This window comes from Paenibacillus sp. A3M_27_13 (assembly GCF_024213315.1).
Classification (GTDB): Bacteria; Bacillota; Bacilli; order Paenibacillales; family Paenibacillaceae; genus Paenibacillus; species Paenibacillus polymyxa_B.
In genome coordinates, this window is sequence record NZ_JANAVE010000008.1 from 115,344 (window position 1) to 230,686 (window position 115,343).

Here is a 115,343-nt window from a genome sequence, read left to right on the forward strand (position 1 = left end):
AAAATCCAGCGTTCTGCAACTCATCAATACCTTGGGTCCACTGATCCTATTGTGGTATGCTGCTTATCTTAGTCTGTCGGTTTCGTACTGGCTGACACTTCCAATTGCCATTGTTGCATCGGGGTTTGTGGTACGGACGTTTATTATTTTTCATGATTGTGGTCATCAATCCTTCTTCAAAAGCCGCAAGCTGAACGACATTGTGGGAACGATTACAGGTGTTATTACGCTCTGTCCTTATCACCAATGGAAAAATAGTCACGCAATCCACCATGCAACCAGCAGTAATCTGGATAAAAGAGGCACAGGTGACATGTGGGTGCTTACGGTAGAAGAGTACACAGAGGCTTCCACATGGACACGGCTGGCCTATCGCATATATCGAAATCCTTGGGTTATGTTTGGACTAGGTCCGATCTATACTTTTTTGATTTCCTATCGGTTTAATATCAAGACAGCCAAACGCAAGGAAAAAATGAACACCTATGTGACGAATATATCCATCGTTGCCTTGTACGCACTGTTGTCATGGGCTATTGGATGGCATGCCTTCCTTCTGGTACAGGCACCTATCTTTTTTGTATCTGGTATGTTGGGAATCTGGCTGTTCTATGTACAACATCAATTTGAGGATTCGTATTTTGAGCACGATGAAGAGTGGAGCTATATTAATGCGGCCGTAGAAGGCAGTTCTTATTACAAGCTTCCTAAAGTATTGCAATGGATTACGGGCAATATCGGATTTCATCACGTTCATCACTTGAGCCCAAAAGTGCCAAATTATAATTTGGAAAAAGCACATGAAGCGACACCGTTACTTCAAAAGGCGACCACAATCACAGTAAGTAGCAGTCTGCAATCTTTGAAGTTCCGACTTTGGGATGAAAATACGAAAACCTTTTTGACCTTTAAACAAGTGAGGCCGCTCCTCAGCAAACGTGTTGCAGTTACGAAACCCATCCCTACACCTGTTGTAAGCACAGAAAGAAAATAACTTTGTACAAAACTCTTCTGAAGAGATGTTGAAAAATTGCAGTTTACTTTGAGAAATCTAAAGGGATAACATCCTTTTAGATTTTTTTGTTTATATTGAAAATGCAGTACTTTCATTCTTTGTTTTAGCAATCGCTATTGACAAATCGATTTTCAACCTTTACATTCTATATATCGAAACGATATATCTCGATTATATATATATAAATTAGCTACATGTAAACAGAGATAAGTTCCCTTTGATTTCAGAAGGATAATTCACTATGCCAGGAAAGAAGGAATAGATTTTATGTTGATTTATGTAATACTTGGGTTCCTCTGCGAAAAGGATATGACAGGATATGAAATCAAGCAGAAGATGACGATAAGCACTTCCAACTTTATTGATGCCAGCTTCGGAAGCATATATCCTATGCTGAAAAAAATGGAAAAGGGGGAGCTTATCAAGTATGAAGAAGTGGTAGAGGAAGGCAGATTCAAAAAATCATATGGTATTACGGAAAAAGGGAAGAGTGAATTTATAGAATGGTTAAAAACACCATGTACTTTTTCCCCTTTTAATTATGAGTATTTGAGTAAGCTTTTCTTCTATAAATATCTTGACGACATTGAGGTTGTTCGTTTGATTGCCAGCTTTCAAACTACTGTCGCCTGTGAATATAACAAGCTTGCCTTAATAGAAGAGAAGCACGTTCATGAGATGGGTGTATATGAGCACGCGACGTTGATGTTTGGCAAAGAATATTTTCAAATGATTATGAATTGGCACGATGAACTCACAAGAAAAATTACAGGAAAGAAGGATAATGAAGATGAGAATGACAAAGAAATTTAAATTGCAGATTGCAGCTAAAAATGTGGATTTGTACAAATGGGTAACTGAGATGACTCCAGCTGAATATGAATCATTTTCAAAAGCTCACAAGGCAATGGGCAGTTATTTTGAAGATGGTGAATTCTATATGGTTAATGTGGAAAATATGGGGAATGAGATGATTGTTCAGCACTATCAATTAAAAGAGCACACAAAGGATCATTTGCGTTTCTACTCTGACAAGACAGAAGCATATATATGGCGATGGATACCCGCCATCGTTGGAGTTCCATGGGAAATGAAGGTCACGCCTGTTGATAACAACTCTTGCGAATTTAGTTGTACGATTGGAGCGGACTTTCCATCTCGGCTACTGGCTTTTGCAGCATGGATAAATGGTTTTGGTGGATTCTTTATGAGAAAACATTTAGCCGATGAGGGCGGAAAATTTGCTAAAGATATAGAAAAGAAATTTAATAACGTTAGGTATGTATAATTCATGAACGAGCTGATCAGAAATATAGACCAGTCCCATTTCAAAGCACGATCTGGTGCAGTGGGTGGAGTGTACAGCGAATGGCTTAAGTTTGAGATCAGTTCCCGCAAAATGGACGGCTTCTAATCAAAGTGTTCATTTGCGGTTCACAGGAAAGGCTTTACCTTTGGTGCTTTCGAGCAGACGAAACAGTGGTATGATAAGATAAGGGATATAAGTCATGTGAAGTAGAAGAGGGTGGCAGAATGCAAAAGTGGTATCAGATTTTCCAAAGAAATACAGGGCTTAGTCCTTATGTGTGGGTCGTCTTTTATATCCTGCCCTTTTACTACTTTAGCTCTTCATCTACAAGTCATATTATTCTGGGTACTGCTATTATTTTGGTATTCTTTGCATGTTATGTACTGGCTTTTGTCTCAAAAGGCTGGCTCATATACTTTTGGACCAGTGTACAGATTGCCATATCGATTACCATGACACTGCTGTTTAGCTATATGTATTTTTCCATATTTATCGCCTATCTGATCGGTAATATTAAAAGTAAGGCTGCATTTACGACGCTGTATATCATTTTAATGGTTATTACGATTGGATTGATCAATTACGGTTTTGTATCTCAGAATCCCGTTTTTATTAAACAGATTCCTTTTATCCTGCTCAATCTGATCGGTGTGATTCTCCTTCCGATTACGAATTTTAATCGCAACAAAAGCGATCGGCTCCAAGTCCAATTAGAGGATGCCAATAAGAAAATATCGGAATTGATTAAGCTGGAGGAACGGCAAAGAATTGCGCGTGACCTGCACGATACCTTAGGTCAGAAGCTGTCACTCATCGGGCTGAAGAGCGATTTGGCGGGCAAACTGATGGATCAGTACCCGGAGCGTGCTCATGCTGAAATTAACGATGTTCGTCTCACGGCGAGAAGCGCGTTAAAAGAGGTGCGGGAAATGGTTACTCAAATGCGAGGTATGCGACTAGAGGATGAGCTGTTACGTATTCGGCAGATCTTAAAGGCTGCTCACATTGAATTGACCTTGGAGGGCGACCCGAAGCTGGAGCATACATCATTAATGAATGAAAATGTACTTAGTATGTGTATGAAGGAAGCAGTGACAAATGTGGTTAAGCACAGTGGAGCCACCGCTTGCTCCATCACTATTGAGCCGTCTCGTAAGGAACTAACTCTTCGGATTCAGGATAATGGAGTCGGTGCTACGAGAGAAAATGGAACCCTTCGTGGAAATGGCCTGCAAGGAATGAAGGAAAGGCTCGAATTCGTGAACGGATGTATGGAGCTGCGCTCAGATCAGGGAACGACCTTGGTCATTAAAGTGCCCAATATCCCTGAAAAGCCGAATGAGGAGGTGGGGCCATGATTCGAATTGTTATTGCAGAAGACCAGCGTATGCTGCTGGGTGCTCTAGCCTCCCTGCTAGACTTGGAAGAGGACATGAAAGTAGTCGGAAAAGCAAGCAACGGGGAAGAAGCTATAGAACTGGTGAAGCTGCACCAGCCGGATATATGCATTATGGACATCGAAATGCCGATTAAGAGCGGATTGGATGCGGCTGAGGAACTCAAAGCCTTGAACTGCAAGGTACTGATTTTAACTACGTTTGCTCGCCCCGGGTATTTTGAACGAGCGATCAAGGCGGGGACACACGGTTATCTGCTCAAGGACAGTCCCAGTGAAGAGCTGGCTTCCTCCATTCGAAGTATTATGGCAGGTCGACGTATTTACGCTCCAGAACTGGTCGATGATGCTTATGCCGAAGTCAACCCGCTAACAGAGCGTGAAAAGACCGTTTTGGCGCTTATTGCTGACGGAAAGAATACAAAAGAGATTGCTGGTGAACTGTATTTAACGACAGGGACGGTGCGCAATTATATTTCAGTCATTCTCGATAAGCTGGGTGTCAGTAACCGGATCGAGGCGATTACACGTTTTAATGAAAAAGGTTGGTTTAAGTGAGAAACAGGGACGCTATGAAGCAAAATGTAGCGCTCTGTTTTTTTTTGTTTTATCCATAGATTTGGTATGCCTTTAGCGTACTACCTTGTGATACAATAGGATAGTTGTCCACAGGATGGACTGGAGTACAAGGAGGAGCAGAACTGCATGAAACAAGCCCCATTTATAGCCGTTGAAGGGCCAATCGGAGCAGGTAAAACGACGTTGGCTTCGATGCTTTCAACCGAGCTACATTTGCCGATAATCAAAGAGATTGTCGAGGAGAACCCATTTCTCGATAAATTTTATCAAAATATAGATGAGTGGAGTTTTCAGCTGGAAATGTTCTTTCTCTGCAATCGGTATAAGCAGCTGGAGGATACTGGTCTGCAATATATCGAGAAAGCTCAGCCCGTTATTTCTGATTATCATATCTACAAGAATTTGATTTTTGCTGAACGTACGCTTAAGGGTGTGAAGCTCGAAAAATATCGTCAAATCTATCATCTGCTCACGGATGATATGCCTAAGCCAGACATTATCATTTATATTAAAGCAGATTTGGATACCTTGCTGGGGAGAATTCGCAAGCGTGCACGCTCTTTTGAACAGGAGATGGACCCCGCCTATCTGGAGCAATTAATAATAGATTATGATAAAGGCATTCAGTTTCTCGCTGAACAGTCCCCTTCCCCTCGTATATTGACCGTGAACGGGAATGAAATTGATTTTGTAGAAAACCAGGCACAATTTAAACAAATTGTTTCCGATGTAAAGGAGCTTATATAGTGAATAATTACAACATTCCTGCGAATGCCCTGATTACGGTAGCGGGTACAGTGGGTGTAGGTAAATCCACGCTGACTGGTGCTTTGGCCGGACGCCTTGGTTTTAAAACCTCTTTGGAGCAGGTCGATCATAATCCCTATCTGGAGAAATTTTATCACGATTTCGAAAGATGGAGCTTTCATTTGCAAATTTATTTTCTCGCGGAACGCTTCAAGGAACAAAAGAATATTTTCTTGTCTGGTGGAGGTTTTGTGCAGGATCGTTCTATTTATGAGGACACAGGCATTTTTGCGAAAATGCATGCCGATCAGGGAACGATGAACCCTACCGATTATGAAACGTATACTAGCCTGTTTGAGGCGATGGTGATGACACCGTTTTTCCCGCACCCTGATGTGTTGATCTATTTGGAAGGCAGCTTGCCCTCCATACTGAGTCGGATTGAGGAGCGCGGTCGCGAGATGGAGATCCAGACCGAGCGTTCTTATTGGGAGCAAATGCATCGCAGATATTCCAATTGGATCAACGAATTTGATGCCTGTCCTGTACTGCGTCTGAACATTGATGAATATGATGTACACGACCCAGCTTCCATGGATGCCATTTTGGAAGAAGTAGGAAAAGTAATATCAAAAAAATAGAGATATAACCCCAAATAAATAACAGGGACTGTGGTACAATCAGTATAAATTATGCTGATAGACTACAGTCTTTTTTTGTCGAATGAACATGTTAAAGCATGAGATATGACTAACGGTATAGTGGACAAGTTTAGGCTGGAATGCGAGAATAGGTACATATGAATTGTAATGACTCACGGGAAGGATGGGATACTGTGATGCGTTTTGGTATTGTTGGAACCAACTGGATAACAGAGAGGTTTATTCAAGCTGCGATGGAGACGGACGAATTTTCCCTGACGGCGGTGTACTCACGCACAGAGGATAAGGGCAAAGCTTTTGCTGACAAATATAACAGCCAGCCGGAGGTTTTTACAGACCTGGCGCAAATGGCCGCAAGTGATCAGGTCGATGCCGTATATATTGCCAGCCCCAATTCCTTACATGCGGAGCAGGCGATCTTATGTATGAATCACGGAAAGCACGTGTTGTGTGAGAAACCTTTTGCGTCTAATACAGCAGAGGTGAAGAGCATGATCGAAGCCGCGCGCAACAACGATGTTCTGCTGATGGAGGCCGTTAAATCCACACTTATGCCTAACTTTAAAATAATAAAGGATCATATGTATAAAATAGGCCGGGTTCGGCGTTATTTTGCAAGCTACTGTCAATACTCCTCACGCTTTGATGCTTTTAAGCAAGGTAAGGTATTGAATGCGTTTAATCCGGCCTTTTCCAATGGTTCCTTGATGGACCTTGGAGTGTATTGTTTGTATCCTATGGTGACTTTGTTCGGCAAACCTGAGGAGGTTCGGGCGGTGGGTGTACTTTTATCCTCTGGTGTCGATGGCGAGGGCAGTATCGTGATGAAGTATCCTGATATGGATGCTACGGTCATGTATTCCAAAATTACAGATTCCTATCTGCCTGCTGAAATTCAGGGTGAGAATGGAACGATGGTGATCGACAAAATCAGTCAGCCCTATGAGGTGAAAATTCATTATCGGGACGGCACGATTGAAGATCTGACCAAAGCTCAGACGCGTGAGCCAATGTATTATGAAATTCAGGAATTTATTGATTTGATCAAGAGTGGTGAACGCAACAGTTCCATTAACTCCTTGGAGTGTTCACTTACAGTCGCTGAAGTGATGGAGGAGGCAAGACAACAATTCGGCCTTCGTTATGAAGCAGATTTGAAAAATACTTCTGCACATTAGTCAGTGGAATGATCAAGATTGCAATTCACAAAGGGCTGCCGGTTTTGCAAACTTTGCAAATATACGGTTAGCCTTATTTGGCTTTGTAGCCCTAAAAGTGTAAGCAATTGTGATGACAGGAGTCAGAAGGCTATATTCATTTTTTATTGACAGATTCTCCTTCTTGTCTTAAGGTGTTAACAATGCAATATACAGTTAAATAATCCCACCTTCGTTCAAACGAAGATTAGGGAATTTTTTTTAGGGTATAAATCCGATTAAATCCACCGGATTACTAAAATTGGATGGAGGAATACATACATTGTAGACGTAAGGAGGAAGCAGTTTGATAAAGTTTGAACAAGTTAGCAAAATATTTACCTTACCCAATCGTAAGGTAAATGCACTCGAAGAGGTTTCGTTATCGGTTGAAAAAGGAGAAATTTTCGGCGTGATTGGCTTTAGCGGTGCAGGTAAAAGTACGCTGCTGCGGCTTGTCAATCTACTGGAACGCCCCTCAGAGGGACGAATTGTCGTTAATGATCAGGATGTTACTCAGATACGTCCTAAGGAACTAAGAAATTTAAGAAGACGGATCGGGATGGTATTCCAAACCTTTAATTTGTTTAACTCTCGTACTGTATATGGGAATCTGGCTTATCCTCTAAAACTGGCTAAACTGCCCAAGGCACAGATAGATGCTCGTGTTAAGGAGCTGCTGCAATTTGTTGGATTGGAGGATAAAGCGGATTCCTATCCGGAGCAGTTATCTGGCGGGCAAAAGCAACGGGTCGGCATTGCCAGAGCACTTGCGAATTCGCCCGATATTCTCATCTGTGATGAAGCGACCTCGGCCCTCGACCCGGAAACGACAGAAGATATATTGAGGCTGCTGAAAAAAGTAAATGAAGAGTACCAGATTACGATCTTGCTCATTACCCATGAAATGAATGTGATTCGCAGTATTTGTGATCGTGTGGCGGTGATGGAGAATGGTAGGGTGATTGAGCAGGGCAGTGTGTTCGATGTATTTGCCAATCCACAGACGAAGACGACGAAAAATTTTATTCGCTCTGTACTGAATGATCAGCTTTCACCCAAACTGCTGAGCAAGATTCGGGAGCATCACGCTGGCCGATTGTACAGACTTGTTTTTCGGGGTGGGGCGACCAGTGAACCAGTGCTTTCTAGAGCGACACGGAAGCATAATCTGGATTACAACATTGTATATGGAAGTATTAATGAGCTACAGGGAGCGCTGTTCGGAAGCTTAATTGTCGAGTTAATCGGTGCAGACGATGAAGTTAACAAGGTCGTGGAGGAACTACGAACGACGGTGGAAGTCAGGGAGGTCGTCGATCATGAGAGTTAATTGGGATACATTTTGGCTCAAGGTAGTGGAGGCTACAGGGGAAACGCTTTTGATGGTTGTTGTCACGCTGATTTTTGCCAGTATTCTGGGGCTTATGATTGGTTTAGTACTGTATGTGACACGTAAAGGGAGCTTGTTTGAAAACAAATTTGTGTTTATGTTTCTGAATTTGCTGATTAATATCATTCGCCCGATTCCGTTTATCATTTTTTTAGTGGCGATTAGCCCGTTTACGCGTTTAATCATGGGAACCACGATTGGAACCTCGGCGGCTATTTTCCCAATGACTATTGTAGCGGCCTTTGCTGTAGCGAGAATTGTGGAAAATAATCTGGTCTCCATAGATCCGGGCATGATAGAAGCTGCCAAGGCACTGGGAGCGACTCCATTTCAGATCATCACGGGTGTGTTGATTCGGGAAGCGCTGGGACCTTTGATTCTAGGGTTGACGTTTATTACCGTGGCCTTGATTGATTTCTCTGCCATGGCTGGTACGGTGGGCGGAGGAGGCCTTGGGAACCTGGCAATGACCTATGGTTATCAACGATTCGATACTTCGGTCATGATTGTCACGATTGTTTTGCTGATCCTTTTTGTACAGGTCGCCCAATATGCGGGGAATTACTTGTCTCGTAAATTTCTACGGCGCTAATGGGAACAGAGTATTATACATAACGATTAAAGGGGAAATGAAAATGAAAAAAATATTTCGCTTGGGTTTATTGGCTATTCTTAGTGTAGCGGTTCTATCTGCTTGCTCAGCTAACGGTTCGGGCTCAAATGCAAATGAAAAAGTACATGTTAAAATCGGGGTTTCAGGATCTGAGGACACGTATTGGGATGTGCTCAAGAAGAAAGCAGAGGCCAAAAATATTGAAATTGAGCTGATCAGTTTCTCGGATTATACATTACCCAATAAGGCGCTCGCCAATAAAGAGGTAGATTTGAATTCCTTTCAACATTTGGCCTTTCTCAGTCAGTTTAATGTAGAAAATGATGTGAATATCGTCCCTATTGGTGCAACGATTATCGCTCCAATGGCACTGTACTCTGAAAAATTCAAAAACGTATCGGATATTCCTGACGGCTCCAAAATTGCTATACCGGATGATCCCTCCAATCAGGGACGGGCTTTAAAACTTCTCCAGTCTGCAGGGCTGATTAAGTTGAAGCAGGATGCGGGCCTGTATCCGACCACGGATGAAATCGAAGGGAATCCTAAAAAGCTGGAGATTGTCCCAGTTGTCGCCCAGCAGACGCCGCGTGTCTTGTCTGATGTAGCCGCCTCAGCTGTGAACAGCGGTGTTGCTACAGATGCCGGGCTCAAGCTGGATGGAGCCATCTACAAGGATGATGCAAGCAGCGAAGAAGCGAAGCCATATGTGAACGTGTTTGCTGCCCGTGCGGAGGATAAGGATAATGCGACTTACAAAACGATCGTGGATTTGTACCATGATGCTGATGTAGCCGAGGCGGTAAAACAGGATTCCAAAGGAGCTAACGTCGTGGTAGACCAGTCTGCCGAAGAGCTACAGGCCACATTGGATAAGCTGGTAGCAGATGTTAAAGCGCAAAAGAAATAAGAATGTTGAACAGAAGTAGGGTTGGAAGCATACTAATCTATTTTCGAAACGAGGAGAGATTGCGATGAGTACAACGAACACGGTCGATACACATAGACAGCGGATTATTGAGGAAATTGAGGATTCTCGTCAGCTTTACACGGAAACGAGCCGGTTTGTTCATGCTAATCCCGAAATCGGCAATCAAGAATTTCAGGCTTCCCAGGCACTGACGGGCATTTTGGAGCAAGCGGGGTTTGAGGTAACTCGGAATGTAGCGGGACACGAAACCGGATTTGTTGCCCGTAAGGCTTCTGCTAGACCAGGTCCGAAAATCGGATACTTGGCTGAATATGATGCATTGCCCGGTCTGGGCCATGCTTGTGGCCACAATATTATCGGAACCGCAAGCACGGCAGCAGCCATCGCCTTGGCGCAGGTGATCGACGAAACGGGAGGTGAGGTGTATGTGTTCGGTACACCAGCGGAAGAAGGCGGTCCTAATGGCAGTGCAAAAGGCAGCTTCGTGAAGCACGGGCTGTTCGAAGGGATTGATGCTGCACTGATGGTTCATCCATCTGGTGTGACCCGGCTGACCTCACCAAGTCTGGCAGTTGATCCGCTAGATTTTCATTTTTACGGCAAAGCGGCTCACGCCGCAGGATCACCAGAGCAGGGAATCAATGCGCTCGATGCGGTGCTGCAGTTGTTCAGCGGTATCAATGCTTTGCGTCAGCAACTGCCGACCGATGTGCGTATTCATGGCATCATTACGCATGGAGGAGACGCGCCCAATATCATTCCGGACTATGCGTCGGCACGCTTTTTCATTCGGGCAAGTACTTGGCAGCGCACAGAGGAGGTTTCCACGAAAGTTCGCCATATCGCAGATGCTGCTGCTTTGGCAACAGGAGCCACTGTGAAAATCGAACGTTTTCAAAATGAAGTGCGTGATTTCATTCTGAACGATACCCTGGATGAGGTAGTAGGTCGTGAACTGGAAGCGCTGGGAGAACAGCTGGATCGTGGCCCTCGTGCCGGACTGGGTTCGACGGATGCGGGAAATGTGAGTCATGTTATCCCGACTGCACATGCTTACATTAAGATCGGTCCGGATGATCTCATCGCTCATACGGTGGAATTCAGGGAAGCGGCTGGCTCTGAGAAGGGTGAGGAAGCCTTAGTGACTGGGGCCAAGGCGTTAGCCTTGTCAGGCTTGGAGCTACTGGTGAATGAAACACTGCTGGTTGCGGTGAAGGAAGATTTTAAGCGTACGCATTCAGCGGCACAGTAAGCCAAATCCACACAGGGCATAGCAGAGCCGTCTAATATGAGTGTTATAGTTGAAGAGGATATCCTACAGTCTGTTTGGCTGCATGGATATCCTTTTTCATTTTCTTATAAGCTGCTATCATTGCTCCTCAATCGCTAGGTCACTCATAACCTCATTTTTACAAAGTACTATATTTCCAAAAACAACGTATTAACATTTGATTGTTATGATTATAGTTATAACTTTTACATATTAACTGCAAAGAGGAGTGTACACATGTTTAAGAAGTTTCAAAAGTGGTCAGCAACATCTATGTCTGTTGCTCTTGCACTAGGTTTGATTACTGGCATGTCAGCCTTACCTGTCCATGCTGAGTCACCAGGGAACACAGATCAAGGGATTAGTAAAGTTACAGCTACATTTTATGGAGACACAAAAGTCTCCAAAGGATTTACTTGGTATACTTCAAAACTTTTCACGAAGAGCACTGTTCAAGTAATCAAGAAAACGGCTTCTGAAGCTGATTTTACGAGTGCTCTTACATTTGAAGGCACTTCCTCTCCATCGACCAATTCTGCAGAAGAGCTTGTCCATAAAGCTGTAGCTACAGGTCTTCAAGCGGACACAGCTTATTATTATCGTGTGGGTGATGCAGCGCGCGGGATATGGAGCGAAACAGGTACGTTTCAAACGGCTCCTAAGAGCGGTGAATTTACCTTCATTGATCTAGCTGATACACAAGCAAAAAGCGAAGATGAAGCCATATTGTCTTCACAGACGCTCGAAAAAGCACTTCAAACTGTAGGTAATGCTCAGTTTGTAGTCCACAACGGAGATATCGTAGATACGGGTACCAAAGAAGAGCAGTGGAACTGGCTGCTGGGGCATTCACAAAAAAGCCTTTTGAATACAACCATTGTTCCTTCAGCAGGTAATCACGAGGATGAGAACTACGCTTTTTATGATCACTTTAATATTAACGAACCTTCTGGTTCCGCTACTAAAACAGGAGCGTACTACTCTTATGATTACAGCAATGCTCACTTTATCGTACTGAACTCCAATGAGGACTCAGAGAAATATGCCAATTTTTCTGAAGCTCAAGTCGAATGGTTAAAGAAAGATGCTGCGGTAGCCAAAAGGGCAGGTGCAAAGTGGATCATTGTTAACATTCATAAAGGTCCTTACACTACCTCTAATCATGCAACAGATTCTGACATCATGGATAAGAATGGAGTTCGTAACCAAATCGCTCCACTAATGGCCGAACTTGATATCGACTTTGTCGTGCAAGGGCACGATCATATTTACGCTCGTACGAAACCAATCAACCAAGAGGGTAAAGCAACAACGCCAACAAAATTAAAAGATACATTAAATGATAAGACGATTGAATATAGTGTGAATCCAGATGGAAGTATCTATGTCATCCCAGCAACCGCTGGCCCCAAAGTCTACTACAAAAACCCAAGTGAAAAACTTGGAGATAAGTACTATAATCTCTTTGAACTAGCTGAAGAGAATCATGCGGCAGTATATGGCCCAGATCCGAGTGACAATCGTAGACCTACACGAGGACAGGTACAGAATTTTGTTGGCATCACCATAGACGGAAATAAACTTACAGCCGTAACGTATGAAATTGATCAAAACAAAAATGATGCCAAACCTTTTATTGTGGATCAATTCGGAATCATCAAAAAAGATTAGTATAATTGATTTAATAGTTTCTAAATGATCATAAAAGGATATCCTACAGTCTGGTTGGCTGCATGGGGATCCTTTTTTATTTTCTTAGGGGATATCTACTATTGTACTTGTAATACTTACGCCCTGTTCGGAAGCTGGTAAAACGTACATAATGCAATTAACGACTTTACAAGTTTAAACATGGAGTGACTTACAGGAGGATGAAACGACGATGGCTTATCAAGAAATCAATGGAGTACGAGTATGGGGATCACCTGATCCAGGGGCATTATCTCAAGCTCGTACATGTGCCGAAAACGGTAATGTAATTCAAGCGCTGCTGATGGCAGATCATCATAAAGGCTACAGTCAGCCGATTGGCGGTGTGATGGTGTATGACGGACAAATTTCGCCTTCAGGTGTCGGGTATGATATCGGTTGCGGAAATAAGGCGGTAAGAACCAAGCTGTTTGCAGCAGATATTATGCCGCGTATTTCAGCCGTGATGGATGAGGTTGCACGTCATATTTCGTTTGGCGTAGGTCGTGTGAATGCAATTCAGATAGACCATGAGCTGTTCGATGACCCGGATTGGGCAGTATATGCGGCGATTGGGAAACAAGAACATGACAAACTGAAGTCCTTGGCGAGAAAACAGCTGGGTACAGTAGGGAGTGGTAATCATTTTGTTGATGTATTCGTCGAGGAAGCGACAGAACAGGTCTGGATTGCCAATCATTTCGGCAGTCGGGGCTTTGGACACAAAACAGCAAGTGGGTTTCTAAACTTGGCCGCTGGGCGAGAGTTTCTCGGAAAGGCGCCGGGAGAACATATGGATCAGCCGCCTGTGCTGCTGGATATGAACAGTGAGTTGGGGGATATGTACTACCGTGCGATGCGCCTTGCCGGACGCTATGCGTATGCGGGACGTGACTATGTGATAGAACAAGTGCTTGGTATTATGGGGACCGAAGCGGACTTTACTGTGCATAACCACCATAATTACGCATGGAAAGAACAGCATGATGGGCGTGACACCATTGTGGTCCGTAAAGGCGCTACTCCCTCGGCACCTGGCCAGATGGGCTTTATTGGAGGAAGCATGGGCGATATTTCGGTGATTGTACGCGGAAAAGATTCGGTAGAAAATCGGGATTCCTACTATAGTACAGTTCATGGGGCAGGTCGTATTATGAGTCGTACCCAGGCAGCTGGTAAAATGAATTGGAAAACCCGCACACGGAGTGGTGGGCAAATCACGGACGTACAGATGAAGGAGGCCGTTCGGAACTATAGTGTCGAGCTGCGCGGAGCCGGTACAGATGAAAGCCCGTTCGTCTACCGTAAACTGCGCGAGGTACTGGATGCTCATTCCGAGACCGTGGAAGTTATGCATGAACTGAAGCCTATTGGGGTATGCATGGCTGGGGCTAATGAATTTGACCCTTATAAGGATTAATAAAAAGACTATGCATGGCAGAAGTGTTCATTTGCCAAGCATAGTCTTTTGAGTACATAAATGAGTATATAATAGAAGGAATTCATTGCTTGATGCGTTTGTTAGTAGCTTTATGTTTACAGCTTGTCAGCAAAAAGCTGTTCTTTAATATAAGCGACTGGCATTTCTTGGCCTGTCCACAGTTCGAAGGCCAATGCACCCTGCCACAGCATCATGCCCAGACCGTTAATGGCAGTTGCACCTACGGATTCGGCTTGTTCCATCAGCTTGGATTTAGCTGGGCTGTACACTACATCGGTTACGATCAGATCGGAACGAAGCATGGACACATCTTCAATCACACTTTTGCCTTCTAACGGTTTCATACCAACCCCTGTACCGTTAGCGAGAATATGACTTGTGCGGATCTCTTCACGTAGCTGTTCTTGATTTTCCAATGGATAGATATTCGTCTTAACTTGGGTGTGTTTCATATCTTCATTAATAATACGGACATTCTCTTCTGCACGAGCAAAGAACTGATCGTTACGGGCAAAGATTGAAATTTCAGCCAGACCTGCTTGAGCCGCTTCAATAGCAATCGGTGTAGCTGCGCCGCCAGAGCCGACAAGTGTCATTTTCTTACCTTTCAGGTCAATGCCGTGTTCACGCAAGTTACGAACATAACCAGATCCATCTGTACTGTAGCCTTTCAGTTTACCATCTGTGTTCACGACGGTGTTGACGGCACCTGTAAATTTAGCGCTGTCGTCCAGCTCGTCAAGATACTGTAGAATAGCTGTTTTATTAGGCATAGACACGTTATAACCGCGTATGTTCAGAGCGCGCATCCCCCGTACCACTTCTTCAAGTTGTTCATTTCCTACTTCAAAGGCCATATACACGTTATTTAGACCCAGCTTTTCAAACGCAAGATTATGCATAGCCGGGGACAAAGAGTGTCCGATTGGTGTAGCAAGCAGTCCGATTAGTTGTGTTCTTCCGTCAATACGTCCAGCATTTTTCATGATATAAGCCTCCAAGTAATCTGTGTAGTTTAATGAAATACTTTTTTATATCGATAAGCAACAAACACGGCCAGCAAAATACTGACTACAGCAATCGCAATATCCAGAATGAATACTGAGGTAATTCCCAAACTTTTGGACATGCCCCCGGTAGCCAAAGGCATCAGAATGAACGAAAGACTGGCTGCTATGTTCACGAGAGAAGTCGTAGTGCCTTTGTTCTTGCGGAAAAATTCCGTCATAACCGTGAGGGCAATTTGGAATATGCCTGCGGTAGACAAGCCGATCAGGAATGAACTGATCAAAGTAGCGACAGGATTGTGCCATGTAATTAAAGCTAGCAAAGAAAGTAGGGCAATAAGCGGATATACAATCATGACAGTAATCGGTTTAATGAATTTACCAAGTACCACTGCTAACAAAATAACGGAAACCAATGAACCTATACTATAGTAGCTCAGCAGTTTAATGGCACTGGCTTTGTCCATGCCCAGGGCCTCTTGTCCAAAGGTAGGAAGCCATAGCTGCACGATCATGAACAATACAGTAGAAGTAAAACCGATAATAATCAGAGATAAACCTTCTTGCCAAAACTTAGGCTCGCTGCGGAAAGTATCAGCGGATTGGGCAGCCTCAGTTGGAGCCTTTTGTTCCTCTGCTTTGTGGTTGGGGAAAGCAGTCATCGACAAGAAGATACCGTTCAGCAGATAAATCCCTGCTGGAATAAAGAAGGAATATCCATAGAACATATCGTGATTAATAAAGAATGCAATCATGAACGGAATCACAATAGCACCGATAGAGATGGATGCTTTGACCAGTACAGTTGCAGATCCTGCTTTTTTTCCAAAGCCTTCAATTAATGCAGGATACGTTCCTGAATCCATCATAGAGTTGCAAAGCCCTGCGATAATGGCAAACACGAATGCCAGCGAATAGTTAGGTGCAAGCGGAATGCCAATCAGAAAGATTAAATAAGCAAATGATGCAATAACAATGAGTGGTTTTCTTCCGTATTTGTCTGACATTTTTCCGGCTACCCCGAGAGCGAGCAGCTTACCGATCCCAATCGCGGACACCAGATAGCCGATGGCTGCTTTATCCGTGTTCAATTGGACGGTCAGGAAGCTCATATTCGACGAGAGAATAACATTGATCATACCCAAAAGAAAATAGTTGATGTAAAGCCCTGCTGCCATTCTGATATAAGGATTTTTCATAAGTGTAACTCCCAACTTAAATTTTAGATCAATGGCCTAGGTAGGCATCGTCCAGCGGTATTGCATTACGCCTACAGATAAGTGAAATTATTCACATTCTTTCTATGTCATTATTATATAAGGAGTGTTATTATAAATCCAATGCATATTTCTATCGTTTTTCATAGTTTGGGTCTATAATTTAAAATATGAATTAAAGAAGGAGATTACATAATTATGAACCTGAAGCACTTACAATATTTTCGTGTACTTGCAGAGATGGAGCATTTTACCCAGGCAGCTATGCGACTATGTATTACTCAGCCCAGTTTAAGTCATGCGATTTCAGAATTAGAAAAAGATTTGGGAGTTCATCTGTTTGAGAAGCAGGGGAGAAATATTCGGTTAAACAAATACGGACGATTTTTCCTGAAGTATGTGGAGCACGCGATGGATGAATTAGAAAAGGGAGAACACAATTTACGGGAGCTAGTGAGTCCAAGCCATGGAAATATAGATTTGGCTTTCATTTACACGTTAGGCTCACACTTCATTCCAGCGATCATTCAGGCCTTTTCAGCTCTAGATGCCCGTAAAGATATCTCCTTTTCGTTTCACCAAGGGAATACGAACGATATTATCAAGGGGCTGAAGCAGGAACATTATGATGTGGCGTTCTGCTCTCACATGGAAAATGAACCGGATGTGGAGTTTATTCCGTTGGCTCAGCAGGAACTGGTTGTCATTGTTTCGCCTGATCATCCACTGGCGACTCTAGACCAAATTGATCTCAAGGATACAGCGGATTATCCGGTGATCCTCTTCAACAAAAAGAGTGGGGTTCGGCCCATTATTGAGAATTTGTTTGTCAAAGCGGGCGTCACGCCACAGATTATTTGCGAGATTGAAGAGGATACAGCAATGGCAGGGCTGGTGTCTGTCAATTACGGAATTGGGGTTATGCCTCGAATTTCATCGTTAGATTATTTTAACGTCAAAACATTGCCTATTGTAAATCCAGAATACGAGCGTTTTATCTACCTGGCCAGCATCAAAAATAGATATTTATCCCCGGCAGTAGTGGACTTTCGGAACTTTGCACTAAGCTACGGCAAGGAGTTTTATCTGAAAACGCATCAGCGCGTCTAGGTTGGGGTCCCGCAATATTTAAACTTGATAAATCTTAAAATGTGTTCTATACTTCATCATCGACACAGGTAATGTGAAATGATTCACATTTTTAATACTACAAGACTTACTTACAAAAGCAGGTGAATTCATGATGAAACGTTCTTCTTTTCCAGTGGCGACAGGCCTTTATGTAAACTATCTTTTGTTCGGCATGTTTAATATTATGCTGGCGTCCCACATGTCCTTTTTAACAGAGCATTTGCATACAGATCAGGCGGGCATCAGTCTCTTGGTTTCTGCGATGGGATTTGGCAGGCTGTTTACCCTGTACATATCCGGGGTGCTCTCCGACCGTTATGGTCGTAAGCCGTTTATTGTGGTAGCAGGGCTACTAATGGCTGTATTCTTGGTCGGTATACCGCTGAGTCCCAGCTTTGAGATGGCGATCGTACTGGCAGTGCTGGCAGGTGTAGCGAATTCTTTTCTTGATTCAGGTACTTATCCAGCGCTGATCGAAGCTTTCCCCCAATCCTCTGGTTCGGCTACAGTGTTGGTGAGAGGCTTTATATCCATCGGGGCGGCATTTTTACCGTTAATGATTATCTTTTTTATGAATCACGACATTTTCTACGGGTTCTCTTTCTTTTTACCAGCCCTCATATTTACTTTGAATGCAATCTACTTGTTCAAAATGAAGTTTCCAGACATGCGGGTTCAGTCACCCAAGGAGCCAGTTGGTGATACTTCTGTATCAAGCGTTGAGCAAACGGGAAAATTGGAGGCAAATGATCGGAGTAAGCCGCGGTTTTGGCAGGAAGGGGTATGCCTTATCTTGCTCGGATTTACCGGACCGACTTTGCTTTATATTGTGCAGTTATGGCTGCCTACTTTTGGACAACAGTTTATCGGTATGACCCAATCAGAGTCTCTCAGATTATTAGTTTATTACAATGTCGGTTCACTGATTTCCGTGTTTGTATTGGTAATTGTGTTAAGAAAATGGGTTAAACCTGTTCACATTATTCTTATTTATCCATGTATTTCCCTGTTGGCTTTTGGAGCGCTTCTCCTATTCAAGTCAGGGGCTGCGGCCATTATTTGTGCGAGTGTCATTGGGTTTTCAATATCAGGTGTACTTCAGCTGACATTAACCGTAATGAGTGAATTTTTTAGTCAACGAAAAGGACAGATTACCGGGTTTGTGTATACAGCAACCTCGCTGTCATACACGGTCATTCCTGTGTTTACAGGCTTTCTTTTGAAACATTCTCAGATATCGAGTGTTTTTATGCTAGCTATTATTGTGAATGTGCTAGGGATCGTACTGGCGGTGTTTGTTAATTTTCGGTACAGTTTAGTTTTTCCAGCAAGTCGCAAATTGTCCCCTAAAATCGTACTTGATACCAAATAAATGACGACTGGACCTAATCATCTGCATGCTTATTCAGAATGCGTTATACTATGAATTATTGTACATGTTCGACTTGAAACTGTAATTTGGGAGTGAGATAGAGATGGCTAAAATCGTAAAGGTGAAAGATGTTCTGATCGGTGAAGGAGCGCCAAAAATTTGTGTGCCCATGGTGGGAGAAACGTTGGAGCAGTTGAAGGAAGAGGCCACTTATTTACGTACGCTCGACCTGGATATCGTGGAGTGGAGAGTCGATTTTTTCGAGCATGTGGAGGATCTGGAAAAGGTTAAAGCTGCCTTACATGAAATTCGGTCTATTTTAGCAAATGTTCCGCTCGTATTTACGTTCCGTAGCGCTCGGGAAGGCGGAGAAAAGGAAATCAGTGCAGCGAGTTATGTGGAATTGAACCGTACAGTAGCCGAAACGGGGCAAGTCGAACTTATTGATGTAGAGCTTTTTAATGAGGAAGCTGATGTGAAGACGCTGGTAGAAGCAGCACATAAGCATAACGTATATGTGATTATATCTAATCATGATTTTCATAAGACGCCGTCGAAGGAGGAGATTGTGTCCCGGTTACGTAAGGCGCAGGAATTGGGAGGCGATCTGCCTAAGATAGCAGTGATGCCAACCAATACAGCCGATGTGCTCACTTTGCTGGATGCCACGCGTACCATGGCAGAAGAGCATGCAGATCGGCCGATTATTACGATGTCGATGGCAGGGAAAGGTGTCGTGAGCCGCCTGACCGGAGAACTGTTTGGTTCGGCTCTGACCTTTGGTGCTGCTAAGAAAGCTTCCGCACCGGGGCAGATTCCTGTCACTGAACTGAGAGAGATATTGACGGTGCTGCATAACCATTCTTAAAAGATGGATAGGCATTACTCGCTAGTCAGTAATATATCCGCAGTGAACCAAAAAGGAAGGCCCCCATGCGGTAAGCATGCGAGCCCTCCTTTTTGTGTAACTCTTAATTCAATCCCCGAGTAGGTTCATACAACTCCCAACCTAGATTCAGCGTTTGAATAATATAGTCTGCGACTTCTTCCGCATCCAACTGATCCGTATCGATCTTGGAGTGATTCACCGCGTAAATGTCCTGTCTGGAACGGAAGAGATCCTCAATTTCCCCTAAAGTCTTGTTTTGTAGATTGGGACGGGTGTCAATCAGCATCTTGAGCCGATCTTTCCAGGAATCCCAATTTAAATCCAAGAAGAAAACAATCGATGAAGCCAAACAAGCTTGCTTCACCTCTTCCTGTAAAAATGCACCACCGCCAACGGAAATGATTTTGAGGCGTGTGTTGCTGCATAGCTTCAAAATATGCTCTTTTTCAATCTCACGGAAACGCTTCTCTCCATAAGTTTTGAAAATCTCTGTTGTTGGCATGTTGTATTCTCGTTCAATCTCCTGGTCAATATCCACGAAATCGCGATACAGCTTGCGCGCTAGATGGGAACCGATCGTTGTTTTGCCTACACCCATAAAGCCGATGAGCACAATATTTTGTTCTTTTAATGGAATCTCACTATTGTTTTGCACGATAACCACTCTTTTCTCACCAGTAATGTTGAGATGTGACGCTTCAAAGCACTAAATACATTATACGTTCATCAAACGTGTCATTCAATAGTATAGACTACATCAAAAATGAGGTATAGAACGAAATAAGGTTCTGATTACCATTGTAGTGACATAGAGCACGCATTAGAGACTAGATACTCAGTAATTTGATGCGTAAATTGTCAAAAAATAAACTTGTACAAGTATAAAAGAGGCAATATTGTGTACTTAATTGAAAAAAAGGACATATTTTGGCGGAAAATATATTGAAATTACTGGAAGTATGATTATAATAGAGTTATGCAAATTGTAAATGTAATCGCTCTATTTACAATTTGTGCTTTATATTAATTGGGAGACAAAATTGCTTTGAACCAAAAACCAAGTATACATATGCAAATAGTTAAATAACGCCTTTTAGACGTGTATCGGTCAATGGGTTCATTGTACGAAGGTGGTGATACGGTCTACGCGCTCTAGTCAACGAAGAATTGACAAGAATAAAAAAAATATCTACGAGAGGGATGAATTGAAATGAAAACAAACACAGCTAAAGTATTGAAAAAGGGAATCAGTATCGCTTTATCAGGAATGTTGGTCGCTTTATTTGTCGGCAATTATTCTGCACATGCAGCTCCAGAAGTCGTTCATAAGACCATACTTGTTAAAGCTGGAGAAGTATACGATGGTAAAGGCAAGACTGTAGTGGCTGATCCCGATACCTTGGGAGACGGAAGCCAGAAAGAGGCTCAAAAGCCTATTTTCAAGCTTGAAAATAATGCAACTTTGAAAAATGTGATCATCGCTGCCCCTGCTGCGGATGGTGTACATGTGTATGGCAACGGAACTATTTCCAACGTAACGTGGGAGGATGTAGGTGAAGATGCCTTGACGCTTAAAGAGCCAGGCACGGTAAACATTACGGGCGGTGGAGCGTTCCATGCGTACGATAAAGTATTCCAAATTAATGCCGAAGGCACGATTAACATAAAAAACTTTAGAGCCGATGATATCGGAAAGTTGGTTCGCCAACTTGGGGGCTCTACATTCAGAGTGAATATGACTTTGGATAACTCGGATATTTCCAACGTTAAGGATTCAATTCTGAGATCGGACGGTCCTAACAGCAAAGCTAAAATTACGAACACTCGTTATCACAATGTGAAACAATTGTTCAAAGGCTTTAAATCCAGTAATACGAGCGAGTCCGGCAATACTCAATATTAATCGGAGTAAGATAGGAGTAGAGATATGATAAGGGGCTGTCCAACAGGTCTTGTGATCTGATTGGACAAGCCCCTTTTTTGGTACGGCGAGTTTCCCCAAGATGATCTGGACTTCGTTCGGAACGAGGACTGTGATATGATCGTGCTATTACATTTTATACAAAAAAGTTGGGTAGCTATGAATCCTTTTCATCAATATGTGAATGTTGACGGCACTTTGAATGATACGCTGGCGCGGAATCGTGAAATTTTATATACAGGTACGAATGGTCGGCATGTGGAACGTTTTTACGTGTCTTCCTCTGAAAGTTATATATTCAAACCTCTAACCAACGATGATCAGGAGGGGCGGGAGAGATGGGTGTACGAGCATGTACTTCCTGCGTTATCACCAATCTATCCCCGATTGCTAGCCTGGTCTGACGCAGACGCGGATGGCGGAGGAGAATGGATGGTTTTTGAGGACCTTGGTCCGTTACATCATCTACACGCAGACGAAACCCTGTTACGGGCTATTGGACTTGTTGCATGGTGGCATGCTTTGCCGACGGATCGTTTTGCTGGAATGCCGCTGCGGGGACCGAAGCCACTCATTCAGGAGATGGTTTCCGAGCTATACACGCGCAAGCCGGATGTGTTAAAGCTTTGCAGCTCACTGGGATTATCTAAGCAACAGATGCAGCGTATGTATGTACAGCTGGAGCATTTATCTTTTTCACAGCAGCTAGTACTGTCTCATGGTGATCTTCATCCGGGGAACTATGCGCTGAGCGGGGAACGGCTTATGGTACTGGATTGGGAGCATGCTCATCTGAACACACCGCTGTGGGATGTATATCACCTGATCGACATGTCCCATCCGTTGTTTCCCCGACGGATGACGTCCGAATTGCGTATTCGTATACTGGACACATACGTGGAGCAGCTGGAGCTGTTGGGGATAAGAGTGGATCGAACGGCATTTATGCTGGAATATGGCATGTTTGCGGTGGTATTTTCGCTCTGGATGCTGTTGTTAATCACAAGTGATTTGCAAAGGATTGGAACGAACCTGCATAGAAACGGCGATAAATGGTCAAAAGAGCAATTAGAGTCCCAGTTGGATGAAACGTTAGCCTGTTTGAACCAATGTGCAGCGATGATGGATTGGGGACAAGCCCAACAATGTAGATAGTAGCTTAAGACATAGACTGTATTTAGTTAGTAAAAGAAGGTGGGAAATAAATCCATGAAAAAAGTCGGTTTGGTCATGAGAAAAATACAATTTGCAGAAGCACAGGGTCCTCGTATTTTTGCAGAACGTCTGAAGCAGATCGGGTTGGAATTGGGGGTGGACATCGTATTTGTATCACCAGAGCGCCATGTGAGCAGCCATGACTGGCTTCCTGGTTATGAGCACGAAAAGGGCGACTTGGTCAACTATGACGTCGTTCTGGACCAACTCCATGAGCAGCAGATTGAGCACGTTATTTATACGGTATCTGGCTTTACCTATTTGAACATGTTTTTTAAAAACAGCGTGCTTTTTCCGCATAGTTTTCCTGATCCGGCACTTACAGGCTACGAGATGATGAAGCCTTTTTATCAGATCGTGGACAAGGCTATCGTACAGACTGCCTTTCTCAAGCAGGAGATGGCTTCGAAGTTTGGCGTAACCGACGTGACAGTCATCCCGATCGGATTTAATGAGCGGCTGGTGGAAAAGCATTTTGATCCCTCGCAAGTGGTAGAGAACCGGGTGATGTGGATTGGTAGAGATGAGGAGAACCGACGTCCGGATTTGGTGCTGGAGTATGCGAGGCATAATCCTGACAAGGATGTCTATATGGTATTTGGCGGTGAACGCTACAAGGAAAGTATGAAGAAGTACGATATCCCGGACAATGTTAAACTTCAATTTGCGTTGACGCAAGATGAGGTGTTTGCACTGATGAACACGGCAAAGGTGTATTGGAGCTGCTCCAAATTCGATACGTTCGCGATGCCACTGACCGAAGCGCTGGCTATGGGTAAAATCGTCGTGAAGCCAGAGCATCCTTGCTATGGACATATCAGCTCTACGCATTCTTTTTCAGGGAATGAGAAAAACTGGTTCGAGCTGGTCAATATGGCTGCCGCCTCACCGCGTCGGGTTTCTACAGAAAATCAGGCATACGCTATGGAACAGTTTTCAAGTGAGGTGATGAAGCAGGGATATCGGGACTTTTTTGATCATTGGTTAAGCTGAACGGCGAGGCAAAATACTGTGGCTGCAACAAGCGTCTGAATGTCCAGAGTGAAATAAAAATAACCCGCAAGGTGGTCACTTATTTTCAAAATATCCATCATGCGGGTTACGGTTCTTTGACTTATCGTTTGGACTTTACTGGAACCGGGGTTCCTTTTTTAAAGCGAGCCGGTCTTCTCGGAATTCTGCGAATGCCGGAGTCCTCCGATTTAGAAGGTAATGCTTTATGAGTTGTCTTTGTTGACAGTTGGCTGGTTCTGCCGAACTCGACAGTGTAACTGTCTACAGATGAGTCAATGGAAAGTCTACGCATCCCCACTCGTCTGGATGATCCGCTGCTATAGTTCCAACACCAATGAAAATCACTGCTAGTGCTTCTCGGAAGCCGTGTGCGGTACGTACCACGCCACGAATTGGAGTGATCTTCAGCATAATAATAGAATGTGGTTCCCCCGACAGAACCGCTCCATACTTCTCTCGTATCACCAGGTTCTATCCGATACCAGCCCATTTTAGAATAATTGGTGGGATGACAGTCGGAACTAGGATAAGCATAGGCGGCATAGATGGTATTACTCGTGTTGTTTGTAAAAAAAAGGCTCATCATACACACTTCTTTCCTCATAAATTTGTATTACAATGTCATACTATGAGGAATTTAGAAGAAGAGAGTGGACAATATCTCTCAATCTATGAAAAATGAACCATTCGTTTACTTCCAACCTGCTGTTTTTAGAGATTTGCCGCCATTCATTGCTCTCCGGTTAATAGCTGACACTGTCCAACAAACTGAACGATTCTATGACTGTATCTCAGCTATCGCTTCAGTATGAGCCGTCTTGCGATCCTCAATGTAGCTAACTATCATGAGTAGCAGACCGCCGACAGTGATTAGCGATGCAACCCATGGAATAGCGGCTAGCCCCATTTGATTAATAACAACTCCCCCGATAAAAGCACCGCCTGCGTTGCCCAGATTTAATGCGGAATGGCTGGAGGTAGAGGCAAGTAAAGGAGCCTCATAGGCCAGATTCATGATGCGAACCTGAATACCCGGCATGATGCCGAACGCAGCAATGCCCCAGATAAAGACCGTGATGACGGCCAATACCTTGCTTTGAAGCGTAAATGTCAGAATGGCCAAAATAATAGCCAGCACAGCATAGTTTGCGATCAGGGATGGAAGTAGTTTCCAATCTGCGAGCTTGCCGCCAACGATGTTGCCGATCGTTACCCCTAGGCCAAACAGGACGAGAATCCAGGTAATGCTATGCTCGGCAAAGCCACTAATATCCGTAAGCAAAGGCGTAATGTACGTAAAGACAGTGAACAGGCTACCACAACCGACTGCACCTGTGAGCAGCATCAGTAGCACTTTTGGATTAAACAGGCTTTTGACTTCTTGTTTGAGACTGGAAGGCTTGTCCTGATGAATCACCGGAATGTAGCGAATGATACCAAAGAGAGAAATCAAGCCGATGACCACAATGGCTCCAAAGGAAGCACGCCAGCCGAGCTGTTGTCCGATAAAGGTACCAAAGGGCACGCCAATAATGTTCGCCACGGTCAAACCGGTCAGCACCATAGAAATGGCACCCGCGCGCTTGTCAGGACGAACCAGTCTGGCAGCGATCAGGGAACCGGCTCCCAAAAAGGTTCCGTGCGATAATGCAGTAGCCATACGAGCGGCAATCAGAAGTTCGTAATTGGGAGCAATGACGGAAAAAAGATTGCCTAAAATGAATATAGTCATTAGTAGGCATAGCAGCTTTTTCTGCGGAACCTTATGGGTTAATACAGTAAGTACAGGTGCGCCAATGGCCACACCAAGCGCGTAACTGGTGATTAACTGCCCGGCTTGCGGAATCGTAACATGAAGATCATGGGCTACATTGGGCAGAAGTCCCATAATGACGAATTCGGTCATGCCGATGGCGAAGGCACCAAGGGTTAACCATAGCAAGGAGGGGGGGAAGCGATTTGCTGTCATATTTTCTTGATTACTCATAAGTGTCTTGTATCCTCCTGAAAAAATAGTAATGCGAGTATATCATTACAGGCGATATCTGGCGACCCATTTTGCAAGAATTTTACATACTAAGTTGATAAGTTTTATGTAATTTACAAAAGCGACAGGTAGGAAGGAGGCAAGTATGTTATTTTGGTAGTATGATATTAAGATCGTAAAATGACGCTGTAAGGAACGATCCAAGGAGGATATAACGATGGCACCTAAAGTGGTACATAGTATTACAGATTTAATAGGAGATACACCTTGTGTAAGACTCCAACGGCTCACACGGCCGCAGGATGCGGAAGTGTATGTGAAGCTGGAGTATTTTAATCCAAGCGGCAGTGTTAAAGATCGGGCGGCGGGCAATCTGATTGCCGAGGCGGAAAAGGCAGGACATCTAAAGCCGGGAGGCACCATTATTGAGCCGACGAGTGGCAACACGGGAATTGGTCTTGCGATGAATGCGGCAGCCCGAGGTTACCGTGCAATTTTGGTGATGCCTTCGAATATGACGAAGGAACGGATCAATATTTTGAAAGCCTACGGGGCTGAGGTCGTACTGACACCAGCGGAAGAACGGATGCCAGGAGCGATTCGCAAGGCACTCGAACTGGGGGCTGAAATTGAAGGGAGTTTTATCCCGCATCAATTTGAAAATGAGGCAAATCCGGATATCCACCGTACGACGACGGCACTTGAGATTTTGGAACAGACAGAAGGGAAGCTGGATGTGTTCGTCGCTTCTTCGGGAACGGGCGGTACCATTACGGGAACAGGTGAAGTGCTGCGTCAGCATTTGCCGGATCTGCGGATTGTTGTAGTTGAGCCTAAGGGCTCGCCAGTGCTATCTGGAGGAAAACCCGGTCCACATAAGCTGGTTGGCACCAGTCCAGGCTTTGTTCCCACCGTGCTGAATACGGAAGTGTATGACGAAATCGTGCAGGTTTCCGATGAGGATGCGATTGCAATGACACGGGCGATTGCTGCCCAGGAAGGGATTCTGGTTGGCCCCTCTAGCGGAGCTACGATATGGACGGCGATTCAGGAAGCTCGGCGTTTGGGAGCAGGCAAACGGGTACTTTGCATTGCCCCGGATACCGGAGAGCGTTATCTGAGCATGGGGATATTCGGATAAAAAGATGTGGATTGGGACCAAAGTGATACACGACCGTAAGTAAGTGGTAAAATAGGTGTGTGATAGCGGTTTCACGAACTATTCATATGTGGATAAAGCAGGGAATATTTTGAGGGTTGAAGGAGGAGCAGCATGAAGATTATGCCTTTACAGAAACGTGGAATCTCCGATAGTCGGCTGGCGCTCGGTTGTATGCCTTTTGGTGGAGAATGGAGCCATGCACCGTTTACGCAGGAGCATGTCGTTGAAGCGGAAAGAGCTGTAGAAGCTGCACAATCCATTGGGATTACGATGTTCGATCATGCGGATATCTATCGTATGGGGAAAGCGGAAGAAATTTTCGGTCGGGTTTTAAAGGGACAGCCGGGCTTGCGTGAACAAATCGTAATTCAGTCCAAATGCGGCATTTTTCTGCCGGATGGTACGCTCCCGGGCCGTTTTGATTTCTCATATGCACATATTATGGAGTCCGTGGATGGTATTCTGAAGCGTCTGGGTACGGAATATTTGGACATCCTGCTGCTGCATCGCCCCGATCCGCTGGTAGAGCCGGAAGAAGTAGAGAAGGCGTTCAGCGAGCTTAAGACGTCTGGCAAAGTACGGCATTTTGGCGTTTCCAATATGAATGTAAGCCAAATTCGTTTTCTGGAGCGGAGCCTAACGGAGCCGCTGATCGCTAATCAGCTGGAAATGAGCCTGGCGCATCTGCATTTTGTAGATCAGACAGTACATGTGAACCAGCAGGCGGGGACGAATGTACATTTTGGCGAAGGTTTGCTGGAATATTGCCAAACCGAGGATATTCAGCTCCAAGCCTGGGGCCCGCTGGCGCAGGGACGTTTTAGCGGAGGTTCTTTGAAAGGGGAGCCTGAGCATGTCGTTAAGACGGCAGAGCTGGTGCAGAAGCTGGCTTCTGAAAAGGAAACGACACGTGAAGCGATCGTCCTTGGCTGGCTTATGAAACATCCGGCACGGATTCAGCCTGTCATTGGCAGCACCAATCCTGAACGAATCAAGGCATGTCAGGATGCGGAACGCCAGAGCGAGCTGATGACCCGTGAGGAATGGTACGAATTGTACGTCAGTGCGCGCGGACAAGCCTTGCCATAAACTCGTACTGCGGACCCGTTTGTTACAGCAGGCGTATGTGGATGTAAGTGTATGACTTCGTTTATACGAACCGTAGTTTAATAGGCCCTCCCTTCGTCTCATTAACAGACGGAGGGAGGGCCTATTTACATGGATGCATCTCATATTGCCTGAGTAGCTATTCCTCTTCGTAGCGTGCAAGGGCCTTGGCCGTTGTTTCCTTCATTCGTGAGATCAGCCGGGAGCCTTGGACGACCTTGACACGTTTGCCAAGGAAACGGATTTTGGATAAAACATATTCACATTCGTCTGCCTGGAAAGTGAGCGTAATACGATAGGTATCTGCTTCCTGAACATATTCGACCTCTTTTTCAAAGCAGGAAAAAGCATATAAAATACGAGACATTTCACCGTTGTATATAGGAATAATTTCGATGATGCCCTGCTCTTTGCGCGACTCCAGTATACCGAGAATACGTTGGGTGAATTTTTCGGCCTCTTCGGGTAGAAGCTCATCTTCCGTGATGTTCACGATATTAGACAGCTTGGTAGACATGAGCGCGCGGTGTCTGCGGTTATACCACAGCAGGCTCCATTCTTTTTTGACCATGGAGAACTCCAGCTTATATGGAAAACCGGACATTCGCTCATGCATGTGTCCGTTGCGCAGTTTGTAGGTCATACAGATGCCAGAACGGGATCGCAGAATGGGACGCAATTCGCGCAGGAGTGGATGATAGACCGAGGCAGCAGGAATACCTGCTTTTTCCCGCAAACTGCCATCGGCCTCCAGAGGCTCGTCGTCTGCGAGCATCTGCCGAAGCTTATCAAGCGTAGACGGGGTGAAAGCCTCTATTGCTGCCGAGTCTGTCAGCATAGATTGGAGCCAGACTCTTTCCTGCGATGTGGTAGCAAAAGCGCCCGATTCATCCAGCCGAGAGACGATCTGGTAGTTAAATATTTTCTCGAACAGGCTCATAATAGGCTTGCAGCTCCTTCCATTCCTGTCTGAATTCCTTGCGCAGCCGCTGAGGCTCCAATACCTCACAGCTTGATCCGAAGCTGCGAATCCACGGTTTAATCTCGGTGATCCCATTCACTGTGATTTCATAGATAAAGGATTCACTTTCTTCCTCCGCGATCGTACCCCATTGTCCCTGTGACAGTACACGTTCCCGAATAAAGTTGCGCTTCGCGCCCTCAGGATTAAAAAAACGTACCCGTACCTTCACAGGACGACCGGTATCAACAAGCCAGCTGTACCGCATTTTTTCTTCCAACACCGCTAGCAGGTCGGCATGAAACTGCTCTGGTACAGGCTTGCCCTCCACCAATTGAGTCATGCCTTCCATACGAAACTTCATGATTCCTTTACCGCCTACATGACCAAGAACATACCAACGTCCATATTGATGATCATAGATGACTTGCAGGGGCAGAATGGTATGTTCACGGCCCTCCGTCTCTTTTTCAAACAGCGGGTTTGTGTTCTGTGACCCGTACATGCTTCGTTTGGACGTCGAAAAATATAAAAAAGTTACACAGCGACGTTGCCGAATGGCGTGTAGAAGCGGATGAATATGGGCTTCGTCCAGAATGCGTGAATAATAGTGGTATTTATATAAAAAAGGTTCAGCCAAATCCCGATCTCCGGCTTGACGGCGCATGGCTTTTTTTAGATGATCTCGCAACAGATATCCCTGAACAGAGGGAAGCTGGGTGTTGGCCATAATGTCTACAAAATCATATAAGTCCAGTAATTCCTCGTCCGTCAGTCCTGTCACCAGATCGTTGCGGACAGCATAGCGATAAGGTCTGCCGCCGGGTTCCTTGCGAACCACGCCGACTTCGACCAGATATTTCAGATCGGAACGAATCGTTTTCTCATCCGGCAGCGAACTGTCGGAAGGTAGCCCGTTGCAGCAAGCATCCAGCAATTCCATAGTGGTCAGAGGCTGTGACTGTAGCGCTGTCAGCAGAAGAGATAAGCGGACGCTTTCTGATTCCTTGAGCGATTTGGCCCGAAACAAGAATAGTAGTAATGGATCAGCGGATTCATAATAATTAAAGCGCAGCATTTCATTAAAATCATGTCCCTGGTCCTCAGGCAACTGCTGTTGTACGGATTGGACGATTTCCTTGAGACGCCGGATTGTTTTATCAAAGGTATGCACTGAAATGCCCAGTCTGTCTGCAAATTGCTGCCGATTATAAGCGCCGCTGGTCAGTGTGAGCATGCGCAGGAATTGAATTTCTTTATCAAAACTCTCTCTCGCCATGATGCATTCCCCGTTTCTGTTGCCGTTCTCCGAAAGCAATTATCCCTTTATTCTAACAGGGAAGGGATGCTGGAAAAAGGGAAATTATTCTTCTTTGTAATACTTTCACCATGTTCACGACTTCCAAAATAAAGCATCATAGAAATATAAGATAGCACGATGAAATAAGAAGCAATACATAACAGAAGGGTGATGCAACATGTTTGGACGACGCAAAAATGAAGTGTTATATCCATGGGTAGGCAAGCTTTCGATTTATGAAACGATTATGCAGGGAATGGATACTCAGGGCAGGCTTACTGATGATCAATTACCGGACGATGAAGAATATTGGGCAGGTCACACGATGCGTTGGGTGGCAGGAGGATTAGATGGAGCATTTGGGCATCATGGTGCTGGCGAGCATGTAGCCGATAAAATCAAGGATCTGGTGCAGCTGTTGTCCAGACAATGTCGTAAGCCAGGAATGAAGACGAGACGTGAGACGTATGTACGCTTGATGGAGGAAAATGCGCTCAGTCTGATTGATCCGTTGCTGGATGCGGTGCGCCAGCATCCAGCAATTCAGCCGGATCGTTTGTATGAGGAAGCGCGTTGGCTGGCTGAACACGGAGCACACCGCAATGTGGTGAAGATTGGTATTGCGTTGCTTGGATTGCTGGAGACAGAGCAGCATCACGAGCTTATTTTAACGCTGGCAAAGCATGATGAATTCACGCTATATGCGGCTGTAGCTATCTGTAATATTTCGGAGCAAGCCAACGAACAGTTGTATACGTTAGCCCGCCAGGTACATGGCTGGGGACGTATTCACGTAGTGGAACGGCTGGAACCTACGCGTCAGGAAATACGTGATTGGCTACTGCGGGAAGGATTCCGCAATAATGTCATGTATGAATATCTTGCTTATGAGTGCGCTCATAAAGGCGAGCTGCATACAGCCATCGCCGTTCCGCAGATTGATCAGGAGTTGTTTGACGGAGCAGGCGAAATTCTGTCGGCTTTGCTGGCAGCAGGCGGACCTGCGGAAAGTATAGACGATTATGAGCATGCTGCTATGGTTATAGGTAACTACCTTCGTCATGCCAAGGCCATGTGCACGACGGTGCAACATTTTACGATCATCATGGATATTGCAGACTTTCTGGATGAAGAGGACGATTCATGGGAGACTCGTTATGAGCATGAATGGACACCGGAATTGCGTAGACGTTACGCGTCGCTGTGCCAGCAGATGATGGACGATCCGCAGTGGGTGAAGCTGGTAGAGCAGGAGCTGCAGCATGCAGATTCACCGCATCTCCACTGTGCCATTCGCGCAGCTCAAATGCTAACACTAGATGTATGGCCCGTGCTATTTGATCAATTAAGCAGATACCCAGTCAAGCCTAATCTGTACTTTGAACTCATCAAGACAGAGGATGAACAGCGGGTGCGCAAGTTGGTGGCTTTTGCAGAACAGCACTTGCCCTTGGGAGAGATTGCTTCCGGCCCTGCTAATCTACCTGGGTATGGACTGGAGTATGAAGCGCATCAATGTCTGGGTATGCTGTTGCAACTATTGTCTTCTCACGAAGGAATGGGACAAGAGCTAGTTGCTGCTGGGCTTTGGAGTCCGGTGACCTCCAATCGCCGTGCAGCGCTTCATGTACTCAAGGTATGGTCTTCTGAGATGTGGGGAGAGAAAACGACAGAGCGCCTTCGCCGCTTATCGGTAGCTGAAACGGAGGAGTCGATTAGAGAACAGATTCGGGAAATACTTTAATGATAAGGGAGGGAACAACATGACAGATGTGAAGCATGGGCAGGGTTTCATTCAACCGGAAATGTGCGAGACGATTTTGCGTGAGCTGCGCGCATTGGAGCAGGCGGAGCAGGTGCGCATTGTGTACGCCTGTGAATCAGGCAGTCGGGCATGGGGGTTTCCTTCACAGGACAGTGACTATGATGTACGATTTATCTATGTAAGACCCGTAGAATGGTATTTATCTATCTTTGATAAGCGGGATGTGATTGAGCGACCCATCAGCAATTTGCTGGATATGAACGGCTGGGATTTGAAAAAGGCACTCCATTTGTTTCGCAAGTCCAATCCGCCTTTGCTGGAATGGCTGCAATCTCCGATTCCCTATCTGGAGCAGTATTCAGTGGCTGACCAGATTCGTGCGATATCGCCGTTAACCTTCTCTCCGAAGTCCTGTGTGTACCATTACCTGAATATGGCGCGGGGGAACTATCGGGATTATTTGCAAGGAGAACAGGTGAAGATTAAAAAGTATTTTTATGTACTGCGCCCACTGCTGGCCTGTGGCTGGATTGAACGTTACAACAGCATGCCTCCGATGAAATTCGTAGACTTGCTAGAGGAATTAATTCCGGCCGATACAGAACTTTATCAGGTGATCGGGCATTTGCTACAACGTAAAAAAGCGGGCGAGGAACTGGATATGGAGCCAGGGCTTTCGGTGGTGAATGATTTTATCCAGCAGCAAATTGCTTATTTTGAACAAAAGGCGCCCTTGCTTCAGCATATGGAGAGTGGACGTGATCAGCAGTTGGATGATTTGTTCCGCGCTGCGGTGAATGAAGTATGGAATGCATAAGCTGGGAAGGAGAAGTGGAGTATGCACATTACGCTAAAAGCAACCGGAACGAATGCAGGGATGATTTCGCATTTGCTTGCTAAGAATCCTTACAATACGTATGATCGCACAGAAAAAGGCGCACGTGTACGCATGGTATACACTGTTTTTACCGAGGAAGAGGCTGAGATCGTCATTCAGGCTTCGCCAGATTCAATTGATTTGGTCAAAAACAGTCCGGACAGCTATGATATTACACAATATATTAATGACCGGGAGTTTGTAACTAGCAGCTTATTTTGCACCTATATTCGTGGCTCGCTTGGCACAGCCCTGAACGGTAAACCCAAAGAAGATTATGCAGGATGGGTGACGCACCCTTTTGCGCTGGAGTTATCGTTTGGGCCTGTTGCTTCGGATTTGCCGGATTCAGTGGTGGAGGGGCTATTCGCTCCGCTGGGCTATCAAGTGGCCATAGAACGAGGGGAAGCAGATTATTCTTTTCAGCTGAAAAATCGAAGCACCGTCAGATATGTCACGTTAAGTGGCCACCAGACGGTGCAGTATGCGCTGCGTCAGTTATTGCTGTTGATTCCGGTGCTGGATAATTATAAGCATTACTATATTAGTGAAGAAGAGTTTGACAAGCTGAGACGTTACGGTGAAGGCTGGCTGCCAGAGCATCCGCTACGCGAGCTCATCATTCGACGCACGCTTCGTTTTACCAATCTGATTGAGCAATTTGAGCAATCAGATTCTGCTGAAATAGGTACTCAAAAACATATTGAAAAACATACTCAAAAACATACTGTCCAAGCTCAAAAGGATAAGCACGAACAGGTTCAACAGCAAGAACAGCCACAGGAGGAAGGGAAGCAACAGCCTACTGTACGGCTGAATGAGCTGCGGTATCAAGCTATTATGGACGTGATTCGCAAGCGGCCTCGAAGACAGAAAATCGTAGATTTTGGTTCAGGAGAAGGGAAGCTTTCGGCTCGGATGGCCCGAATGACGGGCATTGAAGAAATTTGGGCGGTGGAGCCGTCTGCGTATGCACAGGTGAGAGCCATGGAGCGTTTTGCCAAGCTGGAGAGGCATACCGACGCGATCATTCCTACACCCATGATGGGCTCTCTCTTTTATTATGATGAACAATTGCGGGGCAAAGATGTGATGATCCTATGTGAGGTCATTGAGCATGTGGACGAGCATCGTCTGAACCGGGTGATGAAGACGATTGTGACGGAGTATCAGCCGGGTGTGCTGATCGTGACGACTCCCAATCGTGAATATAATGAGGTATATCGTATGAACCAGCAAGAGCTGCGGCATGGCGATCACCGTTTTGAATGGAATAGAAGCGAGTTTCAGGAACAATGTGAGCAGTGGATTGAGGAAGCTCCTTATTCGGTAGCGCTGAAGGGGATCGGAGAAGAGATCGAAGGCTTTGGACAACCGACCCAAATGGCTATATTTACGCGCAGAAAGGAGCAGAAGGAAGCATGAGCAATTCATCCAAACGTACGATTCATTTACCGCATGCTGGACTGGTTGTGTTGGTGGGGGCCTCCAACAGTGGCAAAACCACATTATTGGACAGGCTGGTGTGCGAAGGGATTCTACTGGAGACAGAAGTGGTATCCTCGGATCATTTTCGCAAGCTGGTCGGAGATACGGAATTTATAGACTGGAGTGGACTTCCAAGGCTGGAATCGGACGTACTGTTCTATGAGTATCAGCAAATGTCAGCCAAGGCGTTTGAGGCGATGGATACGATTCTGGCTATGCGCTGTCGCTTGAATAAGCTAACGGTTGTGGATGCCACTCATTTGTACGCTGAGGATCGCCAGAAATATGTACAGCTGGCAGCCAAGGCGCACGTTCCTGTTATGGCCTTGGTACTGGATGTACCCGAATCTGTGCTGCTGGAACGTGATTTAGGCAGGGAGCATCCGCGTGGCCGCCAACGGGTCAAGCAGCAGGCACAGCTGTTAAAGCGGAACCTGCGTGGTATCCGTGAGGAAGGCTTTAACGCTTGCTATGTTCTTAAGGATGTAGAAGAAATGAACTTTGTTCGCCGTGTGCAGCCACTGTTTCATGAGATTGGCTCAGGTATTGACATCATTGGTGATATCCATGGGTGCTACCGTGAGATGCTGGAAGTGATAGAGCGGCTAGGATATACGGAAGATACGAAAGGACTATACCATCATCCAGATGGTAGAAGACTAGTATCTGTCGGGGATGTGATGAGCCGTGGCCCAGAATCGTTACAAGCGGTGCAGTTCTGGAAAAAGCACGTGGATGCCGGACTAGCGTATATGATTGACAGCAATCATGGCTGGAAAATCGGCCGTTACCTCGATGGGAGAAAGGTGACTCTCAGTCATGGCGATGAACGATTTGCAGAGGAACTGGCCCAATATGAACAAAAAGCGGGCAAGACAGCGGCGGAACAGCTTAGAAGCGAGTTGAGAGATTTTCTGCTACATGCACCCTCTCATCTTATTTTTGGCAGAAATGGATTGCGACACGTGGTCGTAGCTCATGCCGGGATTAAGGATCATTTTATTGGCAAACAGTCGGCACGTATTTCTGATTATTGCCGCTATGGAGATACGGAAGGACAGGATGCGAACGGAACACCGATCCGCAAGGATTGGTTCGTAGACCATGAATCGGGAGAAATAGTAGTATGGGGACATGATCCGAGACCGCAGCCTACCCTTGTGAACCAGACGGTGAATATTGATCAGGGTGTGGTATTTGGCGGTATGCTGACCGCTTATCGTTATCCGGAAAAGGAATTTGTCAGCGTTCCGGCACATGAGAATTATGCGAATGATCCCGATAGCCCACTTGTCCGGTGGCAGAGAAAACGGTTTTCCCCGCCGAATTTACGCAAGCTAATCGCTGGTTACAGTGTGCTGACGGAATCGTATGGCGAAGTGCGCGTACAAGGAGAATGGATCAAATCCGCTATAGATACCGTGTCACATGTGACGGTACCCATGGAGGAGCTGGTGTATATTCCACCGACGATGAGCCCTGCTCCAGCGGTGTCTGCAGAGGAAGGATATCTGGAGCATCCACGTGAGGCGCTGGCTTATTATCGCGGGCAAGGAGTACAAACGATGGTGGCCGAGAAAAAACATATGGGTAGCCGGGCTATTTTGCTATTATTCAAAAACGAACAGGCCGCTGTTCAATATGTAGGCTACCCGACATTGGGCACGATCTATAGTCGGAGTGGGAGAGCTTTCTTTGAACAAAGCCTTGGGAAGCAAGTGATGGAGAAGCTGAATGTGGATTTACGGACTGCTGGATATTTTGAACGGAACCAGACGGATTTTGTATTGCTGGATGCGGAAATTGTACCGTGGAATCTCAAGGCTCGGGAACTGATTGCTGCACAGTATGCGCATGTGGGGGAGGCAGCTCTGTTGGATCGCAGTAAGCTGGTAGACAAGCTGAAGCAGGCGAAGGTTGCAGGTCGAGAGGTTGGAGACTGGTTGGAGGAAATGGAACAGAAGTACGCGAATGCCGTAACGTTTCAAGAGGCTTTTCAAAAATATTGCTGGGATGTGGACGGTCTGGATGAAATTCGTATTGCACCGTTCCATACGCTGGCACACAGCGGAAAGACTTTTTTCGACCATTCTCATATTTGGCATATGGAGCAAAACCGGGAGCTGGCTGGGCTGTCTTCCCTGTTTATGGAGACAGAGTATCGCGTTATCACGGACGAAGCAAGCGAGGAAGAGGTCATTCGCTGGTGGAACGAGATGACAGAGGATGGTCATGAGGGGATTGTGATCAAGCCGGAACGCTTTTTGATGAAAAATCGGGACAAGATGATTCAGCCTGCAATCAAGGTGAGAGGCCGGAAGTATTTGCACATCATTTACGGTATGGATTATCTTGCCCCTGAGAATTTAAAGCGTCTGAAGCAGCGTCGAACGAACAAAAAGGAGCGTCATGCCCTGATGGAAGGAGCGCTTGGTATGGAAGGCGTGGAACGTTTTGTCCGCAAGGATACGGTAGATCGTATTCATGAATGCGTCCTTGCCGCGCTATCTCTGGAATCGGAGCCGATTGATCCGAGATTGTAGTTTGCGAAGGAGGGATTGAGATGGAAAGGGGTACACCGTTAATTGATATTGGCGTGAACTTGATGCACCGTTCGTTTCATGCGGATCGGGAACAGGTGGTAGAGAGAGCCGCAGCTGTAGGGATTTCACCCCTGATTATTACCGGGACCAGTGTCCGTAGCAGTCGAGAGGCTTCTCAGTATGCAGCACGTTATCCGGGCAAGCTGTATGCGACAGCTGGCGTGCATCCCCATGATGCCAAAGACTGCAGCGCAGATACGATCCAGCAGCTCCGCCAGCTGGCGAGTCAGCCGCAGGTCGTATCCATAGGGGAATGCGGATTGGACTATAACCGTGATTTTTCGCCGCGTGATGTGCAGCGCCGATGGTTTGAGGAGCAAATCCAACTGGCGGGTGAGCTTAATATGCCGTTATTTCTTCATGAACGAGATGCACATGAGGATTTTGTTGCTATGCTGCGGGAGTATCAAGGGCTTGTCGATAAAGCAGTGGTGCATTGTTTTACAGGCACGGAACAAGAATTGCATACGTATGTAGAGATGGGACTGTATATCGGGATCACCGGCTGGATTTGCGACGAACGGCGTGGCAAACATCTGCGTGAACTGGTCAGAGATATTCCCTTGGACCGTCTGATGATTGAAACGGATGCACCATTTTTGACCCCGCGTAATTTGCCCGTGAAGCCTAAAGAAGGGCGTAATGAGCCCATGTATCTCGCTCACATTGCTGCTACGGTTGCCGAATGTACAGGCCGAAGCATGATGGAGATCGAAATCGCCACGACGGAGACAGCCAAACGTTTCTTCGGATTATAGGATTGTCAAAGCCATAGATGTGGTATATATTATAGTGAATTAAAAAAGCATTGTCGGGAGCTTGAGAAAGTCAGGCTGAGAGGGTGGCCCTTGCCACTGACCGTGAAATCTGATCTGGGTAATGCCAGCGTAGAGAAACCAAGAACACTATACAGGAATGCCGCTTGTTTCGCGGTTGTCGATAGATACAATGTATGTCCTAGCATTTTACCTTGACCCTGACTTTGGCTTGGTATCAGTGTAGTAGCTTAGACTACTGGTTATATAAGGCATATCGACGAATGATGTTTTGTATGGTGCTTCACCTTTTACTGCGCATAAAGCTTGCCTGGAGATTCAGCTCCAGACAAGCTTTTTTTTATGGCCAAGAGGCCAATTATAAGGATAAGGGGAGCACGCAATAATGAATACTGCTGTAAGAGCGTCCAAAGGGTTGAAGCTGACTGATATTTTGGTCACGATTGTGATCGCTGTTGTGTTCGGGTTAGTCTACAAAATATGGGGACCTGCCTATGATTTGATGAAACCATTCGGTTTACACGCCGAGCAACTGATGTATGGCATGTGGTTTATGGCAGGCACGTTTGCTTATCTCATCATTCGCAAGCCGGGTGTTGCAATTTTGGCAGAGGTGGCAGCGGCAACGGTCAGTGCTTTTTTGGGAAGCGAATGGGGGATGTCCACTTTGTACTATGGCCTGCTGCAAGGCTTGGGAGCGGAGCTATTTTTTGCGGCTTTTCTGTATCGGAACGCAAACCTGTGGGTTGCTTCGCTAGCTGCGGCTGGGGCGGCTGTCGCTTCTCTAATTTTAGACTTCAGCTACGGGTATATTGATCAGCTTTCGACCTGGAACTATGTTTTGTATATTGGTTTTCGCATGATTGGCAGCATTGTGATTGCCGGGGTATTCGCGTTCTATCTGGCCAGGGCATTGGAGGTAACCGGAGTCACGCGAAGTTTGAGACCCGCAACGGAACAAGATTATAAGGGGCTGGATTGATGAGCCAGGCAACCGAAGATGTAGTGGCTTCGATCACCCGTCTTCGGTTGAAATTTCCCGGTGAGCAGGAGCTGCTTTTTCACAATATGTCTTTGTCTGTCCGCAAGGGGGAAAAGCTGCTGCTGCTGGGACCGAGTGGATGCGGTAAATCAACGCTGCTCCAAGTGTTAAGCGGTCTGATTCCACGCACGATAGAAGTGCCTATGAAATGCGATGCTGCTGTAATCCCAAGTGTCTCAGGTATTGTATTTCAAGATCCTGATACGCAGTTTTGTATGTCATATGCAGACGAGGAACTGGCTTTTGTGTTGGAAAATAATCAGGTTCCTCGTGAGCAGATGCGATCCCGTATTCGCGAGCTGCTGATACAGGTTGGTCTATCAACGGATGATATACACATGCCCATTGGCAGCATGTCACAGGGAATGAAACAGCGGCTGGCGATTGCGTCTGTGCTGGCTATGGAGCCAGAAGTGCTTTTTCTGGATGAGCCCACGGCTTTGTTGGACGAGGAAGGCACTACACAGGTGTGGGATACCATTCGAAACATTTCGGTAGACCAGACACTGGTGATCGTGGAGCATAAAATTAATGAAATTGTCCATGATGTGGACCGGATTGTGGTGCTTTCTGCTCAAGGGGAGATCATTGCGGATGGAAGGGCGGAAGAAGTATTTCATGGGCAGCGGCAGGCATTGTCCGAGTATGGCGTGTGGTACCCGGGAGTATGGAATGAATCGTCTTCGCCGCGTTGGAGTGAATCAGTGACACAGCAGAATGGTACGGGGAATGGTACAGGGATTGGTTTGCTGGAGCTGGAACATTTTAGTGGCCTCCGCGGTTTAAGTTCAGTGATTTATGTGGAGCATGCGCAGGTGAAGCCTGGCGACTGGATTGGCGTGGTCGGTGAAAACGGGGCTGGCAAAAGCTCACTGCTGCTCTCCATGATGCGCTTACTTCGCACACAGGGACGTTATAGCGTGCGCGGAATTGAGGCAGGCAGTACGGAACAACTGGCAGAGCGTATCGGGTTCGCGTTTCAAAATCCCGAGCTGCAATTCGTAGCACACACCGTACGAAAGGAACTAGAGTATTCGTTACCCAAGAGCTTGTTCACCGTTGAACAGTGCCGGGAACGGGTCGATCGGATGCTCGTACAGTTCGGACTGGAGCGGCTGGACGAGCGTCATCCGTATCAGCTTTCATTGGGCCAAAAAAGGCGGTTGAGTATTGCTACGGCTATGATCCGTGAGCCGGAAGTGCTGCTGCTGGATGAACCGACTTTTGGGCAGGATGCGCGTAATACCTTTGTCATGCTGGATATGTTGGAGCAGCTGAGAGCGGCAGGCACGGCCATTGTGATGGTCACGCATGACCCGGAAATTGTCCATCGATATTGTACCGATATATGGCGGATTCAGAAAGGGGAACTCCAGTATGAACCTGTCCTTTCCCCATCATAAAACATGGCTGCATCGTGTGAATCCGGGCCTAAAGCTCGTTATGTTTTCCATACTGTTTGTGGTCGTTATAGTCATTCATGATCCGAATGTCATGTTTAATGTTGCGTGTGCTATGCTGCTGCTGCTTGTCTGGTCAGGCCATCCATGGAAGCGGCTGCTGCTGTATGGATCTCCCTTTATATTGGTGTTTATTTCAACCTCAACGGGCATGATGATGTTCGGCAAAGGGGTGACGACCTGGTGGACATGGGGCCTGATCCATATAACGCAGGAAAGCTTTTATCGGGGTATACATCTGGGCTTTCGTGCGCTGAGTATGGCGGCGGTAGGGTTGCTGTTTGGTTTAACGACTCGTCCAGTGGACCTTTTTTATTCACTGATGCAGCAATGGAGGCTCTCTCCGAAGTATGCGTATAGCTTTTTGGCAGCCATGTGGTTGATGCCCATGATGGTGGAGGAATTCCAGGCATTGAGACAAGCCCATCGTATTCGAGGTTTACATCAGCATGTGTCCAAATGGAATATGTATGCCACGCTTCGCAGGTATGCAATTCCGCTGCTCGCTCAAAGTATCCGGCGTGCACAGCGAATTGCTATTGCCATGGAAGCCAAGGGTTTTACTAATGAAACCAAACGCACGTATTATTATGCGATTGGCTATTCGGCTGTAGATATTGTGTTCATATTCTATTTTGTCATCATGCTTACACTGGCTTGGGGACTCGGTATCTGCTTTCCTTACGTGGGGGTGTGGGATGTGCGTTAATTGTTGTCAAAAGGCTTTGCCCGTTTTCTGCTCTGTGGTATATTAATGCAATGGGAATTGACGGCTCGTACAGACCCGCCTGGGCTGGCGGGCTTATTACATTTTCCCTGAGAAATGGATCATCAGGAGGCCAGGTTTCATGATTACGCTGCATCAGGTAAGCAAGCATTATACCACCTCAAGCGGCCAATTTCATGCGGTTCAATCCGTGTCCCTTCAAGTGGAGGAGGGGGAAATTCACGGTATCATAGGTGCCAGCGGTGCCGGTAAGTCTACGTTGCTCCGGTTGATGAATGTATTGGAAAGGCCGGATGAGGGAAACGTGGTTGTAAACGGGGAAGATTTGACTCGCATGCCGGAAAAACGTCTCCGTGAAGCGCGGCGATCGATAGGGATGATTTTTCAGCATTATCATCTTGTTCACAATCGGACGGTCAGTGGAAATGTGGCAATGTCGTTGGAGCTGGCAGGTGTCGCGAAAAAAGAGAGAGCGGAACGTGTGCGCGAATGCCTGCAATTCGTCGGTTTAGCTGATAAAGCAGAACAGTATCCGGCACAACTGAGCGGAGGCCAAAAGCAACGTGTGGCGATAGCCAGAGCGCTGGCGAATCGACCTGCGGTGCTGCTGTGTGATGAGCCGACCTCGGCGCTTGATCCGCAGACGACCGCGGATATTCTGGGCGTGTTACGGGAGATCAACCGGGAACTGGGAGTTACCATTGTAATCGTAACGCACGATATGGACGTGGTACGCAATATTTGTACCCGTGTATCAGAAATGCGGGATGGGCAGCTGCTTTCAACGCAACGTGTAGTTGACGCTGCGGTAGGTTCAACAGCGGAAGCAGGTGAAGCTGATGAATGAAATGCTGAGCATCATTGTGCAATACCAGTCAGAGATATGGAAAGCCATCGGGGAGACGTTTATCATGGTGGGGATTTCTATCGCAGCAGCTGTACTGTTAGGGCTTCCGGCAGGAACGATTTTGTATTTGTGCGGCAAAGGGCAAAAATATGAAAATCGACTGCTGTTCACCTTATTGAACAGTGTGGTCAATGTCATCCGCTCGTTCCCGTTTTTGCTGCTCGTCGTGTTTATGATTCCATTTACACGTCTGGTCGTAGGGACGGCGCTGGGCACGATGGCTGCAACGGTTCCCTTGTCAGTGGTGGCCATCGCCTATTATTCGAGGCTGGTGGAGCAATCATTGCTTGAGGTGCCCAAGGGTGTAATTGAAGCCGCTACTTCTATGGGGGCATCCACCCTCCAGCTTATTTTTAAATTTCTGTACGTGGAAGCTCGTTCCGGGCTTGTACTGGGTTTGACCACGTCCACCATTAGCTTCATCTCCTACTCCACGGTGATGGGCATTGTGGGCGGCGGCGGGGTAGGCGATTTTGCCATCCGCTACGGCTACCAGCGTTTTGAAACAGGCTTGATGGCGTTCACCATCGTCGTCATGATTATTTTCGTACAAACGATCCAGTTCACCGGAAGCACCATATCCCGCCGGATCGACAAGCGATAGGGCAAAAATGTAACTTTTCGCTACACTTGCACCACCCACTATGGGAAATAAAAATGACTTTACAGTACCTCAAAAGCGGAGCGGACAGAATTGTTCTGGAGAAGCGTCAGCGTTCGCCTTTGAAATGGGATTCTAACCTATAAATTGTGTTATAAATCAGAGAGAATCCCATTTCAACAGCGATCGGAAGAACAATCTGCACGCGAAGCGGCTGCGGCTGTACTGTAACTCATTTTTATCTTCCCAATCACAATTTACTTGGAGGTTCCTCATCAAATGAGTCGGAAAAACAACATGAAAACGAACTTGAAACTACTCACACTATTTGCTGTCGTTATGCTACTGGTTGCCGGATGCGGTGGTCAAAAGCAGGCTGCTCCAGAAACACAGTCTAAAGAAGCAACTTCCCAAAAAGAAGTGACCTTGAAAGTAGCAACGCTAATCCCACCGATGACAGATGTGCTGGATATCGTGAAGCCGCTGCTTAAACAGGACGGAGTCAATCTGGAAATCGTCGTGCTTTCAGACAATATCCAACCGAATAACGCATTGGCAAGCCATGAAGTGGATGCTAACTTCTTTCAGCATGCTCCTTTTATGCAACAATATAATGAAAGCAACAAGTCCGATTTGGTAGCGGTAAAACCAATTTACAATGCCATTTATGGCGCGTACTCCAAAAAATACAAGAACATTAAAGACCTGCCCGAAGGTGCGACCATTGCTATTGCCAATGACCCGGCCAATACCGGACGCTCTTTAGTAATGATGGAGCAAAACGGTTTGATCAAGCTTAAAGAAGGCGTAGGCTATAATGCTACACAGGCTGATATTATTGAGAATAAGAAAAAATTCGTGTTTAAAGAAGTGGATTTGTTGATGCTGGCGCGGTCACTGGATGATGTGGACATGGCTGCCATGTATCCCGCATATGCCAAGCCGCTCGGTCTGACACCGAAGAAGGACGCGCTGATTACCGAAAAAGACGATACGCATTTTGCCATTAATCTGGTAGCGCGTAAGGATAATGTAGATTCCGATGCTATTCAAAAGCTGGCAAAGCGAATGACTGGACCGGAAGTACGTAAATTTTTTGAGGATAATTACAAGGACAGCGTTGTTCCAGCATTTTAAATAAATGAGGATTTTGCAAAAATCCAATAAGCGACTTCCAATGAATAAGATATAGATCGAAATGGTTTAGTTCGTCTATATCTTGCACGTTGGAGCGACTGGAATCGAATTTTGCAAAATCCTGAAATAAGTATGTTGAAACATCGTTTTATGATGAAATACGACCTGTATAATGGAAGGAAGTCTGTGAAGAGCAGATGGTCTCCCTTGTGCAGGTCTTTTTTTCATCCTTAATATGGAAAGGAATGATCGAAAACAGGGTATAAAGTCTTATTTTTTAAGATTTCAGGGTGTTACACCGCTGCGAATTTTGGTCATAAAGGGCGATGGAGTAATGATAAGGAACATATTAAAATAAATATACGAACAAACATTCGTTTTCGATTTCGTTAACGGTGTTTTTAAACGGGTCAAAAAATTCAGCTGACAACGGGCCAAAAGTGTGAATAAAAAGGAAGGGGGAACGACATGAAGCTGTTTGTAACTGTAAAAAGTTTGGGAAAGCGCAAGCCCGCACTCGCACGACAGGAATTAGAACTGAGTCCTGCTCCAGAAACATTGCGAGATTTGATTACTGCAACCGTTGCTCTGAATGTTCAAAAGCTACGGGAAAAGCAGGAGAGTGTCGCGCTGATTCCGTTCCTCACGGGAGAGGAAGTTCAGGCACAAGGCGAGATAGGCAAAGTAGGATTCGGTTCCATATATAATGAGGGTGTCCCGGATATTAAGGATGCTGTGAACACGGCGATGCAGGCTTTTGAAGATGGTTTATACAGAGTTTTTGTATGTGACGAGGAAATTATTGAACTGGATGCTCCTTTGTCACTGAAGGATGGGAATGAGATTGTATTTATACGCTTCACAATGCTGGCTGGAGGCCTATGGTAGAGGGGGAAACGAAATATGCATCAAGAGAACAATGAGCAAGAATATTTCACCACACTGAAGGAGCGCGCGGCGCAACTGGATGGACAACAACAGGAGTTAGCCCAGTATGTTGTGGAACTGGGGAAGCTTCATTACATACAGGAGAACGAGGAGCCATTTAACGAATGTCAGCGAATATTAAAAGAACGGGCGACAGAAAGCGGAGAACCGCTGTTTAAGCCACTGACAGAGGTATTACGTGCTCTAATTGGACAAACAGCGGGCGATGTATTCGCCCATCTAACAGAGCATGTGACTGAATATCCATACAGCACAGGGTATGCGCGAAAACCGTTTCGCACTTCGGATATTACGGCCCATACTTCCCGGATTTATAAAAGAATGGTGCAGTTGATTCGAATGGACTGTATCGGGTTCTCTGTAATGGATTATTTAACAAAAAAGGATTATGAACCAGGCAGGGATTACCGGATTCAGGAAACGATTGGTGACTGGATTGCTTATGAGCTGGATAACGATAATTTACAGGTGCTTGAGGCGTTAAAAGCTATTATTTATGGAGATAATCAGGCTACGTTACTTACGCGCAATATGATTAAAGGCATGCTCCTGAGTCATCAGGAGGAGAATTATCGCATGATCGGCGAGCTCTTGGCAGCCGCCAAGCTCCAGGAGGGATTGCGCCAAAGTATCGTGGAACAAATGGATGAAGGAACCCCGGAGGCTCTAATATATCTGTTAAAGGTGATCATCGACCAAGGCTTCATTCGTTACAGCTCGGTAGTGCGGGCGCTTGCAGTATGGACGGGCATGGGGCTGGAGTCCGCCAACCAGCGGGTCGTTCGCCAACTGATAGAGCAGGCATATGAAGCATTGACTCGTAGTGAACTGCGCCAAGAATGGCTGACCAGCTCAAATGCTAATGAAGTATATATGAGTTTGTGGGCTACCGCAGTACATGAGGAACGTGATTTGTATGGACAGGTTCAGAAACTCATGGAGCAGGGAGCACCTTACCAGAAGATCGTAGCGCTTTATGTACTGTCTAACAGTGAAAACAAGAATGTGCGCCTCGGAATCGCGAGAGAATATCTGGATGAAACGGACCCGGAGCTTCAATATTGGATATTGACGAACTATACAAGCAATTATTTTTATGAATGGATAGAAGGCGGGACGGTCGCGGATCGGATTGTTAAAGTGGTGCGCACTCCTTTGCTGGAGAGCAAAGAGGAGCGGCGTAAAGATTTTGAACGACTTCATAACCTGTTTGTACATATGAAAAAGGGTGAGTCCACCGAGCCCTCCAAGGTGCTGGATTTTGTTAATCTGTATCACCGCTCAGATGCACCTATTCAAAAAATGCTGTATCTCGCTGGTTATGATATGGACGCTTCCTGGATTGGGGAAATCATAGCCTTAAAGGAACAGATTAGCCCTAATCTGCGTGGCGAACTGTTGAACCATTTTGTGCAAAACCCTGAGGATACGGTACAGCGTGATTTTATTTTTTCCAGTTTGTCTGACAAAAGTATGAGTATCCGTGAGTTCGCTGTGGCCAAGGCGCGTAAGCTGACGCTGTCGGAACCAGAAATGCAACAAATGGAAGCCTTATTAAAGCTCAAGACGGGATCGTTGCGACAAAGTGTCATTGGTGTGTTGCTCTCACAATCGGAAGGGCCGCTGGCTGGCTCATTGGAACGCTTGCTTCGTGCTAAGGCGGAGCTGCAACGATTGGGTGGACTGGAAGTATTGACGAAGATATATGCAGACCCGGATCGTGCCGAACAGTATGAAAGCCTGCGGGCTTTGGCGGATATCATTCAGCAACCCACAGCCAAAGAGGAGCAACTGCTGTCCAAGCTGGGACAGGAGGATGCTTATACAGGGGCTAACGGTTTTGGCCTGTACGATCCGAATGTCAAGGAAGCTTGGTTGGAAGAGAAAGTTGATCTGGGTGATTTTCGATTGTCCGATTTTTTTGTTAGTCCATTGGAGAAGCTCAAGCAGTTCTTGAGCGGACTGGATGAGCTTGTTCATCATCATCGTGATGTGGAATATACTGCGGAGTATTATTCGGGCTACAAAGATACATTGCTTATTGGGACGAACCTTCGTCCTCTACGGCTGGTTCAGGTCGATGAAGAAGTAGATTCCAGACTGTCTTTATATCCTCTATATGAGGAGTGGGACCGTTATTTGCAGGAAAGCGGCATGGAAGCGCGTGAACTGCTGGAGCTTGTTTTTTATGACCGATTGGAGCCTATGGACCGAACGTTGGATCGCTACTATCGATACTTTTCTTTTAACATGAACTATTCAGAACAAAGCAAGCACAAGCTGCTGGAAGGATGGCGTAAAGACTTCGCTGAGCAAATGTATCCTTTGGATCGGATTAACGAGGTTCAGAAGTGGATGGCAGAGCTGACCTATTCCGATCAGGTAAGTACATTAGTTAATGCTTATTTTATGGACACATCCGGTGACCAAACATTTGACGTAATTGACCTTGCTTTAAATTCACTAATGCAGGGCGTGCCTAAGGACAGACCTGCTGAGGATATGGGAATGCTCCATCTATTGTCCGGCCCGTGGGTGGCACTGGAGAAGGGGCAGGTTCATGATGGTGAGTCCTTTAAGCGCTTTTTCCATACCTTTGTGAACTACGCAGAACTGCCAGGAGCGGAAAATCGTTTTTATTCTCCGCTGGATCTGGAGGATTATTTCAAAGCATATGAAAAAGGGTTGATCGGTGTAGGGGAAGTCTATCGGGAACTGCTGGCCGGTAGTGAAAGCAGAAGACATATGAGTTCCTTAACCAATGCCCGCAATACATGGATTTCTAGCAAACATGAATTTTTGGAAATACGTCGCACGGTTATTGATCGACTGTTAGAGGTTGAATTGGTTCGAGGAGATTTGCCTACCGAGGCTACGCCAAAGGTTATGGGATTGAGCCAATTTGAAGGTATGGATTATTTCATCCGTATTCTGGAGGGTCTCGACAAGGAAACGTTTGTGCGTGGTTATGTGTACGGCTACGGTGATCGTATTACCAAAAAAGAATCGTTCAGCCACTTGCTCAAAGCATGTTATCCGAGTGATGGCGAGGATGCCACATTGCTCAAGGAAAAGCTGAAAAACACTAAAATTACGGATAAACGTCTGCTGGAGGCTGCTATGTATGCTCCACAGTGGATTGAGATTGTAGCAGACTATCTCGGTTGGGAAGGGCTTCGCAGTGCGGCATGGTATTTCCATGCACATATCAATGAAGGTTTTTCGGCCGAGAAGGAAACGATTGTAGCTCATTACTCGCCGATTGTTCCGCAAGATTTTAATGATGGTGCCTTCGATATTCACTGGTTTCATGAGGCCTATGAGACGTTGGGCGAGGAACGATTTGATCTGCTGTACGATTGTGCCAAGTATATTTCAGCTGGAGCCAATCATCGTCGATCCCAGTTGTTTGCGGATGCGACGCTGGGTAAACTCAAACGGAGTGAAATGGAAAAATCAGTGGAGGACAAGCGAAACAAAGACCATTTGCTGACCTACAGTCTGATTCCACTTGCTCAGCCGCCTGAACCAGATGTACGCGAACGTTATGATTTTATCCAGAGGTTTCTGGAACAAAGCAAAAAATTTGGGGCACAGCGTAAGGCCAGTGAGGCACTGGTTTCACGGATTGCACTCGGGAATTTGGCACGTAACGCAGGTTATGATGATGTAACCCGTCTCGTATGGGACATGGAAGCTCGTAAGCTGGATGATCTCCGGTCTTATTTTGAGCCACATGCTTTGGACGAGGCTACAACGGTGCAGCTCGTCATTGATGCTGAAGGAGCGGCAGATATTGAAATTGTCAGCAAAGGCAAGACGCTGAAATCCATTCCGGCTCGTTTCAAGAAGGATGAGTATGTTACGTCGCTGAAGGAGCTTAAAGGAGATCTAGTGGATCAGTACCGCAGAGCTCGCAAAGAATTGGAACGCTCTATGGAGTCTGGTACGACCTTTATGGTGAAGGAATTGAGAGGACTGCTGGGTAATCCTGTGCTTGCTCCGTTGGTGCGAACACTGGTTTTCAAGGCCGATGATCACCTCGGATATTTTAATGAGGAAACGTTGGTATTGACGGCTCCTTTTGCTGAACAGCATACTATAGGAGAAGAGGACAAGCTGATTATTGCTCATCCCCTTCATTTGTTCGAAAGTGGTCGTTGGAGCGACTTCCAGAAGGACTTATTCGACCGCCAGATACGCCAGCCATTTAAGCAGGTGTTCCGTGAGCTGTACTTGCTGAATGCTGATGAACGTGCAAATGCGACAGTTTCCCGTCGATATTCAGGACACCAGGTACAGCCGAATAAAACGGTATCCCTATTGAAAGGTCGCCAATGGACAGTCAGCTATGAGGACGGACTCCAGAAGGTGTACTATGCCGAGAATCTGATTGCGAACCTGTATGCCATGGCAGACTGGTTCTCACCAGCGGATACCGAGGCTCCTACGCTGGAGACAGTACAGTTCTTTGATAGGACAACGTATAAGAGCGTACCGTTGGACGAAGTTCCTCCTGTTCTGTTCTCCGAAGTTATGCGGGACGTGGATCTGGTCGTCAGTGTTGCCCATATAGGCGGCGTTGATCCAGAGGCCAGTCTGACGACCATTGAAATGCGTAGGGTGATTGTGCAGGAATCACTTCGCCTGCTGAAAATTAGCAATGTACGCTTGGATGGGAATTATGCACGTGTAGATGGGACCCTTGGCGAATATGCTGTGCATCTGGGAAGCGGGGGGGTCTATAAGCAAGCGAAGGGAGCACTGCATATTATTCCGGTGCATTCGCAGCATCGTGGACGCATCTTCCTGCCGTTTCTGGACGAAGACCCAAGAACAGCGGAGATTCTATCCAAAATTGTGTTGTTGGCCGAGGACCAAAAGATCAAGGACCCGCAAATTCTTACACAGCTTCAAGCGTAGAATAGAATTTTGATATATAGAGATTCATAATTAACTCAACGTTCGCACCTAGACAATGGTTTCAAATCCTCGACTGTGTAGGTGGAAACTTAGTTTAGTTGCGGAGGTTGAGTTATTTAATATTGAGCGTCTATCAAGCGCCAATAAGGAGATATGGGTAATATTTTAGATTCTGTGGTTTGATGAGAATCTAACAGTATAACAATTGACGATAATAGGAGAACACAACGATGATTAATAGTATCTTTCTAAAAGAGTACTCAACCGAGTATCAAACACAAGTTGTCGATTTAATTTTACATATTCAAAAAGATGAATATAATATCGCCATAACCAAAGAAGATCAGCCAGATTTGCTTGATATTGAAAACTTTTATCAGCGTGGTAATGGCAACTTCTGGGTAGCTCTTAGTGAAGGAACCGTAGTAGGGACTATAGCTTTGTTAGATATTGGGAACCGTAAGACAGCACTCAGAAAAATGTTTGTAAAACAAAACTATAGAGGTAAAACATTCAATGTTTCGAATCAATTATTGCATCATGCCATAGGATGGGCCAGGGTAAGGTCTATTGAAGAAATCTATCTTGGAACAACACCACAATTCGTAGCAGCTCATCGTTTCTATGAGAAGAACGGCTTTGTTAGTATAGCTCCAGGAGAATTGCCGATTGGTTTTCCAGTCATGAAAGTGGATAAAAAGTTTTACAGATACGCCATTCAATAATGGGTATAAATGAAGATGCTGCTGGGTCACAAAAGAAACCGTCGTCTAGCAAATGTTTCTTTTGTTTAGGACAGGCGTTTGCTAGAATAAAAGGGTATGTTGCAAGTCAACGTTAACCAAATTGCTGGGAGGGACACAAGTATGAGCAAAAAGATCAAATGGGGAATTGTCGGCACAGGCTGGATCTCAGATCAATTTGTGGCGGATTTGGCGCATGTTACGAATGGAGAAGGGTATGCTGTTGGATCACGCACTATTGAAAGCGCTACCGAATTTGCAGCTAAGCATCAAATATCAAGGGCTTACGGGAGCTATGAGGAATTAGCACAAGATCCCGAGGTAGATGCTATTTACGTAGGGACTCCCCATCCTTTTCATAAAGAAAATGTTCTGACGGCTCTTCGGGCGGGCAAAGCAGTCTTGTGTGAGAAACCCTTCACCGTCAACAGCAAAGAATTGAAGGAACTGATCGGCTTTGCACGTGAGCGTAAGCTATTCCTGATGGAAGCAATGTGGACACGTTTTTTGCCTCCGATTCGCCAAGTGCGGGAGTGGATACATGCGGGACACATTGGCGAGGTAAAGCTGGTTAAGGCGGAATTTGGTTTTCGAATAGATTGGAACCCGGAGGGGCGGCTTTTGAACCCTGAGCTGGGCGGAGGTGCTCTATTAGATGCAGGAATTTATCCGGTTTCTTTTGCTTCAATGGTCTTCGGTCCTGAACCTGAGCATGTATGGAGCACAGCTCATATCGGGGAGACAGGCGTTGACGAGACATTTTCGATCTTGCTGGATTATGGAAAAGGACGCACGGCTATGCTTAACGGGGCAGTCCGCCTCGGATTGACGAATGAGGCATACATCCATGGAACAAAGGGCTATATCCACATTCCGTCATTCCTGAACAGCACATCGGCTACTTTAGTTGTGGACGGTAAAGAGGCACAAAACTTTCAGGATGACCGATCCTCTACAGGCTATGCCTTTGAAGCAGAAGAAGTCGGGCGTTGCTTGAACGAAGGTTTGCTCGAAAGTTCTACTATTTCTTTAGATGAATCGTTAGGAATTATGAAACTGATGGATCAGATTCGTTCACAATGGGGGCTTCGGTATCCGTTTGAATAATCACATTAATTCCAGGGACCTTTCAGGTTCTCTGGAATTTTTTTGTTTATGAGCGTTATTTTTCATACCAGGATTTTGCGAAATTCGATTCCAGTCACTCCGAAGTGCAAGATATAAACGAATTAACATTGCGATCTATATCTTGTTCATTGGAAGTCGATTATTGGATTTTTGAAAAAAAATTCTTATACATAAGTATTTCCAATTCCCAAATAGCGACTTTGGTCGCACGCTAGGTAACGCCATATGAGTAAGTCAAGAGTGGGACATATGAATCATTTTTATGGATTAAAATTAGTTAAAAAACCGTCATCAAATAGTTACAAAAGTGTAATTTTATTATCGGTTAACTGAATTGTTAACGCTCTCTTTTCATGAAAAAGAATGAAGGTCCTAGTGCTGTACTTCCAAAAACTTTCAATGAAATTTTCGAAAATGTACGGTAGGGTGGTAAACGTGTCACTTGAGCCATTGCGGCTTTTGCTGACTTGCTTGCTTATCCCGTGGCTCTGGATTCTTGTCGGAGCTCGCAGGATCGAGAGCCTTTGCAAGCCTGTGAGAGTTGAATAGGCATTCACCTCATGACCTAACATCAAGGAGGAATTACAAACGTGAAAGTGAAATCAACATGGTTGTTCCGTATGGTGATGATGACAGTTATCGCGGCTGTTGTGATCGGACCTATGAATATTGCAGGAGCGGCAGGAAGCCAGACAGATCGGCCTTGGATGAACACGGCCCTGTCGGCTGAGAAACGGACAGCGTTGCTGCTGCAGGAAATGACGCTGGAAGAAAAAATAGATTTGGTGACTGGCAAGGTCAACAATTACTATGGATTCTATAATAATTCGATGGAGCGGTTGGGCATTCCGGCGCTGACGATGGCAGATGGACCAGCGGGTGTGCGTATCGCTAATCCAGATGTGCAGGACAAGCAATCTACTGCGTTGCCTGCTCCAATTGCGTTGGCTGCAACGTGGGATACCCAAGCTGCCAAACAGTATGGTGATTTGATTGGAGACGAGGCTTTTAATACAACTCATAATGTTGCGCTTGGACCGGGGATGGATATTGCCCGTATTCCATGGGGATCGCGAAACTTTGAATCTATGGGTGAGGACCCGCTACTGCAATCGCAAATGGCGACCGCTTATGTCAAAGGTATACAAAGCCACCCTGTTTTGGCGACTGCGAAACATTATCTTATGAATAATCAGGAAACAGAGCGCTTCACGACGAATGTCAAAGTCAGTGACCGTGCGTTGCATGAGATTTACATACGCCCGTTCCAAGAAGTCATCGCCAAGGCAGATTTGGGAGGGGCAATGTGCTCCTTTAACAAGGTCAACGGTGAGTCTGCTTGTGAGAACAAAACTCTTTTGACGGACCTCTTGAAGAAGGAATTGCAATTCAAGGGCTTTGTGATGAGTGATTACGGTGCGAACCTGAGTACAGTCGAATCGGCAAATAGCGGATTGGACCTGGAAACACCGGGGACCCCTTATGGTAAATGGGGAGATCAGCTGCTGGCGGCTGTCAAAAATGGTAAGGTAAGTGAAAAAACGATTGATGATAAGGCTGGGCGCATTTTGGTGCAAATGTTCAGCAAAGGTTTATTCGATCACCCGGCTCAAAATAATCAAATTGATGCCCGTGACCATGGCAAGACAGCCCGTCAATTGGCTGAGGAAAGTATGGTACTGCTTCAAAATAAAAATAATGCATTACCGTTGTCTAAAGATAAACTCAAGTCCATTGCTGTGATTGGCCCCGATGCAGATAACGGCACTGTGGCAGGCGGAGGCAGTTCGTTGGTGAACCCGACGTATACCGTGAGTCCGTTAGAGGGCATCCGCAATCGTGTCGGCAAAGGTGTTACCGTCCAATATGCACCGGGTACAGACCCGATCTCTGCAGGAGACATTATGCCTGGCCCATCGGCTGTTCCGTCTTCACTGTTGACTACATCTGATCAGAAGGAGGATATCAGTGTTGGGTATGCGACTTATGGAGATGGCGAACAGGGGCTTCGAGGCGAATACTGGAAGAATAACAAGATGGAAGGCAATCCGATTCTTGTACGCAATGATGACCAAGTCAATATGAACCTTGGATTTTATAATTATCAGGGCTTCAATGCGAAGTCCCCTAAAGTTCCAAATACACCAACGACACTGAACGGCTTGATATCTGCACGCTGGACAGGGGCAATTGCAGCTCCCAAGGATGGTGACTATGCATTGTCATTAACCAGTTTGGGATCAAGCAAGCTGTATCTCGACGATAAGCTTTTCGTGGACAATCAAGGTGAAAAGCTGGGCACTACGAAGAAAAGCATCTCCCTTAAAGCGGGTGAAAAGCACAAAATACGTATTGAATACCGCGCCGATTATCCGACCAATGGTCGTGATTCCGGGGGTATGGTTCGTCTGGGCTGGGAACCTCCGGCAGATACGTCAGATAAGTTGATTGACAACGCTGTGAAATTGGCGAAAAAATCGGATGTTGCGATTGTTGTTACGCGTACGTATGAGAGCGAAGGATATGTTGAGCGTTCCGATATGGAACTGCCGAACAATCAGGATCGGCTGATCCGTGCGGTTGCGGCTGCAAATCCGAAAACCATTGTCGTACAAATGAGCGGCAGAGCCGTGCAAATGGATACCTGGCAGGACAAAGTCCCTTCCATCGTACAAGCATGGTTTGCTGGACAAGAGCAAGGGAATGCTATAGCACGCGTCTTATTCGGGGATGTGAATCCTTCGGGTAAGTTGCCGGTAACCTTCCCGGTTAACGAGCAGTCTACACCCGTGTCCTCACCAGAGAAGTTTCCGGGTGTGAACGGTATAGGTGACTATTCAGATGGTATTTTTGTAGGCTATCGTGGGTATGAGAAATCGGGTATTCAACCGGCGTTCTCCTTTGGACACGGTTTATCCTATACGACATTCGGATATAGCGATCTGAAAACAAAACAGCATGCGAGTGGAAAAAAATCCGATCGTACGAGTTCCGTCGAAGTTTCGCTAAAATTGAAGAACACGGGTAAAACAGCCGGAGCTGAGGTTGTACAGGTGTACAACGGTAAGCTTCCGACAAACGTAGAGACTCCATCCCGTCAACTGGCAGGCTGGTCCAAGGTAGAGTTAAAGCCGGGTCAAGAGAAGAAGGTTCGCATTGAGCTCGACCCGAAAGCTTTCTCATATTGGGATGAAAAGTCCAAAGCATGGGTTATGCCAGCGGGTGAAGTGCCCATTTATGTGGGCAGTTCCTCTCAGGATTTACGACTGACAGGAAGTGTTACGATTCCGGCAACCTCTACAGAAAAGGCAAAAAAGTAATCCCGTTACATTTGTTTTAAAATGGTTATATTCAAGAGAGCGCGGGCACAAGCACCGGCTCTCTTTTTGCCATATGTATGCAAAGGGAGACCCAAGTGAAAGCTGAAATAGTAGGGAGGATGGGGATAGGCTAATGATAGGGAGAGGAGGACATTAGATGAAGAAACTCCAAAAGCAACGACGTACTGACATCTGGCTGCTTATAGCTGCAGTAGCCATTTTGATCTGTGCGGTCCTGGCCAGTATGGCTATACGGAATGTTCCGGGGCCGAAAGCAGAAAATAACGTCAACATGTGGCTAACAACACCCGATCCGGCGAATCGCCTAACCCAACAAACCCCGATCCGTTGGGATAAGGATAACAGTAAAGAAAATGCAGCGAATGCGGATACACTGACGATTGAGATTAAGCCAGATATTCGTTACCAGACGATGGAAGGGTTTGGAGCAGCGGTGTCCGGTTCGTCCGCATACCTGATGAATTATGGCATGTCTGCCAATCAGCGTGATCAGCTGCTAAATGATTTGTTTACAGCCAGTGGCATTCAACTGAGTTATATTCGCCATACCATTGGAGCCTCAGATTATTCCGTAGATGAGCAGGGACAGTCTGGCAGCTATACCTATGACGATGTGGCAACAGGCAAGGACTATGAGCTGAATCATTTCTCCATCGCCAAGGATCGGGATGTGATCGATGTGCTGAAGCAAATCCTGAGAAGAAACCAGGATTTAAAGATTATGGGAACCCCATGGACAGCTCCGCCCTGGATGAAATATGGGGAGCAGATTTATAACGGCTGGTATTTGGACTATACCGATCCGCGTGTCTACCAGGCGTATGCTGACTATTTTGTTCGTTATCTACAGGCGTATGCGAACGAGGGAATTCCGATTCAGGCGATTTCCATTCAAAATGAGCCAGAATTCACTACGCCCAAGTATCCCAGCATGAGTATGGGAGCAGCAGAACAGGCGAATTTTATTAAACAATATCTGGGCCCGACCCTAAATCGAAACCATTTATCTACTCACATTATTGCCTTTGACCATAACTGGGATACAGGGAGCGAATATGCCAAGACCGTGTTAGGAGATGAACAGGCTCGAAGCTATACGCACGGAACGGCCTTTCATTGCTACAAAGGAGAGCCCACAGCGATGACAGATGTGCATAATGCTTTTCCTGATAAGCCTGTATATATGACAGAATGTAGTGGGGGGGCGTGGAGTCCGGGCTTTGGAGATGATTTGAGCTGGGATATGTCCAAGTTGATCATTGGTGCACCCCGAAACTGGTCGCAAAATGTCCTCTTTTGGAATATCGCACTTGACCCGTCCGGGGGTCCGACCAATGGGGGTTGCGCCAACTGTAGAGGTGTAGTGACCATCGACCCGTTAAGCGGTGCAGTTACGAAAAATGTGGAGTACTATGCGATTGGGCACGCCAGCAAATTTGTCCGTCCAGGTGCGGTACGTATTGATTCTACACATTATAGTGGAAGTATCGAAACGGTCGCCTACCGCAACCCCGACGGTACGCTTGTCCTGATTGCCGCCAATACGGGAGAGAACACAAAGACATTTAAGGTTCGGCAGGGAAATAAGGTTTTCAAATCTACTCTTCCCTCCAAGTCCGCAGCTACCTTTCAATGGAATCCTACGGTTTCCTGATATGGCATGTACATCAACGTTTTATAGAAGTTTTAGAGCGCTTAGCCCATCTGGCTGAGCGCTCTTTTTTCATTTGCTACAAAGTCCAGACTGTGAAAAAGATAAAATTTTAATATTGTTCAGAATTGGTTCAGAGGCGGATGATAAGATCTTTTCACTAATAACAAGAATGAACCGTTCACGGGGGAGAGTCTGATGAATCAAGAAACGAATAAAGAATGGCAAAAAGTGCTGATGGTGACGTTGCTGGCAGGTATGGCATGGGGGCCCCAGCTTGTTCATGCGGAAACGAAAGGGGAGACGTCAGCGATTGTGACTAAAGCCAGTACAGTATCTTTTACAGATCAGTCCACTATGTCATCCCAGGCATTACAGGCGGTACAGGAGGCTGTGAAGCAAGGACTGATCACGGGTTATCCAGATGGTTCTTTCCGTCCAGATCAACCGTTAACGCGCAAGGAAATGGCAGCTTTGCTGGCTAATGCACTTAAGCTTGACGTAACGGGGAAAGCAGTAACTTTTAAGGATACGCAGGGGAGTTGGGCAGCTTCTTATATAGAAGCTGTACGTGCGGCAGGTCTAATGACCGGAGATGAATCAGGTGCTTTCCGCCCGGATGCTGCAGTGAGTCGTGAGGAATTGGCAGCCATTCTGGTGAGAGCGATTGGAGGAACCCATGTTCAAGGCGGAGATGTTCAGGACATTTCTGATGGGGATCAGGTGAGCGCATGGGCCAAAAGCAACGTAGAAGCAGCTCTCAAGCTGGGATTAATGGATACGCCGGATAATCGGTTTGACTCTAAAGTACAGGTAAAACGTCAGGATATCGCAGCCTTTTTGGTGAATGTATTCCAATCGGGTGAACAGACGGGAATCCTATCTCGTATCGACGGGGATATCGCCTATATGGATGGAAAGCCCTATTTGATCGGCCAGCAATTGAAGCAACTGTTCGGAGCAGACAATGTGCCGGCGCTTCAAGGGGCTACCCTGACCTATCAGGCATCGAACCGAAACGTAGCTGATCTGTCAGCACTTCAAATTGTGCAAAGTGGTACAGCCCAACAACCGGTGACTTTGTATAGCAAAGGGACAGAGTTTAAAGGCAAGTTAGCTATTGCAGCGGATTATGTGCGTATTCAAGGTGATACGTTACCTCAGGTAACCCTGATGCGGGGTGCCAAAAATGTAGAGATTCATGCAGACGTAAACGAAATGATCGTGGATACGCATGAGCCTATTCAGATTCAGGGAAGTGGTGTATGGCAGCAGCTTAAACTGAATTTTGCCGATACACAGGTACGTCTCGCCAATGGGATACAGACTGTACAGACCCGTCTTGCGGAGCGGGGAACAGAGACTCAAATTATACGTGATACCACGTTGGGTGCATCTTCGGATACATCCTCAACAAGCACTAAAAAAAGTTCATCTGGTGGTGGCGGTGGCAGTTCTACAACGAATCCAACGCCAACACCTAATCATGTACCTGTCTCAGCTATAGTTCCTGCCGATCAATATGCCATTTTGGGTTCTGGAGATACGCTAGTGGATTTGAAAAATGTGTTTTACGATGCCGATCAGGATGAGCTGTCGTATCATGCGGTCACTTCGGATGTATACGTAGCAGAAGCAGAAGTGGCAAATCAACAGCTTACACTAAAACCTAAATCAGTAGGAAGCACGCAGGTATTTGTTACGGCAGAGGATGGAAAAGGCGGTAAAGCGAGCGTGTTTTTCAGCTATACAGTGACCAGCTCTACTTATGAGGAGGACATTAATCACAGTCCTGTCGTGAGCAACAGCCTAAATGACATTCCTTTGCTCTTAAATGAAGGTGGGAAGCAGATTAGCCTGTCTGACTTGTTTAACGATGAGGATGGCGATGCACTGACCTACACGGTGGAATCGGCTTCGCCAGAAGTGGCCACAGGAGAAGTAACAGGCGATCAGCTTATGCTTACGCCGCTTCAAGCCGGCATTAGTCTAATGACGATAACAGCCCATGACGGCAAGGGAGGTACAGCCTCACTTCAGTTTGCTGCTATGGTGAATGCGCCTTTGCCTGATCCGCAGCCTGAGAATCACATACCTGTGGCTTTACCTCATTTACCTATCGTAGTTGCTAATGTGTTGCAGGACAAGCTGATGCTGTATCCGGGCTCGTTATTTATGGATCAGGATGGCGACACCTTGACGTATACCATAACTTCCTCCAACCCCCTAGTAGGCAGTGTGGCGGAGAATGGAGAAGATTCATTTGTAACACTGCATAATGCTGGTATTACGATGATTGGAATTACGGCGAATGATGGACGTGGGGGCGTTTCTTTCACTTCATTTATGCTCCAAGTTGAAGCTCCTCAACCAGTAAATCATCGTCCGGTAGTGACCCGTGTGCCTGAACCTCAATATTTGGACCCGGGAGATGGTCAGCAAATATTGCAGCTGAATGATATGTTCTCTGATGAGGATGGAGACACGCTGACCTATACTGTGGTGTCTTCTGATCCATTGGTGGCAGGGGGGCAGGTAGAAGGGAATGCACTTTTCATACAACCTTTGCGTAATGGTCTGACGTTCCTTACGATTACAGCAAATGATAATCGGGGTGAAACGACATCTTTTACAATTCCAGTGATTGTTGAGAAAAGAGACTTGTTCATTTCCGAAGTCGTGTGGCAAGGCGAACCGGATTATCTGGACCAGGCGATTGAATTGTATAACCCTACAAACAGACCGTTGGAGAAAAATAGAATATGGATTGAGCGATCCGACCAACCAGACCCGATTATTATAAATGCCAATGACGGAGATGTGATTATGCCTGGGCAAACATTTGTTATTGCCAATGATTTGAGTTCGTTCGTATCGGAGGATTGGTATTATACCTTCCTGCAGTTACAAAATAACAATTCGGAACCTGTTACGCTTAAGCTGTATTACAACAACACGCTTATAGATATCGCAGTTATTGGTCAAGGGCAGGCTTTGGGACGGAATAGCGGTACGGTCATTGGTAATCCAGACCATTATCAATCTGGTGAATGGAATGTTGAGGGGACGAACTACCCTGTTAATTTAGGAGTCTTTAACGGTCGTCCTCGGCCGTAAAACATACGTATCCTATGATTTTAAATACATGATTACATTTATCGGTGGGGAGAGAATTGCACCATGAAAAATAAGAAGTTAACCGCTCAGCTGGCAGCTGCTTTGCTGCTGCTGACCCCCTCGTTTCCTGCCGGAGCAGAGCAAGCTACCGTGATAGATACGGCTTCCGTATCCAAGGGGTCCGCAGGGAACAATACTGCCACCTGGACGGATGTACAGAAGCTTACAGCACAGCAATTGGAACAACTACAAAAAGCCCGTGAACTCGGGATTATCCAAGGCGATCCCGCCGGAACGCTCAGACCTGAGCAGAAGCTCACACGTCAGGAGCTAGCCGTGCTGCTGGTCAAAGCGTTGCAGCTTCCGACGGGCAACTTGGACGGCGCTGCCTCCTTCACGGACGTGCCCGCCGATAGCTGGGGGCGCCCGGCTATAGAGGCAGCCCGTAAGGCCGGGCTGATGCAGGGCGACGCCAACGGACACTTCCGTCCGAATGACCTGATCAGCGCCCAAGAGCTGGTCGCGCTGTTGGTCAGGTCTACTGGGACGGGGCCGTCTGCGGGCACGCCCGCCAGCACAACCGACTCGCCGTCGGCACAGGCGCTGCCGACGGCGTGGAAGGACGCCAGCCCGTGGGCGACCCCGATGATTCGGGCGGCGCTGAATGACGGGCTGATGAGTGAATTTGGCGGAAATCTGCACGCCAAAGACTCGGTAAGCCGCGTAGATGCGGCCAGCCTGCTCGTATCTGCCTTGTTTCCACAGGAGCGTGCTTCGCAGCTCCAGGAAATGGACGGCAAGCAGATATGGATCAATGGCATCGCTTATGACGTGGCAGAGCCGCTGCGCGGCATTTTTCACGCGGATAATCAGGCCGCGCTGCGCAACGCAGGCATTCGTTTCCATGCCATAGGCCGGACGGTGGACAAGGTCACTTGGCTGGAGCTTCGTAGCAGTGGGAGTTCGGCTCGTGACGGCGAAGCGGAGTTCAGCGGCAACGTTGTGCTGGATGGACACGGCTCCACGTTGAACGGAGATTTGGTGATTGCCGGGGATTTTACATCCGTACTGCATTTGAAAGTGGAACAGCAGTTAACGGTGGATGCCCGAGTACAGCAGGATTTTTATGCACAGGATGTACAGGTGCAGGGACAGACGCATATCAACGGCGGAGATAACAATACAGTCGTATTTGATAGCTCAACGTTGACGCAAATGGATGTCACAAAGCCAGACGTTCACGTTGTACTTAGTGGTACCGCAAGCGCGACGGTCATGAACGTGCAATCCAGCGCAAGCATTGAGGTTAGCGCGGATGCTTCCTTGCCGCAGTTGAATGTTAATGAAGGGACGGACAAAGTCAATCTTCAGGGAACGGTTCAGACCGTTCAGGTAACTGGCAGCCAATCCGTCGAGATGACAGGTAATAGCACAATCCAGCAGCTGACCGTCACCGGGACGGGTGCTTTGGAATTGAAAACTACAGGTAGTATTGAAAATATTCAAGTCAGCAACCCGGCAGCTAGAGTAAATGTGAGTGGAAATGTACAGGTATCTGCGGTCACACTGGGTACCGGAGTAGCTTCCAACGCTGTTACGGGCCTAGCTGTGGCAAGTGTAACAGGCACGTCCTCATCTTCTGGAAGCTCATCTGGTTCATCCAGCAGTGCTAACCGTTCACCGGAAGTCGTGAATGCTTCTGTAGAGCGTGTAATTACAGAAGGCGCTGGTGAACAATTGTACGATTTACGCCAATTCTTTACCGATCCTGATGGGGATACCTTAACCTTTTCGGCAGCTTCTCTTCAATCCGGCATCGTACGGGCGTCCGTATCGGGCAATACATTAAAGCTTACGCCGGTCAGTGTCGGAAAAGCATCCATCAGTGTATCGGCTAATGATGGACGGGGAAAAAGGGTGTCGTCTACCTTCAAAATTATCGTGAATGGCAATCCTGTATCTGCAGGTATACCCGATCAGGCGCTTACTGTGGGACAGTCCGACTCGGTACTGCATTTGAACGACTATGTTCAGGACCCGGAAAATGCTAGCTTAACGTATCAGGTTACTGTTGATAATCCTGCTGTAGCATCGGTGGTGCTTACGGGAGATGAATTGCGTTTGAGTCCGCTTCGCGCGGGCAGTACGATCGTTCATGTCACTGCCAATGACGGACAGCAAGGAGAAGATGGCAGCACAGGACAAAAGCAGATTGAATTCAAGCTAATGGTTCAGGGCACTCCTAACCATGCGCCGCATGGACAAGCTCCTCAGCCATTAACCGTCACTTTGGGCCAGCCTAATACAACGCTGGATCTTTCCACGATATTTACGGATGTAGATGGTGACCCGCTGGTGTTCACAGCGACCAGTTCGGATGCTTCTATCGTGCAGACTGCCATAACGAGCGATCAGCTATCTTTGCAGTCACTGCAAGCGGGGAGCGCAAGTATTACCCTGACGGCAGACGATAGCAAGGGTGGAACAGATACAGTTACCTTGATTGTAACGGTTTTGCCTATACCGAACAGTAGCCCGGTGGTTACCCGTGCACCAGACGCGGTACATCTGATTTTAGGCAAGGCTGACGGAACCGTGGATCTGTCCACTATCTTTGCCGACCCGGATCATGATCCGATTCGTTATGAAATCAGTTCGTCTGATCCAGCCGTGGCAGATGCTACAGTTCAAAATGATCAGCTTGTCATTCATGGGCTGACTAGCGGCAATACCGTGATTACCATCACGGCTAAAGACGATAGAGGCGGAGAGATTAGCACAGACCTACAGGTCCATCTATTGGAAAATGCGGCTATTACAGCGATCCCTGAGCAGTTGCTTCAATGGGGAGATGCTGCCTCAGAACTGGATCTCTCGCCGTTCCTGTTGAACTGGGATCTAGCATCCCTGTCAGTGACAGCAGACACGTATGATCCAGGAATTGCTACGGCCCATATGAATGGTCAGAAACTACAGCTAAACCCAGTGAGTGTAGGGACCACAAGTGTAACACTCAGTGTGTATGATCAGTACGGACGTGCAGAGGGAGCGACGTTCCCGGTTACCGTCAGCATGCCTCAGCTTAATCAAGCTCCTCAAGTCATAGCGGCTATAAACGAGCAGGTATTGACTCCCGGAGTTACACAGCAAAGGGATTATGATCTGCAACAACTGTTCTACGACGAGGATGGGGATGAGCTGCGATTTACAGTCAGCTCCAGTGATCCGACGTTGGTGAGTGCATCGCTTAATGGCAGCATTTTATCACTGGCTTCGGGTACAGGCAGCGGCCTTGCTGAAATTACTATTACGGCTGCGGATGATCGGGGTGGCTCAGTTCAATATACGTTGAATACACGCAACGCGGAGCTGGTTTCCGGCGGTATCACTCCGATTGGGGTTAAATATGGCTTGCCGCACAGAACCGTGGATCTGTCCAGTTATTTCCCAGGACAATCTAAATTCCTGGTATATAGAGGAACACCATCATCGACATTCCTCGGTCCTGTAGAACTCATGGGCACCTCCATCCCCCTTTCCCCCGAACCTTTACTGGTATGGGTAGTAGGAGCAGATGGAAGGGCTGCTGTGTTTCAGGTCCAACAGGAACCACAGCAAGCGCCTGCAGTATATTTCTCGCAATATGTGGATGGCGGGGATGGAAGAATTGTTTTGCAATTGCATTATAACGGGAATGGAGACCCTTCCCATCGGGCAGACGGTTACTCACTTGAGTTTCATCAATGGATGAAGAAAACAAACCAAATGAAAGTTACCACTTTACCGATTAATCCGCTTTATCCTGCCATGCCATATATAATCATCGACAGTATCTTTTATGATTTCATGGATATTACGAATGCTTGGTATTTCAATGATGAGGGCGATTTCTACAACCCGAGCGAATTTAATACCGTTGCATATGTTTTAAAATACCAAGGACAAGTGGTAGATGTATTAGGAAATCCAAATTCGCATGAGCAATTTGCACCGCAAGGAGGAACGTTCGTCCGCAAGCCAGGAATATCCTACGGATCGTCTGCCTATAATCAGCCAGATGAGTGGAATGCGTTTCCGAAAGGGACCTATCAATATGTCGGCACTCATACACCATAAACGGTATGCTTTGCAGCACCAAGGAGACTCCTGTCCCCTCGAGAATTTTTTAAGAGTCCAGCTTAAGTAGGTCGTAGGAGTTGCTGGCAGAGCGGCTATATTTCAGGTTCATCAGGAACCACAGGAGGCATTTCTTTTGTTTTTTTCACAATATGTCGATGGTGGAGACGGTCGCATCGTGCTGCAATTGTTTTACAACCGAGAATGTGACTTCTCTCATAAAATAGAAGGATATGAGCTGGAGGTTCACCAATTCATGAAAAACACGAACCGCATGAACGTATCCAGCATAGCGCTATATCCGGTTAATCCAGTAATTCCGTATCTGATCATAAACAGCATCTTTTACGATTTCATGGATGTCACGAATGTTGCCTATTTTAATCAAGAGGGTCATTTCTACAACCCAAGTGAATTTAATACGGTCGCATATGTACTGAAGTATCATGAAACTGTGGTAGATGTGATTGGAGAGCCTCATTCGCAGAATCAATTGTTTCCTCAAGGGGGGACATTTGTTCGTAGACAAGGTATATCATGTGGCTCACCCGTTTTTAATCAGCAGGATGAGTGGATTGTATACCCGAAAGGTACTTATCAATATGTAGGCAGGCATACACCTTAATCGGTATGTTTGTCTGCGATCGCTGTCTGTTGAAGACAGGTCATAAATTCTTATAAAGGTGTAACCCAACAACTATGGAGGGTTACACCTTTTTGTATACTGAGCATTTTGTATTCATCCAAGCCTTTACTGTACAAGGAGATTTTCAACATGAAACTAGAGGCATGGGGAGTTCTTCCGCAGCAGTATCAATATGCTTGAACAATGTACTCAACTGAATTACAATACAATTGATAATGATTTTTAATATCAATTAGGATGAGAAGGGGGAGTTGAACTACATGTTTGGATTGACAAAAAAGCTACATATTTATATAGCACTTATTCTGATGATATCGGTGCTGGCTGGTTGTGCCTCGGGTGGAACTACAGGGACAACTGACCCTTCAAGCAAGTCTGCAAGTGGTAATAAGAGCAATACAGTAGGCAGTGGTGCGGACGAGCAGACCAGAGTTATCAAACATGCCATGGGTGAAACGACAATTAAGGGAACTCCAAAGAGGATTGTAACCTTGTTCCAGGGTGCCAATGATGTTGTTGTTGCACTTGGTGTGAAGCCAACGGGTGTTGTGGAATCCTGGGTTCAGCAACCCGTATATAAATATTTGAAAGCGGATCTGGATGGCGTGACGCAGGTAGGTCAGGAATCACAGCCGAATCTGGAAGAGATCAACAAGTTGAAGCCGGATCTAATCATTGCCACCAAAACAAGACATGAGGATATCTATGATCAACTGTCCCAGATTGCTCCAACGGTAGTTACCGAGACGTTGTTTGACTGGAAAGAGACGGTAAAGACGGCTGGTGAAGCGATGAATATGAAGGAACAGTCGGACAAGTTGCTTGCCGATTGGGATGCAAGGGTAGCGGATTTCAAAGACAAAATGGGTGACCGTCTACCCATTGAAGCGACTATTACGAATTTCAGAGCCGATCAGGTTCGCATTTTCTATATGGGATACGCCGGGAAAATTTTGAAAGAGCTTGGATTTACCAGACCGCCTGGACATGATGAAGACACCTGGGGTGTGGAGTTGACTTCGAAAGAGAACATCCCGGATATGAACGCAGATATGATCTTCAACTTCAATTCAGGTACGGAAACAGAAGCTATTGAGAAGAATTATAAGGATTGGACCAGCAGTCCGCTCTGGAAAAATCTCGATGCGGTAAAGAATAACCAGCTGGTACAGGTTGATGAAGTGGCCTGGAACATGGGAGGCGGATACACATCGGCCAACATGATGCTGGACGACCTATACAAGCAGTTCAATCTGAATTAATGGGAGCAAGACCTGCCATGCACCAGGACATCGTATACGAAGTGTATGGGCAGGCAGGTCTTTTTGCATTTCACGAATGAAAGAGTGAGAATATGTTTCCCCTTTTTACGAAGGCAAGTACGAAGATGTATGGACTATCCGGCTTATTCATTTTACTATTACTCGCCTGTGTAGCCAGCATGATACTGGGACGCACACACATAACATTTCAAATAGCAGTGGATGCACTACAACACTATGACGAAAGCTCAGTGGAGCATGTCGTACTTCTGACAGAACGTTTACCACGCACAATTATTGCCGCTGTTGTTGGTGCAAGTTTGGCGGTGGCGGGAGGACTCATGCAAGCGCTAACTCGTAATCCGCTCGCTTCACCAAGTGTGTTTGGGATCAATGCGGGCGCCATCTTTTTTATCGTTATTGCCATCGTGGTGCTGTCGGTGTCCTCGCTCAGTACGATGATGTGGTTTGGTTTTGCCGGGGCAACCATTGCAACAGTGATTGTGTACGCGCTTGGGTCCATCGGTCGTGATGGTCTGACTCCCATCAAGATTGTGCTGGCGGGTACCGCCATCTCTGCACTTTTTGCTTCGTTCACGCAGGCAATCCTGGTGCTGGATGGAACGGGATTACAGGACGTGTTGTTCTGGCTTGCAGGTTCAGTGAGCGGTCGGACACTCGACATGCTGTATCCTGTACTGCCATATATGACGGTTGCCATTGTGGTATCCCTGTTTATGGGCCGGGCGATCAATCTGCTCCTGACCGGTGATGATATCGCCAAAGGCATGGGACAGAACGTGCTACTGGTTAAGCTGCTTATGGGAGTCGTTACGGTATTGCTAGCCGGTGGTTCTGTTGCGGTGGCCGGTTCAATTGGTCTGGTAGGATTAGTTGTACCGCATATCATGCGGGCGTTTGTTGGCAACGACTACCGCTGGCTTGTTCCCTACTGCATTCTGGGCGGCGCCATTTTGTTATTGGCGGCGGATGTTGTTGCACGGCTGATCATCATGCCGCAGGAGGTTCCGCTTGGCGTTATGACAGCGCTCATTGGTGGTCCCTTCTTCGTCTATATTGCCCGCAAGGGGGGGACGAAGATATGAGGAAGATGATTACTTTTCGCAATAAGAAAGATACGTTATCCTTGCAAATGGAGCGCAAATCGCTGTTCATCATCGGAATCTGTATGGTTTTGGTATTGATTGCATCCATTCTAGGAACTAGTGTGGGTAATGATTTCATATCTCCGCTGAATGTGCTGCAGACGATTTTCGGTCTGGGCGCAGGCGATCATGACTTTGTCGTGTTGACGCTAAGGCTGCCGCGTGTGCTGTTATCGTTGCTTGTTGGTGCAGCACTAGGCATGTCCGGTGCCCTATTGCAGGGGATTATTCGTAATCCGCTCGCTTCACCAGATGTGATCGGGATAACGGGAGGAGCTGCCGTTGCCGCTGTAGGTTTTGTCACCCTGCTGGGTGGAACCATCAGTATCAAGCTGTTGCCGCTGTTTGCCATTATGGGCGCGATGATTACCACAATCATCATATATCTTCTTGCCTGGAAAAAAGGAGTAAGCCCGATTCGACTGGTGTTGATCGGAATCGGAGTGTCAGCCATTACGGGGGCCGGGACGACCTTCATGCTGATTCTTAGTCCATTCTATACGGCTGGTCAGGCGTATATCTGGCTGACGGGGAGTGTGTATGGAGCATCGTGGACCGATGTCAGAACGATCATCCCGGTGATTGTAATCGTGCTTCCGTTGGCGATCTGGTTTGCCCGTAGTCTGAACGCACAGGAATTCGGGGATGATCTAGCCACCGGGCTGGGGGTCACTGTACAGCGTCATCGTTCAGCACTGCTACTGTGCAGTGTACTGCTGGCCGGGGGTGCTGTAGCTGTCGCGGGGACGATTGGTTTTGTCGGTCTGATTGCGCCGCATATTGCCCGGAAGCTGGTAGGGCGTATGTTTGGCAGCATGCTCATCGTTTCGGGACTGGTCGGTGCCCTGCTTGTATTTGCTGCTGATCTGATTGCCCGTACAGTATTTCTGCCGCTCGATGTTCCGGCAGGGGTATTTACCGCCGGGGTAGGAGCACCGTTTTTCCTGTATCTGTTGTTCAAGAATCGAAATCAGTTTTGAGGAGGAGAATGCTGTGAGTATTCTGGAAGCCAAGGACCTTACGATCGCCTATGGCGCAGAGCCTATTATTGAGAATCTGAACCTGACTATTCCCAAGGGGAAAACTACTGTCCTGATTGGCAGCAACGGTTGCGGAAAGTCCACCTTGCTGCGAACGATGGCGCGACTGCTGAAGTCCAGTTCAGGCTCGGTGCTGCTGGATGGCGAGGAGATTGCGAAGTTGCCTACCAAGGAAATTTCAAGACGTATGTCCATTCTGCCGCAAGGCCCTTCTGCTCCAGAGGGACTGACAGTGAACCAACTAGTTCGGCAAGGACGGTACCCACACCAGACCTGGCTGAAACAGTGGTCAGGTGAGGACGAACGCATGGTCAGGCTCGCGCTGGAATCCACACATCTGACTGCTCTGGCTGATCGGCCCGTGGACGCATTATCCGGCGGACAACGCCAGCGTGCCTGGATTGCGATGACACTCGCACAGGGAACAGAGACTTTGCTGCTGGATGAACCAACGACTTATCTGGATATGACCCATCAGATTGATATTCTGGATCTGCTGTTCGATTTGAATGAACGGGAGGGGCGCACCATAGTGATGGTTCTTCATGATCTGAATCTTGCGTGTCGCTATGCTCACCATATCGTGGCTGTCCACAACAAGTCCATCTACGCGGAAGGAAAACCGGAAGACATTGTTACGCAAGACATGGTCCGCGCGGTCTTCCAGATGGAGTGCGACATTGCGGTTGATCCGCTGTTTGGCACACCAATGTGCATTCCGCACGGGAAGGGAAGGAAGTTAAATGAAACCACACGCTACAGCCACTTGGCTTGATGATCAAGAGATGCAGGCCTTGGCTGCCGAATACCGTTTGACCTGGGAGCCTTCGACAGATCGTACATTTTCGATGCCATTTACGGACTTGCTGGACCCGTCCAAAAGCCTGAACTATTTGCAAGGGGTGAGTAGCATCTTTGAGACGGATTCTGAAACGGCTACTGTCTCTCTCTTTGCTAAACGGTATGCTTACTTGATTTTGGCTTCGGGTCTCTATGCCATGTCACGCTTCAACAAAGGCCTAAATTATGAGATTGCCAACGGCACGATCGAATCCAGTTATCAGGGGGAGGCATGGCTCCCCAAGGCTCGTCTGACTAATTGGCAGACGACCTCACCGGAGGCGGATCAGCGTGGCGTATGGAGAGATCAGGTGATTGAACAGATGTTCGCCGGTAATCTGGCCAAGGTGTGGCAATCGCTGTCCAAGGCAACGCGGGTTTCACGTTCAGTCCTGTGGGAGAACACGGCCATTTACGTATACTGGCTCTATGAGAACAAGTTTGCTGAAGGAGCCACGCCTGAAGAAAAGCAGCGTGTCGAAGAGGACTTCCATTATCTAATTCGTGATGCACCTGCACATCTCTTTGGTGAATCCCGTAATCCGCTCAAGCAGTTTAACACGCCCAAGCGGGCAACAGCTGTCTCAGATACACCCATTCGTGTGCGCAAAACCTGTTGTTTCTATTATCTCGCTGCAGATGATCCAGAAGATTACTGCCCAACCTGCCCCAAATTAAAGCATTAATGCCGATGATCATCATCCACATCCCCAGCCTATACTTCATTGCATCTCAATACAGCGAATAGCACAGGCAAGCTTATGACATAACGAAATTCAGAGCTTGCCTTATTTGTTGTGCCCATTGTTCCATGAACACTCCTTCATTTGGGGATTCTCTCCCTGCAAAAATCATCTTATTTTTCCTAAAAAGCTTATTATTGACAAGGTGACTGAAATTGCCATAAAATAGATTTTGTTTGAAACTGATAATCATTATCAATATTATTTCCATCAAATCAATCCGATGAAAGCACAACCAGGAGCGAACGCCTTCATTCGGTCGGGGAGGATTTTCATTGTTTCCGAAAGGAATTCATAATCTGCAAAACCGACTCATCATAAGCAAAGCAAGAGAAATGGGAATGACCTGCGAGCCACTTCTCGCAGGATGTGAAGATTTTTTGGAATTATCCTATGGGGATAAGCGCAGAGTCATTAATAAAACCAGATCGCATCGTCTACCCTTGATCGCTGGACTGCTCGCCAAGAACAAGCAGGTTTGTAATATGCTACTGCATGAGCGGGGAATGCCTGTGCCGCCGTTTATCGTTATCGAGGCAATGGGTGACAAGGCAACGCAGTTTCTGAAACTGCATCGTTCCGTTGTAGTGAAGCCGCTGGACGCAAGCGGCAGTGCAGGTGTGACACTGGACGTTCGAACAAACGAGGAACTGGAAGCGGCTATTGCCCGGGCGGGTACCCATAGTAACAGCATCATGCTGCAGCAATTCGTAACGGGTGTGGATTACAGGGTACTGGTCATTAACGGGAAAGTGGCGGCAGTAAATGAGTATCGACCTGTCTATGTAGAAGGAGACGGCACCTCAACCATCCGGGCGTTGATTCGAATGTTGAATCAGCAGCGAATCCAGCATACCAGTATAGGGAAGTTCGAGGCCTTTCCCAAGATTAATGAAGACGCAGAGCCTTTGCGAAAGGTTCTGCTTGGACAGGGAATCACACTGGAGGAGGTACCTGCGGCAGGAAGGGAGATCGAGCTATATGATCTTCGCAATTCGGCTGCCGGGAACATCAGTGAATTTTATATGGACTGTACGGAAGCGATTCTTCCTGACAATGCACAAATGGCAATTGAGGCCGCAGGAGCCCTCCGGATTGATGTGGCTGGCATTGATATCCGTTGTGAGAATATCCGCCAGCCGCTGACAAGAGATCAGGGAGGCATTCTGGAAGTCAACGCATTGCCGGACCTGACCCACCATGTCTTTCCTTTTGGGGGGACCACACGTGATGTTGTCCGGTTGTACCTGGAGTATCTTTTTCAGATGGAACATCATTTCGAAAAGTCGATTGCAGAATAAGGGCAATTCACTGCCTGTTCTGGCTCAATAGCCCGCTTGCGTTTTGCGTTGTTCTTGCTCCTATGGTGTGGTTGGTATATTCGAATGTACGTGCCTGCCCGCCGCAAGCGGTGGCATCCATCCAGCATTCCGCTGCTGGTCAGCAGTGTAGGTACTCTGGATGGATTGGTCTGCTAATGGTTCACCGGGTCGGAACACCAGCAGATACGGCCAGATGGGCGGCACTGAAAGAGATTAGTATGGGTCTCGGCTGTGCCATCCTGTGACCTTGTCCCTTGTTTTATTTATAACCCGAAAGAAGGTTGGCAACATTGTTCGAGATGGAAAACAGGCTCAGGTCTGATGCAGAGCAGCAGGCGAGTATACACTCTTGCAAGCTGCTGCTCAATTGTTATATCCGAGAGCTTGCGGTGGAGAAGGAGGGCGACATTCAGATTGATCCGAATGCGATGACGTACGCAGTTGCTTTTCAGGCCAGCGGGGTGACGATAACCGGACAATTAGCGTATTACTCGGCTATGGGAGAGCATGAGTACCGAAGCGTACAACAGCGCGGGCAAGCAGTGCATTATCAGGACCTGGTTCGCTGGATCACATGGGAGCTGAGTGAAGACACGGCGTATGGAAACAGCCGGCATGAGCAAGGCAGGTTGACCCATGCGGCTGATGTGCGTGATTTTGCGGAAAAGGTAGATAACAGCGTGAATAATCTTGCACTGTATATCGAGCAGGCTGCTGGACTTGGCATATATGATTACTGTACTTCCGAACAGTCTCTGGTGTATGGTCATCCCTTTCACCCGTTTCCGAAAAACTCCAAAGGCTTCACCGAACACGACGTACGGATGTACAGCCCAGAACTGCGTACCTCGTTCCAACTCTGTTACGTTGCTGTGAGGAAGGATGTGTACAGGCAGGAATGGGTGGATGATCACACTAGGATCAATCTGCATGCCAGCCTGCACGGGCATGTGGAACAAGCTTGGGAATCGGAGTGCGGTGAGCATGGGGATGAGTATGAACTGCTGCCTGTCCATCCCTGGCAGTATACGTACGTGTTGGGCTTGTCCGAGGTCCAGCAGTATATTCTGGACAAGAAACTCATTCCGATGGGCAACGGCGGACCGAAGGCCTACCCGACCTCCTCGGTACGCACCGTCTATATTCCAGAGCTGAATTGCAATATCAAGCTGTCGCTGAACATGCAGATTACCAACATGATTCGCACCAATAGTGCGGAGCAGATGCGAAGGACGCTGGACGCCTCCAGGTACATCAGGCAGCAGAATTGCTTCGGTGCAGATCAGCATACGCAGATTGCCTATGAGACAGGTGTAGCCACTTGTGACTTTCAGGAGGGAGAATTAACGAGTCTGTTTACCGTCGCATACAGACCGATTGAGTTTGACCCGGAATGTACATATGTCCTGTCGAGTCTGGTAGAAGCCCCCTTGCCGGGAATGCAATCACGACTCATGACGATGCTGGGTGGCGTACGTGCTGAAGCCGAACGCTGGTTTGCACGTTATCTGACCTTGTCTTTGCTGCCCATTGTACGAGCGGCCGGAGAGCGCGGCATTCACTTTGAAGCTCACTTGCAAAATACTCTCGTGACGCTAAGGGACGGAATGCCTGTGGCATTTATCGTGCGTGACTTGGAAGGAGTCAGTGTCGATGCGGAGCTGATCCATGAGGAGGACACCGCTCCCTCCAGATTGTTGTTTTATCCACGGGACAAGGCTTGGGCGAGGACATCCTATTACTTTATCATCAACCATCTGGGTTCCCTCATTCATGCAATGGCAAGGGATGTGAACGTACCGGAGGAGCATTTCTGGGCAAAGGTCCGCGAAGTGCTTGTGAAGGAACTGGATCGAACTGGAAACGCGTATGTGCAGCATTTGCTGACCGCGGACAGTTTTCTGGCGAAACAAAATCTGGTGAGCTGTCTCAGTGGGATCAGTCAGACCCCGGCGTATGTGCCGGTGAGCAATATAATGAACCGAATAGGGAGTGAAGTGGCGTGGGGTTCATAGGGTACAGGGCTGAGAAAGGTCACAAGACAGCAGTATACACGGATGTACAGGAACGGATCATGCGGCAGGCGCTGGAAGCCATGTGGTTCGAGGGTATCCTTGACTGTAAGGTGGGGGAAAACGAATGGTGTACTGTGGGGCGGAGTACGTCAGGGCAGGCTGTGACATACAGCTGTGAGGCGGAGCGAAAATTTTCATTTGGCCGAGTGAAGGTGGCGAAGGGCTCGATTCGAAGAGAGGGCGTTCCCTGCACCGATCTGGATCTGTTTCTGGAGGAAATGGTACTGAACCTTCTGGAGGGTGCGAATGTGACGGCCTTCATTCAGGAATTGCTGGAGACGATGGCGAAGGACAGTCAGTGCCGGGCTTTGCTGCCTGAGAAGATTCCGGATGAAGACCTGCACTATGATGCCCTCGAAAGCCATATGAGCGATGGTCATCTCTATCATCCAAGCTACAAGTCGAGGCTTGGCTTCACCCTAAAAGACAATCTTGCTTACGGTCCAGAGTTTAACTCGGATGTGACCGTATACTGGATTGCCGTGAAAGAAGGACTTGTGCAAACGTCTCTTTCCACAGGCTACACGTCAGAACAGTTGGTGAGACAACATCTCACAGAGGAGGATATCAGCCGATTTAATCAGATACTTCAGTCGGAAGACACGGAGGGGAAACGCTATATATTCATTCCTGTTCATCCGTGGCAGTGGGAACACCAGCTGGAATCGGTGTTTGCCCGGCAACGAATGGACAGAGATATCGTTTTTCTCGGCCCTTCGGACTCAACCTATCGCGCTCAGCAGTCCATTCGTTCCCTGTCGAACCGGATGAATTCGAAGGCACCGTATCTCAAGCTGTCGCTGAGTATTACCAATACATCGAGCATACGCATTTTGGCACAGCACACGACCCAGAATGCACCGCTAATCAGCGACTGGCTGGAAGCACTCATTCGAGAGGATGAGTTGTTGCAACGGGAAGAGTTTGCCATTCTGAAAGAGATCATGGGACTCTCGCTCCGGTACGAGAATTTGCCTGCAATCCAGTATGGACGGGCGTATGGCACAACAGGGGCGATCTGGCGTGAAAATGTATCTGTTCATCTGCAAGAAGGCGAGACTGCCTGGCCCTTAAATGCACTTATGCTGGTACAGTCGAACGGGGTACCGTTTATCCAGGGTGCAGTTGAGCATCATGGCATTCAGAAGTGGAGTGAAGCGCTCGTTAGAACGGTATCGCTGCCTATTATTCATCTGCTCTATGCACACGGCATCGCGCTGGAATCGCATGCCCAGAATATCATTTTGGTGCTGGAAAATGATCTGCCGAAACGGATCATCATCAAGGACCTTCATGATGGTGTCCGCTATGTACCCGAGAAGTTGCTGAATCCAGAACGAGCCCCGAAGCTGCACCCCGAACCGGAGACCCACCGCAAGTTCAATCGGTATTCCTTTATCTACGCGGGTGACGTGTCGGAAGTCCGGGACTATACGTATGATGCGTTCTTTTTTATTTGCATGACGGATATTGCGCTGACGCTGGAGAATTTCGGTCTGACGGAAGAAGCGTTCTGGCAGCTGTGCGCGGCCACGATTGTGGACTATCAGCGAGAGCACCCGGAGTACGAGGAACGGTTCGAGTGGTTTGATCTTTTTGCCGAGGATGCGCTGATTGAAGAGATGACCAAGCGCCGCCTGTATGGGGATGGGGAACTGTATTTCCGCAAGGTCAGCAATCCGCTGAAGTTGGCGAAGGACGTTCTCAGATGAGAACCAACACGCTGAAGGAGAAAATTGAACGTAAACAGCCAGTGTTTGGCCTCTTTGTCTCCATTCCGCAACCGGTCATCATTGAGATGATTGGACATGCGGAGTATGATTTTGTAATTATCGACCTGGAACATGCCGCAACGAATATGGAATCGGTGGAAGAGCTGGTTCGTGCTGCGGAGCTGGCAGGAATGACCCCGCTGGTACGCATCTCGAAGGTAGAGCGAACAGAGATTCTAAAGGTATTGGACTGCGGCGCACAAGGCATCGTCATACCTCATGTGGAACAGCGGGAGCAGGTGGAGGAAGCGGTTCGTCATGCGTATTATCATCCGCTTGGCATGCGGAGTCTGAACAGTGGGCGTCCGGGGGTATTCGGCAAGTATCCACTCACCGGGTATATTCGGGAAGCGAATGAACAAGTGATGGTTGTACCGATGATCGAAAGTGTGGAGGGCGTCCGGCAAAGTGCGAGCATTCTGTCTCATCCCCAGGTGAGCTGGGTACTAGAGGGGGCGGCAGACCTGTCGCAATCACTTGGCGTACCGTGGCAGACGGAACATCCAGACGTGCAGCGTGCGCTAGGCGCATTATACGAAGCCGCGAAGCAGTGCCAGGTACCGTATGCAACGGTGGCCAGAAGCAAGGAAGGCATGGCGCTGTGGGCCGAACGAGGGGTATACATATACGTGTTGGGCGATGACCGGAATACGGCTTTTCGGGCATACGAACAGAAACGGAATGACTATGGAAATGCGGGTGGACTGATATGAAATCAAGCGTATGGAATATGATCCATGAACTGCAAAGAGATAGTGAAGATCCGGTATGTGCTTATGTTTACGATCTGGCTGGTATTCAGGAGCAGGTCCGTCACATGCTGCACACGCTGTCCAGAGGCACGCGGCTATTCTATGCCATAAAGGCCAATCCGGATCCTCGAATTATTGAGGCTTTGCTGCCCTGGGTTCACGGGTTCGAGGTAGCTTCCATTGGTGAGTTGCTCAAGGTGAGGAGTGTAAGTAGCGAGGTTCCAATCCTGTTTGGCGGTCCAGGGAAAAAGGAGAGTGAGTTGAAGCAGGCTATCGAGCATCAGGTGAGTTTCATTCATGTGGAGAGCCTGCTGGAACTGCGGCGTGTCATCACCATTGCTACAAGGAGAGAACAGGAAGTCCGCATTCTGCTGCGGATCAATCTGAGAAGCAGCACATTGCCGCGGACCCGGATTGTAATGGGCGGCGGTCCGAGTCCATTTGGCATGGATGAGGAGAGCGTGGAAGAAGCAGTCCGGGTCATTCGTGAGGAAGGCGCGGGTTTGGTGTGTTTATGCGGATTTCATTTTCACTCGTTATCGAACAATGTGGACGCGAGACTGCATGCCGAGATGATTGAGATGTATTTGCAAAAGGTGGAGATGTGGCAGCAGGCATATGACCTGCATCTTGAAGTAATTAACGCCGGAGGCGGGTTTGGCGTCACATATGATGGTAGCCCCGGGTTTGATTGGTCCCTGTTCACATCCTTAATTGAGCGCAGTGAAGCCAGAGGGCGCCTTGCTTCACGCGGCATACAGTTGTATTTCGAGCCGGGTCGCATGCTTGTCGCTGACCACGGTTATTATGCGGCAGAGGTTACGGACATCAAAACATCGCATGGTCAGCATTTTGCCGTGTTAAGAGGGGGTACACATCATAATCGTCTGCCCGCATCATGGGGACACGACCATCCATTTCACATTATGTCTACGGACCGGTGGAGGCATCTGTTCGCAAGACCAGAGGTATGGAACAGCAAAGTTCATATAGTCGGAGAACTGTGTACGCCCAAGGATCGTATGCATTCGGATGCGGAAGTAGAGCGGCTGCGGGTAGGCGATATTGTTGTGTTTGAGAAGTCGGGAGCTTATTGCTGGACCATTTCGCATCATGATTTTCTGGGCCATCCGCACCCGGCATTCCATTATTTGACGGAGGACGACAACCATGTCAACAGTGATGAAGCGTTCCAGTCTGCAAGACGCTGAGCGCCGGATTATGGAGGATCTGATCAATGCATTTCTAGCCGAGCAATTACTTCCGCTGGAAGGGCATCCGTTCATTGAACTCTCTACTTCACCAGAACCGTTCCGCCGAATGCTTCTGGGGGATGGTAATGGAGGTCCTTCGCAGAGCGGAGGGGGAACGGGTAACGGAACCGACGGCAATGTCGCAGGTAAGGATAAGCAGGATGAGAATGGGGCAGGTAGACATAGTGGACAGCTTATGCTGCATCAGAAAGGGATTTTGTTTCTGGTGAAAGCAGGCAAAAGGCAGGGATATCAATGGGTACAAGGTTCACCCGTCTATGGAGAGACACCGGATGGAGGCTGGAAGCTTCTTGAATCTCCGGCAGTCGTAGGACAGGCTGTGTTTCGGATGACGCTTTCGGATGAAGCATACGCGCATCCCGGGGTTGCGGAATTCTTGGCAGGCGTGAAAATAGCCACCGAGCAATTGGCACTGGGACTCCAGCAGGTACAACGTCTGGGAGAACAAGTTCCGTTCAATGCCTACGATTGGTTTATCAAGGGAGAGCAGGTGGCAGCGCTGCGAGATCGTCCATTTCACCCCACCTCCAAGGCCAAGGTGGGGTTCACAGAAGCGGATGTGACCCAGTATGCAGCGGAATTCAGGAAGGAGATCCCGCTGCGATGGGTGGCGGTGCGTTGGGATGCCGTACAACAGGGATGTAAGGAAGGATTGTCCACACTGGATGCACTGGATGAAGAACAGCGGAGCAGGCTGGAAGCAGAATTGGCCCGGAAGGGCCTGAATCTGCAAGAATACATGCCCATGCCAGTACATCCATGGCAGATGGAACATATCATCTTGCCACGTTTCAACGGAGAGATCGGGGACGGTACCATCGTTGTACTGGATATTGAATTGGGAGAGGTTCAGGCGACATCGTCCCTGCGCTCGATGGCCCCGATGGAAGAATCCACACAGATGCTCAAGCTTCCGGTCAGTGTGTTGTCTCTCGGGGCCGCCCGCTATCTCCCGGTGGTGAAGCTGCTGAATGGTCTGGCTGGGGAGAAGATGTTACGACAGGCGGTGGCCTGCGATGAATCGCTCACAGGTAAAGTGTGGCTCTGCGAGGAACGGAATTGGTGGGGATACATGCCGGAATCCATGGGATTGTTCGATGATCATCCTCGCCATCTGGCCGCCCAGATTCGCATCTATCCGCCAAAGTTGCTGGAAGAAGGTATGCAGGTCATTCCCATGGCTGCGCTTGGGGTGACGCTGGAAGGTCGCCATATGTTATCCGACCTGCTGGGCAGAGAGTTAACCAGTGAAGAGGTTATAGGATTCTACACCGATCTGACGGCGTTATTCTATGATGTGGTGATGCGGCTGTTCAAGGTAGGCGTTGTACCCGAAATTCACGGTCAGAACTGCTGTGTGGTCCTGCGGGACGGACGGGTGAACGGCCTGTTATTCCGTGACCACGACTCCGTACGTTTGCATCAGCCGTATCTGGACAAACACGGCATTGCGGACCCAGGTTATCATATCCGGCCGGGATACTCGAACAGCTTGTATAATGAGACGATCCGCAAGCTGATCTTCTACGTGCAGTCGCTGGGCACGCAGGTGAACCTAGCTGCGATTATGGAAGCGCTAAGCGAAGTGTATCCTATCCCGGAAGCGAAATTATGGGATATCACCGAGCAGGCGTGGAAGGAAGCGCTACGGGTGGTGCCGCTTCCTGAAGCTGACCGGGCCGAGCTGTTCCAAGCGGTATTCGAGAGCAGGGAATGGCCGGTGAAGCTCATTGTCCGTCCGCTGCTTGAAGCGGACGGGGTGCCTGGGGCGATGCCATCGGGCAAAGGCACAGGTCATAATCCTTTTTACAAAGGATAGAAGTTGTGACTAGAATGTTGGTTTAGATAAGATGAGAGATGACGGAGGTGACCCGGTGTAATCGGGTTGCCTTTTTATGTAAGAGTTCATTGATAGCAGTGAGTGCAGTCACATAGACACATTCGAAAACATGACTATAATGAACACATAGTTAAAATTTAGTCTTTATGGAGCTGACGGTTCCAAACATCTCATTTACAAAGGAGAGAATTCATCTCATGAGCATACATTTAGAATTGGATTCCTTGTCCGTTGAAAGACTAGAATTGGCTCTTTCAGGACGACCGGGAATGTTCAAGTTGTTTTATGACACCGAGGATTGTGGATGCAATGGCGTACTTGTCATCTTGGTTGTCACTACACCGAATACAACTGATAAAGTAGTTCAGTCTGAGCCTTATTCTTTTTGGGTAGATCAGCAGCAGGAGCAGCAGTTCGATAGCAGAATGCGGCTTGAGGCAGACCCTAGTTACCCGTCATTCAAGCTAAGTAGTGATGCCGGTTTATTTAGTAGCAACATTAGAATTAAAGATGTCCGCATAAAATCGTCTGAGGAGTGATAGGGAATGGAAAAAAATAATCTTACCCAATTTCAATAATATCAGGAGAACAAATTCAACAAACGTATTATTCGTAAGGAAGCGGCGGTAGTCAAAGGGGATATCATTCATATCACTGGGGACGAGCATTTTGCTTATCGCAACGGCGCAGATACTACGTCTAGCCTGTATGTCGTTTTAATGAAAATACCAAGTGAGGATTATGCTCAGAATAGATAATAAGAATTCATTAGGCACCCAAAAAGCATGAATGAATACCAAACTCCAAAAGACGAACCTGATCCAGCCCAATTGGAAGAGGTTCGTCTTTTGCGTTATATTCAATTCGTTCCTCCAAAAAACGAAGTGTTTAGTGGTCTGCTCTGAAGTGGTACAATAACCTTTATGATAATCGGAGAAGGACGTTGAGAAGATGAAAAACTTGCTTGTTTCGGGCTATCGTGCCCATGAGCTGAATATTTTCAGTCAGAAGCACGAAGGCATTCCATATATTAAAAAGGCGATTGCAGGCAGGCTTATTCCCCTGGTCGAAGAAGGGTTGGAATGGGTGATTACCCCCGGCCAATACGGGGTGGACTTGTGGGCCTGTGAGGTCGTTACTGCACTAAAACAGCAATATCCCCACCTCAAATGCTCTATTATGATGGCTTATCAAAATATGGAAGAAAAATGGAAAGAGGACAAAAAGGAATATTTTCAGCAGATTTGTGCCGAAGTTGACTATGTGGGAGTAGTCAGCCGCCAGCCTTATCAGGGAATATGGCAACTTAAGGCACGGGATGAACTCCTTTTCCGCAAAACAGACGGTTTATTGCTTGTTTACGATGAGGATGCGGGAGAGGGCAGCCCACGTTTTATGAAGGAACTTGCATTGAAAAAACAACAGGCAGAGGGCTATCAGTATATCAGCATCAGCTCGGAGGATATCCAGAGCATTGCGGATGAAGAACGATTATTCATGGACCTCTGATTTTTAAAGCATTAGCCCGGATTTTTGAACAAAAAGGACGTATTCGTCCCTTTACATTTATGTAAGCGCTATCATAAAATTTAAATAACAATAACTTATCAGTCACATAAAATAAATCTATTGAAAATACAAACCATGAAAGGAGCTAATGATTCAGATGAACAAAAGGTTTCGGTATACTGCGTTGCTCTGTCTCGGTGTAATGTTGAGTGGAGTGGTCACCCCGATGGATAGCCAGGTCTCTGCTGCTTCTACGAGGCAAATGGAAAAGCTAAGCCGGGGAGCTGTCGCTGTTAAGGTGCCTGAGGGTGTACTGGTGAGCTGGCGCTTGCTGGGCACGGAAGCGGATTCGGTCGGCTTTAATTTGTACAGAGGGACAAGCAAGGTGAACGATGCGCCGATTACATCGAGAACCAACTTTTTGGACAAGGCAGGTACGACCTCATCTTCGTATACCGTTCGTGCCGTGGTCAATGGAGCAGAGCAGGGCGCTTCTCCTGCGGTGAAGGTATGGAACAACAACTACCTGGATGTTCCGATCCAGCAGCCCGCGGGAGGCACAACTCCGGATAATGTGAACTACACATACCATGCCAATGATGCCAGCGTAGGGGATCTGGATGGGGATGGCGAGTATGAGATTGTGTTAAAATGGGACCCTTCCAATGCCAAGGATAATTCGCAATCCGGTTATACGGGAAATGTATTTTTGGATGGCTACGAGCTGGATGGAACACGCAAATGGCGGATCGACCTGGGACGGAACATACGGGCTGGAGCTCACTACACGCAATTTCTCGTCTACGATTTTGATGGAGATGGTAAAGCAGAGATCGTATGTAAAACAGCAGACGGCACAGTGGATGGTACAGGTGTAAAGATTGGGGACGCTTCGGCTGATTATCGAAACACGAGCGGATATATTTTGAAAGGTCCTGAGTTTCTAACTGTGTTCTCAGGTGATACAGGCAAGGCTCTTAGTACGATTGACTACGTGCCACCGCGCGGAACGGTATCGAGCTGGGGAGATAATTATGGTAACCGTGTGGATCGTTTTCTCGCCGGGGTTGCTTATCTGGATGGCGTGAGACCCAGCATAGTGATGGCACGTGGTTATTACACCCGCACCGTTCTGGTCGCATATGATTGGCGGAACGGTAACCTGAGCCGACGCTGGACCTTTGACAGCAACAGCTCCACCAATGCCGGGACGGCTGGACAGGGGAACCACAGTTTGAGCGTGGCGGATGTGGATGGAGATGATAAGGATGAGATCGTGTATGGCTCGCTGGTTGTAGACGATAACGGAGCGAAGCTGGCTAACACGGGGATGGGACATGGAGATGCACTTCATGTTGGCGATCTGGACCCCGACCGTTCAGGTTATGAAGTGTTCAAGGTGAACGAGGACAAAAATGCCACCTACGGAGCTGCCATGTACGACCCGCGTAATGGAAATATTTTATGGGGCGTAAATACAGGCAAGGATACCGGAAGAGGCATGTCGGCAGACATTGACCCGCGGACCAAAGGGAACGAGCAGTGGGCACCGGGTATTGGTTTGCGTTCAGCCAAGGGGCAGCTCATCACCAACACGCTACCGTCTTCCATTAATTTTGGCATCTGGTGGGATGGGGATCTCCTCCGTGAACTGCTGGATCATACCTCATCAAGCGCTGGAAAGATAGACAAGTGGAACTATACGAACTCGACTACTTCCAACTTGCTTACGGCAACAGGAACGAGTTCCAATAACGGAACCAAAGGAACACCGTCCTTGCAGGCCGATCTCTTCGGTGACTGGCGTGAGGAAGTCATTTGGCGCAAAAGTGATAATTCGGCGCTGCGGATCTACACAACACCATACGAGTCAGAACATCGATTCTATACGCTTATGCATGATCCAGTGTATCGCCTGAGTGTTGCCTGGCAGAACGTAGCTTATAATCAGCCGCCGCACACCGGGTTTTATCTCGGAGAAGGGATGTCCAAGCCCCAGCAGCCGAATATATATACTCCTTGATATGTCGTTCGAAAGTGGTCTGAAAGCAGGTAGAATGAACAAAAACAGAGAGGGCTCCTAGCTAATTGGAGCTCTTTTTGTCATGAGAGCCCAAAAGATAACGTATGATTTCCATAAAAATGGGAACATTAGTTCTTATTGATGGAACATATGTATGAAAAAGGAGGCGGAATCTGTGAGTTCTTTAACGACTGAAGGCATGATCGAGCTCGTAACTAATGTCGGATTCCCTGCTGCATTAAGTCTGATTCTGTTAAAATACATCCTCGTCACTTTGAGTCGCAGATTGGAGGAGCTGGACCGATCTGTTAAGCAACTGTCGCTATCCTTGGAAGAGATGGAGGCAAAGCAGTTGAAACAATCAGAACAGCCGTCCCCGGCAAATACGGACAAACTTCGTGCAGAATGAACAAAAAAAGGCAAATAGAAACAATTTAGCAACCCAATCGAGAAGCGAAATTCTTATAATAGAAACGTGTGCAGTTTATGCAGACATATGATTATGGAGGTGTATATGAGTATGAAAATAAATACGAAGCTATCCGCGCTGTGCATTGCGGCCACACTTATGAGCGTGGCACAGGCCGCCGCTGCCGCGCCCGCCGTGACCGCTCCAGCGGAAGCGACGCAACCGAGCGTGGCCAATCCGGCTGCATCCGTCCCAGCCCAGGTGCCAGCACCAGCAGCGTCTGCATCGGCTACGATGCCAGCCCCGGCGCAAGCGCCATCGGTTCCAGCAGCCTCGACCCCGGCTGCAGCCGCAGGTTCTGCTAAAGCCGCTACACCAGTAGCTCCGTCTGCACCAGCACAGCGTCCATCTACATCGGTAGCACCAGCGGCTGCTCCGTCCGTACCGTCGACTGTGAAGCCGTCTAAGCCGCAACAGCCGTCCACTTCGGCGCCAGCAGCCGCGGCTACCAGCGTGAAACCGACGCAGCTGGACAAGCTGAACCACGAGAGTGCGGTTCCGCTAGTGCTGGAGGCGCAGTCTCGTTATCAGTATGCGATTAGTGGTGGCAGCCCGGTAGGTGAGTCGTTCCAGTTGAACGGTAAAAGCTACCGCTATCTGTCCGAGGACATCGGCACGAAGACCAAATTGATCAGCTATCTGACGCAGGCTTACACAAAGCAGGCCAGTGAGCAATTTGTCGGTAAATTTTTCGTTGAAGTTAACGGCAGATTAGCTCAGTTGAACGCAGATGGTGGCAATTTGCTAGAGTTCAGCCGGGCTACGGCGAAAATGGTAACCATGACTCCGGTGAAGCGCAGCTACCTGCTAACCGTGCCTTATCCGGCAGAAACCAAGCAGCCGAATGCGAAAATCACCGTGAATTTTGAAAAGGTCGGCAGCTACTGGAAAATCAGCTCCGCGCCGCATGTCATTTTCTAAATTAAGATTTTGCAACAGGCTTCATATGGGGTAAAGTGATGTTAAGGCTTGTTTCGTAAGCCCCAATTCAATACAGGGGAGTGCTGTGCAATGATGACACCCATCAAGGTAAAAGACGTGAAGGATATTGAAAAAATCAATCAAATCGTTTCGAATTATACCTATGACATCTGGATTCATGGCAAAAGCGGCATGGCAGATGCCAAATCCATTTTAGGCATGTATGTGCTGAAGCTGGATGAGCCGCTAACTCTGGTTGTACCTGACAATGTTAATCCCAAGAAGCTGTTCAAGGAGTTGGAGGAGTTTATCCATTTTCCTGCTCAAGAAGGATAAAAGGCAAGAAAGCACCTGCTCTATTACTAAAATAACGCAAAGAAGCCGTGGAACCAAAGTCCCACGGCTTCTTTTTTTTAGTGTTCTTCCTCGTCCAAAAACGGGAGATTCACCGAATAGTACATAACCCCCATAAGCAACACGCCACCAACCAGATTTCCGAGCGTAACCGGAACGAGATTATGGATCACGCCAGCGACAGAAACCGTACCCGGATGATCCAGCACGAGCGCAATGGCGAAAGTACACATATTAGCCACGCTATGCTCATATCCCGAAATGAAAAAGCAGAATACAAACAGCATCATGGCAAACATCTTTGCACCATTTTCCTTCATAAACATTGGAACAAAAAAGGCAAGACAGACCAGCCAATTACACAAAATAGCTCGGAAGAATAGCTGCATTGCAGGCGCTTCCATTTTATGCTCAACCACGTTCAGTAGAAAGCTGTTCACGCTGGAGGAGTCAAACAGCCCGGTCAAGTAAATAAGGAGTGCAAATACCCCCGCACCCAGCAAATTACCTCCATAGCTGGCAGCCCATAATCGAAGCACCTGCCCCCAGCGCAGCTTTTTACGGAGAGCAGCATACGTGTAATAGAAGGTGTTACCTGTAAACAAATCCCCGCCGCCGTAAGCGATCAGAATGATGGCCGCTCCGAACGTGAGTGCCGCCATGGGATAAGTGAATGGAGAATGCTCCATGTAAAAAAAGTTGCCCGTCTTGAAGGCTACAATAACGCCGAACCCGATGAACATACTCGCCAGCATGGAACGTGCCAAATACCGGAGTAGGCTCTGCTTGTAAATTTTGTACTTCTTCATGGCTAGCTGTTCGACATTGCGTAAGCCTTCCGTCTCCATATTTAAGGACAACCTCCTATTTTCTCATATGTAAGTCTTTAAACAGACTTTATTTTTCCCGAAACATGCCCAGTCTATCAGCAATCCTATTAGCTTAACAAGCCAAGCTTTTGCAGTCCGTACAAAATACCGTCTTCATCTGCGCGTTTTGTGACCATTTTAGCTGCGGCTTTGGCTTCATCACAGCCGTTGCCCATCGCGACGCTGTTATGTATAGCTGTCAGCATCTCCACATCATTTAAGCCATCGCCAAAGGCGTATTGATTTTCATCGGCAATGCCCAGTCTGGATGTAATTTCGCGAATGCCCTTCGCTTTGGAGCCAGCATGAGGAACAACGTCCACAGAACTCGGATGCCAGCGCACAAAGTCAAACGCCTTGAATACCGCTTCATAGAAAGGCTCTTCTTCTGCTGTACACATCAACAGCGTCTGATAAATATCTCTTCCCTGGAAATAGAGCGGGTCGTATCCAACTGAAATCTTGGCCTTAAGCGTTTGGACTGATCTCTCCACAAGCTCATCGTTAGGAATATTGGCCTTCATGTCCATATGATCCATATATACGAGAGCATGATTATGTGTGAGGGCCAGATCGGTCATTGCTTGCAAGGCTTCTCTGTTCAACGGATTGGTAGCGACCACTTCCCCGCGAAGCACGACATATTGCCCATTAAAGCTGACGTAGGAGTCAATTTCCAACTGCTCGCGGATATCTTTGAACATAAAAGGCGCACGGCCTGTTGCGATGGCCACCTCATGTCCCAGCTCTTTCAAAGCAAAGACGGCCTTTTCTGCCGTTAACGGCATTTTCTTGTCATCGTCCAGTAATGTGCCGTCGATATCGAAAAAGATAATTTTTTTGTCTGACATGTCCCTACACCTGACTTTCAATAATGTATTGTCGAAATAAACTCATATGGATTCATTATATCAAAGGAACTGCTTCTGAATACACAAATACGTATAAATCCTCATGAATGTCCGACCTCTATAGCTTACAATATGAAATAAGGATTACTGTAAAATATAATTTCTATCTCCTATTTTCATAGATGGGATGTGATCACCATGACAAAAATCCAAGTCACACCGGAGCAGCTGGACAGCGTGGCCTCCCAATTTGCCAATGCCCACGGCACACTGTATAACCAGTTAAACGGCCTGGATAGCACAATGAACCGCCTTCACAGCCAGTGGGATGGTATGGAGAGGAATCGTTTTTATAATGACTATCGTACGGCTAAATATACACTTTCTTCTGTATTAAATAAGGTTCAATCCATTGAAATTGAGCTGAAAAGCATCGCTTCGAAGTTTAGAAATGCGGATGGTGAAAGCACACGTGGCTTCTGGACAGCCCTAGCAGCGGCAATGAACGCTAGCGCAGCGCTGGCAGGCAGTGGAGAGGCTGGAGATCATGATGGTGAAATTGCCAAACAGCCCAAAAACATAGACGAATGGGATCAGGCAGACGCGGATAAATATCATCAATATGAGGAACTGCTGAAAAACGCCGAGGCCATCGGCGACAAGCAGGTTATGCAGAAAATTCATGACCAGATGAATGTCCTGCGGCTGCAATATGAGGACTCAGTTCCCCGTACAGATTACAATACAGGAGAGACCTCCAAGATCACATCCGATTCCCTTGTCGCCGTCACCGAACTGACAGGTAAAGACGGAAGCAAAACGGATATATCTATCGATAAAAAAGGGAATGTTGTGAGTTATGAGCAAAATACGGATAAATACGATTACTGGGTCCAAAAGCATACCCAATCAGCCGGAGAGCACGCTCTAGGTAAAACGGCCCAGACCGTCACCGGATATGGAATAGGTCTTATTTTGTCGCGCGGGGCTGGAGTTAGTGGGGCAGGTTCGGGCATCGGTTCTGGCGCAGCCTCCGGGTGGGGGGAACACGTCGTCGGCATTGGTGGCGGCATGCTCAGTGACAAAGTACTCTTCTCTGTACCCGATGAGGGCGAAACTCGTACCATGATCTACCGAACGAATAAAGAAACCGGACATATTGAAAATATGATCATCGTCACCAAAGGTGAGAATGAAATGGAGTATCGCTATTGGGAGGATTATAACTAGGTCTTGAGCTGTGAACGATAATAGCGTGAATAGGAGTATCTATAAAATCTACAGTCTTTTTTTCTGGAACAGGTGAGCAGCAGGTGGAAACTGTAAACTCGCTAGCTGGAGAAGTCTGTAGATTTTTTGTGCATACATTTTTAAAATTCATTTGAGTTATTTAAATGATAAATAGTGTTTATGATCTAAGCAGTAACTTTATGGAGTAAAGAACATATGACTAATATATTTCTTTAATTGTTTTTTTTTTTTTCAAATTAGAGTGAACTTAGCTCAAGAGCAAGGTTCAAAAAAAAGTTTAATATTATAATTTGGATAAATACAAAAATATAATATTAATGTATATATATCATCTATTTAAAAATATTTAACAGATGCATATTTTAATTTTATTTATTTTTATGTAATGAAAATAATGAAAAAAACTATTCTTTCAAGAAAACGACGTTATGTAATAACAATCAACAAATTTCTACATTTTATGACCTGTTATTTACAAAAATGTAACATTTGAAGGTTGACTTATTCATTGACTTTATTGAAATAAATAGTTATTTTAATTCGTAAAAGGTGTAAAACATTGGTTGGAATAGCGAATTATAAATTATTAATACGAACTGCCTAAATGTTAAAAAGAACGCGATTCTTACATATTAGCTATTTTATTTTAAAATAATTATTAGTTATTTTTATGTATATGATTAATTTCTGCTTTAATACTATAAAGGGTATAACTTGCAACAGAAGTTAAATTTGAAAAGTACACATATTCAGGATATCTTACAAGCTTACTGGAGAAGAGGTTTTCAGATGAATAAAGTATCTTTCATTTTTCCTGGACAAGGTTCGCAATTTGTAGGAATGAGTAAAGAACTATCGAATAATTTTACTGTGGTAAAGCGTTTATTCGAAGAAGCGGATGATACTTTAGGAATTAAACTCTCAAAACTTTGTTTTGAGGGAGATCCTGATGATCTTCTTCAGACGATGAATGCCCAACCAGCCTTGCTTACTGCCAGCCTTGCTGCATATTATGCTAGCAGAGAGATACTGGAACTAGAACCTCAACTGTTGGCCGGACATAGTTTAGGAGAATACTCAGCATTGGTGTGTAGCGGATTTTTCTCTTTTCAAGATGGACTTCAAATTGTAAGAAAACGAGGAATGTTCATGCAACAGACTCTAGTTAACGGTGTAGGGACTATGGTTGCTGTTGGGAATATTTCTGTTTCCATCCTGGAGAGCTTATGTCAAGAGATTTCTACAGATAGTGGTATTGTATCTATTGCTTGTCACAATTCGGACAATCAGTACGTGCTATCGGGACATAAAGAACCTATGAGTCGAATAGTGGAGCAAATAAATCGCCTAGAACATAGTAAAGTTAACTATTTAACAGTAAGCGGGCCTTTTCACAGTATTTTAATGAAGCCTGCAGCAGATAAGCTTGCCGTAGAACTAAGAAAATTCCCGCTGCGCAAGGGGCGGTGGCCGGTTGTTTCCAATGTAACAGCCTTACCACACGATGAATTCACAATTTATGACTTGCTGTACAAGCAAATGATAAGTCCCGTACGCTGGACAGATACGATGGATTATTTATACCAGAACGGCATCGCCATAGCGTTAGAATTAGGCCCAAGGAAAGTACTTGGACAGCTGATGAGAGAAAGGTATCCTAGTATCTCCACTTTTTCTGTTAATACAAGTTCTTCTTTCAAAGAAGTGGAACAGTGGTTAAGTAAGCGGCAAACTACACGCAAAGTTACACTTGAGTGTCTGGAAGAAGGATTTGCAGCGGCGCTTATTGCACGAAATAGAAATGGGGATTACAAACAACATATGGAGGGGGTTGTTTACCCTAGTCAGCAGATTAGAAATTGGATCAATCAACTTCAAGATAATAAGAATGATACCGTTTATGATGCAGTTAATACAGAGGTGTTAGAGTTAATCCGTACTATTCTCACTACCAAGCAAGTTCCCGAACAAGAACAACAGACGATTCTTAATATGATCTAAACAAGATTCATCAATGATGTTGGAAATTGTAAATTTATTGCTGGAAGCTAATAAATCTTACGATATACGGGGGGAATAGCATGTATACAAATAGGTTCAAAACACTGGTTGATGTTATTACAGAACGGGGAAAGTGTGACAATAAATTTATTACCTTTATTGAGTCGGATCAAAACGAAACAACGCTTACTTATAAAGATTTATATTGGGAGGCTCTAGCATTTCTAAAGAATCTTCAGGATGCAGGGGTTAAACAGGGACAAGAAATTGTATTTCAAATAGAAAGTAATCGCCATTTTGTAAAAGCATTTTGGGCTTGTGTTCTTGGTGGCATGATCCCGGTACCTGTCAGCATAGGTAACAATGATGAGCATAAAATGAAAGTTTTTAAAATCTGGGATGTCCTTAACGATCCTTTTTTACTCATCGAACCCAAAATATTAAAAGACCTTGAGAAATATACCTTGAAAAGCAACCAAGCTAACCTATTCGAAACCATCCGCCATCGTCATCAATTACTTGAAAACCATGAACAACCAAAGCAATCCTTTGCAAAGGTACACACCCCTCAACTGGAAGATATAGCATTTATTCAGTTTTCTTCCGGTTCCACAGGAGACCCTAAGGGAGTCACTCTTACACATAACAATCTCATTCATAACTCAAGTGGAATTATAAATAGGACAGTCGTCACAGAGCAAGATTCGTTCTTGCAGTGGATGCCTCTAACCCATGATATGGGTTTGATTTACAATCATATTACTCCATTAGTTGCTGGAGTGAACCAGTACATTATGCCAACTTCGCTGTTCATTCGTCAGCCGGCACTTTGGATAAAAAAAGCTAACGAACATCAAGTTAGCATTATTTCATCTCCAAACTTCGGGTATAAGTATTTCATGCAATTTTTCAAACCCGAAAAAGCCATGAATTGGGATCTATCCAAGATCCGCGCCATCATCAATGGTGCTGAACCTATTTCTCCTGAATTATGTGATGCATTCCTTGATACATTAGCTCCTTTTGGATTAAAAAGAACGACTATGCAAACATCATATGGTTTAGCAGAGGCATCGGTTGGAGTTGCTATCCCGCCAATCCATACCGAATATATAACCGTTTATGTTGATCGTAAGCACTTAAATATTGGAGAGTCCGTCTTTGAGGTGGACAAGAATTTTCATAATGCTCTGCCATTTGTTGTAGTCGGTCAGTCGTTAGATTATTGTGAAATAAGAATATGCAATGACGAGGATGAGGAAGTCGCGGAACGAGTTATTGGGCACATACAAATAAAAGGTGAAAATGTTACAAAAGGATACTATAACAACGAAGAAGCGACATCTAGGCTTTTGACGTTAGACGGATGGGTGAGAACTGGCGATCTGGGTTTCTTCCGTGAAGGTCAATTAGTCGTGACAGGGAGAGCAAAGGATATCATATTTGTAAATGGCCAGAACGTTTATCCTCATGACATCGAGCGTATCGCTGAGGAAGTAGAAGGAGTAGAACTTAATCGTGTGGCGGCTTGTGGAGTTCGTGTAAATGAGATGGAAACGGAGGAAATTGTGGTATTTGTCGTATCCAAAAAGACGATAGAAAAATTTTCTCCAATTGCGACTAAATTAAAAAAACATTTGTATCGTAATGGAGGATGGACGGTCCACGATATTATACCTATTAAGCAAATGCCCAAAACGACCAGTGGGAAGTTGCAGAGGTATAAGCTTGCGGCTCAGTATGAAACGGGGCATTATCAGGAGACTTCATTAGCTCTAAAGGAGATTATGGAGCAAGAAATCAAAAATCAAAAATTACCCAAACTTTCGTTTGAGATCGAAAAAGTACTTCACGATATTTGCTGCGAGGTATTACATAGGGAAGAGGTTGATACGAGAGAAAGTTATTTTGATTTAGGTTCTAATTCCTTACAATTGGTGCAGATTACAGAGAAAATTGAGAATCAGTTGGGAGTTAAGCTTGCGGTTACGGATTTGTTTGATTATCCCTCTATAGCCCACTTGGCAGAGTTTTTAGCGAGACCAACCGATTCTCACCAGAATCGTATCCCTACGGGCGATACTGATCACAATAATAGCAAGGACGTTGCTATTATTGGGCTTTCTCTGGATTTACCTGGATCTTCATCTGTTTCACAGTTTTGGAATCATATTGTTCAAGGCGATGATTGTATTGGAAACTTAGGCTCTCAACGCAAGCAAGACGCAATAAATTATTTATCGGTTGTGGATCAAAGGAAGGGAGAAAAGGAATTTATAGAAGGAGGTTTCCTAGAAGATATTGATAAGTTTGATTATTCGTTCTTCAAGCTGAGTCCTGTGGAAGCTAGCTATATGGACCCTAACCAAAGATTATTCCTTCAGACCGCGTGGCATGCACTTGAAGATGGGGGCTATGCAGGGGATCGGATTCATGGAAAAAAAGTAGGGGTATATGTTGGATTCTCAAAAGTGGGCTACGATTATGAGAGGATGCTCTCTAAAGGAGAACCGGAAAAATTTCACCAGTATATTGTCGGGAATTTACCATCAGTGCTGGCAAGCCGCATTTCTTACTTTCTTAATTTGAAAGGTCCAGCAGTAACTGTGGATACGGCGTGCTCCTCCTCACTTGTCGCGATTCATATGGCTTGTAAGGGTTTAGCGACGGGGGATTGCAAAATGGCGATAGCCGGAGGCATCCGAACTATGCTATTACCAGTGAAGTTAGGACTGGATATGGAATCGCCAAATAACAGAGCTCGTACATTTGATGCAGGGGCGGACGGAACAGGTGTTGGAGAAGGGGTTGCAGCGGTTCTGTTAAAGCCTCTCGATCAAGCATTGCAAGACGGAGATCGTATTTATGCAGTGATTAAAGGAAGCGCTGTGAATCAGGATGGTACCACGGTAGGCATTACTGCGCCTAGTCCTTCCGCACAGGCAGAAGTGGTGGAGGCGGCTTGGAATGATGCGGGTATTCATCCGGAAACCCTATCATTTATAGAGGCTCATGGCACTGGAACTAAACTGGGGGACCCAATTGAGATCGCAGGATTGACACAAGCCTTTGAAAAATATACGGATAAAAAACAGTTTTGTGCAATCGGTTCCGTCAAGCCTAATATTGGCCACTTATTTGAAGCAGCAGGAGTATCCAGTCTTATTAAAGCAGTTTTGATGCTGCAAACTAGGAAGATTCCTCCGTTGGTTCATTTTAAGAAACCTAGTTCCCGTATTAATTTCGAATTGTCGCCGTTTTATTTGACGACAGAAGTAGCGGATTTGAATTCAAATGATGCCCCACTTCGTTGCGGAGTAAGTTCTTTTGGTTTTAGTGGAACAAATGCTCATGTTGTTATGGAAGAGTTTATAGAAACGCGAATAGATAATGATTCTGTAAACACATCAGATTGTGTTCATCTTTTTACTGTCTCTGCGAAAAATGAGAGAAGACTACATCATTTGGTCGAGGAATATGTTGACTATTTACGCCAAAATCCAGCGGTTTCCTTAGAGCAAATGTGCTATACAACTCATATCGGCAGAGCTCATATGGAGCATAAATTAGCAGTTATCACTTCAAGTCCAGAGGATTTGCTACACAAGTTGGAGCGATGGACTTCGGGGAATAAACAAGAGAATGTACCTGATATGTATACAGGTGCTTATAAACAGAGCGTTGATCATAAACAGGAAAAAGATGAAACGGTAGCTCGATTGATGACAGCTATTAGAGCAAGTGCACATACAGATATTCACGCTTTGCGCCAATTGGGTGAATTGTACGTCAAAGGTATGGCTATCCCGTGGCAAGCCCTTTATGCGGATAATACTAAAAGAATCCTGGCACTGCCTTTATACCCATTTGAACGAAATCGGTGCTGGTTTACTTCAAAAGTAGAGCAGATAAGTAAGGAAGACAGGGAGGAGAGAAGTATGGAGTCCGCGTATCCAAACGAGCTGCAAGCTACAGATCAGATAGATTACACTGCGAAGATTTCGAAAGTATTAAAAGATGTAATCAGTAAAGTTTCTGGTTTTACTGTGGAACAACTGGATGAGCAGATGCATTTTCTCGAAATGGGCTTGGATTCTATTATGTTAGTTCAAGTTCAAAAAGAAATAAGAGAACAATTTAATGTGGATGTTCCAATGAATCATTTCTTTGAAAGTGTTACAAATTTGGATCATCTAACAACGTTTATTTCAGATTCGACGTATACCACACAATCGGTTACGGCAGCCAATGCTTTAAGTGCGGTCGATGATTGGACAGAAGTAAATCCGGAAAATACGGTTGCTACAGAGTCTTCACCCAAGTTTGCTGGCTTGGAAAAGTTACTCTCTCAACAAATTGAATTACTGAACAGCCAACAGCTTGGACTTACTCAAGTGTTGACAAAGCAACTGGAGATGCTCAGTGGTGGTCAAGGAAGAACTATTCAGGCAGCACCATTAACAAGCAAAGAAACAGTCAGTGCTCAGAGTTCATCTCGTCATTCTGTGGCAACTGACGTGCCTGTAACTACTACAATTAAAGTGGATAAAACTGCTGAACATTCCAAACCATTTGTACCCTATCAACCACTACTGATCGGTGAGGAAAGTGGATATAGTGTGCGGCAAAATGATTTCTTACAGCGTTTTATTAAACAATATACTCAACGAACCCTCGGATCCAAGAAGTACACACAGGAAAGTCGGCTGGTTCACGCTAATAACCGTCATGTGTCTGGATTCCGGTCCTATTGGAAAGAAATCGTCTACCCTATCATTTCAGAGAGCGCTTCGGGTTCAAGGATATGGGATGTGGATGGGAACGAATACATTGATTTAACTATGGGCTTCGGGGTCCATTTACTGGGTCATAATCCAGATTGGTTAACCGATACTATGCGAAGCAATTTGCATCAACGTACACCTTCGATCGGTCCTATGTCGAATACAGCAGGTGAGGTTGCTGCCTTGATTAGCGAGTTGACGGGTGTAGAGCGGGTTGCATTTTATAATTCTGGGTCTGAAGCTGTTATGGTCGCTTTACGTCTGGCTAGAGCAGCTACAGGACGCTCCAAAATAGTGCTGTTTGCTGGTTCTTACCATGGAACGTTTGATGGTGTACTTGCCGTGTCTGATCCGAATTCAAGCGGGGGAGAGGCATTACCCATGGCTCCGGGAATTCCCTCGAGCATGATGGAGGATGTAATTGTACTCCCTTATAATCACCCAGATTCTATAAAAGCTATCAAATATTATGCACATGAGCTTGCTGCTGTATTGGTGGAGCCTGTACAGAGTCGAAGACCAGATTTGCAACCAAGGAAGTTCTTGGAGCAAGTTCGCGAGATTACAGCAAATTCGGGAACGGCGCTCATTTTTGATGAGGTAATCACAGGATTTAGAATTCATCCAGGAGGTGCTCAAGCCTGGTTTGGAATTAAAGCTGATCTAGTTACTTACGGAAAAGTGGCAGGTGGGGGTATGCCTATTGGCATTGTCGCCGGAAGCTCAGAGTTTATGAACACAGTGGATGGAGGTGTATGGTCGTTCGGAGATGACTCATATCCGGTGAATACGAATATTAAAACATTTGTAGGTGGTACTTTCTGTACACATCCGCTGACCATGCACACGGCTCTAGCCACTTTGAAATATTTGAAGTCTGAAGGTCCGAATCTTCAGGAGCAACTGAACCAAAGAACCGACGACTGGGTAACAGAATTGAATACTTATTTTAAACAAAATAATGTGCCTATTCACATGGTTAACTATGGTTCATTATTCCGGTTCGTCTCGTTTGGCGACATTGAGCTCTTTTTCCATCTGTTGATTAACAAGGGGATTTATGTATGGGAAGGTCGTAATTGCTTTTTATCGACTTCTCATACAGATGAGGATCTTCAACAAATTACACAGGCTGTAAAGGAAAGCGTGGAGGAATTGAGAAGAGGGGGATTTTTACCTGACAATCCTCCATCACCGGATGGAGAGGGGAACCGAAAAAATGATGTGGTTCCCATCGAATCTTCATCGTTCCCTTTAACAAAGGAGCAGCAGCAAATTTGGTTTGCTACGCAATCCAGAAGTGATTCCTCCACTGCCTTCAATGAAATAGCAGCATTGCGTATGCAAGGTCAACTGCAGCTTGATACTGTAAAACGTTCAGTTCAAGCAATTGTGAATCGGCATGAGTCGCTACGGACGGTTATTGATCTCGATGGTGAAGAACAGCATGTTCTTGACAACGTGAATGTGGTCATCTCACTGAGTGATTTCTCAGGATCTCCTCCATCAGAGCATGAAGAAAAGGTCAAGCAATGGTTTGAGGAAGAGGGGAAAAGGGCGTTTGATTTGACGTCCAAAGAACCGCTGTTCCGAACTCACATTTTACGATTAAAACCGGATGAACATATTGTGGTGTTCACATTTCATCATATTATTGCTGATGGTTGGTCAATGGCAGTGTTTATCCGTGAATGGGAGCAAGTCTACACTTCTTTCTGCAAAGGCGAAAATATAGTCACGTTGCCTGTACCGCCAAAATTCAGAGATTTTCAAGCGTGGAAACAGTTGGAGCTGGAACATACGGGAGTGAGTGAGGCAGTTTCTTACTGGACACGGACATTGGATTCCGTCCCTGTCGCCATGGACATTCCGTCTGAGGACGGTGGCATGAAGAAAACATCGTATAGAGGAAGAAGAATAAATATTCGGGCAGACAGTACGCTGGCGAGAAAGTTGAAAAAGCTTAGCATTAAAGCGGGTAACAGCTTGTTTGTCACACTGCTGACTGCATATAAGGTGTTTCTGCATCGCTTAACTGGAAACAAAACGATAGTAGTGGGCATTCCTACCTCTGGACAGTCTAGGATGGAACAAATTAATTTGATCGGAAACTGTGTTAATATGCTGCCGATTGTGAGCCATATTACCAGCAAAGAATCATTATTTAAGTATATGGCACAAGTTAAGCGAGTAATGCAGGAAGTCGAACCGCTTCAAAACTACTCTTTTGCTGATCTGATTGAGCGCTTTGAGAACATACTGATTCCTGAGATGAATGTCATCTTCAATATGGATCGACCGATGCAGAATTTTCATTTTCATGGACTGGATGTTGAATTGATACCGACACCGATCCTGTATTCCAAATATGACATGTTTCTCAACGTGATGGAGGTGGAGGGGGAGCTTTGGTTTGATTTTGATATTAAAGCTAGCTTGACCGCACCGGAAACAATACAGATTTGGGCAGAGTACTTTTTACACATACTGAATACGGTTGCTGATGGGCAGGAACGGGAATTTGTAGATATCTCCCTCTTAAATCAGGATGAACTGAGGTATGGGTCTAAAAATTACAGAGGCTATGTGGATATCGAATTAAGCGGCATCACGGATGACGGTTCAGCAGGAGCTATTTATTTACTTGATAATTATCTGCAACCTGCACCTGTGGGGACTGTCGGGGAATTACATGTAGTAGAGAAAAACGGATCTCCTTACGAAGATTTAGCATATTTACCAACAGGAATTTTGGCTTTGCGAACCGCAGGCGGTGAATTAAGATCATTGGGACCTGTTCAGAAACGAACATATATAAAAGGACATGCCATATATACTGGACAACTTGAACAATTTATTACTTCTATTCCGCAAATTAGCGAGTGCCAAGTTATAGCACAGAGTACAGAGAGCACGGCAGACACACATTTGATTGCTTACATTACGAGCCTTAATGATGGAATAGAGGATATCCTTCGCAAACAATTGCGAAATAATTTGCAAGAACAATGGGTACCTCAACAGATCATTAAGCTTGAACAAATGCCCTTGAATTCGAAGGGATATGTAGACTTGTCGCAACTTTCTACTATGAAACAAGTTGTTAGCAAAGAACCTGTTGAGGCAGTTAGTACCACGGAGAGAAGAGTAGGGGGAATTTGGGAAACGGTGCTGGGATTAAATCGTGTTAGGTCCGATGACAATTTCTTTGATCTAGGAGGAGATTCGTTAAAGGCGACTCTCTTGCTTGCTAGAGTTCATCAAGAGTTTGGCAAACGAATCCCCTTGAATGTATTTTTTCATTCACAGACAGTTTCGGCTTTGGCCAAAGTGATCGAAGAGGCAAAACAAGGAACAGTCGTTTCTATTAAAAAGCTTGAAGAATGTACGCATTATGCAATATCTGATGCTCAAAGACGTATGTTTGTCTTACAGGATATGGGGATTGGTACAGCATACAATATTACGGGTCAGGTGCATATTGATGGGGAGCTAGATATTCCCCGTCTTCAGAAGGTCTGCTTGGATTTGATTCGGCGTCATGAATCACTTCGTACTTCTTTTAATATAGTGGATGGCGAAATTGTACAAGTGATTCATGAAGAGTCGGCTTTTGAAATCAAAGTCACAGAAATACTGGAGAAAGATGCAAACGAGATGAGCCGCTTGTTTGTCCGTCCGTTTGATCTGCGCCAATGGCCACTCTTCCGAGCAGAATTGTTTCGCTTTGCAGCTAATAAACATATGTTGGTTATGGATATGCATCACAGTATTGCAGATGGGCTTTCGTTATCCATTTTCCTCAATGAACTCGTGCAACTGTATCGGAGTGAAATATTAGCTCCAATACAAATCCAATATAAAGATTTTGTCGTCTGGCAAAAGGAACAATATACTAGCAACCGTTTGTTTGAACAGGAACACTATTGGAAAAATGTTTTGAACGGAGAATTACCTATACTGGCAATGCCTACGGACTTCCCTAGACCATTACATCAAAGTTATGAAGGGGCTGTGTTGTCGTATAGCATCACTCCGACAATGACAGAAGAATTAAAAAAACTTGCCAAAAATACAGGGACTACGGCTTTTATGATCCTGCTTTCGGCTTATAATATACTGCTCGCGAAGTATACGGGTCAGGAAGATATTATTGTAGGAACGGCGGTGGCAGGGCGTCAGCATCCGGACACGGAAACAATGATCGGAATGTTTGTCAACACGTTAGCTTTGCGGAATCGTCCGTCTCCTCAGCGGAGTTTTCATTCGTTTTTGCAAGAGGTCAAGGAAACGACTCTGCGAGCTATGGATTATCAGGACTATCCTTTTGAGGCATTGATTGAGAGACTGGATATCCGTCGTGACCAAGGACGAAACCCTTTGTTTGATACGATGTTTGTCATGCAGAATTTTGAGATGAGTTCTCTTGAAGCGAATGGAGTAAAATTTCATCCAAGTGAATTCAATCCAGGGATTTCGCAATTCGATTTGGTCTTAAGCGCTGACGAATGGCAGGAGGGCCTAGCCTTACGTTTCAACTATTGTACCCAATTGTTCCGATCAGAAACGATTGACCGCCTTGCTAGCCTTTATATACAAATATTACGTTCTATTTTAGAACAACCTTGGAGCGAGATTGCAAAGTTGGAGTGGTTACCTGAGGAAGAGAAGTTGAAGCTAATACATGGCTTTAATACCTTCGATCTGCCCTCTTCATCTGTGATGGAGAAAACAGGGACGCTGCACTTGCAATTCGAAGAGCAAGCCCTCAAAAATCCTGATCATGTGGCTGTTATTCATCAGGGACATGGAATTACTTATAAAGAGCTGAACGAGAAGTCAAATCAGCTGGCGAGGGCATTAATGAAGCGGGGAGTAGGAGTAGAAACAGTAGTCGGCTTAATGGTGGGCCGTTCATTAGATTTGGCAGTGGGTATGTTGGCTATTTTAAAAGCCGGTGGCGCCTATCTTCCAATTGACAGTTCTTATCCAGAAGAACGAATTCACTTTATGCTTGAGGATAGCGGGGCTGCTCTCCTGTTGTTGAATGACTCATCTAACTACAATGCTACTACTTATGAAGGTTTAGTCCTAAATATGGACGATGATGAGTGGTATAAAACAGAAAGCAAGTTGTCTTCAAAGTGGGAATCGGATTCAAGTCATTTGGCATATGTGATCTATACATCGGGCTCAACCGGTACTCCTAAAGGAGTTTGTATTGAGCATCGAGCGATATTAAATACGTTATCTTGGAGAATAAATGAATATGCACTAGAAGCAGCAGACCGTATCCTGCCATTGCTGTCTAGCTCATTTGATGCTTTTGTGGGTGCCTTTTTTACTCCGCTGCTGTCTGGAAGTACAGTAGTGCTGCCTACGAATGAGGAACTGAGTGAATTATCGGCTCTGAAGGCCTTAATTATATCAACTCATATTACACATCTCGTGTGTACTCCTTCCATGTACTTGTCGGTTATAGAGGGTCTGACTTCAGATGAAGCCAAGTCTCTTAAAGTCGTAACGTTAGGCGGCGAGAAAGCAACGAAACGGTTGGTAGAAGCCAGCCAAGCCAAACATCCTGGCATTCAATTGTTCAATGAGTATGGCCCGACAGAAAATAGTGTAGTTACAACGATGCTAAGAGATATGGGGCCTGAAGAAGTGGGGTGTATTGGAAAGCCAATTCCTAATACGGGTGTTCTTATTCTTGATCAATACTTACAGTTGCGGCCAATAGGACTCCCAGGAGAATTGTGTGTTTGGGGTAAAGGAATTGCAAGAGAATATCATAATCGTCCTGAGCTTACGGCGCAGAAATTTATCCCGCACCCTTATTTGGACAATATGAAGCTATACAGAACAGGAGATTTGGCGAGATGGTTACCTGACGGAACGCTAGAGTATCTTGGCCGAGCGGATCAACAAGTTAAAATCAGAGGCTACCGGATTGAGCCAGGTGAAATTGAAAGCACATTGTTGGCTCATAGAGCGGTAAAAGAAGCAGCTGTAGTGATTAAAGGAACAGATGACAATCCGTATTTATGTGCTTATGCAGTTTTGCGGGAGTCGGTTACAGTAGATGCTTTGAAAGACTATCTGTCGTCAAGCCTGCCTCATTATATGGTACCAGCACATGTACTCTTGTTGGATGCGATGCCGCTGACAGCAAACGGCAAAGTTAGTAAAAGTGCATTACCTGAACCGGGTGGTCATTTTAGCAAAGAATTACAGCACGTTGGCCCAAATAATGAAACGGAGCAGCTCTTGATCGATATTTGGCAGGATCTGCTGGAGATATCGCCGATTGGTATACACGACCATTTTTTTGAAATAGGTGGGCACTCGATGAAGGCCACCCTGTTGACCGCTAAAATCAACGAGGTCTTTCATATAGAGATTTCGACGCAAGATATTTTTGGGGCACCAACAATTGAAGCACTCTCCAAGAGGATACTTGCTGCCAAACCAACAGATTATCGACGAATTGAGGCAGTGACTGAGGAAGCTTATTATGAGGTTTCTCCAGCACAATCCAGATTGTTGGCCGTTCTACCGTTGGATGAGACGGGTGTAGCTTACAACATGTCGGCAGCATTGCTGATTGAAGGTCCTGTAGACCAAGGAAGAGTGGAGCGTACCTTTAAACAATTATTAGCCCGGCATGAAGCATTTCGGACCTCGTTCGGATACGTGGATGATAGAGCGGTGCAATTTGTACAACATAAGGTAAACTTTGAACTTGGCTTTGCCCAGGCTGCTGGTGATATCACTACAAAGGGTATAGATGCACTGATTCGTAATTTCATACGACCTTTTGATGTTAGTAAAGCACCTCTATTTCGGGCGGAGCTTCTTCAAATGGATCGGGATAAATTTATACTTCTAATTGATATGCACCATTTGATAGCCGACGGAACTTCTATCGACACCATTATTGACGAATGGAACAAGCTGTACAAGGGAGAAGAACTTCCCGTTTTACCGCTTCAATACAAAGATTACTCTACTTGGCTCAAATCGAATACAGAAATTCAGGCAAAGCAGGAACAATATTGGCTTGAGCAATACAAAGGAGAACTTCCCGTTCTAGATCTGCCTACAGATTATCAGCGGCCACAATTGCAGAGTTTTGTTGGTGATATGGTGAAAGTCGAACTGTCCGAAAAGCTTATAAAACAGTTGAACTTCATTTGTGTTCAAACGGATAGCACTCTCTTTATGCTGCTATTTGCGGCCTATAATGTACTGTTGGGCAAATATGCTGGACAGGAAGATATCGTGATCGGAATTCCAACGTCTGGACGAACGCATGCAGATACAAACGGGATCGTAGGGTTATTCGTCAATACACTGGCTATTCGAAACAATCCGACTAGTCATAAGAGCTTCAAAACCTTTTTGAACGAAGTAAAAGAAAATACGCTACAAGCACTGCAAAATCAATCGTATTCATTTGCCGAACTGGTCGATAAGCTGTCCATAAAGAGAGACTTGAGCCGAAATCCGTTATTTGACACTATGTTCTCCTTTATGAACACGGATGCACAGCAGTGGCAAGCCGATAACCTTAATTTCGAGCTATATCCGTTCAAAACGGGTATTTCCAAATTTGATCTTGTACTGAATGCCGAACAGAAGGCTGAGAGGGTTCGTCTAGAATTTGAGTACAGTACAAAACTATATAAAAAAGAAACAATCGAGCTTCTCGTTGAGCATTACCTAAATGTATTGGAGGAAGTAGTCCAAAACGTTGATATTGCATTGACTGATATTAATCTTTTAAGCGTAACAGAAGCGGCTACTATAGAGGAGCGGTATAACAACACTTATATAGCCTATCCACAGCCGAGACCGATTCATCATTATTTCGAGGAGCAGGTTGGCAGAAGACCGGATGCTAAAGCCGTTATCTATCAAGATCGGGTGCTGACCTACAAGGAATTAAATGATCAGGCGAACGTGATAGCAAGCGATTTGCTGGCTAAAGGAATTGGATTTGGAAGTTATGTACCTATACTCATGGAACGGAGCCTGGAACTGGTAGTGTCCATACTGGCTATTATGAAAACTGGGGCTGCTTTTTCGCCTCTTGATACGGAGTGGCCTACTGACCGCTTACAGAGTGCTCTGCAGGATTTGGGAAGTTCTATTATATTGGTCAATCCAAGTACACCTATTAGTTCAGAGATTAATGCTGAAGAGTACCTAGTTATAGATTGCTCTGTAGTCGAAAAGAGGAGTAACGCTGGTAGTAACTCAGCTATAGATGTAGATATGGAATCTCCAATCTATGTAATCTTCACTTCTGGTTCAACCGGCAAACCCAAAGGGGTTATAGCTGCTCATAAAGGAATAACCAACCGTTTTCTATGGATGAACGACTATTTTGGAACATCGGCTGCACAAAGTGTTCTCCAGACGACTCATCATGTATACGACAGCGCAGTTTGGCAATTGTTTTGGCCTTTAATGAACGGTGGAACAACTGTTTTGCCGGAAACAGGCATGACGGTGGACGCTACGTACATGACAAATATCATTGAACAAGAACGTATTTCTTTTACGGACTTCGTTCCATCCGTATTTAATGCTATTGTCAACCAGTTGGATCAAAATTCAGATCGAACTAAGCAATTGGATTCTCTTCAACAAGTTATTCTTGGTGGTGAAGAGATTACGCCATCGACAGTCCATACGTTTTTAACCATTTTTCCTCATGTTCAAATCACGAACTTGTATGGTCCAACGGAGGCAAGTATAGGCTGTGTTGCTTATCAAGTGACAGGAGATGAAGACAGAATTCCTATCGGAAAGCCAATTGCGAATACCAAGATTTATATATTGGACTCTGGGCTAAAGAGGGTTCCCGTAGGAATCGTAGGAGAAATGTATATTGCAGGTACACCTCTTGGGATTGGATATTTGAATGATCCGATAAAAACGAAGGCCAGCTTTATAGATAATCCTTATTCAGTGCCTGGCTATGAAAAGCTCTATAAAACGGGAGATTTAGCTAAATACTTGCCTGACGGTAATATTGCATTCCTGGGGAGATCCGATTTTCAGGTCAAAATTCGAGGGTACAGGATTGAACTCAGTGAAATTGAATATCATCTTTTAGGCATAGAAGATATTCAGGAAACCGTTGTGATGGTCAAAGAAAATAAGGGGAGTTCTTATTTATGCGCGTATGTGGTATCAGCTAACCCATTAGATACGGATCGTATCAAAATGCAGTTAGCTAAGGAGCTTCCTGATTACATGATACCTCCGGTGTATGTTCCGCTTGACATGATCCCCATTACAGCTGGCGGAAAGATTAATCGTAAAGCATTACCTGAGCCTGACTGGAGCGGTGCCTTAGAAGTGGAGTATGTGGAACCAACAGGTGAGACTGAAATATTGCTGGCCCAAATATGGGAGGAAGTGCTTGCCGTAACAGGCGTGAGTGCCACTCAAAACTTCTTTGATTTGGGAGGAGACTCTATTAAGGGTCTGCAAATCGTTTCGCGTTTGAACACGCATGGCTACAAGTTAAGCATCAAAGAATTATTTTTGTACCCTCAGATTAGACAATTGAGCCCATTTGTTAAGGTGATACGTCGGAAGATTAGTCAGGAAGCTATTGAGGGAGAGTTGCCTTTATCGCCAATACAGCAGCGATTCTTTCATCTACAGAAGACAAGTCCTCAGCATTTTAATCAGTCCGTCATGCTATTTTCTGAAGACGGTTTTAATGAGCAAGGGGTTGTGGCTGCATTTAACTGCATCATTAAGCATCATGATGCCTTAAGAATGACATTCTGTCTGAGAGAAGATCGCATCGTTCAATACAATGAAGGACTAAACAATCAACCAATATCCTTGACGGTAAAATCACTTCCTGATGGTTTACCGGCAGAAGCATGGATTGAGCAAGAAGCAACGGCTATTCAAAGTAGTTTCGATCTCACAACCGGTCCTTTAATGAAGCTTGGATTATTCCGAACTGCTGAGGGAGATCACCTGCTCATCGCGGTTCATCACCTGGTAGTTGATGGGGTTTCGTGGAGAATTATTTTACAAGATTTTGCGTCCCTTTATCAGCAATATCAGCAAGGAACAGCACTCTTCTTGCCAGACAAAACGGATTCGTACCGCTCTTGGGCACAAGAAATAAGCCAATATGCAGCAAGTCATGAGCTGGAGCAGGAACTGGAATACTGGACACAGCTGGAGCAAATCCAGTCTGGACCGTTGCCTAAAGACAGCTCCTATGAAACTAATATGTTGCGTGATAGTGAAAATGTAAGTGTCTCACTTGATGATGAGAGTACTAGCAAATTATTAAGACAGGTGCACCAGGCGTACAATACTGAAATTAATGACATTTTGCTCACGGCTCTTGGGTTAAGTATCAAAGAATGGACACAGCAGTCTCGAGTATTGATCTATCTTGAAGGCCACGGGCGAGAAGAGGTATTTCAGGAAATGAACATTTCCAGAACCGTTGGCTGGTTCACAACAGTGTATCCATTTTTACTAGAAATGGACGACGCTCATGATCTTTCATATCAGATTAAGAACATTAAAGATAGCCTTAGAAGGATACCAAACAAGGGCTTTGGGTATGGGGCATTGAACTATGCTCGAGTGAATGAGTCTGGTGTGGCTGCATTTCAGGCTGCTCCTGAGATTGCCTTTAATTATATGGGGCGTTTTGATACGGAACTAAATACAAATGTATTTACACTTTCTAAGTTTTCCTCTGGGGAAGAGGCTAGTCCCTTCATAGAAAGATCCGTACCGTTAGATATCAACTGCATTATTAATGAGAGCGAGCAATTAATTATTACATGCAACTACAACAAGCAAGAATACGAGCAACAAACCATTGAAAAAATATTGTTTTTATTCCAAAAACATTTGACGAATCTAATCGACCATTGCTGCAGCAAACAAGTAACGGAACAAAGTCCAACTGATTTCCTCTATGACAAAATGTCAATCGATGAGTTTCAGAACCTATCCCAACTTTTAAGTAACAAACTAAACTTGTAGCAAAGTGGTGAGCCGTATGAGAAACGCACTCATTCAAAATATTTATCCATTGACACCGATGCAGGAAGGGCTTCTGTATCACTCCATTTTAGACGAGCATTCAGAAGCATATTTTGATCAAACTGTCATCACCTTAAATGAACGATTGAATGCAGAGACACTGAAAGAAAGCTTTCAAACCTTAATTGACCGTTATGATGTGTTACGGACTGTATTTGTTTATAAAGAAACAGAACAACCATTACAAATCGTGCTAGCTAATAAAGAGGCGACTATTGATTATAGAGACATTACAGAATTAAATGAAGCAGAACAACTTTTATACGTTGATAATTTTACGATTAATGATCGGAAAATGCGTTTTGATCTGGAAAAGGATCCCCTGATTCGGATAAGTGTTCTTGTATTAAGTGATACAAGCTGCAAAATGATTCTAAGCTTTCATCACATCATTATGGATGGCTGGTGTATTGGTACAATTGCGAAGGATCTGTTCCAAATTTACAGGGCTTATTCTATCAAGAAAAAGCCAGAATTGGATGCAATATTTCCATATAGTCGATATATTAGTTGGTTAGGGCAGCAAAATAAGAAGACTGCTCTTGCTTATTGGGAAAAAGAATTATCAGGTGTGGAAGAGCAAAGTGGCTTACCTATTAGTAGCAAATCTACTGAGGATGGAAGCTACAAGCTGAAAAACCATATTTTCACCTTGGACGAGCAGTTAACACTCAATTTGGAAATGATAGCGCAACAAAATCAAGTAACCTTAAGCTCTGTATTTCATGGTATATGGGGCCTGTTGCTTCAGAGATACAATAACACCAAGGATGTGGTATTTGGCTCCGTTGTTTCCGGTCGTCCAGCTGAGCTAGAGGGATCGGAGAAGATGGTTGGCTTATTTATTAATACTATTCCTGTACGCATTTCTCATAATGAATCACAAACATTTTCCCAGATAATCAAGCAATTTCAGCAGAACATGATGGAATCGGGGAAGTATCATTTTCTATCCTTGGCTGATATCCAGATGCTAACCCCATTGGGTAAGAGCTTGATCCACCATATCATAGCGTTTGAGAACTATCCGATTACTGAAGAGCTTTCTGGAGGCGAAGGAGAACAGCTTGTTTCAATTGTGGAAACCGAGGGTTTTGAGCAAACGAATTATGATTTTAATATTGGAGTCATTCCTGGTAAAGAATTAAAAGTTAAGTTTGGATATAACAGTATAGTCTATCATGCTTCAGATATTCAAAGAATTGAACTGCATCTGAAACAAATAGCTGAACAGGTAGCCTCTAATCCGCACATGAATGTGGATGATATTGATTTGCTTTCTGGCGAGGAAAAACACAGAATCCTGCGAGATTTTAATGATACAGATGCCTTATATCCTCAAAGTCAAACGATTCAACAGCTATTCGAAGAGCAGGTGGCGCTGACGCCGAATCGTTTGGCAGCAGCATTCGCTGATGAACGGTTAACTTATCTGGAATTGAACGAACGGGCTAACCGTTTGGCTCGCGTTTTGAGGATGAAAGGGGTGCAAACCGGCCAGATTGTTGGGATTGCAGCCTATCGCTCACCGGAGATGTTAGTCGGGATCATGGCTATTCTTAAGGCAGGGGGAGCTTACTTGCCAATCAATCCAGAGGATCCTCTGGAACGAATTCAATATATAGCGGGTAACAGCGGCATTTCCATCCTGCTGGTGCAACAGGAAATCCAATCTACATTGAAGGATATTTCAGCGAATATCAGCGTGCTTGCGATCGGAGCAGACTGGCCAACTGAAAAAACTAATCTTGAACCTTACAGTGGACCGGAGGATTTAGCTTACGTAATTTATACTTCCGGTTCTACAGGTAAGCCTAAAGGAGTTATGATTCGTCACACTTCTATAGTGAATCGACTTCACTGGATGCAAAAAAAGTATCCGATTGGTGTGGACGATATCATTTTACAGAAAACGCCTTACACCTTTGATGTTTCTGTATGGGAACTATTTTGGTGGGCTATAGCCGGAGCTTCAGTCTACTTTCTTCCGCCTGATGGGGAGAAGGATCCCAAGCTACTGGTGGACACGGTGGCAGAACAGAAAATTACAACCCTTCATTTTGTGCCTTCCATGTTGTCTGTTTTTTTGGAGTATGTTGAGCAGCACCAAGCAGAGGGGAAACTCAGCAGTATTAAACGACTTTTCGCTAGCGGGGAGGCATTAACAGTAAAGCAAGCCAAACGGTTTAATACTCTGCTTCGAAAGCCGAATGGCACAACTCTGCATAATTTATACGGACCAACGGAGGCAACAGTGGATGCAACATGGTTTGATTGCCCGGATGGAGATGATTTGCAGAGTATTCCAATCGGTAAGCCTATTGACAATACCCGGTTGTACATTTTGGATCAGGAGGGGAGACTGCTTCCTGTTGGTATTCCGGGGGAACTTCATATTGCTGGTACAGGAGTAGCCCTAGGCTACATTAATCAACCCGATCTAACGGACGAAAGATTCACGGATAGTCCATTCGTTTTCGGAGAGCGCATGTATAAGACAGGGGACTTGGCAAAGTGGCTCCCCGACGGCAATGTGGAGTATCTCGGAAGAACAGACCACCAGGTGAAAATCCGTGGATATCGTATTGAGACTGGAGAAATCGAAAAGGTCCTGCTCTCTCATCATGACATCAGAGAAGCCGTTGTTCTATCTAGAAAAGACCAAGAGGACGAAACGTATTTATGTGCTTATATTGTGTCTGACCGTGAACTCTTGACACAGGATATAAGATCCTATTTAAAAGCGTCTCTGCCCTTGTATATGGTCCCTGCTCACCTGATACAGATTGCTACGATACCTCTTACGCCTAATGGTAAAGTGAACCGAGGAGCTCTTCCTGAGCCGCATAGTGTTATTCGGGAACAGGGGTTTGTAGTGCCTCGTACAGATACAGAAACTCGTCTAGTAGGCTTGTGGGAAGATATTCTGCATGTGAACCCAATAGGTGTGCACGACCATTTTTTTGAACTGGGCGGACATTCACTGAAGGCTACAATACTGATTGGAAAAATTATTCGAGAATTCCAAGTCGAGTTACCTATGCGTGATATATTTGAGTATCCGACAGTGGAAAGCATGGGCAAACTCATTGAACGTACAATCGGGAGAGGGGCAGGTACATTTTCTGAAATTGCTCTACTCTCTGACCAAACCTATTACCCTGTTTCCTCCTCGCAAAGACGTCAGATGATACTGCATCAACTTGAAGGAGCGGAACTGGTTTACAATATGCCTTCTGTCATGCTCGTTCAAGGTCATCTGGATCAGGAGCAGTTGAAAATGGCTTTCAGCACTCTGATCCACAGGCATGAAGCATTGCGCACTTCTTTTTCCTGGATCAACGGAGAGCCGGTTCAAAGCGTACATGACGAAGTAGAATTTCAGTTGAAAATTCATAGTCTGACAAGTAGAGAGGGTTCAGAGGAGCAACAAATGGAAGCGTTGCTGAGTGAATTCGTTCAACCATTTGACTTGAACCGCGCCCCTTTATTAAGAGGCGAGCTGATTCCGTTGGCAGAGAACAAACACATGTTGCTGGTTGATTTACACCATATTATTTCGGATGGAGTTTCTATGTCCATTATTATGGATGAATTCGTAAAAATATATGATGGACAGGCGCTTCCTCCGCTATCCATTCAGTACAAAGATTATGCCAACTGGAATAATGAGCAAGTAAATCAGGGATTTATTAAAGAACAGGAATCCTACTGGCTGGATCTCTTTAAACATGAGCCACCTGTACTGGAGCTACCAACGGATTTTCCAAGACCTTCTATTCAAAGCTATGAAGGTAACACGGTATCTCGAATCCTGGGCGATGACATAACAGAGCCACTTCACAAACTCGCAGCTGAAACTCAAAGTACTTTATTCATGATTTTACTGGCTGTATATAACGTTGTTTTGTCCAAACATGCACGGCAGGAAGACATTGTAATCGGTACGCCGGTTGCTGGTAGGAGACATCCGGACACGGACAAGATTGTCGGCATGTTTGTCAATACATTGGCACTACGTACAAGCCCTTCACCGGAGAAGAGTCTCTCAGCTTTTCTGGACGAGGTAAAGGAAGCAGTTTTATCTGCATTTGAGCATCAAGAATATCCCTTTGAACAATTGGTCGAAAAGCTTGCGCTACGAAGAGATGTGAGCCGAAGTCCGATCTTCGATACCATGTTTGTCATGCAAAATACAAAAGGACAGCCGCTACAATCTAGTGGGCTGGAATTCAAACCGTTTCCGTTCAATCCAGGTGTTTCCCGATTCGATTTAACCTTGAGTGCGGAAGAAGCAGGTAGCTACCTTCATTTAAATTTGGAGTATAACAATGCTTTGTTCCGAAAGGATACTGTCGAACGTTTCTTGGATCATATGGTGGTAGTGCTAAGAACTTTTGTAGCTAATAGCACACAAACCATAGGTGATACAGATTTATTAACAGCTGTAGAAAAAGAAGTAATTTTGAAGGGATTCAACGGGACGGTCACACCTTATCCGAGGGAGAAGACGATCCATCAATTGTTTGAGGAGCAGGTGGAGCGAACACCGGAGCATCCGGCAGCCCTTTACAAAGATCAGCAATTGACGTACCGGGAGCTGAATGCACAAGCGAATCGGGTGGCTCATGTCCTGCGGAAGAAAGGGATAGGGCCCGATCAGATGGTTGGCATCGCAGTTCATCGATCGCTGGAGATGATCGTTGGCCTGCTGGGGATTTTGAAAGCAGGCGGGGCGTATCTGCCGCTACATCCAGAGGACCCAAAAGAACGTTTGGGATTCATGCTGGAGGATAGCGGGGCATCCATTCTGCTGACCCAACGGGATCAGATGGACCGCCTTCGTCCGCACGGAGCAGATCGCGAGTTGATCGCTATCGAGGATCTGCTGATGGAGGGGATGGAACTTACAGGAGAAGAATGCGAGAAGAACCCAGAAGCTATTAACCGCTCGACCGATTTGGTGTACGTGATTTATACCTCAGGCTCCACAGGCAAGCCGAAGGGGGTCATGATTGAGCACGCTTCGTTGATCAACCGTCTGCACTGGATGGAACAACGAATTCCGTTTGGAGCGAAGGATGTCATTCTGCAAAAAACGCCGTATACCTTTGACGTATCGTTGTGGGAGCTGTTCTCGTGGGCGATTCAGGGAGCAACGGTATGCTTTTTGGAGCCGGGAGGAGAAAAAGATCCGGCAACGATAGCCGAAACGGTGGAGGCCAACGGGGTAACGGCGATACATTTTGTGCCATCCATGCTGGGAGCGTTCCTGGAGTATATCGAGCACAGTGGAACCGCCGGGAAAATGCGCAGTGTACGGCGAGTGTTTGCCAGCGGGGAAGCGCTGATGACAGAGCACGTCCGGCGGTTTAACCGTTTGCTGGGAGCCGGAGGAGCCACGCTGCACAATCTGTATGGACCGACAGAAGCGACGGTAGAGGTAGCGTATTACGACTGTCCTGCCGAGCAGGAGCCAGAGAGCATTCCAATCGGGAAGCCGATTGATAACGTGAAATTGTACATTTTGGACAGTAAAGATCGATTGCAGCCGATAGGTGTACCGGGCGAACTGCATATTGGAGGGGACTGCGTAGCCCGGGGATATGTGAATCGAAAAGAACTGACGGAGGAGAAGTTCGTAGAAGACCCATATGCGGCGGGTGGACGGATGTACCGGACAGGAGACTTGGCAAGATGGCTGCCGGATGGAAACATTGAATATATGGGACGGATCGACCATCAAGTGAAAATTCGGGGCTACCGGATCGAGCTGGGTGAGATTGAAGCGGCAATATTGGCTTACGAAGGAGTTCAGACGGCAGTAGTACTTGCTCGTGATGACCGTTCTGGGGGAAGCTTCTTATGCGCCTATGTTGAACATGCCAAGGAATTCAACGTACATGCATTAAAGGCTCGTATTAAAGATGTCCTACCCGAGTACATGGTACCTGCTTATATAGTATCTATTGAAGCTATGCCTTATTTATCGAGTGGTAAGATCGACAGAAAAGCATTACCTGAGCCTGATAACAGTCTGTCGATTGAGGTGGAGTATGTTTCTCCTTCCAATAAGGTTGAAACGTTGATGGCAGAGATTTGGCAAGAAGTTCTTGGCTATGCCCCTATCGGAACAAATCATAATTTTTTTGAATTGGGCGGGGATTCGATTAAAGCTATTCAAATTTCCACACGTCTTAGTAAACATGGATATCGTATGGAAATTAAGGACCTTTTCCGTCATCAAACGATAGGTAGCCTGATTCCAGATCTGAGAGCTGTCAGTGTTCAAGCCGAACAAGGGATTATCGAAGGAGAGGCTGAACTATCCCCCATCCAAAGATGGTTTTTCGAGCAAAAGTTCACTGAATCAAACTATTGGAACCAGGCCGTTATGTTGTATAGCCAAAATGGATGGAAGGAAGAATTGGTGGATCAGGTGTTGTGTAAGCTGACAGAGCATCATGATGCCTTACGAATGACATATACAGCGAATCAGAACAGAATTGTTCCCATCATTCATGGTACGAATCTAAAGGCATATGCTCTTACCATTCTGGATGTAAGCCATGAGTCATCCATTGAAGAAGCAATCCAAACCCTCAGTGAAGCGATTCAGCGGCGCATGAATTTGGAGGAGGGTCCACTTGTGCAAGTGGGGTTGTTTCACACCGCTCAAGGTGATCATTTGCTACTCGCGATTCATCATTTGGTGGTAGATGGAGTTTCCTGGAGAATTCTATTGGAAGATTTGGAACAAGGATATTTGCAGGCGCTTAAAAATGAAGAAATCCTCTTCCAGGCAAAGACCCATTCATGGAAGGATTGGACCCATCGCCTTGGTGATGATGCGAAGGGTAGGCGTCCCGCTCGTTACAAGCGTTATTGGGAGAATGTGATCAGTCATGCCAGTAAACCACTTCACAAAGACTATCCGGCCACTGACAGAAGAGGGAAAGACCTGAAAATATGTAACGTAAGGCTTTCCAAGCAACAAACAGATCGTCTGCAGAAGGATGTTCACAAGGCTTACGGTACGAATGTAAATGATCTACTGTTGACATCCTTTGGACTGGCGTTGAGAGACTGGACCGATGATGACGAATTTATCATTTTGCTGGAAGGACACGGACGGGAACAGATTTTTGATGATATAGATATAACCAGAACGGTCGGTTGGTTTACTACTATGTATCCTATTCATCTGGATATGAAGCATAATGCCGATTTATCTTATCAAATTAAGCTGACCAAGGAAGCGTTACGACGTGTTCCTAATAAGGGCATTGACTACGGAATTTTAGAATATATGACTTTACACGATTTAAAAAGTACTAATCAGGGACATTATGCTCCTGAAATCAGGTTTAATTATCACGGCCAAATTGATTCAGGCTCTGTTGCGCCCTTATTTGTCGAATCAAAGTATTCTCCAGGCCGGACAGTAAGTGAGGAGACCGAGACACCATTTGTACTTGATATTAATGGCAGTATCGAACTGGGGGTATTAACCCTCGGGATAGAGTATAGCAGTCGTGAATATGCTGAATCGAGTATTCAAAAATTAGGCAATTTCTTGCAAAGTCGTTTGCTAGAAATTATTGAGCATTGCTCCGAAAAGAAGGAGAAGGAATGGACTCCTGCAGATGTGAGCGATGAGAATCTTTCAATTGGCGATTTGGATGAGATTATGGCCTACTATAAAAATAATACATCTTCCTAGGCGGTGGATTATGAGTAAAGATCTGCAAATTCAAAGTATTTTCCGATTAACCCCAATGCAACAAGGAATCTTGTTCCATAGCTTGCTAGATCAAACTTCGTACGCCTATTTTGAACAAGTGAGTCTTACTCTGAACGGCTTACTCGAGGTAGAGCTTCTGGACCGAAGTCTTTCTGTTCTATTTGAGCGCCATGAGATATTGCGCAGCAATGTTTTTCACGTCAATATTGAAGAGCCTAAATTGATCGTATTCCGACAGAAGCAGCCAGTAATTCACTTTGAAGACATTTCTTCACTAGAGCAATCTGACCAGACGGCCTATATAGAACAGTTTGTTCAACGTGATAAGGCCAACGGATTTGATATCACCCGGGATGAGTTATTCCGGGTTTCCATATTGCAATGTGCGTCTAATGTATACAAGCTGATCGTTAGCTTCCATCACATCATTATGGATGGATGGTGCTTAGAAATCGTTTTGAAGGAATGGTTTCAAATCTATGCATCATTGCAAAAGAATGAGCCGGTTCAGTTAGGGGAAGCTCCTTCTTATGATAAATACCTCAAATGGTTGGACAAGCAGGATACGGATACGGCGCTTACGTTTTGGGAGCGATATTTGGATGGTTTTGAACAGCAGAGCATCTTGCCTACGGGGGGCAAAGGGAGCCCCAATGGCTACGATCCACAGCAGCAAATCTTTAGCTTCGATCCACAATTAACAGGTCAGCTGGAATCTCTGGCAAAAGAGCTCAAGGTTACTTTGAGTACATTGTTTCACTCCATCTGGGGCCTGCTGTTGATGAAATACAACAACACCCGCGATGTAGTATTTGGCTCTGTCGTTTCTGGTCGTCCATCAGAAATTCCCGGAGCAGAAAATATGGTAGGCCTATTTATCAATACTATTCCAGTGCGTATTTGGAGTGAAGAGGATCATCTTGCGTTTTCGGATTTTGTCCAGCATGTACAACATTCGGTTATGGAGGCGGGGCAGCATCATTATGTGCCCCTTGCTGATATTCAGTCGGGGAGTTTGTTGAAGAGCAATCTGATACATCATATTTTGGCTTTTGAAAACTTTCCGGGTATGGAGGAAGCCGACGATCATGAGGACGAAAACAGTTTAGCAGTCTCGGAGATGGATGGTTTTGAACAGACTAATTATTCCTTCAACCTTAACGTTGTGCCCGGTGAGAAACTACGGATGAAATTCAGCTATAACGGTCTATTATACGAACCAGAATATATAGATCGATTAGGTCGGCATGTTGAAGAAATCGCCCGCACCGTAGTTTCGTCTGCTGGTGTAGTTTTGAACGAAATAGATATTATTCTGCCAGAAGAAAAAGAAGTGATTTTGAAGGAATTCAACGGGACGGCCGCACCTTATCCGAGGGAGAAGACGATCCATCAATTGTTTGAGGAGCAGGTGGAGCGAACACCGGAGCATCCGGCAGCCCTTTACAAAGATCAGCAATTGACGTACCGGGAGCTGAATGCACAAGCGAATCGGGTGGCTCATGTCCTGCGGAAGAAAGGGATAGGGCCCGATCAGATGGTTGGCATCGCAGTTCATCGATCGCTGGAGATGATCGTTGGCCTGCTGGGGATTTTGAAAGCAGGCGGGGCGTATCTGCCGCTACATCCAGAGGACCCAAAAGAACGTTTGGGATTCATGCTGGAGGATAGCGGGGCATCCATTCTGCTGACCCAACGGGATCAGATGGACCGCCTTCGTCCGCACGGAGCAGATCGCGAGTTGATCGCTATCGAGGATCTGCTGATGGAGGGGATGGAACTTACAGGAGAAGAATGCGAGAAGAACCCAGAAGCTATTAACCGCTCGACCGATTTGGTGTACGTGATTTATACCTCAGGCTCCACAGGCAAGCCGAAGGGGGTCATGATTGAGCACGCTTCGTTGATCAACCGTCTGCACTGGATGGAACAACGAATTCCGTTTGGAGCGAAGGATGTCATTCTGCAAAAAACGCCGTATACCTTTGACGTATCGTTGTGGGAGCTGTTCTCGTGGGCGATTCAGGGAGCAACGGTATGCTTTTTGGAGCCGGGAGGAGAAAAAGATCCGGCAACGATAGCCGAAACGGTGGAGGCCAACGGGGTAACGGCGATACATTTTGTGCCATCCATGCTGGGAGCGTTCCTGGAGTATATCGAGCACAGTGGAACCGCCGGGAAAATGCGCAGTGTACGGCGAGTGTTTGCCAGCGGGGAAGCGCTGATGACAGAGCACGTCCGGCGGTTTAACCGTTTGCTGGGAGCCGGAGGAGCCACGCTGCACAATCTGTATGGACCGACAGAAGCGACGGTAGAGGTAGCGTATTACGACTGTCCTGCCGAGCAGGAGCCAGAGAGCATTCCAATCGGGAAGCCGATTGATAACGTGAAATTGTACATTTTGGACAGTAAAGATCGATTGCAGCCGATAGGTGTACCGGGCGAACTGCATATTGGAGGGGACTGCGTAGCCCGGGGATATGTGAATCGAAAAGAACTGACGGAGGAGAAGTTCGTAGAAGACCCATATGCGGCGGGTGGACGGATGTACCGGACAGGAGACTTGGCAAGATGGCTGCCGGATGGAAACATTGAATATATGGGACGGATCGACCATCAAGTGAAAATTAGGGGCTACCGGATCGAACTGGGTGAGATTGAAGCGGCCTTGCTCGCGTACGAAGGTGTCAGGGCAGCGACGGTACTGGCCCTTGATGACCGGAATGGCGGCAAATATTTATGTGCATATTTCGAAAGCGGAGAGGGTTTGAACACATCTATTTTAAGGACTCACTTGAAGGCATTAATACCGGATTACATGGTGCCGAGTCATTTCGTTCGACTAGATGTTATGCCGC

Annotated in this window: 75 protein-coding genes and 1 riboswitch (2 of these 76 cut by a window edge); of the genes, 66 read left to right on the forward strand and 9 right to left on the reverse strand. The window is 46.1% G+C overall.

Features of this window, described 5'->3' with window-relative positions; translation table 11 throughout:
• The 15 genes from desA to NLX82_RS22260 form a co-directional block, all read left to right on the forward strand.
• Window positions 1–994, forward strand: the 3' portion of a protein-coding gene (gene desA, locus NLX82_RS22195) for a Delta(5) desaturase DesA (RefSeq protein WP_302055935.1). It extends 68 nt beyond the left edge of the window; only the last 994 of its 1,062 coding nucleotides appear in the window; its start codon lies beyond the left edge, outside the window; it ends in the stop codon at window positions 992–994.
• Between the two features lie 288 nt (window positions 995–1,282).
• Window positions 1,283–1,828 (forward strand): PadR family transcriptional regulator, encoded by a 546-nt coding sequence (locus NLX82_RS22200; RefSeq protein ID WP_068938576.1) that lies wholly within the window; start codon window positions 1,283–1,285, stop codon window positions 1,826–1,828.
• Window positions 1,806–2,303: a hypothetical protein gene (locus NLX82_RS22205; protein ID WP_023987128.1), complete on the forward strand. Its 498-nt coding sequence runs from the start codon at window positions 1,806–1,808 to the stop codon at window positions 2,301–2,303. The genes NLX82_RS22200 and NLX82_RS22205 overlap by 23 nt, the downstream gene beginning before the upstream one ends.
• Before the next feature lie 3 nt (window positions 2,304–2,306).
• Window positions 2,307–2,429 carry a hypothetical protein gene (locus tag NLX82_RS27645; RefSeq protein ID WP_256026584.1) on the forward strand — a complete coding sequence of 41 codons (123 nt, stop codon included), beginning with the start codon at window positions 2,307–2,309 and terminating at the stop codon, window positions 2,427–2,429.
• 119 nt (window positions 2,430–2,548) lie between these two features.
• Window positions 2,549–3,682 (forward strand): sensor histidine kinase, encoded by a 1,134-nt coding sequence (locus NLX82_RS22210; RefSeq protein ID WP_023987129.1) that lies wholly within the window; start codon window positions 2,549–2,551, stop codon window positions 3,680–3,682.
• Entirely contained in the window at window positions 3,679–4,278 is a 600-nt protein-coding gene (locus tag NLX82_RS22215; RefSeq protein WP_013308918.1) for a response regulator transcription factor, read from the forward strand. The genes NLX82_RS22210 and NLX82_RS22215 overlap by 4 nt, the downstream gene beginning before the upstream one ends.
• 147 nt (window positions 4,279–4,425) lie before the next feature.
• Entirely contained in the window at window positions 4,426–5,046 is a 621-nt protein-coding gene (locus NLX82_RS22220; RefSeq protein WP_023987130.1) for a deoxynucleoside kinase, read from the forward strand.
• Window positions 5,046–5,687 carry a deoxynucleoside kinase gene (locus tag NLX82_RS22225; protein ID WP_013308920.1) on the forward strand — a complete coding sequence of 214 codons (642 nt, stop codon included), beginning with the start codon at window positions 5,046–5,048 and terminating at the stop codon, window positions 5,685–5,687. The genes NLX82_RS22220 and NLX82_RS22225 overlap by 1 nt, the downstream gene beginning before the upstream one ends.
• Before the next feature lie 197 nt (window positions 5,688–5,884).
• Window positions 5,885–6,886 (forward strand): Gfo/Idh/MocA family protein, encoded by a 1,002-nt coding sequence (locus NLX82_RS22230; RefSeq protein WP_075153781.1) that lies wholly within the window; start codon window positions 5,885–5,887, stop codon window positions 6,884–6,886.
• Between the two features lie 325 nt (window positions 6,887–7,211).
• Entirely contained in the window at window positions 7,212–8,237 is a 1,026-nt protein-coding gene (locus NLX82_RS22235; RefSeq protein ID WP_025721288.1) for a methionine ABC transporter ATP-binding protein, read from the forward strand.
• Window positions 8,227–8,889 (forward strand): methionine ABC transporter permease, encoded by a 663-nt coding sequence (locus NLX82_RS22240; RefSeq protein WP_023987133.1) that lies wholly within the window; start codon window positions 8,227–8,229, stop codon window positions 8,887–8,889. The genes NLX82_RS22235 and NLX82_RS22240 overlap by 11 nt, the downstream gene beginning before the upstream one ends.
• Before the next feature lie 43 nt (window positions 8,890–8,932).
• Complete coding sequence (locus tag NLX82_RS22245; RefSeq protein ID WP_023987134.1) at window positions 8,933–9,820, forward strand: MetQ/NlpA family ABC transporter substrate-binding protein; 888 nt, start codon at window positions 8,933–8,935, stop codon at window positions 9,818–9,820.
• Window positions 9,821–9,884: 64 nt separating this feature from the next.
• The gene (locus NLX82_RS22250) at window positions 9,885–11,093 is read left to right on the forward strand and encodes a M20 family metallopeptidase (RefSeq protein ID WP_254349081.1); all 1,209 of its coding nucleotides are present in this window, start codon (window positions 9,885–9,887) and stop codon (window positions 11,091–11,093) included.
• 255 nt (window positions 11,094–11,348) lie between these two features.
• The gene (locus NLX82_RS22255; RefSeq protein WP_254349082.1) at window positions 11,349–12,782 is read left to right on the forward strand and encodes a purple acid phosphatase family protein; all 1,434 of its coding nucleotides are present in this window, start codon (window positions 11,349–11,351) and stop codon (window positions 12,780–12,782) included.
• A gap of 211 nt (window positions 12,783–12,993) precedes the next feature.
• A complete protein-coding gene (locus tag NLX82_RS22260) occupies window positions 12,994–14,220 on the forward strand; it encodes an RtcB family protein (protein WP_053324695.1) in 1,227 nt (408 codons plus the stop codon).
• 116 nt (window positions 14,221–14,336) lie between these two features.
• On the opposite strand, the gene NLX82_RS22265 is transcribed toward NLX82_RS22260, so the two are convergent.
• Both NLX82_RS22265 and NLX82_RS22270 read right to left on the reverse strand, forming a co-directional pair.
• Window positions 14,337–15,227, reverse strand: coding sequence for a shikimate dehydrogenase (locus NLX82_RS22265; RefSeq protein WP_053324696.1), 891 nt, complete (start codon window positions 15,225–15,227; stop codon window positions 14,337–14,339).
• A gap of 29 nt (window positions 15,228–15,256) precedes the next feature.
• The gene (locus NLX82_RS22270; RefSeq protein WP_053324697.1) at window positions 15,257–16,447 is read right to left on the reverse strand and encodes an MFS transporter; all 1,191 of its coding nucleotides are present in this window, start codon (window positions 16,445–16,447) and stop codon (window positions 15,257–15,259) included.
• Window positions 16,448–16,663: 216 nt separating this feature from the next.
• On the opposite strand from NLX82_RS22270, the gene NLX82_RS22275 reads away from it, so the two are divergent.
• From NLX82_RS22275 to aroD, 3 genes are all read left to right on the forward strand, one after another.
• Complete coding sequence (locus tag NLX82_RS22275) at window positions 16,664–17,575, forward strand: LysR family transcriptional regulator (protein WP_254349083.1); 912 nt, start codon at window positions 16,664–16,666, stop codon at window positions 17,573–17,575.
• A gap of 130 nt (window positions 17,576–17,705) precedes the next feature.
• Entirely contained in the window at window positions 17,706–18,968 is a 1,263-nt protein-coding gene (locus NLX82_RS22280) for an MFS transporter (protein WP_081047449.1), read from the forward strand.
• Between the two features lie 103 nt (window positions 18,969–19,071).
• Entirely contained in the window at window positions 19,072–19,836 is a 765-nt protein-coding gene (gene aroD / locus NLX82_RS22285; protein WP_023987142.1) for a type I 3-dehydroquinate dehydratase, read from the forward strand.
• Window positions 19,837–19,939: 103 nt separating this feature from the next.
• Here aroD and NLX82_RS22290 read toward each other — a convergent pair whose 3' ends face one another.
• Window positions 19,940–20,512, reverse strand: a complete 573-nt coding sequence (locus NLX82_RS22290; RefSeq protein ID WP_023987143.1) for a shikimate kinase — start codon at window positions 20,510–20,512, stop codon at window positions 19,940–19,942.
• A 555-nt stretch (window positions 20,513–21,067) separates the two neighbouring features.
• Between NLX82_RS22290 and NLX82_RS22295 the strand changes: the two genes are divergently transcribed.
• The 3 genes from NLX82_RS22295 (at window position 21,068) to NLX82_RS22305 (ending at window position 23,986) form a co-directional block, all read left to right on the forward strand.
• Complete coding sequence (locus tag NLX82_RS22295; RefSeq protein ID WP_023987144.1) at window positions 21,068–21,760, forward strand: pectate lyase; 693 nt, start codon at window positions 21,068–21,070, stop codon at window positions 21,758–21,760.
• 135 nt (window positions 21,761–21,895) lie between these two features.
• On the forward strand, window positions 21,896–22,933 hold the full coding sequence (locus tag NLX82_RS22300; protein ID WP_175405209.1) for an aminoglycoside phosphotransferase family protein: 1,038 nt from the start codon (window positions 21,896–21,898) through the stop codon (window positions 22,931–22,933).
• Between the two features lie 54 nt (window positions 22,934–22,987).
• Window positions 22,988–23,986 carry a glycosyltransferase gene (locus NLX82_RS22305; RefSeq protein WP_076160075.1) on the forward strand — a complete coding sequence of 333 codons (999 nt, stop codon included), beginning with the start codon at window positions 22,988–22,990 and terminating at the stop codon, window positions 23,984–23,986.
• Window positions 23,987–24,107: 121 nt separating this feature from the next.
• On the opposite strand, the gene NLX82_RS22310 is transcribed toward NLX82_RS22305, so the two are convergent.
• Both NLX82_RS22310 and NLX82_RS22315 read right to left on the reverse strand, forming a co-directional pair.
• On the reverse strand, window positions 24,108–24,593 hold the full coding sequence (locus tag NLX82_RS22310) for a DUF1036 domain-containing protein (protein WP_158451748.1): 486 nt from the start codon (window positions 24,591–24,593) through the stop codon (window positions 24,108–24,110).
• 192 nt (window positions 24,594–24,785) lie between these two features.
• Window positions 24,786–25,994: an MFS transporter gene (locus NLX82_RS22315; RefSeq protein ID WP_023987147.1), complete on the reverse strand. Its 1,209-nt coding sequence runs from the start codon at window positions 25,992–25,994 to the stop codon at window positions 24,786–24,788.
• 217 nt (window positions 25,995–26,211) lie between these two features.
• Between NLX82_RS22315 and cysK the strand changes: the two genes are divergently transcribed.
• A complete protein-coding gene (gene cysK, locus NLX82_RS22320) occupies window positions 26,212–27,135 on the forward strand; it encodes a cysteine synthase A (protein WP_023987148.1) in 924 nt (307 codons plus the stop codon).
• Between the two features lie 132 nt (window positions 27,136–27,267).
• Window positions 27,268–28,245: an aldo/keto reductase gene (locus NLX82_RS22325; RefSeq protein WP_254349084.1), complete on the forward strand. Its 978-nt coding sequence runs from the start codon at window positions 27,268–27,270 to the stop codon at window positions 28,243–28,245.
• A gap of 157 nt (window positions 28,246–28,402) precedes the next feature.
• Here NLX82_RS22325 and NLX82_RS22330 read toward each other — a convergent pair whose 3' ends face one another.
• Both NLX82_RS22330 and NLX82_RS22335 read right to left on the reverse strand, forming a co-directional pair.
• Window positions 28,403–29,203: a WYL domain-containing protein gene (locus tag NLX82_RS22330; protein ID WP_254349085.1), complete on the reverse strand. Its 801-nt coding sequence runs from the start codon at window positions 29,201–29,203 to the stop codon at window positions 28,403–28,405.
• Window positions 29,178–30,503: a helix-turn-helix transcriptional regulator gene (locus NLX82_RS22335; protein ID WP_076295777.1), complete on the reverse strand. Its 1,326-nt coding sequence runs from the start codon at window positions 30,501–30,503 to the stop codon at window positions 29,178–29,180. Before NLX82_RS22335 ends, NLX82_RS22330 begins: the two co-directional genes overlap by 26 nt.
• Window positions 30,504–30,702: 199 nt before the next feature.
• Here NLX82_RS22335 and NLX82_RS22340 point away from each other — a divergent pair, with 199 nt between their 5' ends.
• From NLX82_RS22340 to NLX82_RS22530, 38 genes are all read left to right on the forward strand, one after another.
• On the forward strand, window positions 30,703–32,268 hold the full coding sequence (locus NLX82_RS22340; protein ID WP_076265207.1) for a limonene hydroxylase: 1,566 nt from the start codon (window positions 30,703–30,705) through the stop codon (window positions 32,266–32,268).
• Between the two features lie 19 nt (window positions 32,269–32,287).
• Entirely contained in the window at window positions 32,288–33,106 is an 819-nt protein-coding gene (locus NLX82_RS22345; RefSeq protein WP_254349086.1) for a nucleotidyltransferase domain-containing protein, read from the forward strand.
• Window positions 33,107–33,127: 21 nt separating this feature from the next.
• The gene (locus NLX82_RS22350) at window positions 33,128–34,591 is read left to right on the forward strand and encodes a 3' terminal RNA ribose 2'-O-methyltransferase Hen1 (protein ID WP_254349087.1); all 1,464 of its coding nucleotides are present in this window, start codon (window positions 33,128–33,130) and stop codon (window positions 34,589–34,591) included.
• A complete protein-coding gene (locus NLX82_RS22355; RefSeq protein WP_076160082.1) occupies window positions 34,588–37,197 on the forward strand; it encodes a polynucleotide kinase-phosphatase in 2,610 nt (869 codons plus the stop codon). The genes NLX82_RS22350 and NLX82_RS22355 overlap by 4 nt, the downstream gene beginning before the upstream one ends.
• Before the next feature lie 20 nt (window positions 37,198–37,217).
• Entirely contained in the window at window positions 37,218–38,015 is a 798-nt protein-coding gene (locus NLX82_RS22360; protein WP_076160086.1) for a TatD family hydrolase, read from the forward strand.
• Between the two features lie 44 nt (window positions 38,016–38,059).
• A riboswitch (TPP riboswitch) is annotated at window positions 38,060–38,169 on the forward strand.
• A gap of 249 nt (window positions 38,170–38,418) precedes the next feature.
• Window positions 38,419–39,015 carry an ECF transporter S component gene (locus NLX82_RS22365; protein WP_023987157.1) on the forward strand — a complete coding sequence of 199 codons (597 nt, stop codon included), beginning with the start codon at window positions 38,419–38,421 and terminating at the stop codon, window positions 39,013–39,015.
• The gene (locus tag NLX82_RS22370; RefSeq protein WP_076295772.1) at window positions 39,015–40,478 is read left to right on the forward strand and encodes an ABC transporter ATP-binding protein; all 1,464 of its coding nucleotides are present in this window, start codon (window positions 39,015–39,017) and stop codon (window positions 40,476–40,478) included. Before NLX82_RS22365 ends, NLX82_RS22370 begins: the two co-directional genes overlap by 1 nt.
• The gene (locus NLX82_RS22375) at window positions 40,453–41,244 is read left to right on the forward strand and encodes an energy-coupling factor transporter transmembrane component T family protein (RefSeq protein WP_254349088.1); all 792 of its coding nucleotides are present in this window, start codon (window positions 40,453–40,455) and stop codon (window positions 41,242–41,244) included. The genes NLX82_RS22370 and NLX82_RS22375 overlap by 26 nt, the downstream gene beginning before the upstream one ends.
• A gap of 139 nt (window positions 41,245–41,383) precedes the next feature.
• Window positions 41,384–42,109 carry a methionine ABC transporter ATP-binding protein gene (locus NLX82_RS22380; RefSeq protein ID WP_069081291.1) on the forward strand — a complete coding sequence of 242 codons (726 nt, stop codon included), beginning with the start codon at window positions 41,384–41,386 and terminating at the stop codon, window positions 42,107–42,109.
• Window positions 42,102–42,773, forward strand: coding sequence for a methionine ABC transporter permease (locus tag NLX82_RS22385; protein WP_028542051.1), 672 nt, complete (start codon window positions 42,102–42,104; stop codon window positions 42,771–42,773). Before NLX82_RS22380 ends, NLX82_RS22385 begins: the two co-directional genes overlap by 8 nt.
• Before the next feature lie 276 nt (window positions 42,774–43,049).
• The gene (locus tag NLX82_RS22390; RefSeq protein WP_023987162.1) at window positions 43,050–43,907 is read left to right on the forward strand and encodes a MetQ/NlpA family ABC transporter substrate-binding protein; all 858 of its coding nucleotides are present in this window, start codon (window positions 43,050–43,052) and stop codon (window positions 43,905–43,907) included.
• Between the two features lie 468 nt (window positions 43,908–44,375).
• Entirely contained in the window at window positions 44,376–44,795 is a 420-nt protein-coding gene (locus NLX82_RS22395; RefSeq protein ID WP_023987163.1) for a hypothetical protein, read from the forward strand.
• Window positions 44,796–44,810: 15 nt separating this feature from the next.
• Window positions 44,811–49,778 (forward strand): DUF4132 domain-containing protein, encoded by a 4,968-nt coding sequence (locus NLX82_RS22400; RefSeq protein WP_254349089.1) that lies wholly within the window; start codon window positions 44,811–44,813, stop codon window positions 49,776–49,778.
• A gap of 230 nt (window positions 49,779–50,008) precedes the next feature.
• Window positions 50,009–50,503 (forward strand): GNAT family N-acetyltransferase, encoded by a 495-nt coding sequence (locus tag NLX82_RS22405; RefSeq protein WP_053324708.1) that lies wholly within the window; start codon window positions 50,009–50,011, stop codon window positions 50,501–50,503.
• Between the two features lie 141 nt (window positions 50,504–50,644).
• Window positions 50,645–51,628: a Gfo/Idh/MocA family protein gene (locus NLX82_RS22410; RefSeq protein WP_053324709.1), complete on the forward strand. Its 984-nt coding sequence runs from the start codon at window positions 50,645–50,647 to the stop codon at window positions 51,626–51,628.
• A gap of 611 nt (window positions 51,629–52,239) precedes the next feature.
• Window positions 52,240–54,969: a glycoside hydrolase family 3 C-terminal domain-containing protein gene (locus tag NLX82_RS22415; protein WP_160789303.1), complete on the forward strand. Its 2,730-nt coding sequence runs from the start codon at window positions 52,240–52,242 to the stop codon at window positions 54,967–54,969.
• A gap of 157 nt (window positions 54,970–55,126) precedes the next feature.
• Window positions 55,127–56,644: a glycoside hydrolase family 30 protein gene (locus NLX82_RS22420; RefSeq protein WP_209941035.1), complete on the forward strand. Its 1,518-nt coding sequence runs from the start codon at window positions 55,127–55,129 to the stop codon at window positions 56,642–56,644.
• A 195-nt stretch (window positions 56,645–56,839) separates the two neighbouring features.
• Window positions 56,840–59,758, forward strand: a complete 2,919-nt coding sequence (locus tag NLX82_RS22425) for an S-layer homology domain-containing protein (protein WP_254349090.1) — start codon at window positions 56,840–56,842, stop codon at window positions 59,756–59,758.
• A 63-nt stretch (window positions 59,759–59,821) separates the two neighbouring features.
• Window positions 59,822–63,874, forward strand: a complete 4,053-nt coding sequence (locus NLX82_RS22430) for an S-layer homology domain-containing protein (RefSeq protein WP_254349091.1) — start codon at window positions 59,822–59,824, stop codon at window positions 63,872–63,874.
• 136 nt (window positions 63,875–64,010) lie between these two features.
• On the forward strand, window positions 64,011–64,499 hold the full coding sequence (locus tag NLX82_RS22435; RefSeq protein ID WP_023987171.1) for a hypothetical protein: 489 nt from the start codon (window positions 64,011–64,013) through the stop codon (window positions 64,497–64,499).
• A 281-nt stretch (window positions 64,500–64,780) separates the two neighbouring features.
• Window positions 64,781–65,782, forward strand: coding sequence for an ABC transporter substrate-binding protein (locus NLX82_RS22440; RefSeq protein WP_069081282.1), 1,002 nt, complete (start codon window positions 64,781–64,783; stop codon window positions 65,780–65,782).
• 92 nt (window positions 65,783–65,874) lie between these two features.
• The gene (locus NLX82_RS22445; protein ID WP_023987173.1) at window positions 65,875–66,888 is read left to right on the forward strand and encodes a FecCD family ABC transporter permease; all 1,014 of its coding nucleotides are present in this window, start codon (window positions 65,875–65,877) and stop codon (window positions 66,886–66,888) included.
• On the forward strand, window positions 66,885–67,928 hold the full coding sequence (locus NLX82_RS22450; protein ID WP_023987174.1) for a FecCD family ABC transporter permease: 1,044 nt from the start codon (window positions 66,885–66,887) through the stop codon (window positions 67,926–67,928). The genes NLX82_RS22445 and NLX82_RS22450 overlap by 4 nt, the downstream gene beginning before the upstream one ends.
• A 13-nt stretch (window positions 67,929–67,941) precedes the next feature.
• Window positions 67,942–68,763 carry an ABC transporter ATP-binding protein gene (locus tag NLX82_RS22455; RefSeq protein ID WP_069081279.1) on the forward strand — a complete coding sequence of 274 codons (822 nt, stop codon included), beginning with the start codon at window positions 67,942–67,944 and terminating at the stop codon, window positions 68,761–68,763.
• Window positions 68,732–69,514 (forward strand): IucA/IucC family C-terminal-domain containing protein, encoded by a 783-nt coding sequence (locus NLX82_RS22460; RefSeq protein ID WP_053324715.1) that lies wholly within the window; start codon window positions 68,732–68,734, stop codon window positions 69,512–69,514. The genes NLX82_RS22455 and NLX82_RS22460 overlap by 32 nt, the downstream gene beginning before the upstream one ends.
• Window positions 69,515–69,846: 332 nt before the next feature.
• Window positions 69,847–70,872 (forward strand): ATP-grasp domain-containing protein, encoded by a 1,026-nt coding sequence (locus NLX82_RS22465; RefSeq protein ID WP_254349092.1) that lies wholly within the window; start codon window positions 69,847–69,849, stop codon window positions 70,870–70,872.
• A gap of 62 nt (window positions 70,873–70,934) precedes the next feature.
• Complete coding sequence (locus NLX82_RS22470) at window positions 70,935–71,138, forward strand: hypothetical protein (RefSeq protein WP_143757183.1); 204 nt, start codon at window positions 70,935–70,937, stop codon at window positions 71,136–71,138.
• Between the two features lie 54 nt (window positions 71,139–71,192).
• Window positions 71,193–72,908, forward strand: a complete 1,716-nt coding sequence (locus NLX82_RS22475) for an IucA/IucC family protein (protein ID WP_254349108.1) — start codon at window positions 71,193–71,195, stop codon at window positions 72,906–72,908.
• Window positions 72,896–74,680 carry an IucA/IucC family protein gene (locus NLX82_RS22480; RefSeq protein WP_254349093.1) on the forward strand — a complete coding sequence of 595 codons (1,785 nt, stop codon included), beginning with the start codon at window positions 72,896–72,898 and terminating at the stop codon, window positions 74,678–74,680. The genes NLX82_RS22475 and NLX82_RS22480 overlap by 13 nt, the downstream gene beginning before the upstream one ends.
• Window positions 74,677–75,453, forward strand: a complete 777-nt coding sequence (locus tag NLX82_RS22485) for an HpcH/HpaI aldolase family protein (protein WP_254349094.1) — start codon at window positions 74,677–74,679, stop codon at window positions 75,451–75,453. Before NLX82_RS22480 ends, NLX82_RS22485 begins: the two co-directional genes overlap by 4 nt.
• Window positions 75,450–76,703: a type III PLP-dependent enzyme gene (locus NLX82_RS22490; protein WP_254349095.1), complete on the forward strand. Its 1,254-nt coding sequence runs from the start codon at window positions 75,450–75,452 to the stop codon at window positions 76,701–76,703. Before NLX82_RS22485 ends, NLX82_RS22490 begins: the two co-directional genes overlap by 4 nt.
• Window positions 76,663–78,585 (forward strand): IucA/IucC family protein, encoded by a 1,923-nt coding sequence (locus tag NLX82_RS22495; protein WP_254349096.1) that lies wholly within the window; start codon window positions 76,663–76,665, stop codon window positions 78,583–78,585. The genes NLX82_RS22490 and NLX82_RS22495 overlap by 41 nt, the downstream gene beginning before the upstream one ends.
• Before the next feature lie 218 nt (window positions 78,586–78,803).
• Complete coding sequence (locus NLX82_RS22500) at window positions 78,804–79,145, forward strand: iron-sulfur cluster biosynthesis family protein (RefSeq protein ID WP_023987184.1); 342 nt, start codon at window positions 78,804–78,806, stop codon at window positions 79,143–79,145.
• A 412-nt stretch (window positions 79,146–79,557) separates the two neighbouring features.
• Complete coding sequence (locus NLX82_RS22510; RefSeq protein WP_023987185.1) at window positions 79,558–80,115, forward strand: SLOG family protein; 558 nt, start codon at window positions 79,558–79,560, stop codon at window positions 80,113–80,115.
• A 157-nt stretch (window positions 80,116–80,272) separates the two neighbouring features.
• A complete protein-coding gene (locus NLX82_RS22515) occupies window positions 80,273–82,138 on the forward strand; it encodes a rhamnogalacturonan lyase (RefSeq protein WP_372238135.1) in 1,866 nt (621 codons plus the stop codon).
• Between the two features lie 175 nt (window positions 82,139–82,313).
• Window positions 82,314–82,547: a hypothetical protein gene (locus NLX82_RS22520; RefSeq protein WP_023987187.1), complete on the forward strand. Its 234-nt coding sequence runs from the start codon at window positions 82,314–82,316 to the stop codon at window positions 82,545–82,547.
• 111 nt (window positions 82,548–82,658) lie between these two features.
• On the forward strand, window positions 82,659–83,528 hold the full coding sequence (locus NLX82_RS22525; RefSeq protein ID WP_023987188.1) for a DL-endopeptidase inhibitor IseA family protein: 870 nt from the start codon (window positions 82,659–82,661) through the stop codon (window positions 83,526–83,528).
• Window positions 83,529–83,618: 90 nt separating this feature from the next.
• Window positions 83,619–83,864, forward strand: coding sequence for an HPr family phosphocarrier protein (locus NLX82_RS22530; protein ID WP_023987189.1), 246 nt, complete (start codon window positions 83,619–83,621; stop codon window positions 83,862–83,864).
• 77 nt (window positions 83,865–83,941) lie between these two features.
• Here NLX82_RS22530 and NLX82_RS22535 read toward each other — a convergent pair whose 3' ends face one another.
• Window positions 83,942–84,730 carry a formate/nitrite transporter family protein gene (locus tag NLX82_RS22535; protein WP_013308962.1) on the reverse strand — a complete coding sequence of 263 codons (789 nt, stop codon included), beginning with the start codon at window positions 84,728–84,730 and terminating at the stop codon, window positions 83,942–83,944.
• Between the two features lie 89 nt (window positions 84,731–84,819).
• Window positions 84,820–85,602 (reverse strand): Cof-type HAD-IIB family hydrolase, encoded by a 783-nt coding sequence (locus tag NLX82_RS22540; protein WP_023987190.1) that lies wholly within the window; start codon window positions 85,600–85,602, stop codon window positions 84,820–84,822.
• A gap of 198 nt (window positions 85,603–85,800) precedes the next feature.
• On the opposite strand from NLX82_RS22540, the gene NLX82_RS22545 reads away from it, so the two are divergent.
• From NLX82_RS22545 to NLX82_RS22565, 5 genes are all read left to right on the forward strand, one after another.
• Window positions 85,801–86,832 carry a WXG100 family type VII secretion target gene (locus NLX82_RS22545; RefSeq protein ID WP_069081272.1) on the forward strand — a complete coding sequence of 344 codons (1,032 nt, stop codon included), beginning with the start codon at window positions 85,801–85,803 and terminating at the stop codon, window positions 86,830–86,832.
• Window positions 86,833–87,642: 810 nt separating this feature from the next.
• Window positions 87,643–88,854, forward strand: a complete 1,212-nt coding sequence (gene fabD / locus NLX82_RS22550; RefSeq protein ID WP_068938770.1) for an ACP S-malonyltransferase — start codon at window positions 87,643–87,645, stop codon at window positions 88,852–88,854.
• An 80-nt stretch (window positions 88,855–88,934) separates the two neighbouring features.
• Window positions 88,935–104,681: a non-ribosomal peptide synthetase gene (locus tag NLX82_RS22555; protein WP_254349097.1), complete on the forward strand. Its 15,747-nt coding sequence runs from the start codon at window positions 88,935–88,937 to the stop codon at window positions 104,679–104,681.
• 16 nt (window positions 104,682–104,697) lie between these two features.
• A complete protein-coding gene (locus NLX82_RS22560; protein ID WP_254349098.1) occupies window positions 104,698–112,464 on the forward strand; it encodes a non-ribosomal peptide synthetase in 7,767 nt (2,588 codons plus the stop codon).
• A gap of 10 nt (window positions 112,465–112,474) precedes the next feature.
• Window positions 112,475–115,343, forward strand: partial view of a non-ribosomal peptide synthetase gene (locus NLX82_RS22565; RefSeq protein ID WP_254349099.1) — the 5' portion only. Its footprint extends 9,674 nt past the window's final position; only the first 2,869 of its 12,543 coding nucleotides appear in the window; it begins with the start codon at window positions 112,475–112,477; the stop codon falls past the right edge of the window.

What these genes read in the sequence shown, in the direction of transcription:
- NLX82_RS22260 (WP_053324695.1), top strand. Translation starts at nt 12,994, where the DNA reads ATGGCTTATCAAGAAATCAATGGAGTACGAGTATGGGGATCACCTGAT.
- NLX82_RS27645 (WP_256026584.1), top strand. Translation starts at nt 2,307, where the DNA reads ATGAACGAGCTGATCAGAAATATAGACCAGTCCCATTTCAAAGCACGA.
- NLX82_RS22475 (WP_254349108.1), top strand. Translation starts at nt 71,193, where the DNA reads ATGGAAAACAGGCTCAGGTCTGATGCAGAGCAGCAGGCGAGTATACAC.
- NLX82_RS22300 (WP_175405209.1), top strand. Translation starts at nt 21,896, where the DNA reads ATGATCGTGCTATTACATTTTATACAAAAAAGTTGGGTAGCTATGAAT.
- NLX82_RS22490 (WP_254349095.1), top strand. Translation starts at nt 75,450, where the DNA reads ATGAAATCAAGCGTATGGAATATGATCCATGAACTGCAAAGAGATAGT.
- NLX82_RS22485 (WP_254349094.1), top strand. Translation starts at nt 74,677, where the DNA reads ATGAGAACCAACACGCTGAAGGAGAAAATTGAACGTAAACAGCCAGTG.
- NLX82_RS22510 (WP_023987185.1), top strand. Translation starts at nt 79,558, where the DNA reads ATGAAAAACTTGCTTGTTTCGGGCTATCGTGCCCATGAGCTGAATATT.
- NLX82_RS22220 (WP_023987130.1), top strand. Translation starts at nt 4,426, where the DNA reads ATGAAACAAGCCCCATTTATAGCCGTTGAAGGGCCAATCGGAGCAGGT.
- NLX82_RS22375 (WP_254349088.1), top strand. Translation starts at nt 40,453, where the DNA reads ATGAACCTGTCCTTTCCCCATCATAAAACATGGCTGCATCGTGTGAAT.
- NLX82_RS22275 (WP_254349083.1), top strand. Translation starts at nt 16,664, where the DNA reads ATGAACCTGAAGCACTTACAATATTTTCGTGTACTTGCAGAGATGGAG.
- NLX82_RS22445 (WP_023987173.1), top strand. Translation starts at nt 65,875, where the DNA reads ATGTTTCCCCTTTTTACGAAGGCAAGTACGAAGATGTATGGACTATCC.
- NLX82_RS22400 (WP_254349089.1), top strand. Translation starts at nt 44,811, where the DNA reads ATGCATCAAGAGAACAATGAGCAAGAATATTTCACCACACTGAAGGAG.
- NLX82_RS22325 (WP_254349084.1), top strand. Translation starts at nt 27,268, where the DNA reads ATGAAGATTATGCCTTTACAGAAACGTGGAATCTCCGATAGTCGGCTG.
- NLX82_RS22390 (WP_023987162.1), top strand. Translation starts at nt 43,050, where the DNA reads ATGAGTCGGAAAAACAACATGAAAACGAACTTGAAACTACTCACACTA.
- NLX82_RS22250 (WP_254349081.1), top strand. Translation starts at nt 9,885, where the DNA reads ATGAGTACAACGAACACGGTCGATACACATAGACAGCGGATTATTGAG.
- NLX82_RS22215 (WP_013308918.1), top strand. Translation starts at nt 3,679, where the DNA reads ATGATTCGAATTGTTATTGCAGAAGACCAGCGTATGCTGCTGGGTGCT.
- NLX82_RS22395 (WP_023987163.1), top strand. Translation starts at nt 44,376, where the DNA reads ATGAAGCTGTTTGTAACTGTAAAAAGTTTGGGAAAGCGCAAGCCCGCA.
- NLX82_RS22350 (WP_254349087.1), top strand. Translation starts at nt 33,128, where the DNA reads ATGCACATTACGCTAAAAGCAACCGGAACGAATGCAGGGATGATTTCG.
- NLX82_RS22420 (WP_209941035.1), top strand. Translation starts at nt 55,127, where the DNA reads ATGAAGAAACTCCAAAAGCAACGACGTACTGACATCTGGCTGCTTATA.
- aroD (WP_023987142.1), top strand. Translation starts at nt 19,072, where the DNA reads ATGGCTAAAATCGTAAAGGTGAAAGATGTTCTGATCGGTGAAGGAGCG.
- NLX82_RS22310 (WP_158451748.1), bottom strand. Translation starts at nt 24,593, where the DNA reads ATGATGAGCCTTTTTTTTACAAACAACACGAGTAATACCATCTATGCC.
- NLX82_RS22500 (WP_023987184.1), top strand. Translation starts at nt 78,804, where the DNA reads ATGAGCATACATTTAGAATTGGATTCCTTGTCCGTTGAAAGACTAGAA.
- NLX82_RS22530 (WP_023987189.1), top strand. Translation starts at nt 83,619, where the DNA reads ATGATGACACCCATCAAGGTAAAAGACGTGAAGGATATTGAAAAAATC.
- NLX82_RS22535 (WP_013308962.1), bottom strand. Translation starts at nt 84,730, where the DNA reads ATGGAGACGGAAGGCTTACGCAATGTCGAACAGCTAGCCATGAAGAAG.
- NLX82_RS22410 (WP_053324709.1), top strand. Translation starts at nt 50,645, where the DNA reads ATGAGCAAAAAGATCAAATGGGGAATTGTCGGCACAGGCTGGATCTCA.
- NLX82_RS22245 (WP_023987134.1), top strand. Translation starts at nt 8,933, where the DNA reads ATGAAAAAAATATTTCGCTTGGGTTTATTGGCTATTCTTAGTGTAGCG.
- NLX82_RS22335 (WP_076295777.1), bottom strand. Translation starts at nt 30,503, where the DNA reads ATGGCGAGAGAGAGTTTTGATAAAGAAATTCAATTCCTGCGCATGCTC.
- NLX82_RS22540 (WP_023987190.1), bottom strand. Translation starts at nt 85,602, where the DNA reads ATGTCAGACAAAAAAATTATCTTTTTCGATATCGACGGCACATTACTG.
- NLX82_RS22365 (WP_023987157.1), top strand. Translation starts at nt 38,419, where the DNA reads ATGAATACTGCTGTAAGAGCGTCCAAAGGGTTGAAGCTGACTGATATT.
- NLX82_RS22355 (WP_076160082.1), top strand. Translation starts at nt 34,588, where the DNA reads ATGAGCAATTCATCCAAACGTACGATTCATTTACCGCATGCTGGACTG.
- NLX82_RS22205 (WP_023987128.1), top strand. Translation starts at nt 1,806, where the DNA reads ATGAGAATGACAAAGAAATTTAAATTGCAGATTGCAGCTAAAAATGTG.
- NLX82_RS22525 (WP_023987188.1), top strand. Translation starts at nt 82,659, where the DNA reads ATGAAAATAAATACGAAGCTATCCGCGCTGTGCATTGCGGCCACACTT.
- NLX82_RS22545 (WP_069081272.1), top strand. Translation starts at nt 85,801, where the DNA reads ATGACAAAAATCCAAGTCACACCGGAGCAGCTGGACAGCGTGGCCTCC.
- NLX82_RS22450 (WP_023987174.1), top strand. Translation starts at nt 66,885, where the DNA reads ATGAGGAAGATGATTACTTTTCGCAATAAGAAAGATACGTTATCCTTG.
- NLX82_RS22495 (WP_254349096.1), top strand. Translation starts at nt 76,663, where the DNA reads ATGTCAACAGTGATGAAGCGTTCCAGTCTGCAAGACGCTGAGCGCCGG.
- NLX82_RS22555 (WP_254349097.1), top strand. Translation starts at nt 88,935, where the DNA reads ATGTATACAAATAGGTTCAAAACACTGGTTGATGTTATTACAGAACGG.
- NLX82_RS22330 (WP_254349085.1), bottom strand. Translation starts at nt 29,203, where the DNA reads ATGAGCCTGTTCGAGAAAATATTTAACTACCAGATCGTCTCTCGGCTG.
- NLX82_RS22515 (WP_372238135.1), top strand. Translation starts at nt 80,273, where the DNA reads ATGAACAAAAGGTTTCGGTATACTGCGTTGCTCTGTCTCGGTGTAATG.
- NLX82_RS22460 (WP_053324715.1), top strand. Translation starts at nt 68,732, where the DNA reads ATGAAACCACACGCTACAGCCACTTGGCTTGATGATCAAGAGATGCAG.
- NLX82_RS22340 (WP_076265207.1), top strand. Translation starts at nt 30,703, where the DNA reads ATGTTTGGACGACGCAAAAATGAAGTGTTATATCCATGGGTAGGCAAG.
- NLX82_RS22370 (WP_076295772.1), top strand. Translation starts at nt 39,015, where the DNA reads ATGAGCCAGGCAACCGAAGATGTAGTGGCTTCGATCACCCGTCTTCGG.
- NLX82_RS22430 (WP_254349091.1), top strand. Translation starts at nt 59,822, where the DNA reads ATGAAAAATAAGAAGTTAACCGCTCAGCTGGCAGCTGCTTTGCTGCTG.
- NLX82_RS22265 (WP_053324696.1), bottom strand. Translation starts at nt 15,227, where the DNA reads ATGAAAAATGCTGGACGTATTGACGGAAGAACACAACTAATCGGACTG.
- NLX82_RS22240 (WP_023987133.1), top strand. Translation starts at nt 8,227, where the DNA reads ATGAGAGTTAATTGGGATACATTTTGGCTCAAGGTAGTGGAGGCTACA.
- NLX82_RS22345 (WP_254349086.1), top strand. Translation starts at nt 32,288, where the DNA reads ATGACAGATGTGAAGCATGGGCAGGGTTTCATTCAACCGGAAATGTGC.
- NLX82_RS22380 (WP_069081291.1), top strand. Translation starts at nt 41,384, where the DNA reads ATGATTACGCTGCATCAGGTAAGCAAGCATTATACCACCTCAAGCGGC.
- NLX82_RS22560 (WP_254349098.1), top strand. Translation starts at nt 104,698, where the DNA reads ATGAGAAACGCACTCATTCAAAATATTTATCCATTGACACCGATGCAG.
- NLX82_RS22305 (WP_076160075.1), top strand. Translation starts at nt 22,988, where the DNA reads ATGAAAAAAGTCGGTTTGGTCATGAGAAAAATACAATTTGCAGAAGCA.
- NLX82_RS22280 (WP_081047449.1), top strand. Translation starts at nt 17,706, where the DNA reads ATGATGAAACGTTCTTCTTTTCCAGTGGCGACAGGCCTTTATGTAAAC.
- NLX82_RS22470 (WP_143757183.1), top strand. Translation starts at nt 70,935, where the DNA reads ATGGTGTGGTTGGTATATTCGAATGTACGTGCCTGCCCGCCGCAAGCG.
- NLX82_RS22270 (WP_053324697.1), bottom strand. Translation starts at nt 16,447, where the DNA reads ATGAAAAATCCTTATATCAGAATGGCAGCAGGGCTTTACATCAACTAT.
- NLX82_RS22405 (WP_053324708.1), top strand. Translation starts at nt 50,009, where the DNA reads ATGATTAATAGTATCTTTCTAAAAGAGTACTCAACCGAGTATCAAACA.
- NLX82_RS22315 (WP_023987147.1), bottom strand. Translation starts at nt 25,994, where the DNA reads ATGAGTAATCAAGAAAATATGACAGCAAATCGCTTCCCCCCCTCCTTG.
- NLX82_RS22200 (WP_068938576.1), top strand. Translation starts at nt 1,283, where the DNA reads ATGTTGATTTATGTAATACTTGGGTTCCTCTGCGAAAAGGATATGACA.
- NLX82_RS22230 (WP_075153781.1), top strand. Translation starts at nt 5,885, where the DNA reads ATGCGTTTTGGTATTGTTGGAACCAACTGGATAACAGAGAGGTTTATT.
- NLX82_RS22210 (WP_023987129.1), top strand. Translation starts at nt 2,549, where the DNA reads ATGCAAAAGTGGTATCAGATTTTCCAAAGAAATACAGGGCTTAGTCCT.
- NLX82_RS22385 (WP_028542051.1), top strand. Translation starts at nt 42,102, where the DNA reads ATGAATGAAATGCTGAGCATCATTGTGCAATACCAGTCAGAGATATGG.
- NLX82_RS22295 (WP_023987144.1), top strand. Translation starts at nt 21,068, where the DNA reads ATGAAAACAAACACAGCTAAAGTATTGAAAAAGGGAATCAGTATCGCT.
- NLX82_RS22255 (WP_254349082.1), top strand. Translation starts at nt 11,349, where the DNA reads ATGTTTAAGAAGTTTCAAAAGTGGTCAGCAACATCTATGTCTGTTGCT.
- fabD (WP_068938770.1), top strand. Translation starts at nt 87,643, where the DNA reads ATGAATAAAGTATCTTTCATTTTTCCTGGACAAGGTTCGCAATTTGTA.
- NLX82_RS22360 (WP_076160086.1), top strand. Translation starts at nt 37,218, where the DNA reads ATGGAAAGGGGTACACCGTTAATTGATATTGGCGTGAACTTGATGCAC.
- NLX82_RS22425 (WP_254349090.1), top strand. Translation starts at nt 56,840, where the DNA reads ATGAATCAAGAAACGAATAAAGAATGGCAAAAAGTGCTGATGGTGACG.
- cysK (WP_023987148.1), top strand. Translation starts at nt 26,212, where the DNA reads ATGGCACCTAAAGTGGTACATAGTATTACAGATTTAATAGGAGATACA.
- NLX82_RS22440 (WP_069081282.1), top strand. Translation starts at nt 64,781, where the DNA reads ATGTTTGGATTGACAAAAAAGCTACATATTTATATAGCACTTATTCTG.